The following is an 89,061-nucleotide window of genomic DNA, read 5'->3' on the forward strand; positions in this document are numbered from 1 at the left end:
ACATTAATCCTAACCAGATACTCACAAACTTAAATGTGTCTAATACTGGGTAGTCATCTTTAGGAAAATTAGATAGATAAGTTTTGACAATATGTCCAAAATTTGATATCATCGCTTCAATTATTCTAATATTTCTGCCCTTTATTCTATCATTTTAAAGGGCTTTTTTTCTCTTTATAACTATCGTTCAACACTTCTGCTTTTGATTAAGTTTTAACTGTCTTTATCGGTTGCGGAGATCAAGAAATTTTAGGGAGCCACCCCCCGTTGTTTCAATAGAGCCTGTCTTTTCTTACGGGCAATTTCCTGGAGATCAATATTCTTATCAGTTTCATCAACAATTTCCCCGGTTAAAACTTCAACCACGTCTTCTAGGGTTATCACACCGGCAACGCCGCCATACTCATCAATAACCACCATTAAATGTTCCCGTTTTTCCTGAAATTGCTTTAGAAGTTTATCGGCTCTCATGCCTTCTGGAACAAATTGGGCTGGTCGAGCTAATTCTGCGATGGTTTTATAGCCTTCTCCTTGGATTAAAGCAGTGAGTAAATCCTGTTTGAGGGCAATGCCCAAGACTTCATCAATGTATTCATCAACAATTAAAATACGAGTATGTTGGGATTGGATAATATCTTGTTGGCATTCCGCTAAAGTTAATTCTCCCAAAAGATAGGTGATAATCACCCTGGGGGTCATCAAATCCACTGCCATCAAATCATTAAGCTGGAAAACCCGCTGAATCATTTGTTCTTCGTCTCCTTCGATTACCCCTTCTTTGTAACCGAGGGTAGCTAGAAACTTAATTTCTGCTTCGTTGGTGCTGGGTACTCTTTTGCCGTGGGTGAAGGGATTGGTAATTTGTTCAATCAACCACACTAAAGGAGTAAAAATTAAGGTTAAAAATCTTACTGGTATGGCAATCAAAAGGGCAATGTTAGTGGCATATCTTTCCCCCAGAGTCTTAGGAATAATTTCGCCAAAAACAATAATTAGCAAGGTTAAAATTCCAGAAAAAACTCCCATCCAAGCATCTTGTAGATGTTTAGTTGCTAAGGCTCCAATGGTGATACTACCCACAATATTAAAAATGTTGTTGAGCACCACAATGGTGCCAATGGGGCGATTCATCCTATGGCGAATAGCTTGGAGGGCAATGGCGGAGGGATTATTGGACTGGGATAACTGCCGTACTTTTACCAAGGGCACAGAAAATAGGGCCGCCTCTGCACAGGAACAAATGCCAGAGCCTAACAAAACAATGAAAATGGCCGCTACAATTTCCAGCATAAAATTCCGAAACCAACTTACCAAGATTATAGACCATGGCTATTTTCCCCTAGACTGGAGGGCTAGGAACAAACTTGTCACAAATTCCGCAATTCTTTTTTGCCATGGCTGACCCCACCAAAATCATTGTTATTGATGATGACCCCACCGGCTCCCAAACGGTTCACAGTTGCCTGTTGCTGATGCAGTGGGACGTGGAAACTCTGCGGCAAGGTCTACGGGATGAAAGTCCGATCTTTTTTATTCTCAGCAACACCAGGGCCTTACCCCCAACTCAGGCGGAACAGGTAGTGATGGAAATTTGCCAGAATTTAAAACTAGCCCTAGCAACGGAAGCGGTCGATCACTACTTGGTTGTAAGTCGTTCTGATTCCACTCTGCGGGGCCATTACCCCTTGGAAACCGATGTGATCAACCGGGAGTTGGGACCGTTTGATGCCCATTTTCTGGTGCCAGCCTTTTTTGAAGGGGGCAGGGTAACCAAGGACAGTGTCCATTACCTGATTGTGGATGGTGAATTGGTGCCCGTGGCGGCAACGGAATTTGCCCAGGATTCGGTGTTTGGCTACCACCATAGTTATTTGCCTGATTATGTGGCAGAAAAAACCCAAGGCAAGATTGGGGCGGCCCAGGTGGAACGCATCACCCTAGGGGATCTTAGTGAGGCCAATAATGCTTTAGGCGATCGCCTGATGGATTTTAACCATAACCAGTGTGTGGTGGTGGACGGAGAAACCCAAAAAGATTTTGATCGCCTGGCGGCAAGTATGCTCATAGCTAGTGGCCAGGGCAAACATTTTCTGTTGCGGAGTGCGGCCAGTATTCTCACATCCCTAGCTAATTTGGGGCCCCAACCAGTGGCTCCGGTGGCCATGGCCAGCTATAAACCCACCAACCAACCAGGAATAATTTTGGTGGGCTCCCATGTGCAAAAAACCACCGAACAATTGATGACATTGCTCAAGGATCAAACGGTGCAGGGCATTGAAATTCCAGTGCAACAATTGCGGGATCATCCCGATAGTCCAGCCGAAATTATTGTCAATGCTTTGACGGCGGTGAACGAAATTCGCGCCGAGGGAAAAACACCGGTAATTTACACCAGTCGAGGGGAATTAAGTTTTGCCTCAGTGCAGGCACGGTTAGACTTTGGCGTTACCCTGTCCCAACTGTTGATGAAAATTGTCCAACAATTACCCCAGGACATCAGCTTTTTGATCAGCAAAGGAGGTATTACTTCCAATGACGTGCTGAGCGTGGGATTACAGTTAACTTCTGTACGGTTGTTGGGGCAAATTATTCCCGGTTGTTCCCTAGTGAGAACGGATGAGGATCATCCCCGTTTTCCCCTTTTGCCGGTGGTTTTATTTCCCGGTAACGTAGGCAATGCTCGGGGTTTAGCCACAGTTTATGAACGTTTGTCCGACAAGCCTAATTCTTGATCAATTTTTTACTAATTCATCCCAATTATCGTCGTTGATTTGCTGACTGGTTGACTTGCTTGAACAGGGGGAAATTGATTGTTAACTAGACTTTTTCGGTCGGCGATCGCCAGCAACTAAGTAACTCCTTTGTCCATTTCTCACAGACCATATTACAGCTATGACCATTGGCATTTGGATATTGGGAGATCAACTTTGGTCGGGGCAGACGGCCTTAAAAAGCCATCAAGGCGATCGCTCACAGGTCCCCGTTCTCCTGATCGAGTCGGCGGAATTTGCCCGTCAACGACCCTACCATCGCCAAAAATTAGTGTTGGTTTGGTCCGCCATGCGCCACTTTGCTGAAGATTTGAGGGCCGAGGGCTGGTCCGTTACCTATGAAATTGCCGCAGATTTCCTCACTCCCCTACACCATTGGCTTAAAACCCAGGGCGTTAGTCACCTCCAAGTCATGGCCCCTGGCGATCGCCCCTTTGAAGCTTGGTTAAAATCTTTGACTCTGCCCTGTGAACTAACCCTATTACCCAACAATCATTTTCTCTGGTCTAGGGAGGATTTTTCCGCCTGGGCTGGCGATCGTAAGCGCCTATTACTGGAAGATTTTTACCGTGCAGGGCGCAAACGTTGGCAAATTTTGATGGTGGATGATCAACCTGTGGGGGGCCGCTGGAATTTTGACCAGGATAATCGCAAGCCCGCCAAAAAGAACCTTTCTCCCCCCAAGCCCCTTTCTTTTCCCCCCGATGACATTACCCAACAGGTTATCGAACGGATAGAACAATTAAATTTACCTGGTTATGGGCAATTATCTGGCTTTCAATGGGGAGTTAGCCGTCAAGACGCCCTGCAAGGGCTGAAATATTTTGTTGATGTTGGTTTAAGTCAATTTGGCACCTACCAAGATGCCATGGTAATGGGGCAGAAAACCCTCTGGCACAGTCTGATTTCCCCCTATTTAAATTTAGGATTGTTGACCCCATTAGAAGTTATTGAAGCAGCTACTAACGCCTTTGCCACCCAAGACATTTCTTTAAACAATGTGGAGGGATTTATTCGTCAGGTTTTGGGCTGGCGGGAATATATGCAGGGCATTTATCAATGGGTAGATGAAGATTACGGGCAGGGTAATTGGTTTAACCATGACTTTCCTTTGCCTGAGTTTTATTGGCAATCCAGCCACACCAAAATGAATTGTTTAGCCACTGTCTTAAACCAAGTCGAAGAAACAGGTTATGCTCACCATATTCAACGATTAATGGTTCTCAGCAACTTTGCCTTAATTGTTGGCGTTAATCCTCAAAAACTCCAAGACTGGTTCCATGCCGCTTTTATCGATGCCTACGACTGGGTAATGCAAACCAATGTGTTAGGAATGGGGCAGTTTGCAGATGGAGGAATATTAGCATCAAAACCCTATGCTTCTTCTGCTAACTACATTAATAAAATGAGTGATTATTGCCAACAATGCTCCTACAACCATAAAGCTAGAACTGGTAAAGATGCCTGTCCCTTTAACTATTTCTATTGGGATTTTCTTGCACGGCATCAAGAAAAATTACAACACACTGGAAGGATGGGTCTTATTTTGGCCAATTTAAAACGAATTGAACCAACCGAAATGTCGGCAATGCAAACGTTAGCTGAGAACTGGCGTCAGGCTCATTTAAACTCATAGTAGATTCCCAATCAAAGCACTCCGGGTAGTTCAAATAGGACTGAAAAATTGTTTAAAACTAAACTTTGTTCGGTAAAGGATAATGGGTTCTTAGCCAAGCTTCTTCCTGTTGGCGATCGCCTAATTCTCCGTCTAGGCAAGCGTTTAATAAATCAGTCAAAATTTGCTTAAATTGGGGCCCCGGTTTATAACCCAGCGCTTTGAGGTCGTGGCCAGTTAAAAATGGCGACACTTGGCATAGCTGGCTGAAATAAAACCAAATTTGCTTTCTCAACAGCTTATTTCCCCTGGCGGCCACCAGGAATAAACTGAAGCGGTCATAATCCTTCAATGTTTGGTAAATGACGCTGGACTTTGGACTGGACTTTGGAGATGCTGGGGAATTTAAACCCTTGGCGATCGCCGTTTCGATGGTTTCTAAGTTAGTTAATCCGTCAATGGTGGCCTTGGGTAACTGTAAGCCCGCCGCAATTTTTTCCCTTTCCTGGGGTGGTAAAGCCCCCAATAAAATACCTAGGCGCAGTAACCAATGTTCTAGGTTTCGCTCCGGGTCAAACCAGCGTAACCAGCGGGAGAGATAACGTACTTGCCACCATAATTGCTCTGTTAGCTTTAGCTCTGCATGAAGACATTTAAGCGCATCTAAATCCGCCAGTAACGTCAATGCCCCTTTCCAATAGGGGGCTTTGAGAATAATAGAAAGCTCCGCCTTTAAACGGGTAGTTAGGGCCGGAGTGGGATGCTCCGTTAGCCGCCAACGTTCATAGACTCCACTGGCGATCGCATAGCGGATATAGGTTTCCGTCTGGGGTTCCAGTTCAAAGCCGAGGCGCACCACAAACCGCACTGCTCGGTAAATGCGGGTGGGGTCTTCAATGAAACTATTGGCGTGTAATACCCTCACCTGTTGGCTTTGCAGGTCATTCATGCCGCCAAAAAAGTCTAACAATTTGCCCGGATTGGGATTGGTTAAGCGGATGGAAAGGGCGTTAATGGTAAAGTCCCGCCGGTATAAATCCTGGCGAATGGAACTAGCTTCCACTTCTGGGTTCGCCGCTGGATAGGGATAAAACTCTGTGCGGGCAGTGGCAATGTCTACCCACAGGGTATCTAGCTGGGGATCTTTATGCCAGAGCAACGCCGCCGTTTGGAATTCCCCATGGACCGATAACCTCGCGCCGGGATAGTCCCCCTGCAAAGCTTGGGCTAACTCAACCCCAGCCCCCACATCCGCCGTGGCATGGAAGCCATCCACCACCAAATCAATATCTTGAAAAGTAATGTTTTGATGTTTTTCTGCCCCCTGGGAATGGCGGAGCCACAAATCGCGCACAGCTCCCCCCACCAGATATAAATGCCAACCCCTAGTCTGGGCCTGTTGAGCGGCCGTAGTTAATAATTGCCAAGTGGCCGGTGGTAAATGGGTTTTTAGCAGTTGCAGTAGGCTACCCTGGCCAAAATTCTGATTAGGAGTGGTCGGGCGATCTCGCAGAGATCCGCTGCGCGGTGCGCCAAACCGTCCCGATTGTTCTTGTTTATCCTGCAATAATTGCCGTAACACATCGGTCCGGGTCACAATGCCCACTAATTTTTCCTGGTCCATAACAGGCAAGCGACCCACGTCATCGGCCACCATAATCGCTTCAATGCGGGGTAAGGGGGTGTCAGGGGCAATGGTTTTAACGTTGCGGGTCATGTAACCTTTTACCGGGGCATGGCTGAAACCGTGGTGCAGGGCTAAATCCAAATCCCGACGGGAAATAATGCCCACCAATTTTTCTTCTTGATTCACCACTGTCAAACCAGAATGGCCGTAACGAAACAAAACCCGTTGGGCCTGTTCAATGGTGGTGTGTGGTCGAATGGTCCGCACCGGAGAAGACATAAAATCCCTAGCCAATAGGGGTTTGGGAATTTGTCTTTGTAAAGCTTGGTAGATTTCTGCCATTACGGTGGTTGGCTCAACATCCCGCAAATTAACCGCTGCCGCCTGGGCATGGCCCCCGCCGCCATAGGGTTCCAACAATTGGGTTAAATCCGTATCGGGAATACGGGTACGGCCAATGAGGGAAAAGCGTTGGTTACTAATTACTCCGGTTTTTTCTCGCTGTTCATCGTTTTTGGTTTTATCTTTGCCTTTGTCGTAAACATGACCCAGTAGTAGGGCATCACATTCTGTCAGAGATAATAATCTTTCCGTCAAATGGGACAGGCCCGGCACAAAATTTTCCGTGGTTAAGAGCACTGAACCGAGCCAATAGCCCCGCACCATTTCCTTGTGGAGATTTTGCATCGCTTCCGCAAACAAAAATTGCAGAGGTGGGGGAAAGCCTGGGTCAGCGTATTCCGCAATCAAACGTAAATTAGCTCCCTGTTCCATTAACCAAGCTAGGGCTTTTACATCCCGCACTGTGGTTTGGGTAAAGGTCAAACTGCCGGTGTCCACATGGATACCCAGGGCCATTACCGACGCTTCCACCATGGAAAGACTTATATCAGCCCGTTGTAATTTCTCCACAATTAAAGTTGTACTGGCCCCCACCGCTTCCAGCTCCCAAATATCCGCTTCGATATCCCTAGGACTGTTGAGATGATGGTCATAAATGGCAACCTGTCGCAGATGGGGCAACGTTAACCAGTCCGCTGCTTTGCCCAGGCGATCACCTTGTTGATTATCGACAATGTAGAGGGAACGAATTTTGTCGGGGTTGACGCTCCGCAGTTCAATGAGGGGAAATTCGTTACGATGGAGTGCTAAAAATTGCCGCACTGTGGGATGGGAACCACCAGTCAAGACAATGCGACTGCCGGGATGGAGTTTGGCTAGCCCCACCGCCGCCCCTAACACATCAAAGTCCGCCGTTTGATGGCAAAGAATTAAATCCATAGGTTTTCTAACAAACCTTGATTAAAGTTAGATATCAACATTATCCTTTGCCTCGAACGTATAGATAGAGGGATTAATTCGACATTCCACTGGCAAAAGATATCATCCCGGCAAGCCTTGAAACTGGTTAAAGATATCGGGTTAATTGGATGCGATAGCGTTCCTTTTTGGTGACTGTAATCTCGCCTATTTCTAGCCTACCTTTCCCACGATAGGTGACTAAATCTCCCGCTTTGAGGGCATAGCTCGACTGGGTGACGGGCTTCCAATTGACCTGCACATTGCCCTGGGTGACCGCATCGGCCATTTTACTGCGGGACAAACCAAACCCTGCTGAAGCAATGGCATCTAAGCGCAGGGAAGCTTCCACCGTAGTCATTTCTTTGGTTTTAGGCGGGCGAATTTTTAACTCTTCCAGGGCGATCGCCTTAGCTTTAACTGGTACAGTACGCACCTGGGTTAAATGAAGACTGATGAATTCCGCTACCTCCGGCACCACGATCGCCTGGGCTCCCCTTTCTCCCAACAGAATAATATCCCCCACTTTTTCCCTTACTAACCCGGTGCCCAACAAAGCCCCCAAAAAGTCCCGATGGCTAGCGGGGTCAAAGAGAAAATTACCCGCCACATCCAATGCAGTGAGGGGTATCTGCTCCGTTTCTAATGGTATTTCTGCCCTAGCAATGGCCAGTCTCTGCCGTTCCGCTTGGGGATAGCCCCCCCAGGGTAAAAAATGTAATTCCGTCAGGGAATCAAAACGGGTTTGAATTTCCGCAATCAGGGGCGGCGCACAAAAATCAGACACCACCACTTCCCAGGTACGCAGGGCCTGTTCCGCCTGGTCAATTACCCTGGCGATCGCCTCCCGGTCTGGGGCCCCCTTTAACAAAGCTTCTCTTGGTAACATCGAGCAACGGCATTAGCTAACAAATCATTGTGGCAACTTTGGTGACCGGTTTGTCAAGGAGCTACAATGCGCCTATGGTTTCGTCCCCCCTACCGTCCCATTCTTCAAACCCCGGCGATGACCCAATCAATTATCTTGGCAGAATTAAGCTCCTGGCTCCGGCGATCGGGACAAGCAATTTTATTGTTGGGCAACACTTCCTTTCAGCTTTTTACCGGCAAAATTGATGGGCGCAACACCACTCAACAATTGATGTTTGTTGGCCCCGCTTCCCTCCCCATTACCCTAATTACCGCCGCTGTCATTGGCATGATTTTCACCATCCAGGTAGCAAGGGAATTTTTAGCTTTTGGAGCAGGCAGTGCTGTGGGGGGGATTTTAATGTTGGCCCTGGGCCGAGAACTATGCCCGATCATGACAGCCGTGGTGGTGGCCGGGCGGGTTGGGTCAGCCTTTGCCGCCGAAATAGGTACTATGCGGGTGACAGAACAAATTGATGCCCTCTATATGCTCAACACTAACCCGGTGGAATATTTAGTCATTCCTCGACTGTTGGCCTGTTGCATTATGGTGCCCACTTTGAGTGTGCTGGCTTTAGTAACCGGCATGATGGGGGGAGCGGTAATTTCCAGCAATGTTTATGGCATTGCCAACCAGGTATTTTTTGAATCCATACAGACCTTTGTTACCCCCTGGGACATATTCTGCGGCCCCGTCAAGGGCATTGTGTTTGGAGTTTTAATCGCCATCATTGGTTGTAACTGGGGCCTGACTACTAGGGGCGGAGCCAAAGGAGTGGGGGAATCCACCACCGCCGCAGTGGTAACTTCTCTGTTGGCAATTTTTGTGAGTAACTTTCTGATGTCTTGGATTATGTTCCAGGGCAGTGGTTCTGGTGCTGTGCTAATGGGGAATTAAGTACGCACCGCATATTGTTTATTTACTAGAGACCGGCTAAAAGCGACTAGTGCCAATGGGTAATCACACTTAAGGATGCTTTTCAAACATGCTTTCAGTCAAAAACCGGTTCCATCGCAGTTTGCCTAGCCGCCTGGAGTAAAGCTTGGTAACTGGGCAGGGGCTGGAGGTCAACAAAAGCTGGTTCCCCTTCAATCAAACTTAGGTAGGTGCCTGGATACCATTCCAACACCTTTCCCAGGGCATAAACTGCATCTGAGTAATTTTTTTGTAGTACTTGGCAAAGGGCAATTTCATACCAGCTATAGTCGTCATCCACTTCCACATCCAACGCCCTGTGGTAGCAGGCGATCGCCCTTCCATAACGGTAGATTTGTTGCCATAGTTCCCCTTGTCGAAACCAGGCCCAGTAATCATTGGGACGGATTTCCAGGGATTTTTTATAGCATTGCAAAGCTTCAGCGTAATGGCCCCAACGGCGAAAACAGTCCGCCTGGCGGTACCAAGACCAAAAATCGTCCTGGCGAATGGTTAACGTCTGCCGAAAACTGGCGATCGCCGCTTCGTACTGGCCAGAGAGTCGGTAAGATTCCCCCAGACGATAGGTGGCCCAATAATCTTTAGGTAAATAATCTAAAGCCCGTTGAAAACAAGGGATAGCCTGGGCAAAATCATCAATTTCATTGAGGTACACACAACCCTGGTCGTACCAAGCCCAGTAGTTTTCCGGTTGGATTTGGCAGGCGTTGTCATAACTTTCTGCCGCATCTCTGTAACGCCCCAAATGCTCCAGGGTAATGCCCCTTTTGTACCAAGCCCAATAATCCCCAGGATAATACTCCAAAGCCCGTTCATAACTGAGGAGGGCATCATTGTATTTCCCCTGTTGCCAGAGGGTATTGCCCTGTTGGTACCAGCCTTTGTAACTATCAGGGCGGCACTCTAGGGGATTAAAAACAGTACTGCGGGATGGGTGGGAGGGCATGGGAACACGACCAGGGAAAATGGCAACCGTACACCAGTGGGAAAAAACGTCGGGCTGGCGGCCAACTGAAGAGACTTACCGCCATGTTTAATTCACATACCAGAATTGTACAAACTCCTGGGGCGATCGCCGGATTTATCCATCTTCCTTGTCAAGATTAGATCACATTACTTAATTAGCCAGCCAAATACTTCTCCCAAATTTAAATCAATGGCCTGGGCAAAGCTTGGCATCAGTAACTTTGACTCCGTTTCGTCGAAAATTTCTGGCGATCGGCCGGGTTGATAAACAAAGATAGATTGCTCTTTCGGATTAATCAACCAACCCATTTTAGTGCCATTATTCAAGCAAAATAAAATATTTTTTACTATTTTTTTTGACTTTGCTCAGGAGACAATATTTCAATCATCCAATTAGGCGGGAGGTAAAAGTTGTCGGCAATTTCTCCATCTTGATCACAGGGAATATTTTCCCAAGTAAAAACCGCAATATCAGGAACAATAGACCGATTTTCAAAACTGCAACGCAACTCTGTGAATGCCCAAGCAATTTTTTCCTTTTTCAAGGCCATGTTAATGGCAAATGACAATGCAGTTTGTAAAGTACTGTGTTTTCCTTTTGGCATAGGTTTGGCACTAACTTGCCCATCTCGATACTCTAGGGGCGGCTTCTCTTCCGGTAAGGCTAGAAACTCAGTCAGGGTTAGGTTTGTGTTTCCTACTTTCAGCATTTTAGATTCGCCTCGACACTCCACCTATTTGCCGTTGAAACCCATTCTAACCCTTTTATTAAGTGCTCAAAAACTAGCCAGAATTACCCCTTATTGTATTTTTTATAAAGTTCAATAATAGTCTCCACCACCTCGGCAATGGTGAGGTTATCGGTAATAATTTCCACTGCATCCACTGCCTTCTGCAAAGGAGCGATCGCCCTAGTGCTATCAAGATGATCCCGGTGGGCAATGTCCGCTTCCAATTGGGCTAAATCCACTGCTTGATTACCCTGAGCTTCAAAATCCTTGAGGCGACGGCGGGCTCGTTCCTGAACTGAAGCGGTGAGGAAAATTTTCAATTCCGCGTTGGGAAAAACCTGGGTGCCAATGTCCCGACCTTCCGCCACAATTCCTCCTTGGTCGCCATACTTCCTTTGTAGTTTTAGTAACTTGGCTCGAACGGCTCCCTGGGCAGCAATGGTGGAAACCAATTGGGTCACCGCCGGGGTGCGAATGGCATCACTGACATCTTGCCCATTAACTTTAACTCCGGTCAATTGGGGGGCAGGACGGGGCATTAGTTCAATCTCCGCACCACTGGTAAGTTCCGCCACCGCTGGTTCATCCTCGGGAGCAATGCCCTGGTCTAAAATCAGCCAAGCCAAAGCTCGATACATGGCTCCGGTGTCTAAATAGGTCAGACCCAGGCCATCAGCCACCTGTCTGGTAACAGTGGATTTTCCGGCTCCGGCGGGGCCATCAATGGCAATAATAGGCAGTCGATGATTAAGCACAAGATTATCAATTAAGCGGGTACTACCCACATAGGCGGCGATCGCCATTAAAACAGGATTTTGGTCCGGTAATGTTCCAGTGATGGGTTGCAGGGTGTCAGCTTCCACCAATTGCAAATATTGCACCTGGACAGACGGTTCCGCGTCCAAAACGTCCTGGGTGGCGGTCAACAAAGCAGAAACTTGGCGATCGCCTTGACGATATCGCTGTTGGGCGGCTTGCAAACTGCGGTATAGCACCGTAGCCTGTTCCTTTTCTATCGGGCTTAAATATTGATTGCGGGAACTCATGGCCAAACCCGATTCCTCGCGCACTGTGGCACAACTGCGGATAGTCACAGTTAAGTTCAAGTCCTGCACTAGGCGACGAATAATAGCCAATTGTTGGGCATCTTTGGCACCGAAATAAGCCACATCGGGACAAACAATGGTGAACAATTTAGTGACGATAGTAGCTACCCCCTGGAAATGGCCGGGACGATGGGCACCGCAGAGAACTTCCGTCATGGCTGGAGGAGGCAGTACCGTAGTTTGATCTCCTTTGGCATCAATGCCCAAATCCGTCACCGTCGGGGCAAAAATTACCGCCACCCCCAAAGATTCTGCCCATTGGCGATCGCCGTCGAAGTCCCGGGGATATTTTTCCAAATCTTCACCGGGGCCAAATTGCAGGGGATTAACGAAAATAGATAACACGACTAAATCCATTTCCGCCACCGCCCGTTTGAGCAGACTGCCATGGCCGGCGTGGAGAGATCCCATGGTAGGAACTAAGCCCACGGTTTTGCCCCGACCAGCTTGGCGGAGATAGGTTTGTAACCCTGCGATTGTGCGAAAAACCTGCACCATTACTTCTTTGTTATTCTTTGGATTGTGTGCAAACGATGGAGGTCATTAAAACCTTTCCATGGCCGAAGTTTCATTGATATCCCAGACAAATTGCCCCGCTGTCCTAGACCCCCCGCCGCAAGTCTTCAATGATACAATGGAAGGCTGGAATTCCATCAACGGCGATCGTATGCAAAGACTCATCGAGGGACTACAAAAATTTCGAGAAGGTTATTTCTCTTCCCACCGTGACCTCTTTGAGCAACTTTCTCACGGCCAACATCCCCGCATTCTCTTCATCTGTTGTTCCGATTCCCGGGTGGACCCCAATTTAATCACCCAATCGGAAGTGGGCGACCTGTTTGTTATTCGCAACGCTGGCAATATTATTCCCCCCTATGGAGCAGCCAACGGTGGGGAAGGGGCAGCCATGGAATATGCCCTAGTGGCGCTGGAAATTAATCAGATCATCGTCTGTGGCCATTCCCACTGCGGAGCCATGAAAGGTCTGCTCAAACTCAACTCTCTCCAGGAAAAACTTCCTCTGGTGTACGATTGGCTCAAACATACGGAAGCCACCCGCCGTCTAGTTCTAGACAATTACAGCCATCTGGAAGGGGAAGATTTGATTGAAGTTGCTGTGGCAGAAAATATTCTCACCCAACTCAAAAACCTCCAGACCTATCCCGCCATCCATTCCCGGTTACATCGGGGAGACCTTTCCCTCCACGGCTGGATTTATCGCATTGAAGAGGGTGAAGTACTGGCCTACGACGGTGTACTCCATGATTTTGTCGCCCCCCAAAGTCGCATCAATGCCCTGGAGCCGGAGGATGAGTACGCTCTCCATCCCAACTCACCCCTGATTTCCTACGATGCGTTTAAGGTTCCCGGCAAGGAACGTCCTGGTCGTGAGAAAGCAACAGAATCCCCAGCTCCCCAACTGTCTCCTTTACCTGGTTTTGGCCATTTGCCCAGGGAACAGGCGGAGCGCATTTATCGAGGCTCCCGTTAGACTGGGTTAAACCCCATTGCAACCTTTGTCGGATAAACGCAAACAATGCCAATTTTAGGTAGGAATTGACCGGGTGCTGAATTCACTAATTGCTGACTTTAGGATTATTTTTGAGCGAGATCCCGCTGCCCGCAATTGGTTAGAGGTGCTGTTTTGTTATCCTGGCTTGCAAGCTTTACTAATACATAGATTTTCTCATCGTCTTTATACTCTCGGGCTACCTTTCTTTCCTCGCCTAATGTCCCACCTTGCCCGCTTTTTCACCGGCATTGAAATCCATCCAGGGGCCCAGATTGGCCAGGGCGTGTTCATTGACCATGGCATGGGGGTAGTGATCGGTGAAACGGCGATCGTGGGGGACTATTCTTTGATTTACCAAGGGGTAACTCTGGGGGGCACAGGAAAAGAAAGTGGCAAGCGTCACCCGACCCTGGGGGAAAATGTGGTGGTGGGAGCTGGTGCTAAGGTATTGGGTAACATTGCCATCGGTGATAATGTCCGCATTGGGGCGGGGTCAGTGGTGTTACGGGACGTGCCAGCAGATTTTACGGTGGTGGGGGTGCCAGGGCGCATGGTGCATCCTTCCGGGGAAAGGGTTAATCCTTTGGAACATGGTAAGTTACCAGATTCGGAGGGCAAAGTAATTCGCCTATTATTAGAAAGAATTGAATTACTAGAGCAACAGGTGGCCACCTTACAACAGCAACAATCGGAACAGGCCTGGGAATCGGATTATCGCTCCTGCTCTGAAACTGACCGGGAACCGGTGCTCTGTCGCCTTGGCGATCGCGAAATTGAAGAATTTTTGGGGGGCACCCTCTGATATTCTCCCGGTAGCCATAACTGGGATGGGATGTGGAGGGGCATAGGAGGTGACTATTTGTTGGTTCACTTAGGAATTTTGGACAGAACTTTGGTGGTTAACCACACACTGTCGCCAAACTTGCCCCATTTTGCTCCGAGGGAATTTTCTGGGGTTGGTGTTGCGGGAAAAGCCTTGGCGATCGCCTTTTTTTGTCCTCAATTTTTGGCCGGATGTTTTTTCCTGTTTAATAAAATCTTTCTAATTGTCTTAAGATGTGAACGCAAGGCCGTCCTCAAGGGCGGGGTTTCAGACCCATTTTTTCGATGAATAACCAACAACTTTGGCAACGTTATCAAGATTGGCTTTATTACCATGGTGGCCTCGATTTTTACCTGGATGTGAGCCGCATGGGATTTAGTGATGCTTTGGTAGAAGATTTGCAACCCAAGTTTGCCAAAGCTTTTCAAGATATGGTGGCGCTGGAAAAAGGGGCGATCGCCAACCCAGACGAACAACGCATGGTGGGGCATTACTGGCTACGCAATCCGGCCCTGGCCCCCAATGATGGGATCCGGGCTGAAATCACTGAACCATTACGGCAAATCAAAGCCTTTGTCGCTGACGTACACCAAGGGAACATAAAACCCCCCACAGCCCCTAAATTTACCGACCTGCTGGCGATCGGCATTGGTGGTTCGGCTCTAGGCCCCCAATTTGTGGCCCAGGCCTTGGCCCCCAATTTCCCTCCCTTGGCGATTCACTTCATCGATAACTCTGACCCCGACGGCATTGACCGGGTGCTGAACTGCTTAAAAGCCCAAGACAAACTAAAAAGTACGCTAGTGGTGACCACTAGTAAATCCGGCGGCACCCCCGAACCCCGCAATGGTCTGGCGGAAACGAAGGCAGTATTTGAAGCCCAGGGCCTTCATTTTGCCGATTATGCGGTGGCGGTGACCATGCCCGGCAGTAAACTTTCCCAGCAGGCCCAGACGGAACAATGGTTACAAGCTTTTCCCATGCAGGATTGGGTGGGTGGGAGAACCTCTGAGTTATCGGCGGTGGGACTATTACCGGCCGCTCTCCAGGGCATTGACATTCAGGCCATGCTCGACGGGGCTAAAACCATGGATGAAGCCACTAGGGTGAGGGAATTAAGACAAAATCCAGCGGCTCTATTGGCGTTAGCTTGGTATTATGCCGGGGATGGCCAAGGGAAAAAAGACATGGTGATTCTCCCCTATAAAGATAGGCTGTTGTTATTTAGTCGCTATTTGCAACAGTTGGTTATGGAATCCCTCGGTAAAGAGCGGGATTTGGATGGCAATGTGGTCCACCAGGGCATTGCAGTCTATGGCAATAAGGGTTCTACGGATCAACATGCCTACGTCCAGCAGTTGCGGGATGGGGTGCCCAACTTTTTTGCCACTTTCATTGAGGTATTGCACGATCGCCAAGGGCCATCCCTAGAGTTAGAGCCGGGGGTCACCAGTGGGGATTATTTATCGGGATTTTTGCAGGGCACCAGGCAAGCGCTATTTGAAAATCAACGGGACTCCATCACTGTCACCATTCCCGAGGTGGACGCTACCAGCGTTGGGGCTTTGATTGCCCTATATGAAAGAGCAGTGAGTTTTTATGGTTCCTTGGTGAACGTCAACGCCTACCATCAACCGGGGGTAGAAGCGGGGAAAAAGGCCGCCGCCTCGATTTTGGAACTACAGAAGGCGATTCTCTCTACCCTACAAAATGAATCCGGGCCCATTGCCCTAGAAGCGTTGGCCACCAAAGTGCAAGCACCAGAACAGGTGGAAACGGTGTATAAAATAGTCCGCCATTTAGCCGCCAATGACCGGGGCGTGACCCTCCAGGGCGATCGCCAATTTCCCCAACGGCTGCAAATCCAGTGGCGGAGTTAAGACAGATTAATTCTCAATTGTTAATGGTGGACCAGGTAATCGCGGCTGAATTCAGAAGCAATTCGGTTCCTGGTCAATGGCAACGTGTTATAAAAAGAAAAGTTTGTTTACCTGAGTATTAATTCCTAGGCACGGCAAACCTTGGCCGCTTTATAGCCCATGAATCCATAAACAAAATCTGTCCGACCTTCCATTTGGAGATAAACCTTTATAAATGACTGCCACGATTCCCCCGTTGACACCAACGGTAACGCCCAGCAATCCCGATCGCCCGATTGCGGATCTCAAACTACAAGACATCATTAAAACCCTGCCCAAGGAATGCTTCGAGAAAAAAGCGAGCAAAGCCTGGGCTTCTGTTTTGATTACCCTAGGGGCGATCGCCGTGGGCTATTTGGGCATTATTTATCTGCCCTGGTACTGCTTGCCCATTACCTGGATCTGGACAGGGACAGCCTTAACGGGGGCCTTCGTTGTCGGCCATGACTGTGGCCATCGCTCCTTTGCTAAAAAACGCTGGGTCAATGATTTAGTGGGACATATCGCTTTTGCTCCCCTCATCTACCCTTTCCATAGCTGGCGCCTACTCCACGACCACCATCACCTCCACACCAACAAAATTGAGGTTGATAACGCCTGGGATCCCTGGAGTGTGGAAGCTTTCCAAGCCAGCCCGGCGATCGTCCGGCTTTTTTATCGGGCCATCCGGGGTCCCTTCTGGTGGACTGGTTCCATTTTCCATTGGAGCTTAATGCACTTCAAACTTTCCAACTTTGCCCAAAGGGACCGCAATAAAGTCAAATTATCCATTGCCGTTGTCTTCCTGTTTGCGGCGATCGCCTTTCCTGCCCTAATTATCACCACAGGGGTGTGGGGTTTCGTCAAATTTTGGCTAATGCCCTGGTTGGTGTATCACTTTTGGATGAGCACTTTTACCATTGTGCACCACACCATTCCCGAAATTCGTTTCCGTCCCGCCGCCGATTGGAGTGCCGCCGAAGCCCAGTTAAATGGTACTGTTCACTGCGATTATCCCCGTTGGGTGGAAGTGCTCTGCCATGACATCAACGTCCATATTCCCCACCACCTCTCCGTTGCCATCCCTTCCTATAACCTACGACTAGCCCACGGAAGTTTAAAAGAAAACTGGGGACCTTTTCTTTACGAGCGCACCTTTAACTGGCAATTAATGCAACAAATTAGTGGGCAATGTCATTTATATGACCCCGAACATGGCTACCGCACCTTCGGCTCCCTGAAAAAAGTTTAATACTGGGACAACTAGTAATTTTTGACCCATGATTGGTCAGTAATTAACTTTGACTGATCCCCAGGGAGAGAAATACCAGATCACAAATTAACTATCTTGGAATGCGGCCATCGAGCTGTATTCCTTTTTTCTTTTCTTGGTGAGGAAAAAAACTTTCTAAGTGGGCAGATGGGAGCGGTTCAGACTAGAAAGATCCACTCGGCCAAAATGAATGCTAAACGCAACCTGCATATTCTCCAAGGTTTTCACTAGCCAAGGTACCCCTTCCCGGGCCACCGACTCATAATGATTAAACAAAATTGAAAAACGTTTTTCCAAATAAGGCTTAACCTTGGAGCAGAAAAGCACAATTTTTAGCAATACGCCAATGGTCTTCTTCACACCAATATTGGAAATTAGATCAATAAAGACATAGTGATCAGGATTTTTGCTACCTTCCACCACCAAAAAGTTGAGCAACTGACTAGAAGTCCGCATCATTAAAAATTCTGTTGGCTTCTGTTGATTGCACTCTGGATAGGCATTTTGGAATAGATCAAATAATTTCTTATCAAAACTTCCTTGTTTGTAATTATTCTGTAGGGAGCCCCGGATATATTCGTAAAGTTCATCCTTAAAAGTGCCAAAAGATTGGGTATAGGCCACATGGTTACGAAAACTTTTGGAAAGGGACCGGTAACTCTGACCGTTTTCCACGGAACCAACAAAATGTTTGAGGGAACTGTTTAGATCCCGATCACTCAGTAGGGTGGGATTTTGCACGGGCTTGATCAATTCCTTATCCGGCAAGATGAGTCCGGCTTTATTAGTTCTGGCCATGCGCACCCGGTAGGTGACGTACTGAGAAAGGTTAATTTCAAACTTACGCTCATTTTGAGCTTTGATGCGGTGGATAGTTTGGCGATGTTCCCGACTGCTGTCATCCCCCATAAGACAATAATCATACAGATAGGGATAGCGGTGGATAAGGGTGCCGACGGAGCTAGATTTCGTTTCAAACTTGGTGCTGACAACGCTGGCCAATCTTTTCAAGCGGACAAATTGTTCGCTCAAGGTAAAGTTTTTAACTAGTTGGCGGATGTTACCTTTTGTATTACCCCCGGGGCTGATGTTAGCCACTGCTTTTTCCACCATATTTACCAGCTGGGGAATGGAACGCTGGGTTTGGGGAGAAAGTTGCCAATAGTTGATCAGAATATAGCAACAACGGTTAAAAAAGTAGTTAAATTCTTCGGTATTATTTTTAACTCTAATTACTTTTTCTAAGTGGGTAGAAACTTGTCCTTGGGAACTGCCCTGTCCGCTCAAAAAAAGATTACCCATTACTTCCAATACCCGTTCCCCTTCCACCGACTGGACCAAGTCGAGCAGATAATCATAAATTGCCTGCTCGTCATTCATTTTGTAGGGGTCGCTAGCCTGGGGATGGTTATAGTTCACAGTGGTAACCCTCTTTGGGGAAAAGGGGGCAAATTGGGAGCAGGAAAAATCGATAATGAAAACGAAATCATGAGATAAGGTCAAAGACACCCTGGGCCTTTAATCAGGCACCGCTGTGGATGGTAAGATACACCCTGGTCCCATCGGAATAAAACCAGGATGTTTTTACTGGTCATTACTGGCTTCCGATTTTTCTGTATCTATTTCTCCTCCAATGTAAGTGATGCAAGCACCCATGGGAGGTGATCTAGATCACAGATAAAAATTGCAAATGACTTAACATTCCTGAGTCAATTCTAACTCAGTTTTCCTCCGCCATATTTTTCACTCCTATTCTTTCCCATGAACTCCAAACTTTCCCTATTTGACATCCGTACATTCCTAGAAAGTTGTCTATTGTCTGTTACCAATCTTTCCGAGGATATACGGATAAATAATATTTGCACCGATACAAGATCTTTGGTGTCAGGGGACCTATTTCTTGCCTTGCGGGGGGAAAGTTTTGATGGCCATAGCTTCATTCCCCAGGCCTTGACGGCGGGGGCGATCGCCGTGGTGACGGATCGGCCAGTGGAGGGATTAGGGGAGACGGTGGCCCAATTTTTAGTGGAAGATACTTTGGTGGCCTATCAACACATCGCAGCGGGATGGCGACAACGGTTTACCATTCCCATCATTGGGGTAACCGGTTCTGTGGGTAAGACCACCACCAAAGAATTAATTGCGGCGGTGTTGTCCCAGTTTGGCAATGTGCATAAAACCAGAGCTAATTACAACAATGAAATTGGGGTGCCGAAAACTTTGTTGGAACTATCCCCAGACCATGATTTTGCCATTGTGGAAATGGCCATGCGGGGTCGGGGGCAAATTGCTCTTTTGGCGGATATTGCCAAGCCCACCATCGGTTTAATTACTAACGTTGGCACTGCCCACATTGGTCTTTTAGGCTCGGAGTTGGCGATCGCCGAAGCCAAGTGTGAATTACTAGCCCACCAACCGCCCGAGAGCACCGCCATTCTCAATCGGGATAATGCTTTGTTAATGGAGACAGCCCAACGGTTTTGGCAGGGAAAAACCATTACCTATGGCCTAGAAGGGGGAGATGTGCACGGGACAGTGGATGGGGAAAATTTAATCCTTGATGGAGTTAGTTTGCCTTTGCCCCTAGCCGGTGTCCACAATGCCTCTAATTACCTAGCGGCGATCGCCGTGGCCCAATGTTTAGGGTTGGACTGGCAGCAGTTACAGTCGGGGCTGACGGTGGAGTTACCCAAGGGGCGGGCCCGTCGTTACCAATGGGGCCAGGACGTGGTTCTATTGGATGAAACCTATAACGCTGGCTTGGAATCCATGTTGGCATCCTTGGATTTATTGGCCAATACCCCTGGGAAGCGACGTTTAGCAGTGCTGGGGGCGATGAAGGAACTGGGAGATTATGGCCCGACATTTCACCAACGGGTGGGGGCCAAAGTGAAAGCCCTAGGTTTAGACGGTCTTTTCCTATTAGCCAATGATCCCAATACCGATGCCATTGCCGCCGGGGCTAACGGTGTGGAGACCCAATCCTTCAGCGATGGGCCTAGTTTAGTGGCAGCCCTAAAAACTACCCTCCAACCAGGCGATCGCCTCCTGTTTAAAGCATCCAATTCCGTCGGTCTAGGGGCTGTGGTCAGTCAGTTGTTGGCAGAAAATCCCACTTCGGTTTAAAACGGCAAGGCTTGAGTCAGTTAAAAATGGGGTTAATCTCACTCCAGCGGGATCAATCGAGATCAATAGGTGTGGGGTTGGTTGGCAGTGGCATCCAACAAATGGCCTAAAACCAGATGGTTAAGAACATGGCTAAAAACGTCTATCCAAACCAATCTGGCCTTATCCCTTCAGAGGGTTTTGAGGTAATTCAATAAATCCGCCATCTCCTGGGGATTGGGTTCAAACTGGGGCATGGGAGGAGTTTGACCACTCACCACCTGATGAATGATGTGGCTCTGGGACCGCCGTTGGGATACCCCCCAAAGACTGGGGCCAATGTAACCGTCAGCTTGGATGCCATGGCAAACTGCACAGTTAGCTTGAAAAATGGCCCGACCCCTATCCGCATCTCCTTTGAGAGCGAGTACCTGGCTTACATAGGGGTCAAAGTTCATAAAACTAAACAAAGCCACTGCCAATATCACCAGGGAAACAATGCCTGCCATAATCCATATCCCAGTGGGGGAAGCATTTACCGTGGCAACAGTTGGACTTTTTTCGATTACAGGGGCCATGGGTTAAGAACGATTGGTCAAGGTGGCCAGAACCACCACTCAGAAACTTAATCTAACTTAATCTATTGTATTGATGCCGGGCATTCCTGTCTTTGCTCAGTCCCAGATTGAAGTCCGGATTAACCCTGTTGACAAACTAAAACTCCCCCGATATCGATACCCAGAATTTTCCTAGGTCGGGGGGGGAGCATTGACAAAAATCTATCCAGCTCGGCCCCAATGGATCAGCAAGGGCCCGCCGGCTTATAGGGGAGCAACTTGCACTTCCACCGTAGCGATGACTTCGGGGTGCAGTTTGATTTGGGCTTGGTAAAAACCAGTTTTGTGGATATCCGGCAGACTGATGCCCCGGCGATCGAGACTTTGGTTGGTAGCCGCTTCCACTGCATCGGCCACTTCCTGGGTGGTAACGGTACCAAAAATAGCTTCCGCTTCCCCTACTTGTTTTTTGATCACAAATCGACCGATGGTTTCCAGGGCCACTTTGCGGGCTTCAGCGGCATCTTTTTCCGCTTTAAGCCGTTCTAGTTCCTTGAGCCTTCTTTGTTCCACCTGGCGCAAAATACCAGGGGTGGCCACCACTCCCAGACCCTTGGGAATGAGATAGTTCCGGGCATAACCGGGGGCCACTTCCACTAAATCGCCGGTGAAACCTAGTTTATTGATAGTTTCGTTTAAAACGACCTTGACTCGCTTTGCCATAACCGTAATTTTTCCAATATGAAGTTTGTTTAGCTTGTGGAGCAATTCACAAACCTCCATCTTAACCTTTAGGGGGAATCCCGCCAAAATTGGCGATCGCCAGGGAGCAATTTTTACCTGGGGCAATGGACAGAAAGGCAAAGTTACTCTGTTACCATGGGGGACGGCCCTCCGCAACCAGATGCCAATGTCCAGTCTGATTTCCCTTTTTCGCCAACATTATCCCCAGGGCAGTCTCTGCTGTGACCTGCTCGAAATTGACCGGGGGTTATATATAGTCCAAGCCAGCATCACCTTAGAAGGCATTGTGGTGGCCAGCGCGTTAGCAGCCCAGTCTCCCCTAGAAGCTGCTGAGGATTTAGCCAAAGAAAGGGCGATCGCCAGCTTGGATTTAACCCATATTTCATCAACAGTCCCACAGTCTTCCCCAACAGCCATTGTTGAAGATATGGAAGCGAAGCCATCGCCCCCACCTTCCTCCCCTAAAAAAGAAAGTAAATCTCCGAAGCAGAACCATAAAGTCGTTACTCCCCCCGCCATTGTCAATCCGACACCGGTAACTCCTGCGCATCCCCCTACTCCCGTTGTTGAAAAGTCGCCGGAAGTTGAGGCGGCGATCGCCCCTGAGCCAACCTTAACCCCCGCTCCCATTTCCTTTCCCCCTAGTCCTGATCCAGTGCTGTCCTTAGAGGAGCCGACCCCGCCTCCGGCAATGGTCAATAGCACCTTTAATCAACCGGAAGAGTCCGCTCCTATTGACTCCGAACTTCAACTCGACTTTGCGACCCCAGAATTACCCCTCGCTGTTGAAGCTAAACCAGATTCGCCTGAACCGGATATGGCGGTCTCCGGAGCAACAGAACTGCCCGCAGGACCCATGGACTTTTCGGAAATTATTGCCCGCAGTAACCTGGAACTAAAACGACTGGGCTGGACCAGTGACCAGGGACGGAACTATCTTTTGCAAACCTATGGCAAACGTTCCCGTCAGTTATTATCCGATGAGCAGTTAATCGAGTTCCTTGCTTACCTGGAACAACAGCCAGACCCAAATTAATCGGATTGATCCTGCTTTTGTCCCAGGGTTGGTAAAACATAAATCCCCGGGACATTTTATAGGCTTAACTAGCTAGAACTTTTTCTGTTTCTGCGGCGATCGCCGTTGGACTGAGAACTGTTTCTTCTACTTTGTCCTGTTGTTGGCGGCTGAGATAATCTCGCAATTGTTCACCAATTTCCTGGCGGACAATTTCCCGGTATTGGAGGAAATGTTCGTTATGGGCGCAAAGGGTGATGTAGTGCTCAAACACGGCGGGATTATGGCGCAAAATACCGAAAGCATGGTGCCAGAAGCGGAACCTAGTGTCCCGTTTAACGCCCTGCCGCCAAATTACAATCGCCAAAGCCTTTAAATCCACTAAATTGGGGAGTTTGAAAGCGGTCTTGCATTTCGGTGCCCCCAGCTTGAGAAAACAACGGTAATTGCGGTCTAAATAGCCATGGGGATCGTATAACTCCCAGAAAGCCTCCACATACTCGTTGGCAATGTCTTCCAAGGGGCGAGTGGGAATAAAGTTCATCAACGTGGTTTGGTTGATGTTGCCTTTGCTCTCATCCAGCAGGCGATTTTCCCGTTTTAGTCGATGCCACAGGGCTGTGTTGGGTAAAGCCTGGAGCATGGCAAAGGTGGTGGTGGGAATGGCCGTCTGTTCCGCAAAACGGACAATGCGATCGCCAGCCCCCTGTTTTTCCCCATCAAAACCGATGATGAAGCCCGCCATGGGTCGCAGACCAGCTTTGATGATTTTATCAACGGAGTCCGCGAGGGAATTACGGGTATTTTGGAATTTTTTGGTGAATTCTAAACTCTCTTCATCGGGGGTTTCAATGCCCAAAAAGACCGCATCAAAATAGCACTCCACCATCAAATCCATTAATTCCTGGTCATCGGCCAAATCCACCGAGGCTTCAGTGTTGAATCTAAAGGGATATTGGTGCTCTTCCTGCCAAACTTTCAGTTCCTTGAGCAGTAATTTAACGTTGCGCTTATTGCCGATGAAATTGTCATCCACCATAAACACCGATCGCCGCCAACCCAACTCGTAAAGATAATCCAATTCCCTGAGTAACTGGGCTGGTTCCTTGGTGCGAGGCTTACGGCCGTAGAGGACAATAATGTCGCAAAATTCACACTGGAAAGGACAACCCCGGGAAAACTGCACCGACATGGAATCGTAGGCATCCAATTCCAGCAGGTCATAGCGGGGAATGGGGGTAGTGGTAACGTCGGGTTTTTCTTGGGCCCGGATAATACCTGCTGTTTCCCCCCGCTCCAACGCTTCCACAAACAGGGGTAGGGTAATTTCCCCTTCGTCCAAAATCAAAAAGTCTGCTCCGGCATTCTGCACTTCATCCGGTACTGACGTGGCAAAGGGGCCTCCCACTGCGACCAACTTACCGTGGGCCTTAGCTTCCTTGATGTTTTCCACCATGTCATCCCGCTGGACAATCATGCCGGAAATGATTACTACTTCCGCCCAATCCCATTCCGCTTCGGTCACATTGCGGACATTGCGGTCCACCAGCTTAAACTCCCATTCTTGAGGGAGAATGCCCGCCACGGTGATCAACCCTAGGGGAGGCAATAAAACCTTCCGACCCACTAGCTCCAGAATTTTTTCGTAGGACCAGAAAGTAGGGGGAAACAACGGATAGATTAATAGGGCGCGCATGGCTTCTCGCTAAGGGAAGATTTATGTTAAAAAATCTAGGAATTGATTAGGTATGGGCTCAACTTTAGCTAAAGCTAGCACACCCTTGCCAGGAAGTCCCCGAAAGCCAGACCGTTGGCATAGATAAATCCTATGGTTAACCATGGTTATCCCCTAGGCCGCTCCCTCTTGTCCATAGCTATGGCTATGTTGGGGGCATTGTCATTGGTTTTTCCCTTGCCTCTGTTAACCCAAGACATGGTTGACAGTGAGCGTTCCCTGCCATTGCTGGGGGACCATCCCCTGGAGGAAAGGTTAATTGATGGCATGGATGAGGGGATCAAAAAAAATTACCGGGGGGCGATCGCCATTTTTACGGAATTAATTCTGCTAGATCCTAGCTATGCTGATGCCTATTTTAATCGGGGTATTGCCCGGGCCAGAATAGCGGACTACCAAGGGGCGATCACCGACCACAGCCAGGCCATTACCCTAAACCCCCAATTGGCCGAAGCCTACAAAGCTAGGGGGAAAATTTATTGGCAATTAGGAGAGCAAGCCCAAGCCATTGCTGACCTAGAAGCGGCCCTAGCCCTTTTCTCTGACCAGGAAAATCTTGTGAGCCAACGGGAAGCCTGGGAACAACTGCAAACATGGCATGGTAATCCTTAAGAGCCTGTTTGGAAAGTTTTATTCCGCCCCCTAAATCGACCCACTAAAGCTCCGGCAATACTGGAGGACTTTCACTCATTTCCCCCCAAATTTGGAGGGCCAGGGGGGCTTTTCAAACACGTTCTTAAATAGGCCCCAATATTTCTTCTCAACTTCTCCGACAGTTTCCCAAGCCCGTCGATCAATTTTTAACTCCCCTTGCCCACGCCCTAGTTTTACTGAATTTTGCCGATCTTTTTGTCGATTTGAGGGACACTTTTTGCCCACAAATTTGCATATTTGCCCTGGATTCGGGACCATTAACTTGAGTTAAACAAAGTTAAGTTTTATGGCATTTTTCTTTCCTCCCAAATAGCCTTGCTAAGATAGCGGGAAAGCCGGGTTGCTAGTCCCATGGTTGCTTTTTTATTGAGTACAAGGTAAGCATAAATACCTAAACATGAGACATTTTTGCGACGCTTGGATTGAAGAATGGTGTGAAGCCAATGGTTGGACGGATTTGTTCATGGAAAGACTCAATTACTATTGGGCTTTTCCCCCTGGGGCTGTCATGCCGGAGCCCATTCCTGGCAAAATTCTCCGGGCAATTAAACTAGAAAAAGGTCTTTGCGAAGAAGAAAAAGCTTGGTTAACCGCCGCTGTGGCTGTTTCTGCTTTGGCGATCGGTTCTGCTTTTCTGCTCAAAAATCCCATGCCTGTAGTACTGGCTTTTGCTTTTGACGCTGTAACAGCGGGGCGTTTAGAGATGGAAGAAATTTAAAAAATTTGAGAAGATTAATCCATTACCTGCGATATCAAACACTCTGATTGGAGTAACTAAGCAACATTTATGGCTGATTCCATCACCCCAGACTCCAATGAACACAATTATGCTGAGCTGGCTCAACAATGCCAGAATTTGGCCAGCCAAGTCCAGAGCCTCAGCCAACGGGTGGAAAATCTGGAAAGCAAACTGACCTTAATCCCGGACATTGAGCGCTATGGTAGGTTGCAGGAATGCTTAATTGCGGGGGATTTTAAGACGGCGGACCACGAAACCACCCGCATTATTCTCGAAACCCTCAATCGTAATCGGGATAACCTCAGCCCAGAAACTTTATCTGCTTTGCCCTGTACAGTTTTAACGGTAATTGATCGCCTGTGGCGTACCTACAGCGAAGATCGTTTTGGCTTTAGCCGGCAATTGGAAGCCTATCAAAAGGTAGGTGGTAACACCGATACTTTGCGTACCCAAGACCGGAAAGTGATGGGGGCCTTTGCCCAGGAAGTGGGTTGGGTGCAGGAAGGAAAGGTTCGTTTTGATGAGTATGACCAATGGGATTTTTCCCTCAATGCTCCGGTGGGTAGTTTCCCTGCCATTTGGTGGAAGTCTCCCTATGGTTTGAAAATGGTGACTTTTTTCTTCATTCGTTTGTTTGAATGTAACGGCTAGCCCGATGCCCTAACTACAGTTTTTTAACGCTTCGATATCAGCCCCGGCAATTTTGTCCAGATTGCGGGTAATTTTCTCTATGTCCCAATCCCACCAAGCAATGGTTAACAAAGCTTGAACTACTTCGTCCTTAAAACGTTGACGGATAGGACGGGCGGGATTTCCCCCCACAATGGTGTAGGGTGCCACATGGTTAGTGACAACGGCTTTGGCGGCAATAATGGCCCCGTCTCCCACCTTTATTCCGGGCATAATTACCGCTTCGTACCCAATCCACACATCATTGCCAATGACTGTATCTCCCTTATGGGGCGGTTCTTCTTCCAGTTCTGCTGTTTGCCAACCATTAGCAAAAATTGCAAAGGGATAGGTGGAAAATCCTTCCATGGCATGGTTAGCCCCATTCATAATAAATTTTACATTCCGGGCTAGGGCGCAGAATTTGCCAATGATCAGGCGATCGCCAACGAAGGGAAAATGGTACAGAACATTGCGCTCAAAGTTTTCTGAATCTTCGGGATCGTCGTAATAGGTGTAATCACCAATAATTATGTTGGGGTTAGAAACAGTATTTTTAATAAAGCAAATCTGGGCAAATCCCGCCATGGGATGCTTATTTTGGGGATCTGGGCCGTACATTATTTGTCACCCGTAACGGTTCTGGAGTCGTGTCTATTTCTCTATTCTTAACTCTAGGAATTAAACTCCCATTTCTGCCAAGTCTATCAAAGTTTCCTGGGCCGCCTCTTCGTCCACAATGCTAATGGCAAAGCCCACATGGACAATCACGTAATCCCCCACCTTAACCTCGGGTACGTAGGCAAGGCTAATGGTTTTAATGATGCCCCCAAAGCTAACCTTTCCCGTCAGTAACAGGGGATCGGAGTTGGGCATTAAACTGACAACCTGGCCAGGTAGGGCTAGACACATGGGAGGAAAGGAAGGAGGAATTGGCAAATAAGTCAGTGGAGCTTTGAGAAAAACCAAACCTGGGCCATGGTTCAACTTTAACCCAACAGTAAAGTTCCCATTTGGGCCACCAACTGATGGGTGACGGGCAAACTGTCAATCACCATGGCCAGGCAGAGCAACATTAGGTAAAAAATGGAGAACTTGAACAATCCCCTAGCCAAATCCCGATCGCCGGGAGCCTGTTTGAGTTGCCAAGCTTTGACCAGAAATTGTCCCCCCAAAATAATGGCGATCGCCAGATAAAGTATGCCCAACTGGTGCAGAGGATAAACTAGCAGCAAACTGAAAGGCACCACCAACAGTGAGTAGTACCAGATTTGGCTAACGGTTTTTTCCTCCCCCGCAATTACCGGCAACATGGGGACATTCACCTGGGCATAATCATCCTTGATCATCAAAGCCAGGGCCCAAAAGTGGGGGGGAGTCCAAAGAAAAATTAGCGCAAACAGTACCCAGGGAGTCCAGCTTAAATCCCCCGTAACAGCGGCCCAGCCCACCAAGGGGGGAATGGAACCCGCAGCCCCACCGATGACAATGTTTTGGGCCGTGTGTCGTTTCAGCCAATGGGTATAGACCAACATGTAAAAGACAATGCCGGATAATGCTAGGCAACCGCTTAGTACATTGACAAAGGTGGCCAAAAGAGCGAACGAAAGTACCCCTAAGGCTAGGGCGAAAATCAACGCATGGCGGGGTTGCACTTTTCCGGCTGGGATGGGTCGGGCCCTGGTGCGGAGCATTTCATAGTCAATGTCTTGGTCGTAAATACAGTTCAGGGTTTGGGCTGAAGCGGCTGCAAGGGTTCCTCCCAGCAGAGTGATCAGCAATTTGGGTAAATCCACCCGACCTTCCGAGGCAATCCACATGGAAGCAGCGGTGGTAATCAGCAAGAGGGGGATAATTCTCGGTTTGGTTAACTGATAATAACTTTTGCACACCGCCCCCATGGAATCGTGTTGGCGATGGATTTTTGTCGAAGTAACCATAGAGAATCAAAAGAAAGGGTAAGCAGGGGGGAGATCAAAAATTTTTCCTGAATTTTAAGCGAGTATTCCCCAACTGGACAAAAAATGGCAGTTAGTTTAACCGCAACGGCAGAAATTTCCCTCCCTAGGGAGACTTAAAGATTTTTATCATCAGGATGTAATGGGGGCCGTCGGTCGATGGTCCCGCACCGCCAAAACGGCGATCGCCAACAGGGTAGCCCAGAGACAAATTCCCACTGTATGGTGGGCTACGGTTAGGGGTTCAATTTGTAAATGGAGCTTTAGCGTAGCAACTCCCAATAGGATCTGTCCCCCCAAAAGGGCTAGGGCCCCATTGCCCAACTGGCGCAAAAAGGGATTTAGGGCCGGAGTGCGCCTGGTACACCAAAAAGTCAGTCCCACCCCCAACACCGTCGGTAACACCCCCAACAGATGACTGTGCAACACTTGGCAAAATTGTGTGCCGGCGATCGCCAAACACTGATGGGCCGCCCACTGGGAACCCACCAATCCCCCCAGTAAACATTGCAGATAAATGATGGTGGTGCTAGCCAGGGCCACCGGCCTTAACTTGCCCGCCGTTTGATTACTTTGGTAGGGCATCAGACAGAGACCAATGATCACCAAAGAACCCAAAAAAGCCATGGCTGTGCCCAAATGGGCGGTTACAATGTCAAACCGTAGCAGTTCGATCACTGTCAGCCCCCCCAACAATCCCTGCACCAGGATCAACGCCAGGGAGCCTAAGGTAGCCCAGGGTAACCACTTGGGTAGAACCCGACGGAACCACCAGCTCAAGCCCACCAGAATCAGGGTACTAAAACCAATCAACGCGGCATCCAAGCGATGGAACCATTCCAAAAATACCTGTAAATTCATTTGTTGACTGGGAACCCACTGACCATAGCACAGAGGCCAGTCAGGACAGGCCAACCCTGCATTCATCACCCTGGTGGCACTGCCCACCGCCATCAATAACACTGTGGCAATGACAATTTTCCATACCAGCCGACGGATCCAGACTTCAACCTGGACAAAGGCTTGGGGTTGACTTTGGGAGCGAATGGCATTGGGGAGAATAGACTCAGCCATGGTTTTGATCTGCAACCTCAACGATGGGGGCAAGGGGGGGAGAAAAACCCCAGTCACCGTCAGATTCTAACCAACACTCTCCCCAGGGGAAAGAAAACTTGGCTACAGCATCAATATTCTTTAGATTTACTTCAGATTTCCCTGCCCTAGGCGATTGATTTAGTTGAGATCGGGAAAATTTGGTATTTAACCGGTTACATGTAGTTGCGTGGAGGTGAGCAATACACTTAAGCTATTTTATCTGGTGAATTAAATTTGAAGTTATTCTTGTGGCTATCATGGGAGTAATTGCTTCCCATCACAGCTATGGATAAACCCAGTTCCTTTTTCGTTGTAGATTCTGAAGGTTCTCAAATACTTAGGGAAATTTGCATTATTAATCACTGTGGGGAAGTGGTATATGAAGCATTGGTGGATGAAGTCTTAGCAGATCGAGCACAGGGTTTAAAAGTTTTTCCTCTGAAACAGGTGTTGGAAAATTTTTGGCGCATCACCCATGGGCATTTAGTCATTTTCCATTATGCTGACCATGACTGCCGTGTCTTACGAAATAGCTGTTTGCAGGTGGGCATTCCTTGGCGGCCAATAAGCACCCAATGTACTATTGAGTTGGCCAAGGAAAAATATCCCGGCCTAAGCAGTTACTCTTTGGAGTTTTTGAGCAAAAAATTTTTCTTAAAGGTTGAAGGCAAGTATTTCAACCAAGAATCGGCGCACCGCGCTCGCTACGATGCCCTTTTCACCCACCAGTTATACAATTTTTTACAAGATTGCAACGGCTTTTCCAAATCAATGAATATTGGCATTAATCCTTTTTCTTCCAGTAGAGTTGACACCCCTTTTCAGGAACACGTTGATGCAAAAGCTATTTATCAACAACAATTTGAACAACTGAAGGCAATCATTAAGGAAGTCAGACAGGATAAAAATCGACAATCTAAGGGTGTAGTAGTGACAGGGATTCCTGGATCAGGGAAAACCCACCTGATGATGCGGCTCACCAAGGAAATTTTACAGATAAACCGAGTATTATTCATACGCCACCCCAACAATCAAGAATCAATCATTTACCATATTTACAGCCGCATTTTAGAATCGTTCATTTATCAAATTCCCGGCACTAGTTATAGTCAGCTAGAGTTTTTGCTGGCCCATAGTTTTACTAAATTAATTAGCCAAATGAAAAATATTCGGCTGACCCAAAAAGATCAACATATAGTCGATATTGTCCAGCAAAACCCCTTAAATATTTATCAGCTACTAGGAACGGAAGGAACAGATAAGAAACGGGATTACTGGGATCACATTGAAAAAAGAGCCAGTGAATGGTGGACAGAGCACTATGGCATTGGAGGAAATAGCCCTGAAATTATTAAGGGAATTATCAAATTTTGTCGCTATACAGAACGTTATCGTCAACAGACCACTGCACGTTGGTTGGCCGGACAAGAATTGAGTGAAGAAGATTTAATGTTATTGGGTTTGAGTAATTGGCATGAAAACCTGGGTAAGGAGGGCTTTTCCCTGGAAGCAATTTCAGTTTTCAGTAAATTATCCTTGTTGGACGAGCCGTTAGTAATGGTATTTGATCAATTGGAAGTGCTGGGTTTACCCAAAAACCAGAGCTTATTAATTGGCTTCGGCGAAGCGCTTAAGGAAATTTTTACCCATGTGCCCAACTGTTTGGTTATCCTAAACCTTTTTCCAGATCGGTGGCAATATTTTCAGTCCCATTGGGATTCTTCCGTGGTGGAAAGGGTAGGCCAATATCACATTAATCTTGACCGTCCAGACGATCAATTGATGGGTCAGGTGTTGATGACCAAGGCTGATGCAGTAGGGGTTAAGCTCACGGATATATTTAGTGAGCAAGAAATTACCTCCCTTTTGCGCTCACCGTCAATTCGTCACTTGATCAATAATGCTTCCAAACTTTATTCTGCTAAGGCTAATGGATCTGGCATCATCCCTCAGAATTTCGACCTTGGTAACAAAAATCTTGATTTCGAGCAAAGATTAAATTTACTGGAAAATGGATTAAGTGATTTGCAAGCAAAAATTTACGACATTGGCTTGACTTTAACAAACTTTTTTGCTCCTACAAGCCAGAATGTAAGCAAAGCATTAATTGGTAATCCCGTGGGGGAAACTAATCAAAATAATGAAATTGACGCTGATCTTAATTTCAATTTTTTCATTACAGAAAATCAGTCGCAACAATCGCTAGAAATACAGGTAAAAGATTTCTTCTGCCAAAATCGTGAAATCTTAAAAGATGATTATCAAAAACTACAAATAATCACTGAATCCGATGATATTGGCAAACTAAAAATTATTTTGGAAGCCCTTAACTCAATACACTCTTTCAAAACTGATTTTCTTAGTCTGGGCAGAAAAAGGTTACCAGAACATATCTTGATTCGTACCGCTAAAGCCTCAACAGTCATCGCATTTTTGCACCGCGATGGTAGTCAATTTACCAACTATATTAAGAACTTTAATCAATTGGTGTCATTGGAGAAGAGGCATCAATTTCACCTCTGGCGAGATCGACGGCAAAAGGCTATCACCGGCAAAGTTGGCCGGGAAGAAATTGAAAAACTCAATAATTCTGCCAACGGACAATTTCAATTTATGGAAGAGCGGGAACGGGTGGACTTTGAGCTGTTGTATTTGTTGATCACAGCAATTTATAACCAGGACATAGAGCTGGAAATAGGGCAGGCTTGGTCGATCGCCTGTGGGGAATTAAGGCATAACTGGTTGGTTCAACTGTTAGACCATGGTTGAATCCCGGCGATGGGAACCGAAATTTTTTTCTAGCCTTTAAGGCTATAGACACGCTGCCATTGCTCTTCTGTGACCCGAAAGTTGGTGCTGTTGGGAGCCCGAATAACCAGTAAATCCCGTAAAATCTGGTCCTGTTTGAGTTCGTGGCGGCGGAGGGGTTGGCCCAGCAACTTGCGTAGGAATCTGAGCTGTACCCTCGGTTTATCCAACTTAGCTTGGTCAGACATTAGCCAATATTGCCCATCGGGTAGCTCTGGGTAAATTTCCGGCGGCTTAGTTACTTCGGCAATGGCATAAATCCCTGCTTCTGGCCCGGCCATCCAGATCAAAGCCCGATCGCCAACTTGAATTTCTTTGCTATAACGGGTCACCAACCAGGGCAATTCCTCTTGCTCCTCAATGGCTTGAAGAATGCGATAGTACTTAGGATTGCCTTGAAATAACCAGTAGGCCATGGTGGGGTCGCGAATCAGAACAACTGCGGTGGGAACTGGGCCGGGGGAATAAAATTATCCCTCTTTCATCAGACTGAGGGAATTAAAATGGAGATAAAAGGCTGAAAAGCCCGGAGGGAGAATGACAAAGACAAGAGAGGCGAAAAAGACAGTACAGTGTGTAGACACATATAGTGAATTGTATAAAGATATATTTCCAGAAGTGAGGTCTTATGAGTCATTTAAATATATCATTGTGGGAATATTAAGTGATATAAAAAGAAAGAGTCTACCTGCAATAGCATCATCACTAGGATTGAAAAATGAACAGGGACTACTGCATTTTATGACAGATTCTCCTTGGGAATTAAAAGAATTAGAAAAAAGAAGATTAAATATTATCTTAGAAGTTTTAGAAGGAAGAGAAATAATAGTAATAATAGATGAAACAGGAGACCCCAAAAAAAGGGAAAACAACAGATTATGTAAAAAGACAATACATTGGAAATTTAGGAAAAATAGAAACCCGACTTTTAATGTGGGGTAATAGAACGCCCAGCAAATTAATAACCAAATCATCGTGGGGAATACTGCTACCAGTCATAGCTAGGATTTCCCCGTCAATGTACTCGTGGCAGATTTCTTGTTTCGCTTCCCAGGCTAGATATTCCTCTGGGGTCAATGGGGTCGGTCGGAGGTCGGGCGAAGCAATCATGGTTAATTTGCCGCCAATTTGGCGATCGCCATTAGGTTGATCAACAATCACATTTACATTTTAAATTAAAGACAAGTTTTCCAAAATCGACCGAATATCGCCGTAAACCTGTGGGAAAATCCCTTCAATCATATTTTTAATCCCCCGTCCCTATGAAACGCCGTCAACTCCTTGGCCAATCGGCGATCGCCGCTGGAACTGCTGCTGGTTTAGTTGCCTGTGGCAAGGCCACCACCTCCAATAATCAAGCCACCGCTGGAGGAGAACTGCCAAATATTCGTTGGCGCATGGTCACCAGTTGGCCCAAATCCCTCGACACTCTTTTTGGGGGCGCTGAGGACTTCTGCAAGGCGATCGCCGCCATGACCGGGGGTAAATTCCAGATTACGCCCTACGCCGCTGGGGAAATTGTGCCGGGGTTAGAGGTGCTAGACGCAGTACAAAATGGCACCGTTGAATGTGGCCACACCGCCAGTTATTACTACATCGGCAAAAATCCGGCCCTGGGTTTTGCCTGCGTGATGCCCTTTGGTTTGACGGCCCAACAACAAAATGCATGGCTCTATGCCGGGGGGGGGTTGGAAATGATCCAAAAAGTTTACAGCGACTTTAATATCATTAACTTCACCGCCGGTAACACCGGGGCTCAGATGGCTGGTTGGTTTAAAAAGCCAGTGGAATCCCTAGCGGATTTGCGGGGTTTAAAAATGCGGATTCCCGGCTTGGGAGGGCAGGTAATGGCTCAACTAGGGGTCAACGTCCAGGTGATTCCTGGGGGAGAACTATTCCTAGCTCTAGACCGGGGCACCATTGACGCAGCGGAATGGGTAGGGCCCTACGACGACGAAAAGTTAGGGCTAAATAAGGCGGCCAAATACTATTACTATCCCGGTTGGTGGGAGCCAGGCCCCAGCTTGGACGTATTGGTAAACCAAAGCCAATGGGCGAAATTGCCGCCGGAATACCAAGCTATTTTCCAGGAAGCGGCCCGTAGTGCCAATCTATTGATGCTATCCCGTTATGAAACTTTTAATAGCATTGCCCTGAAAACATTACTGGATGGAGGCACAATTCTGAAATCCTTTTCTCCAGAAATTTTAACAGTGGCCCAGGAAACTTCCCGAGCATTGCTAGCAGAATTTGCCAGTAAAGATGCCCAATTTAAGGAAATTTATCAACAATGGCAAACATTCCGCAGTCAAATGTTTAGTTGGAATGCAATCAATGAACTTAGCTATACTAAATTCGTCGAAAAAGCTCCCTAACCGAGGCAAAATCTTTGGAAATTGCCTTCTGCTAGGAAAGCCGTAATTTCTGCTTCTGAAAGGGGATGACTAAACCAATAACCTTGCATTTCTCGGCAACCTAAATCGTAGAGACAACGAGCTTGGGGCTCCTCCTCTATACCTTCAGCAATAATGTTTAAATTAAAACCATTGCCCAACAGCAGCATGGCCTGAATAATGGCAGCATCCTTGGGGGTGTGGAGGATATCTTTAGTAAAGGAACGATCAATTTTCAGGGTATTGAAAGGAAAGGTTTTAAGATAGGAAAGGGAAGAATAGCCAGTGCCAAAATCATCCATGGAAAGCCGAATACCGTGGGATTGCAGAGCATTGAGGAGATTTTGGGTAGCTGTGACGTTCTGCATGACAATATTTTCGGTAATTTCCACCTCAAGACGATGGGGAGGGAGGGAAGACTCTGCCAAAATACGTAAAATTGTTGGCAACAAATCCGGAGCTTGGAACTGTTGGGGAGACAGATTAATGGCAATGCGAAAATCATCGTCTACCGCCGGAGCCCAATGGTGGAAATGTTGAAAAGCTGTACGCATAATCCATTCCCCCACGGGAATAATTAGGCCAGTGGTTTCCAGCAAACCAATGAATAATCCTGGAGATACTAAACCGTGAATGGGATGTTGCCAACGAATCAGAGCTTCCACTCCACAAAGGCGACCGGATTGCACATCAATAATCGGTTGGTAATAAAGCAAGAATTCATCCCTTTCCAAAGCCTGGTGTAGGGCATGCTCCAATTGAATTCTTTCTAAATGGTCACTATTCATGGACTCTTCATAGAAGCAGTATTGCCGACTGCCGATGTCCTTAACTTCGTTTAATGCTATTCCCACTCGGTTCAGCAAAATTTCCACGTTATCACCATGGTTGGGATAACAGGCAATGCCCGCATAGCCCTGGAGGTAAAGGGGATTATTAGCAATGAAAAATGGTCTTTTTAGCACTGCCAACAGTCGTCGCACAAAAACTTCAATTTCGTCGAGGTTACGGCAGGATTGAATTAACAATATAAAAGTATCTCCACGCCACCGGCAAAGTAAATCTTCTAATCTCACATGGGCGGATAATCTTTCCGTGATAATTTTGAGTACTTCATCGGCGACGCTGTGCCCCAGCAAGTCATTTAAAGATTGCAGTTCTCGGAAACCTAAAAGCACTAAACCTAAAACACTGCTTTGATTCTGAACGTTACTTAGGACTTTACCCAATTCTTGCTTGAACAAAAAGCGGTTGGGCAAGTCCGTTAGGGGATCATAAAAAGCTTGGTAATGAATTGATTGCTCAATTACTTTACGCTCTGTGATATCGAAAATGTAACTACGTATAAACTGACTTTCGGCGGGATAGTGAATATGTTGCTCATAAAATTTATCTCCTATTTGTACCTCTCTAGTGCGGAGATAGTAAATGGGAGTATCTTCCCTTTGGGGAATAATATCTTTGAGTAGGGGATGGGCCATGGAATCTTTCTGAATGGAGGGAAACTTTTCCTTAGTAGCTGTGTTCAGATAGGTCAAGTTGCCGAAGTAATCGATCTCCACCATGGGGTAGGGACTATATTCAATACAGGCGGCTAGTTTAGATAGCTTTTCATGGCTCAGTTGGGATAAGTCATCCTCGTGGCCAATCAGAGTGATGTCCCATTGTTCCTGGGGAAAATGCTCTGATAGATCTGGGGTTAACCGCTGGCGATCGCCGCCGCCGGAGATAGTATCTTTGGGGTCGGTGGGGATGGCCTGATAGAAAATTTGAATATCTTCCGATAGGGCGATGACGTCTCCATGCACCAACTCATAATCTAGATGGGATTCACCGTTAACCCACACTCCATTACGACTGCGATGACCTTCTAAATCTCCATCAATGATGTGGAAGGAGATATCTAAATTAGGATTAATTTTTTTGATTAGGGTGGCGTGGCGACGGGAAATTTGGGGAGAAGGAATAACAATGGTGTTGCTCGGATGACGGCCAATGGAATAACAAGAATTTTGTAAACGAATGACCTTTTTAAACGAGGGTGAATCAACGACCAATTGATAAAGCATAGGAGCGTTACAGGAAAAAAGCTGAGCCTGAAGAAAAATAGTTTTAGAGAGTGACTATTGTCGCGACTAGGGAACAATTATTGATCACCACTCCAACCAGTTACCACTGAGAGGAAATAAATAATAGAACAATCTGATTTGTATCCGTTGATGCCATCATTTAGATTCCCCAACTAATAGTAGCCCACACAATAATTATTCAGCCACTATATTCTTTGTCCTATTATTGTCAAGCTAGGACAAACTTTTAGAAAAAATCTGGGTTTTCATTCGGTTTTCCGATCCTAAAGGGGGCTACCAAACCATGGTAAATTCTGGGGAAAGTTGATTCACGTATAAAACCTATGCCATTCACCATTGACTCTGCCCGCGGAATTTTCCCTAACACCCTAGCGGCCGACGTTGTACCCGCTACCATCGCCCGTTTTAGCCAACTCAATGCCGAAGATCAATTAGCTCTGATTTGGTTTGCTTACCTAGAAATGGGTAAAACCCTTACGATCGCCGCCCCTGGGGCCGCCAGCATGCAACTGGCCGAAAATGCCCTCAAGGAAATTCAAGCCATGGGGCCCCTCCAACAAACCCAGGCCATGTGTGACTTGGCCAACCGAGCTGACACTCCCCTGTGCCGCACCTACGCCAGTTGGTCCCCCAACATTAAACTTGGCTTCTGGTACCGTTTAGGCGAACTGATGGAGCAGGGCTTTGTCGCCCCCATTCCCGCTGGTTACCAACTTTCTGCCAATGCCAATGCAGTGCTAGCTACGATCCAAGGCCTAGAATCCGGTCAACAAATTACCGTATTGCGTAATGCCGTGGTGGACATGGGCTTCACCGCTGGTAAGGACGGCAAACGCATCGCTGAGCCCGTAGTTCCTCCCCAAGATACCGCCAGCCGCACCAAAGTTTCCATTGAAGGGGTGACCAATGCCACTGTCCTCAACTACATGGACAACCTCAATGCCAATGACTTCGACACCTTAATCGAATTGTTCACCTCCGACGGTGCCCTCCAACCGCCCTTCCAACGGCCCATTGTCGGTAAAGAAAATGTGCTCCGCTTTTTCCGGGAAGAGTGCCAAAACCTGAAATTGATCCCGGAACGGGGGGTTACTGAACCCGCTGAAGATGGTTTCACCCAAATTAAAGTTACCGGTAAGGTGCAAACCCCTTGGTTTGGTGGCAACGTGGGCATGAATATCGCCTGGCGCTTTCTCCTCAACCCCGAGGGCAAAATTTTCTTTGTGGCGATCGACCTCCTTGCTTCCCCCAAAGAATTACTCAACTTTGCTCGCTAGAATAACTCCCTTCAGAGTTTTGTCTTTGCCATAGTCGGTCGGACAAGCAGCCAAAATACTAATAACTGTGGGCTTCTCGTTGCAGAGCAGGCTCACTTTTTTTATTATGGTAATGATAATTACAAATCAATATCATAAGTTAATGTTACAAACCGCCGAAGCACCTTGGTCCCAAGCTGAAACCCAGTCTGCCCATGCCCTGTTCCGTAAGGCCTACCAAAGAGAATTGGATGGACTGTTGGCAACGGTGCAAGCCCAAGCTTCCCAAATTACGCAGATCGATGATCTTTGGAAACTCCATGATTTTTTGAGTGCAAAACGCCACGAAATTGATGGCAAGTACGACGATCGCCAGTCGGTGATTATTTTTGTTTTTGCCCAACTGCTCAAGGAAGGTCTGGTGCAAGCGGAGGAATTGACTTTTTTAGCCGCCGATAAGCAATCTAAAATTAAGGCCCTGGCCCGGCTGTGATTCTAGTAAATATCTAAAACTCCACAACTATGTTCCTGGGGGGAAATGGAATTCATCTGTTAGTCATTTCTCCGCTGCCTTGCTTGCTGTAGGTGTACACCGTTTGGGGCTGCCATTGGTTTAGGGCGTCGGCGGTGAGGTCGGCAAAGGATACATTTTCCCGGTCCAGACTGACTTGGAGAGTTTCCATGGGGTCTTTCCCTTGGGCGATGAGGAATGCTAGAGCCTGTAGGTCTGGCCATTGTTTGAGCTGTACGAGAAAATCCTTTACCAAAGCGGGGTAGGGAGAATGGTCGTGCTTTTGCCAAGGCTGGCCCGATGGTAAGTTTTGGTCTAGGCCGACGTGGAAAATTAGGCTATTTTTGCCAAATAGGGCGATCGCCACGGGGCGGTTGTCTTCATGCACCATGAGGGGGGTTCCCTGTAACAGGGCCCGGATTTTTTCCAATTTTTCGTACCGTTGTTGGGCCGAAGCAACGTTGGGAGTAAATTTAATGGCGATCGCCAGCAGATAGTTTTTGACTAACCAGTGCCCTAGTTTTTCTGCCTTGGTGGTCAGGTAATGGGAGTTATAGTCGTTGGCCTCAATTAACAGGGGCACCCGTTCGACAATTTCTAGACCGTAGCCTTTCAGTCCGGCAATTTTACGGGGATTGTTGGTGATCAAACGGATTTGTTTCACCCCTAAATCGTTGAGCATTTGCGCCCCCATGCCGTAGTCCCGCAGATCCGCCGGAAAACCTAATCTTTCATTCGCTTCCACGGTGTCATAGCCCAAATCCTGTAGGGAATAGGCCTTGAGCTTATTGACCAAACCAATACCCCGGCCTTCCTGGCGGAGATAAACCACCACCCCCAAACCATGGTTTTCCAGCATTTTGAGGGCCGCCTGGAGTTGCATGCGGCAATCACAACGGAGAGAACCCAGGGCATCCCCCGTTAAACATTCTGAATGCATCCGCACCATCACCGGCTGTTGACCAAATTCACTAGGATCACCCTTCACAATGGCAATGTGCTCTGTTTGATCCAATAAATTGCGGTAGGCGTAGAGTTTAAACTCCCCAAACTGGCTGGGAAATTCACAGATGGTTTCCCGTTGCACAAAGCGGTCATGTTGGAGTCGGTAACTGATTAAATCGGCAATGCTGATCAGTTTGAGGTCATATTTGCGGGCATACTCCACCAATTCCGGTAGGCGGGCCATGGAGCCATCGGCATTTTGAATTTCGCAAATTACCCCCGCTGGATAGAGTCCTGCTAGGCGAGAAAGATCGACTGCCGCCTCGGTGTGGCCGGCTCGTTTCAGTACTCCCCCAGTTTTGGCCCGCAGAGGGAAAATATGGCCAGGTCGGGAAAGGTCCTCCGGGCGGGTGACGGGGTTAATGGCAATCTGGATCGTCCGGGCCCGGTCTTCGGCGGAAATCCCTGTGGTTACGCCCAAATGGGGGGCTGCATCAATGCTGACGGTGAAAGCGGTTTGGTTGCTGTCGGTGTTTTTACTGACCATCAAGGGCAGATCCAATTCGTCCAGGCGATCACCAGTCATGGCTAGGCAAATCAAGCCCCGGGCTTCCACTGCCATAAAGTTAACTAGAGCAGGGGTGGCAAATTGGGCCGCACAGATTAAATCCCCTTCATTTTCTCGATTTTCGTCGTCCACCACCACCACGGCCTTGCCCGCTTTAATGTCAGCTAGGGCTGCATCAATGGCATCAAACATCGGTAAATCGGACGGGATACGGGGGACAGAAACGTTCAAGGTGCAGAAAAGGAAAAAGTTAAAACTTAAGAAGCTGGAGGAAAATTGACAACGGTGGTCGCAGAAGATCGACTGTTGCAACAATTTAGCTTTGTTAACTATTTTAAAGCTTTTCTGGGAAGGCTTTGGTTTCTTCGTCGTAGGGGATGAATTTCTCTAAAAAAGGGAAACTTATTCTGCCATGGCTATAGTCCTATGATGGAAAGCGCCCTGGTTCCGCTGGCCCCCATCCATGATTGACCGCGAATTTTTGCTTGACCCCAATTCCCACTCCCCATCCGACCTTTCCTCGGCTAAAAGTCGCCCCTGGTTAGCTTCCCCCTGGCCCTGGACCATGGCGATCGCCGTTTTGTTGGGTTGGGGAGGTATGGCCCTGTGGCAGTCCCCTTGGTCGAAGCTAAAACTACCTTCTTTCTCCAGTTCGGTGGAAATCGCCCCTCTAGTGATGGAAGGGGGGGATCCCTATCTGCGGGCCTTGATGCGGACCATCAGTGCTAGTGAAGCCAATACGCCCCAACCCTATAACGTTATTTACGGGGGACAGCATGTCCAGGACTTGAGCGAACATCCCAACCGTTGCGTCAAAATTTTTATGGGGCCGAATCGGGGCAATTGCAGTACTGCCTCTGGGCGTTACCAGTTTTTGAATACCACCTGGGCTGAAAAAGCGGGTAAATATCATCCCCAGCCCCAGAAATTTTTGCTCTGGAAAAATTACAGCTTTGAGCCGGAGTACCAGGACCAAGTGCTTTACCGTTGGCTAGCTGATACCAAAGCCTGGGGGATGGATATTGGGGCCCAATTGCGGGCAGGGCATCTAGACCAGGTTTTGCGTCACCTTTCCCCCACTTGGACTAGTTTGGGCTACGGCATTGAGGACAATGTGATTACCAGACGTTTACCGGAACTTTATCAAAAGTTGTTGCAAGAAGAATTGCTTTTGGCCCACCATCATCAGGATTGAAGGGATTTGACAAAAAATTTATTCCTAGTTGTCCCCTTAGCCACAAACCGCAGTGTGCCTGACTGGAATTTGTCTCGCTTCTAAAAAGGTTTTCAACTCCCCAATGGTTAACTGACCATAGTGCAATAGGGAAGCTAACAGTGCCGCTTCAGCTTTGCCTTCCGTGAATGCTTCGTACACGTGCTGACAATTACCCGCTCCCCCGGAAGCAATCACCGGAATTTCCACCCGTTCGGCGATCGCCGCTGTGAGGGCCAGATCGTAACCCGCTTGGGTGCCATCCCCGTCCATACTGGTGACCAGCAATTCCCCTGCCCCCCGTTTGGCCACTTCCTCCGCCCAGGCGATCGCATCTAGGCCGGTGTTTTCCCGCCCCCCCCGCACATACACATCCCAGCCGGGATTATCCGCATCTAACCGACGACGGGCATCGATCGCCACCACAATGCATTGCCGCCCAAAACGGTCACTAGCTCGACTAATAAAGTCCGGGTCCCGCACAGCAGAGGAATTAACACTCACCTTATCTGCCCCAGCCCGGAGCAGATTTTTAATATGTTCCAACGTAGAAATGCCGCCCCCTACCGTTAGGGGAATAAACACCTCTTCCGCAGTGCGATAAACCACATCAATAATGGTGTCCCGTTGCTCGTGGGTAGCAGTGATGTCTAAAAACACCAACTCGTCTGCCCCCGCTTCGTTATAGGCCCGGGCCAACTCCACCGGATCCCCGGCATCTTGGAGATCAACAAAGTTTATGCCCTTGACCACCCGCCCTGCATTGACATCTAAACAAGGCAAAATCCGTTTTGCTAAGGTCATAATTTTATTGCAAATATTTCAAACAAAAATTGTGGTCAATGTGAATTAAACGAAGCAAATAAAACATCCGAACCCGGCAATTTGTCCGTAGTATCCCAAAGATTAAGCTCGAATGGGGCGGTGAAGTTCCATTTCCCCATCCAAGTCCCTTGGCCGACAAATACATTTTCCCAGCAACTTAGTTGAGGGGAAGGTTTTCTGTTGACTATTGATTTAGAAACCAAAGCTGGGGAAAGGAATGGGCACCGGCAAACTGGGGATAGGGGGAGAGTAGTTCACTCCGCCGGTGGAACAACTCAGCCCGGGCAAAAGGTTGGAGCACATACTCTGCAAGGCTCCATCCGGAGTGATCGGAATGCTGAAGCCATTGAACAAACTACCACTCAAAAGGGCGACTAACTCCTCCGGAGTCATGGGAATCACAGAACCGAGGATGCCCTCCAAAACACTGACCTTTTCCCCCGCTTTAACCCGAGTTCTTTGCTGTGGATTTTCCGGATCACTAACCAACACCGCCCCCTCCAGAACCTTAATTTCCCCCGATTGACCTTCATTCCTTTCCATGACATACACTGTGCCAGTCACCGCCACACTGACCCCCGCCATACAACCATTGACAGGACCACTGGCCAGCAACTTACCCCGTTCCAACTCTACGCATTGACCGACAATTACGCTGGCATTTTCGCTCAATCTTCCTGACGCCCCATTATTAAACAATATTCCGGCTCTGGCTTTTTTGGTCACTATGACCTGGCCAAATTCCGCTTGGTCATCCACTTTTGCCTGGATTTCTTCGATGTAAACCTGGGGACCGTCAATGATTTCCTGCACCACTGCTTGGCTGATTTGGGCTTGGCTGGGGGCCACGGCCCATCCCAGGGCGAGTAAGGGCGCAGAAGCACCGATGGCACTTAGTTTAAGAAATTTGGCTTTGGGTGAGCTGGGTGGGGTAATCATGGCATGGCACCGGGAAAGGATCTGTAGGGGAACGTAAAATTGGTTAGGGGGGGGGAAAGTCGTTTTTCTTTGGGGCTAGACGACACAGGAAAATTTTCGCTTCCATCTTAGCCGTTTATCAACGTATTTTATTGGAGAAAAAGTGGTCATGGCAGTGCGTTTTTTGTTCAACTTAACCTTTGCCTCCGTGGTCACAGTTTGTGTTTTGGGGGGCGGGAAATGGAGTTATATATCTTTAGCCCAGTCTCCCCCAGAAGTCATCTTGAAAGGAGAAAGTAAAACTCCGATCGCCACTGCTCAGCAATATTTTAATCAGGGTCTCAAGCATTATCAGCAGGGTAACCTAACAGATTTTCAAGCGGCCCAAAGTTCCTGGGAAGAGGCCTTGGCCCTCTGGCGGCAGGAAAATAATTTACCCCAGATAGCGGTCACGTTAAATTTTCTTTGTTTGGTTCAGCGTCAGTTGGCTCCCCCGACAAAGGCCTTAGCCTGTTACCAAGAGTTATTAACCACCGCCCAAGCCTTGAAAGATACCCAAACGGAGGCTAATGGTCTGGTGGCGATCGCCCAATTGCAATTACAACAGGGTAACTACCAGGAGGCATTTGAAAGCTTGGAAAAGTCCTTACCCCTTTGGCAACAAGCCAACTTTAAAACGGGGGAGGTGATTAGTCAGAATGAGTTGGGGCAAATGTATTTGACTTTGGGGGCAACAACTCAGGCCGAGTATTTTTACAACAAAGCTTTGGCCCAGGCCCAATCCTTGGGGAACCGGGGTAATATCGCTGGCATTGAACATAATTTGGCCCAGGTGAAATTAGCCAGTGGAGATCTAAAAGGCGCTTTAGCCCTGGAAGAAAATGCTTTTCAACATTGGCAAGGTTTGATCCATGACCTTGGCGATCGGGCCACACCGGATCTTGTGCGAGGCCAGGCAGCGGGATTAAATAACCTCGCTTTTATGCAGGTGCAAAATCAGCAATTAAATTTAGCCCAAGAAAATTACCAAAAAGCATTAATAATCTGGCAACGGTTGGGGGATAAAAATGGGGAAGCTAGTAGCTTAAATAATTTGGGTTACCTAGCTTTTTTGCAAGGGGATTTACCCACAGCGCTCGATTACTATCAACGGGCTTTAATCCTACGACAAACCACTGGCGATCGCCTGAAGGAAAGCTTAACTCGCTATTGGTTAGCGGTGGCTTGGAAGCAACAGGGAGAAGTACAGCAGGCCATGGCGGAAATTGAAGAGGCAATTTATTTACTGGAAAATCTACGACAGGCCATTGGCAACGAGGATTTAAGGGCTAGCTTTTTAGCTTCCAAACAGGATTATTATCAGTTTTATATTGACCTGTTAATGGAACAACATCAACGGCAACCCAATCAAGGCTGGGATGAAAAAGCTTTGGTGGTTAGTGAATCCGCTAAAGCTAGATCTTTGTTGGATATTTTGGCCCAAACCCCAGGGAAAATCACCAAGGGAATTTCTTCTCAGTTGGTAAACGAAAAAGAAACCATTGAACAGCAACTCAATACCCTCCAGGAAAAGAAAATCAAGTTATATAGTTCTAACTATGATCCACAAAAACAAAGGGAGTTGGACCAGGCCATAACAGATCTATTGCAACGGTATGACCGAGTTTTAGGGCAAATTGAGCGACAAAATCCCGACTATAGCGCCCTTACCCGCCCCCGACCATTGGACTTACCTCAAATCCAAGCCCTGTTGGACAATGAAACCCTATTGTTGGCATACGCCCTGGGCAAAGAGCGCAGTCATCTCTGGGTGGTAAGTGAATCTAGCCTGCGGAGTTACGTACTTCCCGGCGCTGACCAGTTGGACGAGGCCATTAAGACCTTTCGCCAATCCTTTTTGGAGCCTACCCAGCGGATTCGTCGCCCCCTGGCCATCAATCAAGGGGCCCAGTTATATAGTCAGTTAATCCCAGACCCGACAGTGATTGCAGGAAAAAGATTGCTGATTGTGCCCGATGGCGTGTTGCAATATCTGCCCTTTGGAGCCTTGGTGACGGACAATCCTCCCGGCCAGCCCCCCACCTATTTAACTGATCGCCACGAATTGGTTACCATGCCGTCTGCTTCTACCCTAGGCATTCTGCGGCAAAATACGGCCCAGAGGAAACCAGCCCCCAATTTGCTGGCGGTGTTTGCCGATCCAGTATTCACCAGTAGTGACGAAAGGTTGGGTACGGCGATCGCCCGTCGTCCAGACAATTTGCCGGTGGATTTGGAACTGTCCGCCAGGGATGCGGGGGTTTATTTTGACCGGCTCCCCTACACCGAACAGGAAGCTGAACAATTGGTGGCCCTCTTTCCCCCGGAAGCCAGTTTAAATGAATTAGGCTTTGAAGCCACCAGGGCCCGGGTTTTTGCCGACACCATGGGGCAGTATCGTTTTATTCACTTTGCCACCCACGGCATTCTCAACAGTAAAAATCCTCAACTGTCGGGACTGGTCCTTTCCCTACTCAATCCAGAGGGGGAACCCATCAACGGATTCGTGCGTTTGTACGATATTTTTAACCTTAACCTGCCAGCGGACTTAGTGGTGCTCAGTGCTTGCCAAACAGGACTTGGTCAGGAAATCCGGGGCGAAGGACTAATTGGCCTGACTAGAGGTTTTATGTATGCCGGGGCGGCTAGGGTCGTGGTTAGCCTGTGGAGTGTGGATGACGAAGCCACCGCCCGTTTAATGACGGAGTTTTACCGGGCTTTACTGCAACGGCAAATGCCCCCGGCCGCCGCCTTGCAATGGGCCAAACAAAAATTGAAGGAAGACCCCCGTTTTGCTTCCCCCTATTTTTGGGCCGGTTTCACCCTCCAGGGGGAATGGCAAAATTTACGCCCTACTAATCAGTTAGTCAAGGGAACGTCTCCGGCTTCATCGGTACCGACAAAAAGAATGGGCACATCGCTAAATTGACCCAAACCCACGGAATCAAACAGTTCTACCAATTCCTGCCGTTGTTCCGGCAGACTGGCCACAATCATCAACGTATCTTGCCAAATACCTTGGTTGGCATAGAGATTGGCTTTGCTCAAAGGTTCATTGGTTTCTTCAATTTGCTCTGTTATCTCAACATCTAATTCCTGGCGCACGAGCCCGGCTTCCACCGCACTGCCCACCACTTGGTTGTCAATGGTGCAATTAACGGCAAATGCCCAAGCATATTCCCCGCCTGGTTCTAACCCTACGGTTGTGGGAACGGCGATCGCCAAAATACTTTCCTTACTGGGCACCGCCACGGTTTGGCTATGGATTAATTCCCCGGCCCCATCCACTAGGACAAATTCCCCTTCCACTCCTTTGTTGGCGGGTACATAAACAAACAAACTAGGATTGGCCGTAGCGGTAAACGTGTCTTGGCTGGGGGCCACTATTCTGAGGTTGGTGTTGGCCTGGGTGAAACAACTGCCGCCCCTAGTGCCTCCTCCTCCGGAGCTTTGGGTGGTACCCCGATCACCAGCCTGGGGAAATTTCAAGCTAACTAGGGTTTCCGTTGGGGTTGGGCTAAAGGATAAATCATCAACACCAGAGGCAATGGTCTGGGGGGCAGATACGGTAAAGGTTAGGGCAGTGGCTAACAAAAGCGGCAAGGGATGATTAACCATGGCAAATTTGGGAATTTGAGGAATTATGGTTCCAGCTTAGCCTAGGTCAACCCGGGGTAACGAGGGGATGTTCAGTGGCGGGATTGACCAATAAAAATTCCGTTGGCTGGAGGTTAGGGGGTCTACAGTGGAGTGAGAATTGTCTAAGGACGATAAATCCCCACTTTTGGCACCATTTGGGGGGCAGGGGGCCGATAATTGCGACCAAAACCGTAGTCCCCCAACCACATCAAGCCATGGCGAATATTATCCGTTCCCCCCTCGGCAAAATATTGCCACAGGCAATGGACTGCGGTGAGGGGCACTGTGGACTGGTTCATCAGGGAGGGATCTGGGCGATCGTCCCCCGGCAAGACAAATAATTTCAGATCTGGTTTGGTTACCGTTAGTTCCCCCAATACTTCCAAGCCGTAGGGCCAATAGCTTTTTCCCCCCAACAGCCGCACCACAATTACCTCTGCTTGGCCCAATACCCGATCGCCGTAGTCATCGAGGGAAAAAGACTGTTGCAAATTCAGCAGATTACAAACCCGCAGATCGGGAAAATCCCCGGGCAATCGGGGCCACACCCTGGCGATTGCCTGGATATCAGTGTCAGCGGCGGTTAAAAAAATTAGCGGCGCAGGAGTTTGCTCAACGATAATAACCCCTTCCATGGCCGGGGTCCAACCACCGGGAAGACTAGCAAGACGATGCATAATAGTTGAAAATATATGGAGATAAATCCATGGACTGACAAGGGCTAGATAAATAATTTCCTTAAAAAAATCTTAGATCTTTAAAAATACTTAGATTTTGAAGGGTTAGGCAAAAACCTAGGCATGATGGAAATAGAAATCCATGGGGCTTGGTCGTTGAATGCCGCCGCCCAGTCTATGTTCAATTCGGCATGCTACCCGCTTTTTCCCCCATTTTCCGTCGACTCTTACCTGCTGTCACCTTTGAACGCTTGCTCCGTTTTTGGCGTACCCTGGCCCAACAAACAGGAGATGGGGTGCAGTGTTTTGTGGGGGATTTGCCCAGTAGTTTGAAGCCTCCCCCTGGGCCATCGGTGCTGGAGGCAGAGGTTGACCACCGTTTTGCCCTCCTGGTTAGTCCAGGGCAATGGGCCCTGTTGGAAGGAGAACAAATTTCTCCCCACCATTATGCGGTGTCCATCACTTTTGCCCAGGGTATCATCGAAGACTTCATTCAAAAGCAAAATTTGCCCGTGGTAGCGGAAGCCATGCCCCACCGGCCAGAGACTCCATCTGGTCCCACCATTGCCGAACAATTGACCCTGGGGCTACTAGAAATTCTCAATAGCGACAGCACCAGCTTTTCCCCAGAGCCTTCTCTCCAGGACAGTTTGCAGGCTAGTCAAGTCAAACTTTTGAGCCAGGTTATTGCCCAAATTCGCCAAAGTTTAGACCTGTCGGAAATCCTCAACAATGCGGTGACGGCAGTGCAAAAATTTCTCTTTGTCGATCGCCTAGTTATTTACCAATTCCACTACAGCCAACCATCCCTAACACCGCTCGAGGAAAATCAAATTCCCGCCCCCAGGCCCCGCCAGCAATATGGAGAGGTGACCTACGAAGCCCGGCGATCGCCAGAAATTGACACCATGTTGGGCATCATGACCGAAAACGATTGTTTTTCCCAGGTCTTCAGCTACGAACAGAAGTATCTTAAGGGCGCCGTGGTGGCGGTCAGCGACATTGAAAATCACTACTCTTCTTCCTACTGTTTAGTCGGGCTGCTGCAACGCTATCAGGTCCGGGCTAAATTAGTTGCTCCCATTATTGTTGAAGGACAACTTTGGGGTTTGTTGATTGCCCACCAGTGTCACCACCCCCGGCAATGGTTGGATAGCGAGAAGAATTTTTTAGGCCAAATCGGCGAACACCTAGCTGTGGCGATCGTGCAATCCTTGCTGTATAGCGAAGTGCAAAAACAAAAAAATAACTTTGAAAAGCGAGTAATTGAACGGACCAAGGAATTGCGGGATACCCTCATGGCGGCCCAGGCAGCTAACCTCCTCAAAAGTCAATTTATCAATAATATTTCCCATGAGTTACGCACTCCTTTGACCAGTATTATCGGTCTTTCTGCTACTTTGTTAAGATGGTTCGACCATCCCGCTTCCCTACCCCCAGCTAAGCAACAATATTACCTACTAAATATCCAAGAAAACGGTAAAAAACTGCTGGATCAAATTAACAGTATTATCCAACTGTCCCAGCTTGAATCCGGCCAAACAGCCCTCAACTGTCAATCTTTTTCCCTGCATACCCTAGCCCAGACAGTGATTCACTCCCTGTTGGGGGTGGCAATTAAACAACAAATTAATTTAGAGCTAGATTACCAAATTAATGTGGGCCAAGACCAATTCTGCGCTGATCAGGAAAGACTTGACCAAATTCTGACCCAATTGCTCAATAATGCGCTGAAATTTACTCCGGCGGAAGGCACAGTTATCCTCCGCATTTGGAAAGAAAGTAACCAGGCTATTTTTCAGGTGGAAGATACGGGCATTGGCATCAATGAACAACAGTTGCCGGTGTTATTTGAAGCTTTTAAAGTGGCGGGGGACAGCTACACTAGCTTCTATGAAACCGGTGGCGTCGGCCTGGCCTTAACCAAGCAGTTGGTGGAACTCCATGGCGGGTATATCGAAGTGGAATCTAGCCCTGGGCAAGGGACAATTTTTACCACTGTAATCCCCCAGCAGAATTTCCCCCCAACCACCAAGGGACAAGTGCAGGATAAGTTGGATGCCGCCATGCCCTTTAATTCCAGTGTAATTGTCATCGAACAGGATGAGGAAATTGCCACGCTGATTTGTGAATTATTAACTGTGGCTAACTATCAGGTCATTTGGTTAATTGATACTACGAATGCTTTGCAGCAGGTGGAACTGTTACAACCGGGTTTGATTATTGTGGATGGGGATTTTGTCGATGTAACGGAAGTGACCAGGGGTATTAAAAAGTCCCGGCGCATCAGTAAGGTCACGGTTTTTCTGCTGAGTGAGTCCCTATCCTCAGCGGAGTGGCAGGCCTTATCCCAAAAAGGTATTGACGATTACTTGCTCAAACCCCTCCAGCCAGAATTACTTTTACAACGGGTGCAGAGTATCCAGCAGGAACCCCTCCGCTAAATTTTTTACGATTAATGCTTGGACTATAGATTAATGTTTTTTGGAGTTTCTATCCTCGAAATACCGATAAGATATTAAGATTGAGGGGAATTGCAGGAAAACTGATGAGCAGATTTGATAGCGGATTACCCAGTGTCCGCCAAGTACAGCTTTTGATCAAGGATCAAACCCCGGTGGAAATCAAACTACTAACGGGGGATTCCCTCTTCGGCACCATTCGTTGGCAAGATACCGATGGCCTAGGGCTAGTCGATGACTCTGAACGTTCTACCATTGTGCGCCTAGCGGCGATCGCCTACATTACTCCCCGCCGTTAGGAATTAATCATCCAGTCAAAGCAGTTATAGCCATTGGGACGATTAGGCAATATTGTCAAACCATTTCTTTATGGCCCGTTGATAAAACTGAGCTAATCTCCAATCTCTATAACCACCATCTGCCACATAACTCTGTACTTTTTTCCTCCGCCAATCAGCCTTTCTACCCCGCACTAAGCCCCCCCATGAGCATCCAAGAAATCTTTACCAAAGCCCTCCAGGATGGATACCTCACCCCCGCTATGGAAGCAGAAGTGGGACGTCTTTGTGAAAGTGGAGTGGATTTAGACCAAGGGGAATACGAAGCGCTCGATCGCCTGATGGCGGCCCTGTTGGCTGGGGACGTGGTGGCCATGCCCCACAAGAAATTTATTAACGTCATGGAGGAAATGGTCCTCACTGAGGTGGTTTCCCAGGTGTCTAAATATCAGAAGACCACGGAAAAACAACCCGATATTGCCGACATTGCCGCCTATGCCCTCAACCGCCTACCACCACTGTACGCCACCTCCGAAGAGGGCGCCGAATATCAACGGCAACGGGCCTCTGAAGAACTGGAGTTTCTTATTCAACAACAGGTGAAAGATGGCTTGGGCAGATATTTTGATCGGCCTCAAATCGCTGACCGTAAGCCCCTAGAACCATTAGTGAAACAGGATCTGATCAGTCAAATGGCATTGTTATTGGAAGCCCTAGCCCAGGATTGAGCGCAAAATAGCACAAATTAAGAACTGCCATAGGCCATAGTCTTAGCCCCAGTCTCCGGCCATAGGATTAATTTATCTGCTGGTGATTTTCCCTGACTTAATCGTGTTTTCCAACAGGTTTTACCCTGGTTGGTTCCGGTTATCTTCATACTTTTTTAGGGGAACCACCGCCGATGTTGTGGATTAATTGGGCCTAGTGCAAGATGGGTTTTCGTCGCTATCAAAGTTTGTTTGCTTGGATTTTAACCGTTGTTCTCACCGCCACTGTCACCGTTGCCATTGCTTCCCCGGTACGGGCCCAGTCCTGGATGAATTTATTGCTCCAAGGATTACAGGTGATTCAACTTTCCAATCTTTCTGACCAGCAGGAAGTACGGCTAGGGCAACAGATTAATCAGCAACTTTACCAACAAGGAGAATTTCGTCCCCACGGCGATCGCCAATTGCAAAGTTATATTAACGAAATTGGTCAACGGTTAGCCCGGGCCAGTAGTCGCCCCAATATCCCCTACACATTCCAGGTGGTAGATGACCGCAGAATTAACGCCTTTGCCACCATGGGGGGCTTTGTTTATGTGAATACCGGCTTGATTGCCGCCGCCGAAAATGAAGCGGAATTAGCCGGTGTCATTGCCCACGAAATTGCCCACATTGCCGAACGCCATGCCGTGACAAGAATGAGGGATGTGGGTCTTTCCCAAGGATTAATTTCCGCCGCCGGTATGCGGGAAAATAATATTGTCCAGATGGCTATGCAACTGGGTTTCAATCTGCCCATGAGTAGGGAAGATGAATTAAGCGCCGATGCCATGGGGCTAAGGAACCTCGTGCGGGCTGGTTATGCCCCCGTAGGCATGGTTAGTTTCATGGAAAAATTACAACGGCAGAGTGGTGCCGCTCCAGAGTTTCTTAGCAGTCATCCCCTCACCCAAAATCGCATCACTTCCCTCCAGAGGAGTATCCCGTCCCAATACCTCTACCAAGGAGACGGATTGGATCCCCAGGCTTATAGCCGACGCATTGGCCGCCAATCCTCTGCCCCCACCCTGCGTTAGGGTAATTCCTCTAGTAAAACAGTGAAAGTGACGGTGGACCCCAGTCCTTCCCCCATGCTAAAAAAGGCCACTTTGCCCCCCATGGTTTCCACCAACTTTTGAGAAATTACCAGCCCTAACCCCGTACCTCCATAGGCTTTGGAATGGGAGCCATCAATTTGCACAAATTTTTTAAATAATTTGGACTGTTGCTCGAGGGAAACTCCAATGCCCGTATCTCCCACGCTCACTTTTAATAATCCTGGTTTCTGTACACCTTCCCAGAGCACAGTGCGGGGCATTACTTCCACGGCCACTGTAATACCTCCTTCGTGGGTAAATTTGATGGCGTTGCCGACAATATTGAGCATCACCTGCAGTAACCAACGCTGATTGCCATACACCAGCAGAGGGCCTTGGTTGGGGGCAGTGAGATTAAAGCTGAGGCCCTTATTTTGGGCCTGGGGCAGGGCAAAATTTTCTGTTGCCTGGAGCACTTCACTAAAGTCCACCACTTCCAATTCAATGCCCACTCGACCCGCTTCAATTTTGGCCAGGTCGAGAATATCATTAATTAAATTGAGCAATAACAGGGCAGATTGGTAGGCTTCTTCGACGAATTCGTGTTTTTCCGCCTCTGAATCCGCCATGTCGTCTAAAATTAGCCGCAGAAAACCAATAATGCCATTTAATGGGGTGCGGAGTTCGTGGGTGGTGCTGGCCAGAAATTCACTTTTGAGCCGGGATGCTTCTTCTGCCGCTTTGGTGGCCTGGGTTAGTTCTTGGTAGAGGGTGGCATGGGCGATCGCCGTGCCGGTTTGCTCGGCCAATTCCTGAAGTAGGGCTTCTGTTTCTGGATGCCAGGGACCAGGGGCCGGACCAACTTGTTGCAAACACAGATAGCCGTTGGCTTGGTCCTGGTAGAGGGTGGGGAAAATCCACAGTCCCCCCAAATCCTCCCCTTGAAACTGGACATTGTAGAGAGTGATGGGTTGGTGTTGCTCGAATAACTGCCGCCAAATTTCACTTTCCTCCGGCACAATTAGAGCAGCGAAGGCGGTCACTGTGGGCTGACAGAATTCTGCTTCAATCTGCAGGTGGCGACTTTGGAAATCCTTTGTCAACAGTAGGCAACGGCTTACCCCCAAGGTAGAGCCAATACTATCCACTGCCTCTTGCCAAATGGTGGGCAGATGGAGGCTATTGCGTCGGATCCTTTTGGCGATCGCCGTCAATTGGGAAATAACCGGGGGATGCAGAGGATCCAAAGAAGAAAATCTGAGGGTGGATTCCGTCAAATCGCTCGGCTGTCCCATGTCAAAAAGTGGTTAGGTAATGGAGTCAGCGGAGGAAATAGCATAATCAACCATGGGGTCTATTTCTCCCGTAGGAAGTCAAAAAATTAGTCGTTCCACTCTCCCCGGGGAGGAACAGGGGGATTGCGGCGTAAATTGCGGGTTAGCTCATCGTCCCGTTGTTTTTCACCCCGTAGCCACTGCTTCACAGCCATTTCAATTACCCGATTTGGCTCATTGGTCAAATGCTGAATTTGATCCATTAGATCCGAGTCCAACTGAATGGAAACTTCTATTTTTTCAGAGTCCCGAAGCGAGGCGGTGGTATTGTCATTCATGGCGTTAGAAACGAGGTCTTCACCAATTATAGTATCCCATCAGTTTCAGGCCAGGCGGATATAATATATGGAACTTCAGGAAAAGTTACCAATTGGGAAAGTCCGTCCAGATTGAACAATTTTTGTCAACATCCCCCTTCCTGCCACCTCCAAGTTATCAACGCCAGTTTCATAACTCCACCATGTTAGACGCCGTCATTATTCTCCTCTCCATTTTCACCTTTGCAGGGGTCGGCTTCGCCGTGGTGGACCTGTTACCGGATTCCGTACAGATGCAAATTTCCAACATGGAGGCCCTGCGTTGGCTGGCGGCGGGTTTCATGTCCATTATTGGTCTGGCGATCGGGTTAGTGGCCCAAACCACCTATCGCAGATTGGAAAATCAGATTCGACAAACTCCCATTGAGACAATTCTTACCAGGGCAGTGGGTTTGGTAATTGGTTTGTTGATTGCTAATCTCATGCTAGCTCCCATCTTTCTACTGCCCATTCCAGGGGAATTTTCCTTTATTAAGCCCACCCTGGCAGTGTTTGGCAGTGTGGTTTTTGCTTTTCTTGGTATCAGTTTGGCCGACACCCATGGCCGCACCTTCATGCGCCTAATTAACCCCAACAGCATTGAAACCATGTTGTTGGCCGAGGGCACCCTCAAGCCCATCCCGCCTAAAGTTGTTGATACCAGTTGCATCATCGACGGTCGCATTGAGCCCCTATTAGCCACCGGCTTTATTGAAGGGCAGGTATTAGTGCCCCAATTTGTCTTGGCAGAACTGCAACAATTAGCCGATGCCAGCAATGACCAAAAACGGGTGCGAGGCCGGAGGGGATTAGATATTCTCGGCAGTATCCAGGCGGATTTTCCCGAAAGCATCGTTATTCATTCCGCTGACTATGACGACATTGCCACGGTGGATGCCAAATTAGTCCATTTAGCCCAAGAAATCAATGGCATTTTGCTCACCAATGATTACAACCTCAGCAAAGTTGCCAACTTGCAAAAAGTCCAAATTCTCAACGTGAACGATTTGGCCCAGGCAGTGCGGCCCATTTACCTACCAGGGGATTCTCTGGAGCTAAAAATCATCAAACAAGGCAAGGAAGCTTCCCAGGGAGTAGGTTACCTAGAAGATGGCACCATGGTGGTGGTGGAAGAAGGGCGCAACTATGTAGGGTCAGAATTGCAGGTCATTGTCACTTCAGCTTTGCAAACCTCCGCCGGTCGGATGATTTTTGCCAAACCCCCTTCAGTGCTGGCTTCTTAGGTCAAAATTGGCAGTTTTTCAGAAACGGCAAAACGATTTCCCATCAGATCCGCTTTTCCCTAGGGAGCATCCTGCCATTCTGGAGACAACGTAATAAAGTCAAAAACTTCTGCCCCGGGGTGACAGGTGATACAGGTCTTACTTGTGACTTCCTCCGGCATAGGGGCCCGTGGATGTAGAGCTTTGAAAAAGCGTGATTTTTCCGCATAGAGGGGGACTGGGTTATTTGGAGGCAGTGGTCGAGAAAACGTACTCACATAATCCCAAATCAGCAATTGGGTCAGGCGATTAATGTTAGGAATGCTGACCCCATAATGGACATCCGGACGACGCAAAATCTCCTGCCAGGAATCCAGGGGTAAGACTTCCGGTGGCAGGGCAATGTGACAGCCAGTACAGGTTTCGATGTAGGACTCGAAACCAGGAAGGTAACGGGTAGGAATCGGATCGACGGAACGGGGATTATCAGGGATAACTGGGGGCAAATTCTGGGGAATGCTTGCCTGGGCCATTAGATCATTGGCTGGTTGACCATGGGGAGCCCACGTCTGGGCCATAGCCCAACCACCACCAAGGGAAAGGAAAACGATAACTAATCCTGTCAGCACCACTGGCCAAATTCGCATGGTTGTTTCCGATTACGCCAATCCGTCAATTAAGATCATTTGTCTGGTGACATGACCTGAAGACCCCACAATTTTAGCAGTCCCTACCGGCACATCGGTTTTTCCGCTCTGTCCCGAACCCGCAATTCATGGCCGTGCTTTTTGGGAATCCATCAAAGCATAGGGCGCCATGACCAATGGTATTGGGGAAAGCCGCCATAAAGCTTAAATTCCCCCATCATCGAAAACTCAAACTCAACATTTGTGTCCCTGATGGAAAAAAGAAAGAGATTGGCTATTTACTAGAGCCCTGGCCAAAGCGCCACTGGATACCGGCAGAGAAACGGGTGCCAGGCTCCGCTATCAATTCTCCTAAATCAAGCTGACTGGTGGCATTGGTGCCCATTAAATCGATCGCCAAGTTTTCCAGGGGGAATAGTCTTAAACCAGCAGACCATACTAGTCTTTCCCCGGTGACGATGGGGGTAATTTCAGCAATCAATTGTATGACAGGGGAAATTTGATAATTTGCCCCCAATCCCAATCCCACAGGAGTTTTGCCACCGGTTATTGCAGCCTTGGGAGAAAAGAGCAAAGCTAATTGATTATTGACTTCATACATAAAAGGAAATTCAAGCATAAAATATCCCTGTTCTTCTTCACTAATATCGCGACCACCAGTTAAACGGCCACTAATTGACAGGGGATCGCCATCGGCTTGGTTTAAAAATGCAAGCTTGCCCCCTAGGCGCCATTGGGTAGCGGTTCCCTGGGATGAGTCTATGACCGACTTGGTATCAAAACCGCCAATGTAGGAGAGCAGTAACTCCATTTGGAAATTTTGCAAGACGCTATAAAAGATCCCGCCGCCGATACTGCCCCCGGTATCCGCTGTAAACCTTACGCCGAAATCATCGGTGGGAAAAACATAGGGAGTAGTTAGCGTAAACCAGTCAAACAATAATCTTTTTTGCCGGTCGTTATAGTCAACATGATAAATTTCTTTGGCAAGGGGAGCTATCTTAAACTGGGCTCCCAATAGAATTTCATTGGCGGCGGTGGGCAAAGTTAAGATGCCAGTGGCCGGGGTGCCCCCAAAGGAGTTAGTTAAGCTCAACTCAAAACCGACGGCTTTACTAAAGGCGTAATTAGCGCCGACAGACCAAATGGGGGTTTTGGATATTTCCCTAGATGTGTTGATAGAATTACCGCCGGATAAGGGAACTACGGTATTGCCAAAAAGGGAAAGTTGCTCGGAAACGCGCCAATTTGCTCCCAATCCGACGCTAAAGACCGTGCCGTAAAAGGGAATGCTATTGAGACTATCAGAAAAAATATTAACTGCCGGCGTAAAAGTAACCTGAAACTGTTCGCTCAAGTTATAGGAAATGGGGAGTTGTACAGTTCCCGCAACAGTTCTACTCAAGGTGGGGGAATTAGCATTATTAAATAGTCCAGGACCACTGTAAATTTGGAATTGTTCAATGGAGCCTAAAACGCTGATACCCCAATTTTCATCGCTGTAAATGTTGTATTTTAAGTTAGGACCAGTTGATTGATATAACTGCTCGATAAAAGCTCCATTAACGGCATTGTAGGTGGGGTCGTCGTTGTACATGAAAGACCAGCCTATTTGGAGGTCGTTAGTGAGTCCCCAATCAGCGTAGATAAAATAGGTTTGATTGCCCATGCCTGGCCCACCAAAGGTTTGGGTTTGGCCAAACGCGCCCAATACCTGTCCTTGCAAAAGCTGGTTAGCGGTGGGCAGGTTTAATATTCTTAAGGGTTGACGCAATAAAGGTGTGGTAATTTCAGATTCTTCTGGGGGAGATTCTTCTACCACTTCCTCTTGGACAAATTCAACAGTATCCAGAGTTTCGGTTTCTGTGACTTCGACTTCTGTTACTTCTATTTGATCAGTTTGAACTACTGCCAATTTTTCTTGATTACTATCATTTTCTCTCTGGGTTTCTAGAACGTTTACAGTACTTTCTTCGGAAGAAATTGTTGGCTCAATGGGGCCAGTAATAATGTCGAGGCCATTGGTTTGGTTAAGGTCAGAAGATTCTTCTGTAATCCCATTCTGGGCAGATTCAGTAGTGGTTGTCTCCACACTTGTTTCTTCTACCCTTGCTCCGTCGATCGCCGTTGTTTGGGAAAGTATCAAAGTTTCTTCAGGAGATAATTCCCCCTGACTGACCTCATCCTTAATTTCTAAGGTTTCCGCTGTGTTGGCGATCGCCGTGGGAGCTAGGAGTAAACCTTGGTTATGGGAGCGGACAGTCCAACTTTGTTCCTGGGCATTAAGACTAACTTCCACCACACCCCGGTCTAATTGTTTAATTCTGAGGCGACGTTTCATCAGAGTGCCATCGGGGCCAGCATTATCTTGATTAATGGGGATGGAATCGGCTAATTTCACCCCTTCTACCACCAGAGCTAAACGATTGGTGCGGGAATCTAGGGTCAACTCAGCGGCGGTTTGTTGCCCGTTAATGTGCAAAATTACGTTATCAACGGTGAGGGTAACGGCTTGGAGAACGGCAAAATTATCCTCCTCTGCTTCGACCATTAAAATGGAACGACCACCGGATCGACTGGGGCGTTGGCTAACTAGGGTTGCAGGGGAAAAGGAAATAGTAGAACTGTAATCATTGTTTTGAGTGAAGACAGGGGAAATTTTTTGATTGGGAAATGGGGGATCAGCCAAAGCCGACGGAGAACTGATACCATGGTGATCCGTGTTACTGCTCCAGGCCCCAAGCACTAACCATGCTCCTAGAAGACCAAGCATCTGGGCCGGCTTTTTGAAAGTCATGCGGTTGTTCCTCACTCAAAACTCACACCAATTAGAAGACATAATATCCCTATTCTTTCAAATACGCATTAACTTTAATTTAAGTTCGGAATACTTAATTTTCCCCTTTTCTCTAAACTTATTCAACGGCGATCACCACAAAGCCACGGATTTCTCTTCACTTATTCTCAATTTTTTGCCTTTAAATTTTTTATGTCCCTTCCCATCGTCGCCATTATCGGCCGCCCCAATGTGGGTAAATCCACCTTCGTTAATCGTTTAGCCGGCAACCAACAAGCCATTGTCCATGATCAACCCGGCATCACGAGGGACCGTACCTATCGTCCAGCTTTTTGGCGAGACCGAGACTTCCAAGTGGTGGATACGGGGGGGTTAGTGTTCAACGATGACAGCGAATTTTTACCCGAAATTCGAGAACAGGCTAACCTAGCTCTAGCGGAAGCGAAGGCAGCTATTTTTGTGGTAGACGGCCAACAGGGGCCCACTGCCAGCGATGAAGAGATTGCCCAATGGCTCCGGCAACAATCCGTTCCGGTCATTTTGGCGGTGAATAAGTGTGAATCCCCCGACCAAGGTGCTATCCAGGCGGCGGAATTTTGGCATTTGGGGCTGGGGGAACCCTATCCCATGTCGGCCATCCACGGCAGTGGTACGGGCGATTTACTTGATGCCCTGTTGGAATATTTGCCCGCCCCCCAAGAGGAGCCGGAAGAAGATGAGATCAAAGTGGCGATCGTTGGTCGTCCCAATGTGGGTAAATCCAGCTTGCTCAACGCATTAACCGGGGAACAACGGGCTATTGTCAGCCCCATTTCCGGCACTACTAGGGATGCCATCGATATGGTGGTGGAGCGCAACGGGCAGAAATATCGCTTAATTGATACGGCAGGCATTCGGCGGAAAAAGAATGTGGACTATGGCGCCGAATTTTTTGGCATTAACCGGGCTTTTAAGGCCATTCGCCGGGCCGATGTGGTGTTATTTGTACTAGATGTTTTGGATGGGGTAACGGAGCAGGATTTGAAATTGGCGGGGCGCATCATTGAAGATGGCCGAGCAGTGGTGCTGGTGATAAATAAATGGGATGCGGTGGAAAAAGATTCCTACACCATCTACGAGCACAGGGAACAGTTAATGGCTAGGCTTTATTTTATGGATTGGGCCGAAATGATTTTTGTCAGTGCCCAAACCGGCCTAAGGGTGCAAAAAATCCTTGATTGTGTGGATATTGCCGCCCAGGAACATCGCCGTCGGGTCACCACCGCTGTAATCAATGAAGTGTTGGAAGAAGCCGTTAGTTGGCATTCTCCCCCCACCACTCGCCAAGGTAAACAGGGCAAAATTTATTACGGAACCCAGGTTTCGACCCAACCACCGGCGATCGCCTTATTTGTTAATGATCCCAACCGGTTTAACGATAATTACCGCCGTTACATTGAAAAGCAATTCCGTAAACAACTGGGCTTTTTTGGCTCCCCCATTCGATTATTCTGGCGGGGTAAAAAAGTGAGGGAAATGGAGGGTAGTCGCAACCGGGCTACCAAAGTCTAAAACTTAAAACAGTTGACAATTTACAGGGATACCTAACAATTGTCATTGTTGGATCACAGGAATCTTTAAGAGCGTGTTTGGAAAGTTTTATTCCGCCCCCTAAATTTCCTCACTGAAGCTCCGACAATACTGGGGGACTTTCACTCAGTTTTCCCTTAAATTTGGGGGGTCGGGGGGCTTTTAAAACACTCTCTAATGTCACCGAAGAAAGTATTGACAAAATTAGGTATTGTCCCCAATTAGTCCTCTAAAGCTCTGATCATACTGGGGGAATTGTGTGCAACTTTTCGCCAACCGCTGCCAGTTCCCAGAGGATAACTGGGGTACTAAGCTCCACCATTATCTTGATTTTGCCACGTACTACGCCAGGCTAATTCTGCCTTGGCCGTCACCTGCTGCCGCTCTAACTGACGATATTGTTTTTCCAGTTTATTTAAATCCTTGAGATAGGTGTGAATTTGTTTGCGAATTAATCCCAGATTAACGTCAGCAAATTCCAGATCCTTGAGCCGCAAATTCAGGGCTGTCAAACGACTAATTTGTCCCCGTTTTGACCGGTGAATCAATTCCTCTAGGGCCTCTGGAGAAAGATCTTCATCGTCATCATCATCGTTTTCCGTATCATCCTCCCCTTGGTCAGTAGGCGGTGGGGAGACATTGTCCGACTCGGGTTTTTGAGCTTTTTCGATCAATAAATTGACCACGTGGGGCATTTTTTCTCGGTTGGGGGCTAGCCGGTCATCCTCCGACTGTAGGGCCATTTCTAGAATATGGAGGGGCAGATTGGGAGGAATAATTTTACTAGCAGTGAGCAAACGGTTAATGTTCATCGACAGGGCTACCACACTACGGTGCAGGACTTTTTCCACCTGTAAATGCCATTTTTGTAAATCCTCAGGAGTTTTAATCACGGTCGGTACTTTGGCTTCCGTAGACCCCATCCCCTGGGGCAATAGCATTTCTAGGGATAGGCCTTCTTTCTGTAGGGCTTGACTGAGAAAGTCTTTGATTTCCTGTAAGTCCGGAATATTGCTATCTTCGGGTTTTTCCTCCTCTGGAACCTCTCCATCGCTCCCCAATAGGATCAATTCTTCCGTTTCCTCTGGGGTGTTCTCTGGTTCCTCCACAATCTGTTCCTGGCGGGAAGAGTCCAGAAAAATTCCTTCTTTTTCCAAGTTTGCTAGCAGTTGCTCATAAAATTTGGCGATCGCCGTGCGTAATTGGGTCTGAAATTTATGACGGGGATTGTAATCTAGCTGGAGAAAAGCATCGGGATAAATTTGGGTACAAATCTGATAGACGGCATAGACCCCCTGCTGTTGGAGAATCTGTCCCAGACGCTGGGCATACTGGTCATAGGTGGCGGCAAAGTGATGCCCCAGAATGGCCGTTTGATTTTCGATCTGAGTTAACTGCTCACGGATTTTAGGGATGGAACGGGTCATGGGCACTAGTCTAACAACAGGGCGAGGCAATAGGACTAGATTTTATCCCAGCGACCCAACAGATCAGGTCGTGTAATCCGCATTGATCCGGACATAGTCATAGCTCAAATCACAGCCCCAAGCGGTTCCTTGCCCCGAACCAGTACCTAGATCCACCTGAATTAGTACTGTGTCCTGTTCTAGATAAGCGCCAGAAGCGGCCTGCTTGAGGTAGTTGCTCGCTCCAGGGCGATCAAATTCTAGGGGTTGGCCCTGGTCCATAAGTACGTAGTTGCCCAATTTAATCAGTAGATTATTTTGGTCAAATTTAACTCCAGCTCGCCCCGCTGCCCCGGCAATGCGTCCCCAGTTGGGATCCCGACCAAATACGGCGGATTTAACTAGGGAAGAACCGGCAATGGTTCTGGCCACGGCCCTGGCAGATTGATCATCCGGGGCCCCAGTGACTTGAATTTCCATCAAACAGGTAGCCCCTTCCCCATCCCTGGCGATCGCCTTGGCCAAATGTTGGCACACAGCAGTGAGCATGGCTTCCAGCTTCTCGGCGTTGGGGCCCATTTCCGTAATGGCGGCGGTGCGGGATTCCCCATTGGCTAGGGCAAAGAGACTATCATTGGTGCTGGTGTCCCCGTCCACAGTCACCTGGTTAAAGGTTTTTTGGGTGGCCCGACTGAGCATCTGCTGCCAGAGGGCGGTGGAAACCGCCGCATCACAGGTGACAAAAGCTAGCATGGTGGCCATGTTGGGGTGAATCATGCCAGAGCCCTTGGCAATGCCCCCCATCCTCACCGGGCGACCATCAATTTCTGTTTCCAGGGCGATGGTTTTAGGCACCAAATCCGTGGTCATAATGGCCCTCGCCGCCTTATCGCCGCCATTGGGGGCAAGGGATTGAATTAATGGGGTAATGCCCTGGCGTAACTGCTCCATTTTGATGCGTTGGCCAATGACACCAGTGGAAGCGAGCAGAATACTTTCGGGGGAAATGTTTAGCCCCTGGGCCAGCAGTTGGGCCGACTCCACCGCATCGTCCCAGCCCTGTTTGCCCGTGCCGGCATTGGCTTGGCCAGAGTTCACCAAAATAGCCCTAGCGCTGGCCTTAGCCTGTAACCTTTGGCGACAATAGTCCACACAGGCTGCCCGCACCTGACTGGTGGTAAAAACTCCCGCGGCGATCGCCTCAGTTTCGGAGTAAATCAGGCTTAAATCGGGGGAACCGGACGGTTTTAGTCCCGCCGTGATGCCTGCCGCCTTAAAACCTTTGGGGGCGGTGATGTTGCCCTCAATTACCTGCCAGTCAGCCATAGGAAAAGCCTGCCACATTCTCAAACTCAGAGGCCAATCATAGCAGTTCTGCTCGGGGTTAATTATTGGTCCTTCAACCCCGGTCAGGAATTGCTGATTTTCGCCTTTGTCCCTTGGCGATGGGATTAATAACCCAACAATTGACGAATTTCTGTCGCCCTTTCTGATTCTCCCTGGCGATCAAGCAAATTAATTGCCTGGATCATGTCTTCCAAGGATTCCTCCACTTCCCCCTGTTCCGACCGGATACCGGCCCGGAGAATAAACGCATCAGCATTGTAAGGATTGAGGCGAATGGTGCGATTTAAATCAGCCAAGGCCCGTTCGTAATTGTTCACCATGGCATAGGCTAGCCCGCGAAAATAATGGGCTTCCTCAGAACGGGGATCAAGCTCTATGGCTCGGTCAAAATCGGGAATGGCCTGGCGTGGTTGTTCTAACCCCAATTGGGCTTGACCACGACAGATTAAAAGATCTACATCCTGGGGATCAAGCAAGATTCCCTGGCTACAGTCATCGATCGCCCCTTGGTAATTATTGAGTACTCCGTGGACGTTAGCCCGATTGAAATAGATGGCTGGGTCCTTAGGGTTTAGGGCAATGGCCTGGTCAAAGTCCGCCAGGGCATCGGTGTACTGTTCGATCACCATATAGGCTACCCCCCGCAAATTATAGGCATCGGCATTCTGGTCATCGGTGTCGATTACCTGGGTAAAAATGGCGATCGCCTTGAGGGGAGAACCACTTTCCAGTTCATCGAACCCCTCTAGCAACTTTTGTTCTATGGCGGCGGCAGAATTTTGTTCCTGGGCAATGAAAGGAGGGGTAAGGGCCGCCTGACTGGGTAAAACTCCCCCTAGGCCAGGGCCGAAAGTGCAGAAACCAACGGTGGCGATCGCCGTTAAGAAAGGAAAAATGGGACGGGGGAAACAAATCATGGCAGGCAACACTGGGCGGGGAAGAAAAAATGCCTTCTTTATTTAATGATGGTTTAAAGAATGAAATTAATCCCGCTTTTTATTAACAACGTAAGGATTTTTAACAAATTTTCACAGTTATCGGCCGCAGTAAAAAAATAACCGACTCCCGGGGGACAAAATTGGCTTTTTGCCCAGTCGTGCTATGTTGTGTTGTTGTCTGAAAACTGAGCCATTGCGCACCGCCATCCATCACATAGTTAATAGTTTAATTGTATGATTGCCCATCGCCGTCAGGAGTTAGCCCAGCAATATTACCAGGCTTTACACCAGGACGTATTGCCCTTTTGGGAAAAATATTCCCTCGATCGCCAGGGGGGCGGTTACTTTACCTGCTTAGACCGTAAAGGCCAGGTTTTTGACACAGATAAATTCATTTGGTTACAAAACCGTCAGGTATGGCAGTTTGCCGTTTTCTACAACCGTTTGGAACCAAAACCCCAATGGTTAGAAATTGCCCGCCATGGTGCTGATTTTTTAGCTCGCCACGGCCGAGATCAAGACGGTAATTGGTATTTTGCTTTGGATCAGGAAGGCAAACCCCTGCGTCAACCCTATAACGTTTTTTCCGATTGCTTCGCCGCCATGGCCTTTAGTCAATATGCCTTAGCCAGTGGGGCGCAGGAAGCTAAAGCCATTGCCCTGCAGGCCTACAATAACGTCCTACGCCGTCAGCACAATCCCAAAGGTCAATACGAGAAGTCCTATCCAGGTACTAGACCCCTCAAATCCCTGGCGGTGCCGATGATTTTAGCCAACCTCACCCTGGAGATGGAATGGTTATTACCGCCTACTACCGTGGAAGAGGTGTTGGCCCAAACCGTCAGAGAAGTGATGACGGATTTCCTCGACCCAGAAATAGGATTAATGCGGGAAGCGGTGACCCCCACAGGAGAATTTGTTGATAGTTTTGAAGGGCGGTTGCTCAACCCAGGACACGGCATTGAAGCCATGTGGTTCATGATGGACATTGCCCAACGCTCCGGCGATCGCCAGTTACAGGAGCAAGCCATTGCAGTGGTGTTGAACACCCTGGAATATGCCTGGGATGAAGAATTTGGTGGCATATTTTATTTCCTTGATCGCCAGGGCCACCCTCCCCAACAACTGGAATGGGACCAAAAGCTCTGGTGGGTACATTTGGAAACCCTGGTTGCCCTAGCCAAGGGCCACCAAGCCACTGGCCAAGAAAAATGTTGGCAATGGTTTGAGCGGGTCCATGATTACGCCTGGAGTCATTTCGCCGATCCTGAGTATGGGGAATGGTTTGGCTACCTGAATCGCCGGGGAGAGGTGTTACTCAACCTAAAAGGGGGGAAATGGAAAGGGTGCTTCCACGTGCCCCGAGCTCTGTGGCTCTGTGCGGAAACTCTCCAACTTCCGGTTAGTTAATCGTTCTTCCATAGCTAAGGGAACTACTCCTCCCTGATAGGGCAAGGAAAGCAAATCCCCGTTTATGAAGGTTAGATTTAGTCAGCAATGGAGTTAAACTTCACCGCTGACGTGGACAATTACTTCCCGTTGATGGGGCCGTTGCCGATGCTCCCAGAGAAAAACTCCTTGCCAGGTTCCCAAGCCTAAACGACCATTGACAATGGGAATGTGCTCACTGGTCTTGGTTAAGGCAGACCGGATATGGGCAGGCATATCGTCCAAACCCTCTGTGCTATGGCGGTAACGACGACCATCCTCTGGCACCAATTGGGCAAAGAAAATGGCCAGATCCGTCAACACATCGGGGTCAGCATTTTCTTGGATAATTAACGAGGCGGAAGTATGGCGTACAAATACGGTGCAAAGTCCTGTTTTAACGCCGGAATGTTGCACCACTGCCTGAATTTTGCTGTTGAAATTATGGAGACTTTTGCCCTGGGTGGCAATGACTAAAATCTCTTGATGTTGACGAAAAGTAGCGGCAGAGGAGATCATTTTATTAGCTGAAAATATAGAGTAAATTTGAGGTTAGATTTAGGTAAATTAGGATTATTCTAAGTAAATTGAGTAAGTAGCCACAAGCATAGCTAATTTAATCGCAGGCAAGAAAGTAGTTACAAAGCTTTGCTAGAAATTAATTTTTGTCTAATTGCTTCCGCCATCGTTAAGCTAAACTGCCGTATTGAATCAGAGCCAGGCCTACGGAGATCAGTTAGAACGCTTTTGTTGACTGCGGCTTTCCTGCCAGGTATTGCCAATACCCTGGATAATGCCTTTCCCCACCAGCCCGATCGCCCGGCCAACCACTTGGGTTAGCAAAAATACCAGACCGTTGCCCACAAATTCAATCACCGATCTGACACGGGGAGAAAGAGCGTCGCGACATTCCAGGACGATGGTGACAAACCAAGGTACTGCCCTTAGTTGGGTTAATTCCTGTTGCCGAGGAGCATAAACCTGGGTGGTCACAATCCCGGCGGGGGTGAGATACAACAGGGTATGTTGACTTTCAAAAATTTGTTTGGGATTAAGCCAGTAACGGCTAAATTGATAGTACCAAGCTAGATCATTACGGAACCGGGCTACTTGCCGAGAAGAAAGCATGGAGTATTCATAAAGGGCAAGTTTAATGGCTTCATGGTCAGCAAAATAGTTCAAAATGAAAACCATGGTGCTGTTAGCCAATTGAATAACTAAATTCTGGGCGTATAGGTCACTATATTGTTGCGCTTCCGTGGAGCCTAAGGGGTATGCCTTTTGATTTACCACCAGGGGCTCGCCAAAAAGAAGATGGTGAAACAGGGGCACAACAAAGGGAATTTTAACCAATTTTTCCCGGCAAATAATGGGCTGGTAGACTTCCAATAAAGACTGGATTTGCTCAAGGCTAAACTCGCTTTTGGGCTGACAGTATTTACCAAAAAAGGTCAGGCTTAAAGACCGCCACATTTCCGCCACAATGGATAGGCAATTTTCTGGCAACTGGGCTGGGGTAATCCGTAGAGCTTTGAGTTCGTTAATGGTGGTTTCCAGTTGTTGTTGCCCCAAGGAAAGAAGTTCCTGACGTTTAAGGGGTTGGAGAATGTCCAACTCCAGGGGGATGGCGGTAAGGTTTTCCACCTGTAGGGGCATTTGTTGGAGAATTTGTCCCAGGGCAGTGAGGTTGCTGGGGGGACGCAGAGTAATGGTCCTAACTCCAGAACGGCGGGGACTGGGGGGAGAAGGGGGCAAGACGGTGGTGGTGGCAGTCAGGATATTAGTCGCTTTATGCCAGGTTTTGAGGCGCTGGGGCAATAAATTCCGCACTAACCACTGGGCAAATTTCAGTTCTCTTTCTCTGCCCCGCCAAAATAGTCGGTCAAAGTCCGATAGGGATGGTACCTGTAAACTCTTCTGGACTTGTTGGAGGCTTTGTTCAATTTGTCCTAATCCGTCCCGGAACAGGGGCCAGATCAACTTTTCCCACAGGCTCAGGGGGGGCGCATTGACGGTTTGCAAACTAGGCCAGCAGGTTTGCCCAAAATGAACCTGTTTTAAGCCCGTTACCAAGTCGGCGATCGCCGTTCCTTTGGGAAAGTAGGCCGCAATGCCCTGGGTTTTGGCCGCCAGTAGTTGATCGTATTCCAAACTAGCGGTGAGCAAGCAAATTTTGACCTGGGGGTAAGCACTGCTCAATTGCCGTAGGAGGGGCCAGGCAGATTGGGAGCGGCGGGGAAACTGGGGGTCGATCAATAAAATACTGGGAGCTAGGGTTTCTAGCTGTTGCCGCAGATCGTCCAGGGTTTCTCCTTCCCCCAACACTTGCACACCGGTCTCCCTCCCCAGCACGGTGATCAATCCCAGGCGAAACACGGGATCCTCATCAACAATGACAATGGTTAAGGGAGATTCACTCACGGCAATGGTGGGGCCACAACACCGCCCATTCTAGAACGTTAACTGACTAACACATACCATTGAATTAAATTTGAATTAAATTGCCTCAGCCCTGGGCAAATAGGGGAGGACAGGGATTGGTGGGAGTTAAGTTGACCCGACTGCCCACCGGAATTACCGTTTGCAAAGAAGTACGGGCATGAATCTGTCGACCGGCCGGGGTTTCCAAGCAGTAGCGGTATTCCCGGCCCAAAAATTGGCGATCGCGGATGACCACTGGGCCATCACTGGCGGGGCTCAGTTCAATTTCCTCTTCCCTCAACATTAGTTCCCCCACTGAGGGCAATTCAGGCTGAATGCCTTGGAAAGTTAAAGGCCATTGGCCAAACTCCGTGGCCCAAAGTGTTCCCTGTCGCTGGGCCGGAACAAAATTGGCCTGGGTAACAAATTCCGCCACAAAACGGGAAGCAGGCGATCGATAAATTTCCTCTGGGGTGCCGATTTGCTCCAAGTTCCCCCGATACATCACCCCAATGCGATCGGAAATGGCCATGGCTTCTTCCTGATCGTGGGTGACAAAAATAGCGGCCGTACCGGTGGCTTTGAGGATATGGCGGATTTCATGGCGTAACCTTTGGCGCACTTGCACATCCAGATTACTGAGGGGTTCATCCAACAAAATTAGGTTAGGTTTAGGGGCCAAAGCCCGGGCCAGGGCAATGCGTTGTTGTTGACCACCGGATAGTTCGTGGGGATAGCGTTTTTCCAGTCCCGTTAATCCCACCAAATGGAGCACCTCTGCCACCCGCCCTTGGATTTGTTGACGGTTCAATTTTTGGGATTTATGGCGCAGGCCAAAGGCGATATTGTCGGTAATGGTGAGGTGAGGAAACAGGGCGTAATCCTGAAAGACCATGCCTGTTTGACGCTGTTCTGGGGGAGTGAGTCCATTTTCCCCAGAAACACAATCCCCCTCCAAATGAACGGTGCCACTGGTGGGGGTTTCAAAGCCTGCAATGATTCTCAACAAAGTTGTCTTGCCACAACCCGATGGTCCTAATAGTCCCAGAATTTCCCCTGGCGCTAGATTAAAGTTGATTTTCTGGAGTACTGGGGTGGATTGCCCCCGGAAGCTTTTGCCTAAGTCCTGTACCGTTAAAACAGAGTCTTCTATGGAAAGGCGGGCAACGGGAGAAAATTGGGCGACTGTCATAGGAACCAGGGGCAAAAAAGCAGCAACAATAGTGGGAGGACTGATCCCGTTTAAAACTCAGACCTGATTCAGATCTAAACTGTTTAAAGCAAGTATTTAAACGGTACTTTAAATAAGAATTATTTGCAAGAGTTAAGGTTAACATATGATTTCAGCCGACCTCAATCCCCACTCTGTCCCTTGGTGGATTCTTGCTCCCCAGGGCACTGAAGCTCAGGCGATCGCCAAGGGGTTGGGAAAAACTGACCAGATATATTTGCAGGCGATGCCAGTGGGGGCCACAGCGGTGCAATCTTTTTTGGCAAATCTGGCCCAAACCTGGGCGAAAAGTGAAAAGCCCCAAGGTTTATTGGTGATGGGGGTGACTGGGAGTTTATCTGCTGATTACGGCATTGGCCAGGCCCTTTGGGTAGAGCAATGTCAATATTGGGAGAGTGGGAACCATGGTCAGCGACAAGAATACGTTGGCGATCGTCGTTTGATGGACCGGGTTAACCATTTACTGGGGCCAGAGTGGCAGATTCCCGCAGTGAGAGGCATTACCGTGTCGGAGGTGGTTTGTCGGGGGGAGGAAAAAGAACTGTTGGGAAAAAAATCCGGTGCCCAGGTGGTGGATATGGAAAATACAGCGGTGTTGGCTTTTGGGGAAGCAAAACAAATTCCTGTGGCCATTTTGCGGGTGGTGAGCGACACCATGACCCAGGATTTACCGGATCTCAACGGAGTTTTTACTGAGCAGGGGGCTTTGCAACCCTTACCCTTAGCTAAAGCTTTATTGCGCCGTCCCTTGGCCGCAGGTCATTTAATCCAAGGTTCCCTAAAGGCCTGTGCCCAGTTAACGGCGATCGCCCAGAGTTTGAGTGGGGCACTGGGGAAATAGGGAAAATCCCCCGCTGATGGGATTGTGGCAAAATGCTAGGGAAGCAATTGTTGTAGGGCGGGCCTTGCTATGGACTTGATGCGGTCTTTACCCATCGGCTTGTATTTGGAAAATCCGGTGACTTGGTTGCACCGCCTTGATCCCAGGGTAAAACTAGCTTGGCTAATGAGTTTTTTGTTAGCCCCAGTGTTGGCCAACGCTATTTGGCGCCTTGGCATTGTCATTTTTCTAATTCTATTAACCTTTGCAGTCCGTATTCCCTGGCGGGTATGGAAGCAACAAATGGGCTTACTGGTATTTTTTTCTGGCCTAATTTTCCTGTTAACTACCTTTAGTCCCGACGGTTTCACTGTGTTAGAACAACCCCGATCGCCTACCAGTGAAATTGTGGTATCCCCGACCTCATACCAGTACGTTTTATTTGAATGGGGCAGATTATTAGTTACTCGCCGCTCTTTGGAGTTGGGAATTCGCATTAGCACTTTGATTTTTACCCTGGTTTATAGCACCAATTTATATTTGCTCACCACTGCCCCGGAGGAAATTACCGCTGGACTAGAAGAATTAATGGCTCCCCTACGGCGCTTTAAATTACCCATTACAGAAATCACCTTAATTTTGACCCTTGCTTTACGATTTATCCCCTTGGTGATGGAAGAAATTCAAAATCTATTCCGTTCCATTCGCACTAGGGCCATTAATTGGAAAAAACTGGGCATTAAACGGAGCGCTCAAATCTGGATTTTAGTGGTGGAAAGATTACTAGAAAACCTTTTATTGCGGGCAGAACAAATGGCGATCGCCATGGAAGTGCGGGGCTTCACCACTCCCAACGAGCATCAAGTTCAGTGGCATCAATTGCGCATTGTTCGGGCGGATTGGTTGGTGCTGGGAACTTTGATTTTATTTTGGGGGGCTCGGATCCTGTGGGGAGGCATGGCCTGATGGAACTCCAACCCTGGCATTGGTGTTGTTTGCCCCTAGAAGGCCGCACGGGCAGTGAAATTTTTAGTCAATTATTTGGTCATCAAGGCATCGCCACCCTACTAGAAAGTCCCTATCCTGCTTCACCGGATCATCCCCATTTAGGCCGTTATTCCCTCTGTGCCGGCCAACCGAGAAAGGGTAGGTTATGGACTCCTAAGCCGGAAGAGATTTTTAGCTTTTTAAACCAACTTTGCCCATGTAATCATGATGTAAATTTGACAAAAAATATTCCTGAACATTTACCTTTCCATGGCGGTTGGTTAGGCTGGTTAGGTTACGACACTGCTTGGGCAATTGAAAAATTACCTTATTCAAAAGCTGATGATTTACCTTTTCCGGTGGCCTATTGGTACGAGCCTGAAAATTTTGTAATTTTAGATCATCAAGAGCAATTATTATGGTTAGCTACTACCGACCAGGAGAAAATTAAGTTTTTTCAAACTCAGTTAGCAGATAAAATCAACTCAGTTTCATCGCCTCAAGTGCCTCCCTTAAATTTGACCTATACCACTGACCAAGATCAGTACGAAACCATGGTCAATCAAGCGAAACAATATATTAAAGCCGGAGATATTTTTCAAGCTAATTTAACACTACGTTTCATTGCTAAAACTGAGCAAAAGCTTAACAGTTGGCAGGTCTATCAACATCTACAAACTATCAATCCTTCTCCTTTCGCTAGTTACTGGCGATCGCCGTGGGGAGATGTGGTTAGTTGTTCTCCGGAAAGATTAGTTAAGTTAGAAGGCAATGTGGCCCAAACTAGACCCATTGCTGGCACTAGGGCAAGGGGCAAAAATCTGGCGGAGGATGAACAATTATTGCAGGAGTTGCTGGTTAACACCAAAGAGTTGGCAGAACATATCATGTTGGTGGATTTAGAACGCAATGACCTCGGCCGGGTCTGTACCTGGGGAACGGTGGAAGTAGATGAATTATTGGCGATCGAGCGCTATAGCCATGTGTCCCATTTAGTTAGTAATGTAAAAGGCATTTTACAACCAGATAAAACCGGAGTAGATTTGGTCAAAGCTTTGTTTCCCGGTGGCACCATTACCGGCTGTCCCAAAATACGTTGTTTAGAAATTATTGAAGAATTAGAACCAGTGCGGCGGAGTTTGTTTTACGGTTCCTGTGGCTACTGGGATCAACGGGGGAACTTAGATTTAAATATTCTCATTCGCACCCTGTTATTCACCTCTGGACAAGTGACAGGACAAGTGGGAGCCGGCATTGTGGCAGACAGTGATCCCGCCAAGGAATGGTTAGAATCATTGCAAAAAGCCAAAGCTTTATTGGCGGCATTGGAGGGACTATAAAAAATATGGGATTTTTCAAAGGCTTTACTTATCCACTCCGCACATTCAAAATTCTACGTGAAAGTCCAGGCTTATTAGTTTATATTATTATTCCTTTAATTATTAATATTAGCTTAGGTATTTTACTTTATTGGCAACTATTAAATCTAGGTAATGATAGCGTCGATATACTGCGTAATTATGCCCACGATTGGATTGAAATTTTAAACCGACGCATTCCCAAAGTACTGCCCTACATCTTGCCGGTGCTAAAATTTATCTTTTTTCTTTATATCTGGCTAATACGCTTACTATTGCTAGTTATTGCGGGATTTTTACTTTCCCAGGTGGGAGGATTATTAGGTTCTCCTTGGTATAGCATCTTGTCAGAAAAGCTGGAAACAAAACTCCTAGGTAAATTAGCCATTCAGGAAGTGGGATTGTTACAGGACATCAAACGAGCTTTAGCCTTTGAATTGAAAAAAATAGTTTTATTAATTACTTTTACCATCATCGGTTTTGCCACCAACCTTCTGCCTGCATTTGGTACTCCCCTAGCTGCAGTAGTGGGCATTAGCTCCACATCTTTATTAACTTGCCTAGATTTTTTTGACCCTCCCCTCGAACGCCGTCGTCTCAAATTTCGTCGTAAGTTACTATTGATTTTTCAATCTCTCCCCCTGAGCGCTGGCTTTGCCCTAGCAAGTTTAGTTTGGGTCAGCATTCCTCTGGTTAATTTAGTAACTATTCCTTTTTGTGTGACCGCTGGTACCTTATTTTTCTGCGAAGAAATTTACCCCCGGTTTTTCCAAGTCCAAGAAGAAATGGAGGCGGAGGTAAACAAGGGGGCGAATTAAATATTTATTTGCTAGTTCTTCTAGCTGATTTGATCATGATTTACCTAAGGAAAAAGAGTCCTTAAATTGCCCGAGAAAACATCTGTTGTTTGGATTTATTTTGTAGGTAAGTATCAAACACAGCGGCAATATTACGAATTAAAATTCGCCCCCGGGGGGTAACTTCCAAGCCATCCCCCAACCGACGGAGTAAACCATCCGCTTCCAGGACATCCAGGGCCGATAATTCCTTAGCAAAATAGTCGTTAAAATCACAGTCAAAGCCCAAATTATATTTGCTTTCTAATTCCTGGGCAGAGAGTTTAAATTGACACATTAATTCCTTGATTACAGTGCGACGAATTAAATCATCTTGACTTAGTTTAAACCCTTTTTCTATAGGCATTACTTCTCGGTCTAGGGCATTATAAAAAGCTTTTAATGTTTTATGATTTTGGGCATATACATCTTGCAACATACTGATGGAAGTGATGCCAAAACCCAATAAATCAGACTCCGGTTGGGTAGTGTAACCCTGGAAGTTACGGTGTAATTCTCCCCGCCGTTGGGCGATCGCCAACTCGTCATCGGGTTTGGCAAAATGGTCCATGCCGATAAATACATAGCCTTGCTCGGTAAGGTCTGCAATGGTAGCTTGCATAATTTTCAACTTTTCCTCCGCTGGAGGAAGGGCTGATTCGGGCATTTTCTTTTGTACTGGCTTGAGCCAAGGCACATAGGCAAAATTAAACACGGCAATGCGGTCAGGATTAAGCTGAGCTGTTTTGCGTAAGGTTTCCCTGAATGTTGCTAGGTTTTGATGGGGCAAGCCATAAATTAAATCCACATTAACGCTGTCAAAATTAGCTTGACGAATCCAATCCATTACCTGAAACAACATTGCTTCCGGTTGAATACGATTAACTGCCTGTTGCACTTGGCTATTAAAGTCTTGGATTCCAAAACTAATGCGATTAAAACCTAGTTGACGTAGGGCAAAAATATAATCCTTATCAACATAACATGGGTTAATTTCAATGGAAATTTCAGCATTTTCTGCCAATGGAAAAGCATCAGTAATAGTATTGAATAAAAATTCTGCTTGTTCCAGGGTTAAATAATTGGGGGTGCCCCCCCCCCAATGGAGTTGTTGCACCGGTCTTTGTTGATCAACTAAAGGAGCCACTAGGGCAATTTGCTTGGCTACTGCCTTTAGATAGGGGTCCACCGCTGGTTTGTGCTGGGTGATGATGGTATTACAACCGCAAAAATAACAAGCTTTAGCACAGAAAGGAATGTGACAATAAAGGGACAAGGGCGTTTTTTTGTAGTTGCCCAGGTTAATAGCTGTCTGAAAATCACTAGGATCAAATTCTTTGTTTAGCTCTGTGGCAGGGGGATAGCTAGTGTAGCGGGGAATGCCTTGATTGTATTTGTTTAATAACTCAGCGCTAAACTCAACAGTAGGAAATGTGGTGGTCATAAATTTAGATACTATCAGGATTATTTAAATGAATTTTTATCGAAGTATTTAGAGAATTTTACAACTGTTTTCATCGCTGGGAAAATATTTTGCAAATTCTCTTGAATTAACTGAATATTGAGTTGCCAAAATCAAGCAATAGTAAAAATATTGACAACTTAACTCACATTTGATTGTTTTTTATCTAGATTGTGTCTACATAAAATTGCAAAAGAGAGTATTAAATTGAAATAAACACTCTCTTAATTTTCCCGTTTAACCTATTCACCTACCATTAGGGTGATGGGATGACCAGCGGTACTGCGAGCCTCAGTACTGCCTGGACGATCCTGGCGAGTTAACAAGTCAAATGTGTGCTCACCGATCGCCGCTTTGATCAGGTCTTCGAGGTCATGCATAACTTCCCGATTGAGGGAAAAAGCATAATTGGCTTCTTCAACAATCCGGTTTATGGTGGCTTCATCTAAGGGCAAGCTGTTCAGCACATCCCGATAAATTTCCTTGAATTGACGGCGATCGCCTGGGGTAGGCAAACTGTCAAATTCGTACATGGCCGTGCCCTCTCCCTCCGGCAATTGTAAAGCGGAACGAATAATATTTTTCAGGCTTTGACCACCGGATAAGTCCCCTAGGTAACGGGTGTAACAATGGGCAATGAGTAGTTCCGGTTCACTTGCTGCAATAGTTTTGAGGCGATCGACATAAATTTTTGCACAGGGAGTAGGCTGGATTATTTGTTGCCAATTAGGGCCGTAATAGTAGGTCAAATCTTCAGCTAATTTATCAGTGCGATTCAATTCTGGAAAATAAATTGCGCTAATAATTTCATTGTCCCGATGTTGGCGTAAAGCTGCTTCTAGGGCACTGTAAAGATAATACAAATTAGCTAATAATTGCCGAAATGGTTCCCGCTCTACAATGCCTTTTAAAAAGCATTTCATGTAGGCAGTGTTTTCTGCCAAAGTGTGGGATTGTTGGGTACCGTAGCGGAGTTTTTGTGCAAGGTTAGTCATGGTTTTACCAAAGGTAATTAGCAATAATCAGCAAACAATTGGAGTAAGTTAAAAGTTGAATAAATTAACACACCATCCCCCGACGGGCTTCGGCGTCCACTGGCTTTTGCAGGAATATACAGATCATTTGCCAAATAATCACAGCAATCCACGGTGCCTTTTGGCAGAATTTGGCCAATTTCGGGGCTTCGCTGTTGGCGATCGCCGTTAGTTTTTCGTTAGCGCTGGCACAGGCTTCTAGGCGGGGGAAAAATTTAGGATTATCCGTGTCCAAAACTTCTGGAAAAGCTCTTGCTGCCGTTGCATTGGTATTTGTCACCACATCCACGTTATATTGCTTAGCATCTAGCCCCACCGACTGATAAAAATCCGTCCGCTCAAACACGGTTAGAGTATGGGTAACAAACACCGTTAAGAGGAAAAAGCGGGACCAAAGTCGGGATTGCCAAGTTTTCCACAGGGCTGTTTGGGAACGGAGTAAAGCCTTGAAAAAATCTCCGTGGCGGTTTTCATCCTGACACCAACACTCAAAATAGTTAAATAGGGGATAAATATTGTGGTCGGGATTCTTTTCTAAATGGCGAAACATTAAAATATAACGCCAATAACCAATTTTTTCTGATAAATAAACGGTGTAAATTACCCACTCTGGCGGGAAGAAAGTATAGGTTCTTTTTTGGGTTAAATAACGCAAATCGAGGGAAAGACCAAAATCCGCCATAGCTTTGTTAATAAAACCGGCATGGCGAGCCTCATCCCTAGCCAAAAGATGAAAAGCCTCTGCTAATTTGGGACTACGATTTTTGAGACGACGGGACAACTCTTTAAATAGCAGAAAACCAGAAAATTCCGAGGTGCAGGACCGCTCTAAAAAGTCAATAAAGGCTAAACGGGTGGCCCCATCAATGTGGTCAAAACTACGCTTGAAATCATCGTTACGCACAAAATGATAACGATTGTAATCGGCTCGCAATTCCTCCAACGCCGCTTCAATTTCCTCGTCCTGGAGGGTCAACACCAGATTGGCAACTTTATCAAAATCGGTGGTGTAAAAACGGGGGGTAAGGAGAGTTTCCTTTACCGGAGCTTTAATGCCGGGGCGAATGGTTTCTAACTGAGTCGGTAGGGTAGTGGATACCATCGTTAATTAACAGGAGAATCTTAAAAGGGATAAGGATTATGGCAAAAAGCCTAAAAGAAAATCAGGGTGAAAACCCAGGGAAAATTTTTGATGTTGCCTTTCATCCTGTCCAATTCCCCGGATCCTGACAAGACAGTTTCCATTGCTACCCCATAGTTTCCAAAGGGGAAAAATTATTACCTGGCCTGGGTTTTGATTATTTGTAAAGAAATGCTAATGTCTGCAAGTTGAAGCCTCAGAGCCTATTTTAAGAACCCCCCTGGCCTCCAAATTTGGTGGAAAGCTAGATAAAATTTCCCCGGTATTCCTAGAGCTTTAGTGGTTCGATTGAGAGGAAAATTGAAACTTTACCAACAGATTCTGAATCGAAGTAACAAAAAAACTGCCTGTGATTATTCTCACAAGCAGTGGAAGGGAATGGCACCCCCACAAATGGCTAGACCAAAGTTATGACTGATTTAGTTAAGACAGGGTACGCTTTATGGACTGAAGTTACTTATCTAAAAGTTTTTATCAACCCCTGTTGCCCCTGATTTAGCCTAATTGAGTATAAAACAGTAAATCAATGAGGTTTTTAGCGTTTAACCTTAACTTGGCGAGCCATTTCCTTGAAACGATTCAAACTAGGGCCAGGGGTACGACGAGCAACATTTTGGGGAATGGGGTCACCACTAGCAAAGGCCACCTGGCTGGGATCAACTTTGGCCTTGGGAGCCGGGGCCACTGGAGCGGAGGCAGGAGTTTCCACTGGGGCAGCCGCTTTAGTAGCAGACTTTTTCTTAATGGAAGTTTTTTTCGAAGTGGTCGGAGCCGGTTTTTCCACCGGAGCTACCTCCGATTTTACGATCGCCACGTCGGCCTCTTCCACCTGGGCGGGGGCTTGGCTTTCATCTAACTGGACGTAAAATTCTTTTTTAGCGCCAAACAATTTTTTTAACATTTTAATGTGGTTCTCCTAATTGGGCGGGATTTTATGGTGAATTGTGTACAAACTAATTGTGACTGAATTTTAACAAAAATAGGGCGCTGGAATTTCCTATGGCCAGTCAGCCCCGATTTGAATGGTAACGTCGGAAATCAGATAACCATTGCTATCCACTAAAACTTCCCCCAGACCAATACTATTGCGTACTTGCCTGGCCCCCAAATGATCGCCTTGTTGAGCAATTACCCTGGTGGTTTGTAAGGGCGGGGAAAAGGCACTGACTACGTTGATGCGGCTATAACCGGCAGTCTCCAACTCTTTGACCAAAGCTTTCACTGCCTGGGGGCGATCAGTACTATCTTGGATGGCAATGCGGAGACCATAGGGGTCGAGGGCAGTTAAGTCTTCATCCATATCCCACAACCAAGAATTGGTGGCCATGGCCCCAAAATATTCCTCGGTCATCGCTTGAATTTTTGGCTGGTGGGGTAGCCAGTAGCTAATACTAGTGCGGCCAGTGCCATTAAAATCCCCCGGCAACATCAACATTTTGACGTCTTCCCTAGGAATTTGTGCCGAAAAACCGGCGATCGCCACTAACTCCTCCATATTCAAGTTTGTGTCAATGTTGGACTGGAGAATTTTGACGATGTCCGGTATCCGTAGAATCGTTTGGGGTTTGAGGGCCTGTTCCACCACCGCCCGCATTACTATTTGCTGTCTTTGAATCCGGCCAATATCCCCCAGAGCATCGTAGCGAAACCGCAACATTTGTAGAGCCTTTTCCCCGTCTAGCCGCTGTTGCCCTTCCTTGAGATTAATGTACAAACGCTGGCTATCATCCTGATATTTCATATCCCGGGGCACATATACATCTACCCCCCCTAAGGCATCAATAAGTTTTTCCACCGCCTGTACATTCACCCGAATATAACGGTCAATGGGCACATCCCCAAGTAAATCAGTCACCGTCATGGCGGCCAAAGCCGGGCCCCCCAACGCATTGGCCTGGTTAATTTTTCTGGCACCGCTGTAGCCGGGAATTTCCACCCTAGTGTCCCGGGGAATGGATAGCACCACCAAGGATTTTTCCTTCGGGTCAAGGCGAATCAATACCATCGTATCGGTGAGGCCCTCCACCGAATTGACTAACGCATGGTAGCCGGGATTGGGCTGACTGGGGTCCGGTTCTTCGGAGGTTAATACCTTGGTACCCAGCAGCAACACGTTAATGGGGCGGCTGAGTTGGGGGATATTGAGGTTCTTGTAGGAAACGGCCTTTTCCTGGCCAAATACCGCTGCCTGCTCCGGTGTAAGTTCGCTCTGGCCCAGGGGAGTCGAATACATGGCCAACAAAGATCCTGCCCCCGCCGACACTAAGGCGATCGCCGTTAGAGCAAAACCCGTTAATAACCACTTACCGCCCTGGAATTTCCCCTTTCGGGGGGATTTTTTGCCATTATGACTATCCCCACCCCGTTTATTAGAATTTTTAGCCATCACCAGTTTGACCCTAAACTAACCATTGATATTTTTCTCCAATTGGTATGACGTCCTTTGGTGCTCTAGGCGGGTCCCAAGGTAATAAGGTAATTGGATTGGATACTAGCAAAATCACCGCAGCATTGGCAAGAAAAATTTCTCTTCCCTACCGCCATGGCTATGAACAAGCTTTTAAAGTAGTCAAAAAAAGACAAATATTAATCATTTTTAGCAGAATTTAATTGAGCGTATTTAGGTAGTTTAATAGTAAAGCTAGAGCCCACTCCTATTTCACTAGTTAGATAGATATCCCCCCCCATCATCTGACAAAATTTTCGGGTAATAGCTAAACCTAAGCCAGTGCCACCATATTTACGGGTCGTGGAGGAATCTGCCTGGGTAAAAGGTTGAAATAATTTCGACATTTGTTCTTCAGTCAGACCAATTCCCGTATCTTTTACCTGAAATGAAAGCCAGTCTTTTTCGTCAACTTTGAACTCCTCAACGATAAAACTAATAATCCCATCCTTGGTAAATTTACTGGCATTACTAAGCAGATTTAGTATCCCCTGCCGTAGCTTAATTAAATCCCCATAGACTTCTTCAGATTCCAGGGAAATTTCCACCTCTAATTTATTGTTATTGTTTTTAAGCAAGGGACTGATAGTATCAAGAATGCCTGCGATCAATTCCTTGAGGTTAAATGTCTCCAAATAGAGTTCCATTTTTCCTGCTTCAATCTTGGAGATATCTAGTAAATCATTAATTAAAGCCAACAATGACTTACCAGAACGCAAAATTTTGTCCAAGTCTGGCACCAATTCTTCTGAATCTAAGTCTTCAGCTTCTTCAATTAACATTTCACTATAACCAATGATGGCATTCAGGGGAGTTCTCAATTCGTGGCTCATATTAGCAAGAAAAATACTTTTCGTAGCATTGGCAGCTTCGGCTTCGGAACTGGCTAATTCCAACGCCTTGACTGTATTTTCTAACTCCTCAGTTCTTTGTTGAACCTTTTCCTCTAAACAAGAATTAGCAACTGCTAATTGTTTTTGGGCTAGCTCCAATTCCTGATTTTTTTTCTCTAAACTAGAATTGGATTCCCGCAACTCGTTGGTCATCAAATTAAAAGATTTGGCTAGAATACCCAGTTCATCTTCTCCTAGCACTGGAGCCCTAGCCTCCCGATCGCCGGAAGATATATCAATGGCGGCTTTAGTAATAAGCAAAATTGGTTTAGTTATTTTGATGGATAATAGATAAACCGCAATTAAAAGCAAAGCTGTGCTCACCAATCCCACTAACACTAACATGCGGGTAAATCGCCTAGCCAATTCCAGGGCTTCTACCTCACTAATTTCAGTAATTAAAGCTAAATTATATTTTTCTATCCACTGGTACACCCCCAACACTGGTGTGCCAGCATAATTAACATAGCTACCCTGGCCACTATTGCCAGCCATTACTGAATTGATTCCCAAGCTATTAAAATTTGGTTTGGAACCATTGGCCGTCAATTTTTTGTTTTCATCCGACGCAATAAACGAAACTTGATTATTTATTTCTCCTACCAAAAACGTTTCTCCCGTGTCTCCTAATCCAGTACGTTTGCGAATTAAATCATCAACGGCATTCAAATTAATATCTATACTCAAATAACCTAGTCTTTCCCGAGTTATATCATGCTTTATGTTAGTGGCAAAGGTCATACTAGGACGATTATAAACCTTAGAGAAATAGAAATTTGGCACTGTTTTAAAATTGGAATTAATATTGGCAAAATAAGTGGTCTGGTTGCCAATGCCTTTATAGACGCCGATTTCATCCAAGTTATTAGAAGCCACCACAATACCACCGGTGTTGAGAATATTAATGGCTTCAATATGAGGCAGAAACAGATCAATCTCTCGCAACTCTTCAATTAATCTCTTCTGAATTATTTTATATTGAGGGTCACTAACGCTAGTGTTTTTTAGCAATTCAGTATTTGCCTGAATACTGTTAATATCACTGAGTAAAAATAATGTATCTTTTTGTCCCTCCATCCATTGCTCTAATTGATATTCTTTGAGGTTATTAGAAATATTTAGACGATTAAAGGTTTGGCTTTCTATGCCCTTAACTGCCCTGTAGTTAGCAACTAAGAAAATTGACGCCACTACCACGCTGGAAAGACAAAAATAGGAAAGTACAAATTTAAGCAGTAAACTTCTTCGCACCGACTTAATAATTGAGACCATGGCTAAAAATTACTCATATACAATTACTGAAGATTTTGGTGGAAATAACACCAGCATTTCCCCCATGGGTTAAATCAGCGAAGGAACATTTCTTGTCTGGGTGAATTTTGGGGGCTAAAGATAAACAACCTGATGGGGAATAAAACAGGGCAACTATTGCTATAATTCTAACAACTGTTCAGTATGGAATCTATGGCTAAGGTTCTCCTAGTTGAAGACAATGAAATGAATCGCGACATGCTATCCCGTCGCTTGATCCGCAAAGGATACGAGGTGGTGATAGCCGTTGACGGTGAACAGGCTGTGACCATGGCTATCTCGGAGTCTCCCCAGCTTATTCTAATGGACATGAGTCTGCCGATCATTGATGGCTGGACTGCCACTAAGCAAATTAAAGGTCATCCCGATGGAGCTCACATTCCCATCATTGCCCTGACCGCCCATGCCATGGCCAGTGACCGAGAAAGGGCGATCGCCGCCGGTTGTGACGACTACGATACCAAGCCGATTGAAATCAAGCGTCTGTTACAAAAAATGGAGGCATTGATTAATTGAAGTGTTATTGATCTTTACTTTTTTGATCACCCAATTTATTAATAGTTTTCGTGAAATAATCCTTTGCCATTGGGAGCAACAAAAATTTAAAGGTGGTTATATTTTGAGTTAGCAATCATCTAGTCAGGGCATATCAAGGGTATTTAAGTTACCTAGGTCTGACAAAATTTGGGAATTATTAATTATCAGTAAAGGCTAAAATAATTCGTAAAACTAGGTTGATCAACTATAAGTTCTTTAATAAATGATGAATCCTTCTATTAATTCAGTTGATATAGAAAGTGCCACCGCTTTCATTCGTCACGAGCTCAGAACTCCCATTAATGCGATTGTCGGCTATGGGGAAATGGTTCAAGAAGAGTTAGCAGAAGCCAATTCTCCCCTTACAGAAGAAATAGATACATTACTGGTGGAAGCACAGAAGTTACTTGAAATTATCAACCTATTTGTTAAGCATTCTGACGGAGAGGATAAGTCGGATTTTCAGAAGCTTTTTTCCACCATTCCTCACAGCACTAATTTTTCCATTACTAACATCATTCTTAACTGCGATAGTTTGCTCGAAGCAGAGGAATGCACCAATGAACTTGAACTTACTGAAGATATAAGAAAAATAAAATTAGCGGCCTTACGCTTGCAGGGCTTAGTCAATAATATTGAATCAATTTTTACCAATTTTTTAGAATCATTAAATCCCGGCAATGGAACCGGTCTATCCCCTGATTTCATCTTTCCATCTTCCTCAAATACCAATGAAATTTCCCTAGGCAATATCAAAACTAATGGTGTTGACTCCAGGGAACTGTTAAAAGGCAAAATTCTGGTGGTAGACGATAATCCCAGCAATTTAGATTTATTTTTTCAACACTTAACCCGCAAAGGCCATGCAGTCACCACTTGTTTAAGTGCGAAGGACGTGTTAGGTCTTCTCCAAAGTCAAAATTACGATCTAATTTTGCTGGATCTACTCATGCCAGAAACTAATGGAGACCAGTTTTTAGAATATTTAAAAACCAGTGTAGAATTCCAGCATATTCCGGTCATTATTGTTTCAGCTTTAGATGAATTTGAGAGTATTATTCGTTGTATTGAGATGGGGGCGGAAGATTTTTTGCCCAAACCCTTCGACCCAGTATTACTCAAGGCTCGCATCGGTTCTTCCTTAGAAAAAAAGCGTTTACGGGATCAAGAAAAGTTATATACCCAACAGGTGGAAGGCCTCTCAGAAATGATGGCTAAGGAGCTAGAAAAAGGTAGACAAATGCAAAAGAATTTTTTGCCAGCCCATTTATTAACCAGGAGCGGGTGGGAATTTTCTGCCTACTTTAGTCCGGCCCAACAACTGGCTGGAGATTTTTATGACTTATTTGAGCTTCCTGGCGATCGCCTGGGAATAGTGGTGGCGGACGTTTGTGACAAAGGGGTAGGGGCCGCATTATTTATGGGATTATTCCGCAGTTTAATTCGCATTTTTTCCGGGCAAGCGGCCCTGGATGGTTTAATCAATCCTTCTTTTAATTTGCCTAGCGGTCAGGGTCTACTAGATGTCAACCTAGACAATTTGCTCAATAACATTAATTTTGAACCATTGGAGTCTATTAAATTAATCAATAATTACGTCGCTATTAACCATGGCGAAGCTAGTATGTTTGCCACAATTTTCTTTGGCATTCTAGAACCTAGCAGTGGTAAATTGTCCTATATTAATGGCGGTCACGAACCGGTTTTTATTGTCGATAGTAACCACCAGTTGAAAACCAAGTTAACCTCCACAGGACCAGCGGTGGGAATGCTGCCTGATCTGCAGTTTAAAACGGCAGAAATTATTCTACAGCCAGGAGACTTACTACTGTCCTACACCGATGGCGTAACGGAAGCAAAATCACCCACTGGTAACTTTTTTGGCAAGGAAAAATTATTAAACGCCCTAGGCAGTTCGTTTAACTCAGTTGATCAATTAATGCTTAATATCAAGGAGTCCCTGGAGGAACATATGGGGGAAGCTCAACAGTTTGATGACATTACTTTGCTAGCGATTAAATTTCAAACAACTTAACTATTTTTTAGAGTAGTTTCTTGCTCTAATTCTCCTTGGCAGAGGGTGAAAATACGTTGACAAAAATTTTCTAAATATTCCGGCGTATGGTTAACCATAACCATAGTGGTACCATTTTCTTGGTTGATTAATTTTAGTTGTGTTAAAACCCTTTGGGCTAACGCCGGATCAAGAGCAGCAGTAGGTTCATCTAACAGAAGAATGCGAGGACTTAACATGGTGGCCCGTACGATGGTAACCAACTGTCTTTGCCCCACAGAAAGCTGTAACTCATTGCGATCTAACCAATCACTGGGAATTTCCCAAATATCACAGGCCCGAATCCTTCGCCTTTGACATTCTGTTTTGCTAACTTTTTGTAATTCTAGAGGATAAATTAAGCTTTCTTCCACTGTCATACCCAAAAGTTTTGGCTCCTGGGGCACTAAAACTATTTCTTGGCGCAGTTGCTGAATCGGATATTTAGTTAAAGCTTTTCCATCATAAAAAATACTGCCCTGGCTTGCCTCTTGGAGCCGATTGAATAGCCTTAGTAAAGTGGTTTTTCCAGCCCCCGATCGCCCTTGGAGACCAATAATTTCCCCATGGTCAATGTGGAGAGAAATATTATTAAGTAAAACAGTGGCGCCAGTTATTTCAGTGGTGCTAACCCCGATTAATTTAATCAAAGAAGTCATGCATTCTCCGAGGCCAAGGCCTGTTGACGAATTAATTGTTGGACCTTAGCTAGGGCTGGGTTAACTTCCACATTTTGGCGATCTGGGTTCTGCTCAAAAGCGGCTTGCTCTTGGGAAATCATGCGAATATCCTGGTCAATCAAACCTTCTAGTAAGGGCCGGGCTGTTCCCGATAGCCAATTTTTTAAAAAACTCCTAAAGGCAACGGGTAGTTTATGTAGTTTGGGAAAAGCTTCTAGGGAAGTAAAGTGGACTAAATAGGCCTTGGTTTTGTTGGCAGAAATGGGACAAAATAGGCAGTAAATTTTAAAGTCTGCTCCCAACGTAGAGGACCAATGGGGATAGATGTAACTCACCCGCAAATTTTCTGGATGCAATCGTCTTAGGGTAGGGAAAAACAGTTGGGAAATGGACCAGATTTTATCAATTTTGTAATAACTTTGGGCATTGTAGTCCACCACCACCTGATCGCCATTGGTTTCAATTTCCCGGAGAGAAGCAGAGGCCCAAGCCTGGTAATTATCGTGTAAATGCCCATGGTACATATCCATTAAATTTTCAATCAGGTAGGAAAAATGACCCGGGCAATCAAAGGCGGCGAAACTACCAATGTGGTTTAAATGGTGCCATTCTGGTATCGCCAAGGGCTCTGGTCCGTGGCTGGCAAGATGGTCTAGATCCCCTGGATAAAGCCAAATAAACCCATCTTTTTCCTGCACAGGATAGGTGCGCAAACGGCAGGGAGGAAGTTTTTGATCCTCGCTAAAATAGGGGATCTTTGCACAGTGGCCCTGGGCATCAAACTGCCAACCATGGTAAGCACATTCTAAATTATTGCCCAACACCTTCCCTTCACTCAACTTCACTTGACGATGGGGACAACGATCCTCCACCGCCCGCACCTGGCCATCCTGGTCCCGATAAATGGCGATCGCCTTTTCCCAAAGAACAATTCCCAGTGGTCCCTGACCTAATTCCCCTGCTTGGGCCACCACATACCAATGGTTGAAATTGATTGGGGTAGTACGCAGCATAGACAATACTTGACTATGGGAAGAAAGAGCGCTCATTAGCAAGCCAACAACAGCGGTAAAGGTAAAGCAAAAAACTGATCCTACCCAGGTAAGGGCCGTCCCACACTGGAACTAGCTTGTCACGAAAGTCCCAAGCAATCCTGCTAGAATAAGGCATTCAAAATGATTTTTCAATCTGTTCTCGTATGCCTTCTTCCTCCAACAGTGCAGCCTTTTCCCTCGATGAATTTGCCAAAGCCCTTGACAAACACGACTACCATGCGGAGAAAGGTCAAACCGTCCATGGCAAAATCTGTCAGCACGCTAACGAGGGAGTCTATGTGGATTTTGGCGGTAAATCCCCTGGCTTTGTCCCTGTACAGGAATTAGGTCTACGGCCCCACGCAGAAATTGAGGATAGTTTTCCCCTAGATAGTGCCTGGGATTTCCTCGTCACCAGTGAACAAAATGACGAAGGGCAGGTAAGGCTTTCTCGACGTCAGTTGCAAATCCAGCAATCTTGGGAAAATTTGGCAGAGTTGGAGGAGAGTGGCAAAACCCTCGAAATGGTCGTCACCGGTACCAACAAAGGAGGCGTGGTGGGCGATGTGGAAGGATTGCGGGGTTTCATTCCCCGATCGCACCTTATGCACAAGGACAATATGGACGCTTTGGTGGGGCAAGTGCTCAAAGCCCATATCCTCGAGGCCAACCAGGATAACAATAAATTGGTGTTGACCCAGCGTCGCATCCAACAGGCCGAATCCATGGGCAAAATTGCGGCGGGCAATATCTACGAAGGCAAAGTGGCTAAAATTCAGCCCTATGGCGTGTTTGTGGAAATTGAAGGGGTAACGGGTTTACTCCATGTCAGCCAGGTGAGCGGCACCAGGGTTGATTCCCTCAATACCCTGTTCGCCTTTGGCCAAGCCATCAGTGTCTACGTCCAAGAAATTGACGAGTATAAAAATCGCATTTCCCTTTCCACCCGTATTTTGGAAACCTATCCTGGGGAATTGGTGGAAAAATTTGACGAAATGATGGCCGATGCTCCCAATCGCTTACCTCTGGTACAATCGAAGCAAAATTTGGGCGATAAACAGGAGCAACTGGAAAAAAGTTAAGGATAGATTTAAAGGACTCTCCCCAGTTTGAACGATGACTAAAACAGGGTACCCAGGCAACTCAGTAAAACAGTTTTAAGTACGCTTCGAGCATTATCCTCCAAGCTGGGATTGGGGAGCCAAATACCAAAAAGAGTCAGAGAAACTCTCCCTGACTCCACCAAATGTTGTTGTTGCTTGAGGAAATCTCAGTGGCGGTTTCCCAACTCGCGCAGTCTTTGATTTCTATATAGAAAATTGTAACATGGAACACGATTTTTGTAACAAAAAATAAAGTTTGGTTATTTCTGTCCCCAATTTGATCTTAAAGCAACTAGTCTGAGACTTTATGACCGTTTTCTGCAACTACCTGAACTATGAGAATTTTGTCTTTAACTGGTTTGGGATCAGACAAAATTTTGTCCCCATATTATCGCAATAGAAGACAAGGATATTGAAAAAACTTCAATTTCTCCCCAGAGCAAAATTTGGGGAATTAGTCTATTAATTGAGCGGTTGGTTCAGGCGTTGACTTTCTAGCCGTTGAATTTCTTGGTGAGCTTTTTGCCACTGCTCTTGATAGTAACGAAAATCCTCCGCTTGGGTACGGGGATCTAACTGTTGCAGTTTACCAAAGCAATGCTTTTGATAACTTTCCCAAGGCACTTTTTCCATAATGGCGATCGCCTCTGGAATGCGCAGATTAGCTCGAAACAGATCTTCGGCACTGGTTTCCGTCAGTTGAAAAAGAGACTCAACGGAGTTAAAGTCTCCCTCTTGCTCCAGGTAAGCTAATTGCACTAGTAGGGGTAGCTGATTATCGGGGTCGGAATCCAAATTAAAATACTCCCGCACCTGGTCAATTTTTTGCCACAGTAAACGATGGTGAGCAAAGCTAAATAAAAGATCGTTTTCCGTCAATATTTGATCAATAGTTGGCCGTTCCTGGGGGCAATGGAGATATATTTTCAACAATAGAGCTTCCGCCTTCTCCAGCAGGCTACTGGTGGGATCCTTGGCCTGCCAATGCCTAGACCCATTTTTTCCAGGGCGATCGCCATAGGTCAGTTGACTAGAAAGATTATTAACTTGCAAACTAATTAAACGACTGTCTCCTTGACTCAAAATTTCTCCACATAACTGTAGATAGTAGGCCCGTTTATTTTGGTCTGTTAAACGTTTTAGAATGTCCACCATCCCCCTGGCTACCTGCTCAAAATCGAGGGGATCTTTGAGATTTTTTTGCTTGAGCAATTGTTGAATTTGCCAATCTACCCAGAGGGGAGCCTGCTTAACTAAAGTTTGGTAAATTTCTTTATTTTCAGCACTACTGTGGATAAACTCATCGGCATCTTTCCCCGCCGGTAGGTTCAAAATACGCAAATTAACTTGACCACTATAAACCAAAGGCTCAATTTCCTGGATCGCACGCTGGGTAGCATTAATACCAGCCTTATCGGCATCAAAATTAAAAATAATTTGCTTAGATTGACTAAACCGCATCAAACTTTGTACTTGGTCTCGACTTAAGGCGATTCCCAAGGCCGCCACAGTTTGCTTAATACCACTTTCGTGCAGAGCAATAACGTCAAAATAGCCCTCTACTAAAATTGCTTCATCTACTTTTTGAATAGCAGTTTTGGCTTGGTCTAAACCAAATAAAGTCTTGCTTTTATGAAATAAAGGAGTCTCTGGAGAATTGAGGTATTTCGGCTCATCGTTTCCCAAGGTTCTACTGCCAAAAGCAATGGTTTTACCTTGAACATCCCGAATCGGAATCATCAAACGATGGCGAAATTGATCGTAATAACCAGTACCAGATTGACGAGCCTTAATTAAGCCCGCCTGTTCCACTGCCGCCACAGGATAACGTTTTTGCTCCACCAAATAGCGGTAAAGAGTTTCCCAACCAGCTGGAGCATAACCCAACTGAAATTCTTGGATCGTAGCTGAAGATAAACAACGTTTTTGATCCAAATAAGTTAGAGCTTCCTGTCCTTGGGGTTGAAAAAGAGTATGGTGATAAAAACCGGCAGCCACAGCCATAATTTCATAGAGCTGTTCCCGCAGAGATAGTTGCCGTTGTAACTCCTGTTTTTGCGCCGGCTCTAGGGTTTGAATTTGGATTTGATAGCGACGGGCTAAATCTAAAGCCACATCTGTAAAGGAACGCTTACCCAGTTCCATTAAAAAATTAAAGGCATTGCCCCCAGCCCCACAACCAAAGCAATAATACATTTGCTTGGCTGGACTGACACTAAAACTCGGTGACTTTTCATCGTGGAAAGGACATAGGCCAAGGTGATCCCGCCCCCTTTTCTTGAGCACGACATAATCGCCGATAATTTCGACAATGTCTATTCTTTGCTTAATTTCTTGGATGGTGTCTGGATGCAGACGGAGGTTATCCATGATAAATCAACCTACTCTCCTTCTAAGAGTGACGATGGGGAGAGATACTTGTCAACTTAAGCTCTACTCAAGCATGGTCAACCAGCAAAAAGCACCCCCCGGTGAAGGAGAGTGCAATTTGCAGATTATTCAGTTGGCATTACACCAAGGAATTAACCGTTGACAGCAGGAGCGGTCAAAGCCACAGGAGCTTGCTCCCCAGACGCTAAGTCGAG

General features: G+C 47.1%; 74 protein-coding genes and 2 pseudogenes. 33 read left to right on the forward strand and 43 right to left on the reverse strand.

Annotation, left to right across the window (positions count from 1 at the left end; translation table 11 throughout):
• Both H6G46_RS10210 and H6G46_RS10215 read right to left on the reverse strand, forming a co-directional pair.
• A pseudogene (locus H6G46_RS10210) lies at positions 1–112 on the reverse strand (IS4 family transposase); the annotation flags it as partial.
• A gap of 137 nt (positions 113–249) precedes the next feature.
• The gene (locus H6G46_RS10215; RefSeq protein WP_010872779.1) at positions 250–1,290 is read right to left on the reverse strand and encodes a hemolysin family protein; all 1,041 of its coding nucleotides are present in this window, start codon (positions 1,288–1,290) and stop codon (positions 250–252) included.
• Positions 1,291–1,394: 104 nt separating this feature from the next.
• Here H6G46_RS10215 and H6G46_RS10220 point away from each other — a divergent pair, with 104 nt between their 5' ends.
• Together H6G46_RS10220 and H6G46_RS10225 are read left to right on the forward strand one after the other, a co-directional pair.
• Positions 1,395–2,732 carry a four-carbon acid sugar kinase family protein gene (locus H6G46_RS10220; protein WP_010872780.1) on the forward strand — a complete coding sequence of 446 codons (1,338 nt, stop codon included), beginning with the start codon at positions 1,395–1,397 and terminating at the stop codon, positions 2,730–2,732.
• Positions 2,733–2,892: 160 nt separating this feature from the next.
• Complete coding sequence (locus tag H6G46_RS10225) at positions 2,893–4,407, forward strand: cryptochrome/photolyase family protein (protein ID WP_010872781.1); 1,515 nt, start codon at positions 2,893–2,895, stop codon at positions 4,405–4,407.
• Between the two features lie 58 nt (positions 4,408–4,465).
• Here the strand turns inward: H6G46_RS10225 and H6G46_RS10230 are convergent, their stop codons facing one another.
• Positions 4,466–7,294 carry an A-adding tRNA nucleotidyltransferase gene (locus H6G46_RS10230; protein ID WP_010872782.1) on the reverse strand — a complete coding sequence of 943 codons (2,829 nt, stop codon included), beginning with the start codon at positions 7,292–7,294 and terminating at the stop codon, positions 4,466–4,468.
• Between the two features lie 127 nt (positions 7,295–7,421).
• Positions 7,422–8,201: a photosystem II S4 domain protein gene (locus H6G46_RS10235; protein WP_010872783.1), complete on the reverse strand. Its 780-nt coding sequence runs from the start codon at positions 8,199–8,201 to the stop codon at positions 7,422–7,424.
• Between the two features lie 66 nt (positions 8,202–8,267).
• On the opposite strand from H6G46_RS10235, the gene H6G46_RS10240 reads away from it, so the two are divergent.
• Complete coding sequence (locus H6G46_RS10240; protein ID WP_010872784.1) at positions 8,268–9,119, forward strand: ABC transporter permease; 852 nt, start codon at positions 8,268–8,270, stop codon at positions 9,117–9,119.
• Positions 9,120–9,213: 94 nt separating this feature from the next.
• Here the strand turns inward: H6G46_RS10240 and H6G46_RS10245 are convergent, their stop codons facing one another.
• The 4 genes from H6G46_RS10245 to H6G46_RS10260 all read right to left on the reverse strand — a co-directional run bounded on the left by H6G46_RS10245 (position 9,214) and on the right by H6G46_RS10260 (position 12,459).
• On the reverse strand, positions 9,214–10,104 hold the full coding sequence (locus H6G46_RS10245) for a tetratricopeptide repeat protein (protein ID WP_010872785.1): 891 nt from the start codon (positions 10,102–10,104) through the stop codon (positions 9,214–9,216).
• A gap of 167 nt (positions 10,105–10,271) precedes the next feature.
• The gene (locus H6G46_RS18745) at positions 10,272–10,433 is read right to left on the reverse strand and encodes a Uma2 family endonuclease (protein ID WP_010872786.1); all 162 of its coding nucleotides are present in this window, start codon (positions 10,431–10,433) and stop codon (positions 10,272–10,274) included.
• 38 nt (positions 10,434–10,471) lie between these two features.
• On the reverse strand, positions 10,472–10,834 hold the full coding sequence (locus tag H6G46_RS18750; RefSeq protein WP_020861795.1) for a Uma2 family endonuclease: 363 nt from the start codon (positions 10,832–10,834) through the stop codon (positions 10,472–10,474).
• Positions 10,835–10,917: 83 nt separating this feature from the next.
• Positions 10,918–12,459 carry a bifunctional pantoate--beta-alanine ligase/(d)CMP kinase gene (locus H6G46_RS10260; RefSeq protein WP_010872788.1) on the reverse strand — a complete coding sequence of 514 codons (1,542 nt, stop codon included), beginning with the start codon at positions 12,457–12,459 and terminating at the stop codon, positions 10,918–10,920.
• Positions 12,460–12,628: 169 nt separating this feature from the next.
• On the opposite strand from H6G46_RS10260, the gene H6G46_RS10265 reads away from it, so the two are divergent.
• The 4 genes from H6G46_RS10265 (at position 12,629) to H6G46_RS10280 (ending at position 17,447) form a co-directional block, all read left to right on the forward strand.
• Positions 12,629–13,453 carry a carbonic anhydrase gene (locus H6G46_RS10265; RefSeq protein ID WP_020861796.1) on the forward strand — a complete coding sequence of 275 codons (825 nt, stop codon included), beginning with the start codon at positions 12,629–12,631 and terminating at the stop codon, positions 13,451–13,453.
• Between the two features lie 73 nt (positions 13,454–13,526).
• Positions 13,527–14,276 (forward strand): serine O-acetyltransferase, encoded by a 750-nt coding sequence (cysE, locus tag H6G46_RS10270; protein ID WP_010872790.1) that lies wholly within the window; start codon positions 13,527–13,529, stop codon positions 14,274–14,276.
• A gap of 305 nt (positions 14,277–14,581) precedes the next feature.
• A complete protein-coding gene (locus H6G46_RS10275) occupies positions 14,582–16,177 on the forward strand; it encodes a glucose-6-phosphate isomerase (RefSeq protein WP_010872791.1) in 1,596 nt (531 codons plus the stop codon).
• 214 nt (positions 16,178–16,391) lie between these two features.
• Complete coding sequence (locus H6G46_RS10280; RefSeq protein WP_010872792.1) at positions 16,392–17,447, forward strand: fatty acid desaturase; 1,056 nt, start codon at positions 16,392–16,394, stop codon at positions 17,445–17,447.
• Between the two features lie 156 nt (positions 17,448–17,603).
• On the opposite strand, the gene H6G46_RS10285 is transcribed toward H6G46_RS10280, so the two are convergent.
• Positions 17,604–18,977 (reverse strand): hypothetical protein, encoded by a 1,374-nt coding sequence (locus H6G46_RS10285; protein ID WP_010872793.1) that lies wholly within the window; start codon positions 18,975–18,977, stop codon positions 17,604–17,606.
• 252 nt (positions 18,978–19,229) lie between these two features.
• Between H6G46_RS10285 and murF the strand changes: the two genes are divergently transcribed.
• On the forward strand, positions 19,230–20,594 hold the full coding sequence (gene murF, locus H6G46_RS10290; RefSeq protein WP_010872794.1) for a UDP-N-acetylmuramoyl-tripeptide--D-alanyl-D-alanine ligase: 1,365 nt from the start codon (positions 19,230–19,232) through the stop codon (positions 20,592–20,594).
• 170 nt (positions 20,595–20,764) lie between these two features.
• Here murF and H6G46_RS10295 read toward each other — a convergent pair whose 3' ends face one another.
• Positions 20,765–21,151 carry a cytochrome c gene (locus H6G46_RS10295; RefSeq protein WP_010872795.1) on the reverse strand — a complete coding sequence of 129 codons (387 nt, stop codon included), beginning with the start codon at positions 21,149–21,151 and terminating at the stop codon, positions 20,765–20,767.
• 243 nt (positions 21,152–21,394) lie between these two features.
• Positions 21,395–21,853, reverse strand: a complete 459-nt coding sequence (gene rplI / locus H6G46_RS10300) for a 50S ribosomal protein L9 (RefSeq protein WP_010872796.1) — start codon at positions 21,851–21,853, stop codon at positions 21,395–21,397.
• 181 nt (positions 21,854–22,034) lie between these two features.
• Between rplI and H6G46_RS10305 the strand changes: the two genes are divergently transcribed.
• Complete coding sequence (locus H6G46_RS10305; RefSeq protein ID WP_010872797.1) at positions 22,035–22,910, forward strand: hypothetical protein; 876 nt, start codon at positions 22,035–22,037, stop codon at positions 22,908–22,910.
• 64 nt (positions 22,911–22,974) lie between these two features.
• Here the strand turns inward: H6G46_RS10305 and H6G46_RS10310 are convergent, their stop codons facing one another.
• Positions 22,975–24,585: a B12-binding domain-containing radical SAM protein gene (locus H6G46_RS10310; protein ID WP_010872798.1), complete on the reverse strand. Its 1,611-nt coding sequence runs from the start codon at positions 24,583–24,585 to the stop codon at positions 22,975–22,977.
• Between the two features lie 132 nt (positions 24,586–24,717).
• Between H6G46_RS10310 and H6G46_RS10315 the strand changes: the two genes are divergently transcribed.
• From H6G46_RS10315 to H6G46_RS10325, 3 genes are all read left to right on the forward strand, one after another.
• The gene (locus H6G46_RS10315; protein ID WP_010872799.1) at positions 24,718–25,236 is read left to right on the forward strand and encodes a tetratricopeptide repeat protein; all 519 of its coding nucleotides are present in this window, start codon (positions 24,718–24,720) and stop codon (positions 25,234–25,236) included.
• A 439-nt stretch (positions 25,237–25,675) separates the two neighbouring features.
• The gene (locus tag H6G46_RS10320; protein WP_010872800.1) at positions 25,676–25,996 is read left to right on the forward strand and encodes a hypothetical protein; all 321 of its coding nucleotides are present in this window, start codon (positions 25,676–25,678) and stop codon (positions 25,994–25,996) included.
• Between the two features lie 69 nt (positions 25,997–26,065).
• Positions 26,066–26,668 carry a GUN4 domain-containing protein gene (locus H6G46_RS10325; RefSeq protein ID WP_010872801.1) on the forward strand — a complete coding sequence of 201 codons (603 nt, stop codon included), beginning with the start codon at positions 26,066–26,068 and terminating at the stop codon, positions 26,666–26,668.
• 9 nt (positions 26,669–26,677) lie between these two features.
• Here the strand turns inward: H6G46_RS10325 and H6G46_RS10330 are convergent, their stop codons facing one another.
• From H6G46_RS10330 to H6G46_RS10345, 4 genes are all read right to left on the reverse strand, one after another.
• Positions 26,678–27,307 carry a Vat family streptogramin A O-acetyltransferase gene (locus H6G46_RS10330; RefSeq protein WP_010872802.1) on the reverse strand — a complete coding sequence of 210 codons (630 nt, stop codon included), beginning with the start codon at positions 27,305–27,307 and terminating at the stop codon, positions 26,678–26,680.
• 60 nt (positions 27,308–27,367) lie between these two features.
• On the reverse strand, positions 27,368–27,598 hold the full coding sequence (locus tag H6G46_RS10335; protein WP_010872803.1) for a HypC/HybG/HupF family hydrogenase formation chaperone: 231 nt from the start codon (positions 27,596–27,598) through the stop codon (positions 27,368–27,370).
• 77 nt (positions 27,599–27,675) lie between these two features.
• Positions 27,676–28,626, reverse strand: a complete 951-nt coding sequence (locus H6G46_RS10340) for a heme o synthase (RefSeq protein ID WP_010872804.1) — start codon at positions 28,624–28,626, stop codon at positions 27,676–27,678.
• 150 nt (positions 28,627–28,776) lie between these two features.
• Positions 28,777–29,775 (reverse strand): heme A synthase, encoded by a 999-nt coding sequence (locus H6G46_RS10345; RefSeq protein WP_010872805.1) that lies wholly within the window; start codon positions 29,773–29,775, stop codon positions 28,777–28,779.
• A gap of 249 nt (positions 29,776–30,024) precedes the next feature.
• On the opposite strand from H6G46_RS10345, the gene H6G46_RS10350 reads away from it, so the two are divergent.
• The gene (locus H6G46_RS10350; RefSeq protein WP_010872806.1) at positions 30,025–32,508 is read left to right on the forward strand and encodes a hypothetical protein; all 2,484 of its coding nucleotides are present in this window, start codon (positions 30,025–30,027) and stop codon (positions 32,506–32,508) included.
• Between the two features lie 29 nt (positions 32,509–32,537).
• On the opposite strand, the gene H6G46_RS10355 is transcribed toward H6G46_RS10350, so the two are convergent.
• Complete coding sequence (locus H6G46_RS10355) at positions 32,538–32,963, reverse strand: EVE domain-containing protein (RefSeq protein ID WP_010872807.1); 426 nt, start codon at positions 32,961–32,963, stop codon at positions 32,538–32,540.
• A gap of 121 nt (positions 32,964–33,084) precedes the next feature.
• Between H6G46_RS10355 and H6G46_RS10360 the strand changes: the two are divergent.
• A pseudogene (locus tag H6G46_RS10360) lies at positions 33,085–33,466 on the forward strand (transposase); the annotation flags it as partial.
• Here the strand turns inward: H6G46_RS10360 and H6G46_RS10365 are convergent.
• Entirely contained in the window at positions 33,424–33,708 is a 285-nt protein-coding gene (locus H6G46_RS10365; RefSeq protein ID WP_010872808.1) for a Uma2 family endonuclease, read from the reverse strand. The pseudogene H6G46_RS10360 and the gene H6G46_RS10365 sit on opposite strands and share 43 nt — an antisense overlap.
• 101 nt (positions 33,709–33,809) lie before the next feature.
• On the opposite strand from H6G46_RS10365, the gene H6G46_RS10370 reads away from it, so the two are divergent.
• Positions 33,810–34,922: a TRAP transporter substrate-binding protein gene (locus tag H6G46_RS10370; protein WP_010872809.1), complete on the forward strand. Its 1,113-nt coding sequence runs from the start codon at positions 33,810–33,812 to the stop codon at positions 34,920–34,922.
• On the opposite strand, the gene H6G46_RS10375 is transcribed toward H6G46_RS10370, so the two are convergent.
• A complete protein-coding gene (locus tag H6G46_RS10375) occupies positions 34,919–37,009 on the reverse strand; it encodes an EAL domain-containing protein (RefSeq protein WP_010872810.1) in 2,091 nt (696 codons plus the stop codon). The genes H6G46_RS10370 and H6G46_RS10375 overlap by 4 nt on opposite strands.
• A 344-nt stretch (positions 37,010–37,353) precedes the next feature.
• Here H6G46_RS10375 and H6G46_RS10380 point away from each other — a divergent pair, with 344 nt between their 5' ends.
• Both H6G46_RS10380 and H6G46_RS10385 read left to right on the forward strand, forming a co-directional pair.
• Complete coding sequence (locus H6G46_RS10380) at positions 37,354–38,307, forward strand: orange carotenoid protein N-terminal domain-containing protein (RefSeq protein WP_010872811.1); 954 nt, start codon at positions 37,354–37,356, stop codon at positions 38,305–38,307.
• Positions 38,308–38,449: 142 nt separating this feature from the next.
• Complete coding sequence (locus tag H6G46_RS10385) at positions 38,450–38,779, forward strand: fluorescence recovery protein (RefSeq protein ID WP_041425821.1); 330 nt, start codon at positions 38,450–38,452, stop codon at positions 38,777–38,779.
• A 52-nt stretch (positions 38,780–38,831) separates the two neighbouring features.
• Here H6G46_RS10385 and ribBA read toward each other — a convergent pair whose 3' ends face one another.
• A complete protein-coding gene (gene ribBA / locus H6G46_RS10390) occupies positions 38,832–40,502 on the reverse strand; it encodes a bifunctional 3,4-dihydroxy-2-butanone-4-phosphate synthase/GTP cyclohydrolase II (RefSeq protein ID WP_014407109.1) in 1,671 nt (556 codons plus the stop codon).
• Positions 40,503–40,773: 271 nt separating this feature from the next.
• Between ribBA and H6G46_RS10395 the strand changes: the two genes are divergently transcribed.
• Positions 40,774–41,505, forward strand: coding sequence for a glycoside hydrolase family protein (locus H6G46_RS10395; RefSeq protein WP_010872814.1), 732 nt, complete (start codon positions 40,774–40,776; stop codon positions 41,503–41,505).
• A gap of 36 nt (positions 41,506–41,541) precedes the next feature.
• Here the strand turns inward: H6G46_RS10395 and hisF are convergent, their stop codons facing one another.
• Together hisF and H6G46_RS10405 are read right to left on the reverse strand one after the other, a co-directional pair.
• A complete protein-coding gene (hisF, locus tag H6G46_RS10400) occupies positions 41,542–42,327 on the reverse strand; it encodes an imidazole glycerol phosphate synthase subunit HisF (protein ID WP_010872815.1) in 786 nt (261 codons plus the stop codon).
• 213 nt (positions 42,328–42,540) lie between these two features.
• Positions 42,541–43,287, reverse strand: a complete 747-nt coding sequence (locus H6G46_RS10405) for a hypothetical protein (protein ID WP_010872816.1) — start codon at positions 43,285–43,287, stop codon at positions 42,541–42,543.
• A gap of 148 nt (positions 43,288–43,435) precedes the next feature.
• On the opposite strand from H6G46_RS10405, the gene H6G46_RS10410 reads away from it, so the two are divergent.
• Positions 43,436–46,234, forward strand: coding sequence for a CHAT domain-containing protein (locus tag H6G46_RS10410; protein WP_020862361.1), 2,799 nt, complete (start codon positions 43,436–43,438; stop codon positions 46,232–46,234).
• On the opposite strand, the gene H6G46_RS10415 is transcribed toward H6G46_RS10410, so the two are convergent.
• Both H6G46_RS10415 and H6G46_RS10420 read right to left on the reverse strand, forming a co-directional pair.
• A complete protein-coding gene (locus H6G46_RS10415) occupies positions 46,165–46,923 on the reverse strand; it encodes a DUF928 domain-containing protein (RefSeq protein ID WP_010872818.1) in 759 nt (252 codons plus the stop codon). The genes H6G46_RS10410 and H6G46_RS10415 overlap by 70 nt on opposite strands.
• A 143-nt stretch (positions 46,924–47,066) precedes the next feature.
• Positions 47,067–47,621 (reverse strand): cobaltochelatase, encoded by a 555-nt coding sequence (locus H6G46_RS10420; protein ID WP_010872819.1) that lies wholly within the window; start codon positions 47,619–47,621, stop codon positions 47,067–47,069.
• Between the two features lie 191 nt (positions 47,622–47,812).
• On the opposite strand from H6G46_RS10420, the gene H6G46_RS10425 reads away from it, so the two are divergent.
• The 4 genes from H6G46_RS10425 (at position 47,813) to H6G46_RS10440 (ending at position 52,144) form a co-directional block, all read left to right on the forward strand.
• On the forward strand, positions 47,813–50,065 hold the full coding sequence (locus tag H6G46_RS10425; RefSeq protein ID WP_010872820.1) for an ATP-binding protein: 2,253 nt from the start codon (positions 47,813–47,815) through the stop codon (positions 50,063–50,065).
• A 104-nt stretch (positions 50,066–50,169) separates the two neighbouring features.
• Positions 50,170–50,382 carry a hypothetical protein gene (locus tag H6G46_RS10430; RefSeq protein ID WP_010872821.1) on the forward strand — a complete coding sequence of 71 codons (213 nt, stop codon included), beginning with the start codon at positions 50,170–50,172 and terminating at the stop codon, positions 50,380–50,382.
• Between the two features lie 185 nt (positions 50,383–50,567).
• Positions 50,568–51,089: a late competence development ComFB family protein gene (locus tag H6G46_RS10435; RefSeq protein WP_010872822.1), complete on the forward strand. Its 522-nt coding sequence runs from the start codon at positions 50,568–50,570 to the stop codon at positions 51,087–51,089.
• A gap of 203 nt (positions 51,090–51,292) precedes the next feature.
• Positions 51,293–52,144 carry a M48 family metalloprotease gene (locus tag H6G46_RS10440; protein ID WP_010872823.1) on the forward strand — a complete coding sequence of 284 codons (852 nt, stop codon included), beginning with the start codon at positions 51,293–51,295 and terminating at the stop codon, positions 52,142–52,144.
• Here H6G46_RS10440 and H6G46_RS10445 read toward each other — a convergent pair.
• Together H6G46_RS10445 and H6G46_RS10450 are read right to left on the reverse strand one after the other, a co-directional pair.
• The gene (locus tag H6G46_RS10445; RefSeq protein ID WP_010872824.1) at positions 52,141–53,439 is read right to left on the reverse strand and encodes a GAF domain-containing protein; all 1,299 of its coding nucleotides are present in this window, start codon (positions 53,437–53,439) and stop codon (positions 52,141–52,143) included. The genes H6G46_RS10440 and H6G46_RS10445 overlap by 4 nt on opposite strands.
• A gap of 86 nt (positions 53,440–53,525) precedes the next feature.
• Positions 53,526–53,756, reverse strand: coding sequence for a hypothetical protein (locus H6G46_RS10450; RefSeq protein WP_010872825.1), 231 nt, complete (start codon positions 53,754–53,756; stop codon positions 53,526–53,528).
• A gap of 182 nt (positions 53,757–53,938) precedes the next feature.
• Between H6G46_RS10450 and H6G46_RS10455 the strand changes: the two genes are divergently transcribed.
• On the forward strand, positions 53,939–55,018 hold the full coding sequence (locus H6G46_RS10455; protein WP_010872826.1) for a PIN/TRAM domain-containing protein: 1,080 nt from the start codon (positions 53,939–53,941) through the stop codon (positions 55,016–55,018).
• Between the two features lie 59 nt (positions 55,019–55,077).
• Here H6G46_RS10455 and H6G46_RS10460 read toward each other — a convergent pair whose 3' ends face one another.
• Positions 55,078–55,644, reverse strand: a complete 567-nt coding sequence (locus tag H6G46_RS10460; RefSeq protein ID WP_010872827.1) for a hypothetical protein — start codon at positions 55,642–55,644, stop codon at positions 55,078–55,080.
• A gap of 274 nt (positions 55,645–55,918) precedes the next feature.
• Positions 55,919–58,441 carry a DUF5777 family beta-barrel protein gene (locus H6G46_RS10465; RefSeq protein WP_199303600.1) on the reverse strand — a complete coding sequence of 841 codons (2,523 nt, stop codon included), beginning with the start codon at positions 58,439–58,441 and terminating at the stop codon, positions 55,919–55,921.
• A gap of 192 nt (positions 58,442–58,633) precedes the next feature.
• Here H6G46_RS10465 and der point away from each other — a divergent pair, with 192 nt between their 5' ends.
• Entirely contained in the window at positions 58,634–59,992 is a 1,359-nt protein-coding gene (gene der / locus H6G46_RS10470) for a ribosome biogenesis GTPase Der (protein WP_010872829.1), read from the forward strand.
• A 326-nt stretch (positions 59,993–60,318) separates the two neighbouring features.
• On the opposite strand, the gene H6G46_RS10475 is transcribed toward der, so the two are convergent.
• The 3 genes from H6G46_RS10475 to H6G46_RS10485 all read right to left on the reverse strand — a co-directional run bounded on the left by H6G46_RS10475 (position 60,319) and on the right by H6G46_RS10485 (position 63,680).
• Entirely contained in the window at positions 60,319–61,437 is a 1,119-nt protein-coding gene (locus tag H6G46_RS10475) for a hypothetical protein (RefSeq protein ID WP_020862357.1), read from the reverse strand.
• A gap of 63 nt (positions 61,438–61,500) precedes the next feature.
• Positions 61,501–62,760 carry a bifunctional ornithine acetyltransferase/N-acetylglutamate synthase gene (argJ, locus tag H6G46_RS10480; protein WP_010872831.1) on the reverse strand — a complete coding sequence of 420 codons (1,260 nt, stop codon included), beginning with the start codon at positions 62,758–62,760 and terminating at the stop codon, positions 61,501–61,503.
• A 107-nt stretch (positions 62,761–62,867) separates the two neighbouring features.
• Entirely contained in the window at positions 62,868–63,680 is an 813-nt protein-coding gene (locus H6G46_RS10485) for a tetratricopeptide repeat protein (RefSeq protein ID WP_020862355.1), read from the reverse strand.
• Between the two features lie 255 nt (positions 63,681–63,935).
• Between H6G46_RS10485 and H6G46_RS10490 the strand changes: the two genes are divergently transcribed.
• Positions 63,936–65,111 carry an AGE family epimerase/isomerase gene (locus H6G46_RS10490; RefSeq protein ID WP_010872833.1) on the forward strand — a complete coding sequence of 392 codons (1,176 nt, stop codon included), beginning with the start codon at positions 63,936–63,938 and terminating at the stop codon, positions 65,109–65,111.
• Between the two features lie 93 nt (positions 65,112–65,204).
• Here H6G46_RS10490 and H6G46_RS10495 read toward each other — a convergent pair whose 3' ends face one another.
• From H6G46_RS10495 to H6G46_RS10505, 3 genes are all read right to left on the reverse strand, one after another.
• Positions 65,205–65,648 (reverse strand): secondary thiamine-phosphate synthase enzyme YjbQ, encoded by a 444-nt coding sequence (locus H6G46_RS10495; RefSeq protein ID WP_010872834.1) that lies wholly within the window; start codon positions 65,646–65,648, stop codon positions 65,205–65,207.
• 213 nt (positions 65,649–65,861) lie between these two features.
• Entirely contained in the window at positions 65,862–67,550 is a 1,689-nt protein-coding gene (locus H6G46_RS10500; protein ID WP_010872835.1) for a DUF3685 domain-containing protein, read from the reverse strand.
• Between the two features lie 85 nt (positions 67,551–67,635).
• Positions 67,636–68,742 carry an ABC transporter ATP-binding protein gene (locus tag H6G46_RS10505; RefSeq protein ID WP_010872836.1) on the reverse strand — a complete coding sequence of 369 codons (1,107 nt, stop codon included), beginning with the start codon at positions 68,740–68,742 and terminating at the stop codon, positions 67,636–67,638.
• 145 nt (positions 68,743–68,887) lie between these two features.
• Between H6G46_RS10505 and H6G46_RS10510 the strand changes: the two genes are divergently transcribed.
• The 4 genes from H6G46_RS10510 to H6G46_RS10525 all read left to right on the forward strand — a co-directional run bounded on the left by H6G46_RS10510 (position 68,888) and on the right by H6G46_RS10525 (position 72,764).
• A complete protein-coding gene (locus tag H6G46_RS10510; RefSeq protein WP_010872837.1) occupies positions 68,888–69,622 on the forward strand; it encodes a hypothetical protein in 735 nt (244 codons plus the stop codon).
• A 69-nt stretch (positions 69,623–69,691) separates the two neighbouring features.
• On the forward strand, positions 69,692–70,567 hold the full coding sequence (locus tag H6G46_RS10515) for a CbiQ family ECF transporter T component (RefSeq protein WP_010872838.1): 876 nt from the start codon (positions 69,692–69,694) through the stop codon (positions 70,565–70,567).
• Positions 70,471–71,928, forward strand: coding sequence for an anthranilate synthase component I (locus H6G46_RS10520; RefSeq protein ID WP_010872839.1), 1,458 nt, complete (start codon positions 70,471–70,473; stop codon positions 71,926–71,928). Before H6G46_RS10515 ends, H6G46_RS10520 begins: the two co-directional genes overlap by 97 nt.
• A gap of 5 nt (positions 71,929–71,933) precedes the next feature.
• Complete coding sequence (locus tag H6G46_RS10525; protein WP_020862353.1) at positions 71,934–72,764, forward strand: EI24 domain-containing protein; 831 nt, start codon at positions 71,934–71,936, stop codon at positions 72,762–72,764.
• A gap of 61 nt (positions 72,765–72,825) precedes the next feature.
• Here H6G46_RS10525 and hemN read toward each other — a convergent pair whose 3' ends face one another.
• The 6 genes from hemN to H6G46_RS10555 all read right to left on the reverse strand — a co-directional run bounded on the left by hemN (position 72,826) and on the right by H6G46_RS10555 (position 81,030).
• Positions 72,826–74,226 carry an oxygen-independent coproporphyrinogen III oxidase gene (gene hemN, locus H6G46_RS10530; RefSeq protein WP_010872841.1) on the reverse strand — a complete coding sequence of 467 codons (1,401 nt, stop codon included), beginning with the start codon at positions 74,224–74,226 and terminating at the stop codon, positions 72,826–72,828.
• Between the two features lie 260 nt (positions 74,227–74,486).
• Positions 74,487–75,239, reverse strand: a complete 753-nt coding sequence (locus H6G46_RS10535; protein ID WP_010872842.1) for a heme oxygenase (biliverdin-producing) — start codon at positions 75,237–75,239, stop codon at positions 74,487–74,489.
• 64 nt (positions 75,240–75,303) lie between these two features.
• Entirely contained in the window at positions 75,304–76,380 is a 1,077-nt protein-coding gene (gene acsF, locus H6G46_RS10540; protein ID WP_010872843.1) for a magnesium-protoporphyrin IX monomethyl ester (oxidative) cyclase, read from the reverse strand.
• Positions 76,381–76,954: 574 nt separating this feature from the next.
• Complete coding sequence (locus tag H6G46_RS10545) at positions 76,955–77,320, reverse strand: hypothetical protein (protein WP_010872844.1); 366 nt, start codon at positions 77,318–77,320, stop codon at positions 76,955–76,957.
• A 96-nt stretch (positions 77,321–77,416) separates the two neighbouring features.
• A complete protein-coding gene (locus tag H6G46_RS10550) occupies positions 77,417–78,805 on the reverse strand; it encodes an LCP family protein (protein WP_199303601.1) in 1,389 nt (462 codons plus the stop codon).
• Positions 78,806–79,005: 200 nt separating this feature from the next.
• Complete coding sequence (locus H6G46_RS10555; RefSeq protein WP_010872846.1) at positions 79,006–81,030, reverse strand: ATP-binding protein; 2,025 nt, start codon at positions 81,028–81,030, stop codon at positions 79,006–79,008.
• Between the two features lie 183 nt (positions 81,031–81,213).
• Between H6G46_RS10555 and H6G46_RS10560 the strand changes: the two genes are divergently transcribed.
• Both H6G46_RS10560 and H6G46_RS10565 read left to right on the forward strand, forming a co-directional pair.
• Positions 81,214–81,585, forward strand: a complete 372-nt coding sequence (locus tag H6G46_RS10560) for a response regulator (protein ID WP_010872847.1) — start codon at positions 81,214–81,216, stop codon at positions 81,583–81,585.
• A 244-nt stretch (positions 81,586–81,829) separates the two neighbouring features.
• Entirely contained in the window at positions 81,830–83,641 is a 1,812-nt protein-coding gene (locus H6G46_RS10565) for a SpoIIE family protein phosphatase (protein ID WP_014407176.1), read from the forward strand.
• Here H6G46_RS10565 and H6G46_RS10570 read toward each other — a convergent pair.
• Both H6G46_RS10570 and H6G46_RS10575 read right to left on the reverse strand, forming a co-directional pair.
• Positions 83,638–84,318: a methionine ABC transporter ATP-binding protein gene (locus tag H6G46_RS10570; RefSeq protein WP_010872849.1), complete on the reverse strand. Its 681-nt coding sequence runs from the start codon at positions 84,316–84,318 to the stop codon at positions 83,638–83,640. The genes H6G46_RS10565 and H6G46_RS10570 overlap by 4 nt on opposite strands.
• A complete protein-coding gene (locus tag H6G46_RS10575; protein ID WP_010872850.1) occupies positions 84,315–85,388 on the reverse strand; it encodes an aromatic ring-hydroxylating dioxygenase subunit alpha in 1,074 nt (357 codons plus the stop codon). Before H6G46_RS10575 ends, H6G46_RS10570 begins: the two co-directional genes overlap by 4 nt.
• Positions 85,389–85,537: 149 nt before the next feature.
• On the opposite strand from H6G46_RS10575, the gene H6G46_RS10580 reads away from it, so the two are divergent.
• Positions 85,538–86,455 (forward strand): S1 RNA-binding domain-containing protein, encoded by a 918-nt coding sequence (locus H6G46_RS10580; protein WP_010872851.1) that lies wholly within the window; start codon positions 85,538–85,540, stop codon positions 86,453–86,455.
• A gap of 483 nt (positions 86,456–86,938) precedes the next feature.
• Here H6G46_RS10580 and dnaG read toward each other — a convergent pair whose 3' ends face one another.
• A complete protein-coding gene (gene dnaG / locus H6G46_RS10585; RefSeq protein WP_010872852.1) occupies positions 86,939–88,846 on the reverse strand; it encodes a DNA primase in 1,908 nt (635 codons plus the stop codon).
• Positions 88,847–89,061: the final 215 nt, after the last annotated feature.

The organism is Synechocystis sp. FACHB-908, assembly GCF_014698595.1.
GTDB lineage: Bacteria > Cyanobacteriota > Cyanobacteriia > Cyanobacteriales > Microcystaceae > Synechocystis.

Bases quoted from the DNA above. Each gene is read 5' to 3' on its own strand.
- H6G46_RS10545 (WP_010872844.1), bottom strand. From the start codon at position 77,320: ATGTTAAAAAAATTGTTTGGCGCTAAAAAAGAATTTTACGTCCAGTTA.
- H6G46_RS10375 (WP_010872810.1), bottom strand. From the start codon at position 37,009: ATGCTTTATCAATTGGTCGTTGATTCACCCTCGTTTAAAAAGGTCATT.
- H6G46_RS18745 (WP_010872786.1), bottom strand. From the start codon at position 10,433: ATGGGTTGGTTGATTAATCCGAAAGAGCAATCTATCTTTGTTTATCAA.
- H6G46_RS10230 (WP_010872782.1), bottom strand. From the start codon at position 7,294: ATGGATTTAATTCTTTGCCATCAAACGGCGGACTTTGATGTGTTAGGG.
- H6G46_RS10555 (WP_010872846.1), bottom strand. From the start codon at position 81,030: ATGGTCTCAATTATTAAGTCGGTGCGAAGAAGTTTACTGCTTAAATTT.
- H6G46_RS10385 (WP_041425821.1), top strand. From the start codon at position 38,450: ATGTTACAAACCGCCGAAGCACCTTGGTCCCAAGCTGAAACCCAGTCT.
- H6G46_RS10395 (WP_010872814.1), top strand. From the start codon at position 40,774: ATGATTGACCGCGAATTTTTGCTTGACCCCAATTCCCACTCCCCATCC.
- H6G46_RS10215 (WP_010872779.1), bottom strand. From the start codon at position 1,290: ATGCTGGAAATTGTAGCGGCCATTTTCATTGTTTTGTTAGGCTCTGGC.
- H6G46_RS10330 (WP_010872802.1), bottom strand. From the start codon at position 27,307: ATGTACGGCCCAGATCCCCAAAATAAGCATCCCATGGCGGGATTTGCC.
- H6G46_RS10410 (WP_020862361.1), top strand. From the start codon at position 43,436: ATGGCAGTGCGTTTTTTGTTCAACTTAACCTTTGCCTCCGTGGTCACA.
- H6G46_RS10405 (WP_010872816.1), bottom strand. From the start codon at position 43,287: ATGATTACCCCACCCAGCTCACCCAAAGCCAAATTTCTTAAACTAAGT.
- H6G46_RS10235 (WP_010872783.1), bottom strand. From the start codon at position 8,201: ATGTTACCAAGAGAAGCTTTGTTAAAGGGGGCCCCAGACCGGGAGGCG.
- H6G46_RS10380 (WP_010872811.1), top strand. From the start codon at position 37,354: ATGCCATTCACCATTGACTCTGCCCGCGGAATTTTCCCTAACACCCTA.
- H6G46_RS10580 (WP_010872851.1), top strand. From the start codon at position 85,538: ATGCCTTCTTCCTCCAACAGTGCAGCCTTTTCCCTCGATGAATTTGCC.
- H6G46_RS10445 (WP_010872824.1), bottom strand. From the start codon at position 53,439: ATGGGACAGCCGAGCGATTTGACGGAATCCACCCTCAGATTTTCTTCT.
- H6G46_RS10465 (WP_199303600.1), bottom strand. From the start codon at position 58,441: ATGACTTTCAAAAAGCCGGCCCAGATGCTTGGTCTTCTAGGAGCATGG.
- H6G46_RS10310 (WP_010872798.1), bottom strand. From the start codon at position 24,585: ATGCGCGCCCTATTAATCTATCCGTTGTTTCCCCCTACTTTCTGGTCC.
- H6G46_RS10440 (WP_010872823.1), top strand. From the start codon at position 51,293: ATGGGTTTTCGTCGCTATCAAAGTTTGTTTGCTTGGATTTTAACCGTT.
- H6G46_RS10240 (WP_010872784.1), top strand. From the start codon at position 8,268: ATGCGCCTATGGTTTCGTCCCCCCTACCGTCCCATTCTTCAAACCCCG.
- H6G46_RS10490 (WP_010872833.1), top strand. From the start codon at position 63,936: ATGATTGCCCATCGCCGTCAGGAGTTAGCCCAGCAATATTACCAGGCT.
- H6G46_RS10420 (WP_010872819.1), bottom strand. From the start codon at position 47,621: ATGCATCGTCTTGCTAGTCTTCCCGGTGGTTGGACCCCGGCCATGGAA.
- H6G46_RS10245 (WP_010872785.1), bottom strand. From the start codon at position 10,104: ATGCCCTCCCACCCATCCCGCAGTACTGTTTTTAATCCCCTAGAGTGC.
- H6G46_RS18750 (WP_020861795.1), bottom strand. From the start codon at position 10,834: ATGCTGAAAGTAGGAAACACAAACCTAACCCTGACTGAGTTTCTAGCC.
- H6G46_RS10450 (WP_010872825.1), bottom strand. From the start codon at position 53,756: ATGAATGACAATACCACCGCCTCGCTTCGGGACTCTGAAAAAATAGAA.
- H6G46_RS10515 (WP_010872838.1), top strand. From the start codon at position 69,692: ATGGACTTGATGCGGTCTTTACCCATCGGCTTGTATTTGGAAAATCCG.
- H6G46_RS10335 (WP_010872803.1), bottom strand. From the start codon at position 27,598: ATGTGTCTAGCCCTACCTGGCCAGGTTGTCAGTTTAATGCCCAACTCC.
- H6G46_RS10570 (WP_010872849.1), bottom strand. From the start codon at position 84,318: ATGACTTCTTTGATTAAATTAATCGGGGTTAGCACCACTGAAATAACT.
- H6G46_RS10565 (WP_014407176.1), top strand. From the start codon at position 81,830: ATGATGAATCCTTCTATTAATTCAGTTGATATAGAAAGTGCCACCGCT.
- H6G46_RS10305 (WP_010872797.1), top strand. From the start codon at position 22,035: ATGCCAATGTCCAGTCTGATTTCCCTTTTTCGCCAACATTATCCCCAG.
- H6G46_RS10325 (WP_010872801.1), top strand. From the start codon at position 26,066: ATGGCTGATTCCATCACCCCAGACTCCAATGAACACAATTATGCTGAG.
- H6G46_RS10460 (WP_010872827.1), bottom strand. From the start codon at position 55,644: ATGCGAATTTGGCCAGTGGTGCTGACAGGATTAGTTATCGTTTTCCTT.
- H6G46_RS10280 (WP_010872792.1), top strand. From the start codon at position 16,392: ATGACTGCCACGATTCCCCCGTTGACACCAACGGTAACGCCCAGCAAT.
- H6G46_RS10550 (WP_199303601.1), bottom strand. From the start codon at position 78,805: ATGGCTAAAAATTCTAATAAACGGGGTGGGGATAGTCATAATGGCAAA.
- H6G46_RS10425 (WP_010872820.1), top strand. From the start codon at position 47,813: ATGCTACCCGCTTTTTCCCCCATTTTCCGTCGACTCTTACCTGCTGTC.
- H6G46_RS10350 (WP_010872806.1), top strand. From the start codon at position 30,025: ATGGATAAACCCAGTTCCTTTTTCGTTGTAGATTCTGAAGGTTCTCAA.
- H6G46_RS10275 (WP_010872791.1), top strand. From the start codon at position 14,582: ATGAATAACCAACAACTTTGGCAACGTTATCAAGATTGGCTTTATTAC.
- H6G46_RS10220 (WP_010872780.1), top strand. From the start codon at position 1,395: ATGGCTGACCCCACCAAAATCATTGTTATTGATGATGACCCCACCGGC.
- H6G46_RS10415 (WP_010872818.1), bottom strand. From the start codon at position 46,923: ATGGTTAATCATCCCTTGCCGCTTTTGTTAGCCACTGCCCTAACCTTT.
- acsF (WP_010872843.1), bottom strand. From the start codon at position 76,380: ATGGTATCCACTACCCTACCGACTCAGTTAGAAACCATTCGCCCCGGC.
- H6G46_RS10485 (WP_020862355.1), bottom strand. From the start codon at position 63,680: ATGATTTGTTTCCCCCGTCCCATTTTTCCTTTCTTAACGGCGATCGCC.
- H6G46_RS10505 (WP_010872836.1), bottom strand. From the start codon at position 68,742: ATGACAGTCGCCCAATTTTCTCCCGTTGCCCGCCTTTCCATAGAAGAC.
- H6G46_RS10225 (WP_010872781.1), top strand. From the start codon at position 2,893: ATGACCATTGGCATTTGGATATTGGGAGATCAACTTTGGTCGGGGCAG.
- H6G46_RS10495 (WP_010872834.1), bottom strand. From the start codon at position 65,648: ATGATCTCCTCTGCCGCTACTTTTCGTCAACATCAAGAGATTTTAGTC.
- H6G46_RS10510 (WP_010872837.1), top strand. From the start codon at position 68,888: ATGATTTCAGCCGACCTCAATCCCCACTCTGTCCCTTGGTGGATTCTT.
- H6G46_RS10260 (WP_010872788.1), bottom strand. From the start codon at position 12,459: ATGGTGCAGGTTTTTCGCACAATCGCAGGGTTACAAACCTATCTCCGC.
- H6G46_RS10265 (WP_020861796.1), top strand. From the start codon at position 12,629: ATGCAAAGACTCATCGAGGGACTACAAAAATTTCGAGAAGGTTATTTC.
- der (WP_010872829.1), top strand. From the start codon at position 58,634: ATGTCCCTTCCCATCGTCGCCATTATCGGCCGCCCCAATGTGGGTAAA.
- H6G46_RS10430 (WP_010872821.1), top strand. From the start codon at position 50,170: ATGAGCAGATTTGATAGCGGATTACCCAGTGTCCGCCAAGTACAGCTT.
- H6G46_RS10560 (WP_010872847.1), top strand. From the start codon at position 81,214: ATGGAATCTATGGCTAAGGTTCTCCTAGTTGAAGACAATGAAATGAAT.
- H6G46_RS10320 (WP_010872800.1), top strand. From the start codon at position 25,676: ATGAGACATTTTTGCGACGCTTGGATTGAAGAATGGTGTGAAGCCAAT.
- H6G46_RS10525 (WP_020862353.1), top strand. From the start codon at position 71,934: ATGGGATTTTTCAAAGGCTTTACTTATCCACTCCGCACATTCAAAATT.
- dnaG (WP_010872852.1), bottom strand. From the start codon at position 88,846: ATGGATAACCTCCGTCTGCATCCAGACACCATCCAAGAAATTAAGCAA.
- H6G46_RS10475 (WP_020862357.1), bottom strand. From the start codon at position 61,437: ATGACCCGTTCCATCCCTAAAATCCGTGAGCAGTTAACTCAGATCGAA.
- argJ (WP_010872831.1), bottom strand. From the start codon at position 62,760: ATGTGGCAGGCTTTTCCTATGGCTGACTGGCAGGTAATTGAGGGCAAC.
- H6G46_RS10340 (WP_010872804.1), bottom strand. From the start codon at position 28,626: ATGGTTACTTCGACAAAAATCCATCGCCAACACGATTCCATGGGGGCG.
- hisF (WP_010872815.1), bottom strand. From the start codon at position 42,327: ATGACCTTAGCAAAACGGATTTTGCCTTGTTTAGATGTCAATGCAGGG.
- murF (WP_010872794.1), top strand. From the start codon at position 19,230: ATGAACTCCAAACTTTCCCTATTTGACATCCGTACATTCCTAGAAAGT.
- H6G46_RS10355 (WP_010872807.1), bottom strand. From the start codon at position 32,963: ATGGCCTACTGGTTATTTCAAGGCAATCCTAAGTACTATCGCATTCTT.
- hemN (WP_010872841.1), bottom strand. From the start codon at position 74,226: ATGACCACCACATTTCCTACTGTTGAGTTTAGCGCTGAGTTATTAAAC.
- H6G46_RS10315 (WP_010872799.1), top strand. From the start codon at position 24,718: ATGGTTAACCATGGTTATCCCCTAGGCCGCTCCCTCTTGTCCATAGCT.
- H6G46_RS10575 (WP_010872850.1), bottom strand. From the start codon at position 85,388: ATGAGCGCTCTTTCTTCCCATAGTCAAGTATTGTCTATGCTGCGTACT.
- H6G46_RS10435 (WP_010872822.1), top strand. From the start codon at position 50,568: ATGAGCATCCAAGAAATCTTTACCAAAGCCCTCCAGGATGGATACCTC.
- H6G46_RS10370 (WP_010872809.1), top strand. From the start codon at position 33,810: ATGAAACGCCGTCAACTCCTTGGCCAATCGGCGATCGCCGCTGGAACT.
- H6G46_RS10455 (WP_010872826.1), top strand. From the start codon at position 53,939: ATGTTAGACGCCGTCATTATTCTCCTCTCCATTTTCACCTTTGCAGGG.
- H6G46_RS10535 (WP_010872842.1), bottom strand. From the start codon at position 75,239: ATGACTAACCTTGCACAAAAACTCCGCTACGGTACCCAACAATCCCAC.
- rplI (WP_010872796.1), bottom strand. From the start codon at position 21,853: ATGGCAAAGCGAGTCAAGGTCGTTTTAAACGAAACTATCAATAAACTA.
- H6G46_RS10295 (WP_010872795.1), bottom strand. From the start codon at position 21,151: ATGGCCCCTGTAATCGAAAAAAGTCCAACTGTTGCCACGGTAAATGCT.
- ribBA (WP_014407109.1), bottom strand. From the start codon at position 40,502: ATGTTTGATGCCATTGATGCAGCCCTAGCTGACATTAAAGCGGGCAAG.